This is a genomic window from Pseudomonas sp. GD04058 (genome assembly GCF_029836855.1).
Lineage (GTDB): Bacteria > Pseudomonadota > Gammaproteobacteria > Pseudomonadales > Pseudomonadaceae > Aquipseudomonas > Aquipseudomonas bharatica.
In genome coordinates, this window is sequence record NZ_JAOECN010000022.1 from 1 (window position 1) to 90,120 (window position 90,120).

The window sequence follows — 90,120 nt, forward strand, 5'->3', positions numbered from 1 at the left end:
CTGTCCCTCCTGCTTTATTCCTCAACCGCAATTCTAGGTAGCTAGCACAATCGTGATCTAAATCTTCAATCACTACGGCAGATTCAAGATGCTGGTAAATCATAAAGCCTTAGTCCGCCCTAAAAATTTTGTCGCATAAAAAATAAAAGGCCACTACCACCTTATAATTGGCAGTAATAGCCTCTATTAGATGAAGCCTCCGACAGTTTACGCAATAACTGCCAGATGACCTCTACCCCAAATGATCTCTTATATCAAGTCACAAGCCGCAAGTGCGGAACCCTTGGTGGGACTTGGGGGCGCTGATCGACAAAATCCTCTAAACCGGTAAGCTCTTTCAAAAAAGCAACCTTTACGTTTAGAGCCTTGGCAATCTCGCCAACACCGATCCCTCTCTTTTCGGCCAAAACAAACAGTGACCTAGCGAGCATTTCTGGAGGTTCCTGAGATATCAGATAATCTTCCTTCTCCCCGTTGGACTCTCCGTACTTTTTGAGAGTTATAACTCCAGTCTTGTATTGAGACTCCGTAATTAGATCTAGCTGCTTAGCTCTGTACAGAATAGCGGCCTTACTGACTTTCCAGGTCAGTTTAAATTCACGCATCCCTTTCCAGTCTAGTCTAGTACCATTTGGACGCGGAAATAATTTAGCCATCATAGTGCGCGGCAGCAGCAGCGCACTAGCAAAGCGGTTTGCTTGATTTTCAGTGACGCGATCGCCTGTAACGATACCTTCATGCATCACTAGATGCCCTAACTCATGCGCAATGTCAAACCGCTGTCGGCATGCACTCTCTTTTGCAGTGTTCCTAACTATAAAAGGTCTTTCCACAGAAACTGAGAGCGCGTCGATTTCTTTGGAAATACCGGAGAATGTAGTAACCACAGCTCCTAGGTTCTCTGCCAATCTGGTCATACTACCAATTGGCGCAAGCCCAAGATCCCACTCACTTCGGCACCGCTCCGCTGCACGCTCAATGTCCTCGTACGTCTGAATCTGAGCAATACTTGGAATTTTCACTTCCGGCAATCGAAGCTCCTGTTCGAGAAATCGAATCAGGGAGTCAATCATTTCACCGCGCGCAACAGCAACTTGTTTTATAGTATTTTTTGTAGTGAGTAGTTTTCTAAAGTGAAACTGGTCTTCGTGAAGCCTATTACTTCTAGGCGCAAAAAAACCCACCTCGACATCAAGTGCATCTGCAAGGTCGTACGCTAGCTGCTCAGTGGGCTTACCCTGCCCGGTTTCAAGCTTATGCAAGTACTGGCGGGTTTTCCCTACCTTTTCAGCAACCTCTTCAAGAGCTAGCCCGCTAAATACGCGGGCTAGTCTTAGGGATGCTCCATCAAATAAAACGTTCATCTATTTCACTCGTTTTGAGCGTCTCTATCTTTCCGGACAGTGTCTTCCCGCACCTCGACTGCTGCTGGGGGAAGCTCTTTGGCCTTAGGCACGTCGCTGTCCACAGAATGGAGGATTGGTCCAGAGGAACCATAGGCCCACTGAGAGATCTTTTCCTGAAATGCGTTGTAGCCAATCAGAAAAACTCGATCCTCGTCATCCTCAGTTAGAGCTCGCTCAACGACAAAACGCCACATAACAGGATCATTTTCATCTGGAGAGAAGAGATCATCAACCGCATTTCTCTTGAAGAACCCCGGTTTTCCCGGCAGCTCAGGATCATCACGGAAAAAGCGACATGGCACATTGCCAATACGGAAAGTGACATCCATGCCAGGGCTGGCGAGACTTAGCCAGTCATACTTGCCGCCCATGCAAAGATGGATCAGCATGTTGCGGGACCGTCCAAATACCGCTGTCTCTTGGGTATACGTATCGTCAAACGGGGAAGCCATCTCGCGGATGGTGCTATAACGAATGTCGAGCAGCGGCTCAGCAATTTTCGCCAGGCGATCGTCGGTAAGGTCCGGGTAAAACGAAGAAGGATGTCGATAGGTCATAGCGATTCCTGGCAAAAATCGGTTTTTGTCAACCGAGAGAATCTGGCAATTTCGGGATTTTGTCAACCTGAAACAATCCAATAAACGCCGGTGATGCTTTAAGGTCGATAACCCGAGACCAAGGCAGCTCTGCTGCCGCAGCCGGTCGAGGGTTGGGGCGCAGGATTTGAGCCGAACCACGATAACACCGACATCAAGCCGGACGCGTGTGCCGCTATAGCAAAGGTACACTAGCGGTACAGCACGAAGGTCCTCCCCTGTAACGTACCGTTCGCTAACGTACTGATTGCCTTGTACTTTCACGTACTGTACCGTTTCCTCGTGTAACCCAATGAAACCTAGCGTAGCGGTGTCATTGGCGAACTCATAATCCTTTGGTCCACGGTTCGAGTCCGTGTGGGCCCACCAGGTACGACAAAGCCGCGCGAATGCGCGGCTTTTGTGTTTCAGGGAGGGCGACTGCTTGCTCAGGTGCAGCGGAAGTTCAGTGGCGAGGTCTCAAACCCAGTCCTCATAGGCAAGGCCATGAACACGGCCAAACTCACGCACATTATTTGTCACCAGGGTACAACCGATAGCGATCGCATGCCCCGCTATGGCGGTGTCATTAGGGCCGATAGGTGTTCCGGCACTAGTCAAGGCCTCCATCACTTGAACTGTCGCATCGACCGCGTGCTGATCCCACGGCAGCACCGCATCCAGCCGTTTCACAAACTCGTCAACCAGCATCCTGTGCTTGGGCGATGCCTTCTTGCCGATCTGCCCGTAGCGCATCTCTGCGTAGGTGATGGCGGAGATGACAATTCGGTTCCCCTTTATAACCTCGGCAACCAGGCGCTTGATCACCGCTTCCGGATGCTCGCGCATGATGAATGAGCAGATGCAGGTATCGAGCATGTACGTGGTCACTGATTGAACCTGCCTTCATCACCGACTACTGAGGCACGCTCTTGCAAAAAGTCCTCATCAGCCTTCGGCAGCTCGGAGAGGGATGCCCAGGATGGCCGCACAGGACGCAGCGTGATCACATCACCTTCGCGTGAAATCTCGAGCTCTCCGACGCCCTCGTAGGCCATGTCGGCAGGCAATCGGACGGCCTGGTTCTTGCCGTTTTTAAAAATAGAGACAGTGCGCATGGATAGCACCTCAGGCATATGTTAGGCATAGGCAAAATATAGGCTTCTGTTTTGATGTATGCAACCCAAGTCCCATGAAGCAATCAGATCCGACCAAGCCAACCCTTACCGTCCTTTCTTTATCCTTTTCCCCACTCCGCCCATGTGATCGTACAACTCCATCGGCTATGATGACGGTTATTTTTCTACGTGAATGACAAGGCATGACAGAGCAGCAGGTACAGGTGCGAGGCCGGCGCAAGCCGCGTAGCCTGGCCCAGGAACTGGTCGCGGTGCTGACCGAGCGGATTCGCAGCGGGCAATTGAAGCGCGGCGACAAGCTTCCCACCGAGTCGCAGATCATGGCCGAGGAAGGCGTGAGCCGGACGGTGGTGCGTGAAGCCATCTCCCGTTTGCAGGCCTCCGGCCAGGTGGAAACCCGCCATGGTATCGGCACCTTCGTGCTCGACCAGCCCGTCGGCGGCAGTTTCCGCATCGATCCGGCCACCATCGTGACGCTGCGCGAGGTTCTTTCGGTACTGGAGCTGCGCATCGCCCTGGAGGTCGAGTCGGCCGGCCTGGCCGCGCAACGCCGGAGCGATGAGGCCCTGGCCGGAATGCGCGCGGCACTGGACGAACTGAACGAGGGGGCTTCCCATGCCTCCGATGCGGTATCGGCGGACTTCCAGTTCCACCTGCAGATCGCCCAGGCCAGCGGCAACCATTACTTTGCCGACATCATCAATCACCTGGGCACCAGCATCATTCCGCGCACGCGGCTGAACTCCGCGCGCCTGGCCCATGATGACCAACCCCACTACATGAGCCGCCTGAGCCACGAGCACGAGGCGATCTACGAGGCCATTGCCCGCCGCGACAGCGAAGGGGCGAAGATGGCCATGCGCATGCACCTGAGCAATAGCCGCGAGCGTTTGCGCCAGGCCCATGAAGACGCCGAGCAGCAGCAAAGCCAGAGCGCCTGAAACGAACAAGCCCCGCAATCGCGGGGCTTGTTCGTTTCAGGCGAGTTTCAGGCGATCACGCCGTCATTCCATTGGCCGTTGACCAGCCGGCGCAGGCGCAGCGGGTTGGCGTCGCGCAGCGCTTCAGGCAACAGCGATTGCGGGTAGTTCTGGTAGCACACCGGGCGCAGGAAGCGGTCGATGGCCAGGCTGCCCACCGAGGTGCCACGGGCATCGGACGTTGCCGGGTACGGCCCGCCATGGACCATGGCGTCGCAGACTTCGACACCGGTCGGGTAACCGTTGATAAGGATACGGCCGACCTTCTCTTCCAGCAGCGGCACCAGCCAGGCGAAGGCTTCGAAGTCTTCCGGCTCGCCGATCAGGGTAGCGGTCAGTTGGCCACGCAGGCCCAGCAGGGCGCTGCGCAGTTGCTCATCATCGGCGACCTCGACCACCACGGTGGCCGGCCCGAAGACTTCCTCCTGCAACAGCGGATCGGAATCCACCAGCAGACGGGCGTCGGCCTTGAACAACTGGGCCCGTGCCTGGCTGCCTTGCTGCGGCTGACCGGCCAGGTGCTGGATGCCGGCATGTGCCTGCAGGTGTTCCAGGCCACCGACATAGCTGCGCAGCCCACCCGCATTGAGCATGGTCTGCCCGGCCTGCTGGTCCAGATGCCCGCCAAGGTCGCCCAGCAGCTTGCTGAATCCGGACGACTGCAGACCGATGACCAGGCCCGGGTTGGTGCAGAACTGACCACCGCCCAGGGTCACCGAGCCAGCCAGCTCACGGGCGATCGCTTCACCACGCTTGGCCAGCGCGCCCGGGAGGATGATCACCGGGTTGATGCTGGACATCTCGGCGAACACCGGGATCGGCTGCGCACGCCCCGCTGCCATGCGGCACAGGGCATCGCCGCCTTTGAGCGAGCCGGTGAAGCCGACCGCCTGGATTGCCGGGTGCTTGACCAGCCACTCGCCGACGCCGCCACCGAAGACCATGTTGAACACACCCTTGGGCATACCGGTGCGCTCGGCGGCGCGCTGGATGGCGCAGGCGACCAGGTCAGCCGTGGCCATATGGCCGCTGTGGGCCTTGAACACCACCGGGCAACCGGCGGCCAGGGCCGCAGCGGTATCGCCACCCGCCGTGGAGAACGCCAGCGGGAAGTTGCTCGCGCCGAACACCGCGACCGGGCCTACGCCGATGCGCATCTGGCGGATATCCACGCGCGGAAGCGGTTGACGCTCCGGCAAGGCCAGGTCGATGCGCGCACCGAGGAAGTCACCGCGGCGCAGCACCTGGGCGAACAGGCGCATCTGCCCGCTGGTACGACCGCGCTCGCCCTGGATACGCGCAGCCGGAAGCGCCGTTTCGCGGCAGACGATGGCGACGAAGGCATCGTCCAGCTCATCCAGCTCGGCGGCAATGGCGTCGAGGAATTCGGCGCGGCGGGCCGGGGATAGTTGGCGGAATTCGGCGAAGGCGGCCGCGGCAGCCTGGGCGGCCTGGTCCACTTCGCCCTCGGTGGCCTGGGCGAAGCTGTACGGCAGGGCTTCGCCGGTGGTGGCGTCGAGGCTTTGAAGACGTTGCGCGCCAGCGGCGCTGCGCTGGCCGGCGATGAAGTTGTGGCCGAGGATCTCTGGCATTTCGGGGCTCCTGTGGACAAAGGGTGAGTCAGTGGGAGCTGTATTGCCTGGTAGATAGCAATCGCTGGCAAGCCAGCTCCCACAAGGATCGCGTTAGGTAATGGGTGCCGGATTGAACAGGGTGATGTCGTTATGCAGCCTGTGCTGCTCGGCCCAGGTCTGCTTGCGGCCGCTGGCGACGTCCAGGTAGTAGTGGAACAGCTCCCAGCCCAGTTCCTCGATGGTGGCGCGGCCCGAGGCGATGCGGCCGGCGTCTATATCGATCAGGTCGGGCCAGCGCTGGGCCAGCTCGGTGCGGGTGCAGACCTTGACCACCGGGGCCATGGCCAGGCCATAGGGCGTGCCGCGCCCGGTGGTGAACACGTGCAGGTTCATCCCGGCAGCCAGTTGCAGGGTGCCACAAACGAAATCGCTGGCCGGCGTGGCACAGAAGATCAGGCCCTTGCGCTCCACCCGTTCGCCAGGCCCGAGCACGCCCTGGATAGCGCCGCTGCCGGACTTGACGATGGAACCAAGGGATTTCTCGACGATGTTCGACAGCCCGCCCTTCTTGTTGCCCGGCGTGGTGTTGGCGCTACGGTCGGCTTCACCGCTTTGCAGGTAGCGGTCGTACCAGTCCATCTCGCGCACCAGCGCTTCGGCCACCTCCGGCGTTTCGGCGCGGGAGGTGAGCATGTAGATGGCATCGCGCACTTCGGTGACTTCCGAGAACAGCACCGTGGCACCGGCGCGTACCAGCAGGTCGGCGGCATAGCCGAGGGCCGGGTTGGCGGTGATGCCGGAGAAGGCATCGCTGCCGCCGCACTGCATGCCGAGGATCAGCTCGCTGGCCGGCACGGTTTCGCGCTTGCGCTGGTTCAGCTTGATCAGGCGCGCTTCGGCCAGGGCCATGATCTGCTCGATCATTTCCACGAAGCCGAGGCTGGCGTCCTGCAGCCTGTAGAGCCAGGGCTCGCTGAGGTCCACCGATGGATCGTTATCGTGCATGACCTGGCCGGCCTGGAGCTTTTCGCAGCCCAGGCTGATGACCAGCGCTTCACCTCCCAGGTTGGGATTGCGCGCCAGGTTGCGCACGGTGCGGATCGGGATGTAGGCATCGCGGGCGTTGATCGCCACGCCGCAGCCGTAGCTGTGGGTCAGGGCGACCACGTCGTCGACGTTGGGATACCTGGGCAACAGTTCCTCGCGGATGCGCTTGACCGCGTGATCGAGCACACCGGTCACGCATTGCACGGTGGTGGTGATGCCGAGGATGTTGCGCGTGCCCACCGTACCGTCGGCGTTGCGGTAACCCTCGAAGGTGTAGCCGTCCAGCGGCGGCAGGGCCTCCGGCACCGCGTCGCAGCGCGGCAGGCTGTCCAGCTCCGGCGCAGCCGGCATGGCCAGTTGGCTTTCCTTGACCCAGCTACCCTGGCGCAGGTCTTCCAGGGCGTAGCCGATGATCTGGCCGTAGCGGCGCACCGGCTCGCCCTTGGCGATATTCACCACCGCCACCTTATGGCTTTGCGGCACGCCTTCGACCAGGGTCAGGCCATCGGCGAAGCGGGCGCCTTCGCCCAGACCGCCATCATTGACCACCACCACGACGTTATCGTCGTCGTGCAGGCGGACATAGCGAGGCGAGTCGGAAGTTTCGATCAACTGCATGGTGGTGCCCTTCTTGTTATTTCCCAGGCTTTGTTCATCCGCGACGCCCGGCTACAAGGCCAGGCATCGCGTGGTCTGCTTAGCGGGCGGACTCGGCCAGTTTGCCCGATGACGCCGCTACCGCTTCATCCTTCGGTGCATCGCGCAGTTCGATCCGCTTGATCGGGCCGACGATCACCAGGTAGCTGAATACCGCCACCAGTGCGTTGGCGCCCACGTACACCAGGGCCCACTTGAACGAGCCTGTGGCGCTGATGATGTAGCCGATGATGATCGGCGTGGTGATCGAGGAGATATTGCCGAAGGTGTTGAACATGCCACCCGACAGACCGGCGATCTGCTTCGGCGAAGTGTCCGAGACCACCGCCCAGCCCAGCGCGCCGAGGCCTTTGCCGAAGAACGCCAGGGCCATGATCGCGACCACCATCCACTCGGCGTCCACATAGTTGCAGATCACCATCGAGGTCGAGAGCAGCAGGCCAATGACGATCGGCGCCTTGCGCGCGAAGGTCAGGGAATTGCCGCGACGCAGCAGATGATCGGAGATCACCCCGCCGAGCACGCCACCGATGAAGCCGCAGATCGCCGGCAGCGAGGCGATGAAGCCGGCCTTGAGGATCGACATGCCGCGTTCCTGCACCAGGTACACGGGGAACCAGGTGAGGAAAAAGTAGGTGATGGCGTTGATGCAGTACTGGCCGAGGTAAACGCCCATCATCATGCGGCTGGACAGCAACTGCTTGATGTAGCCCCACTTCGGCCCGCTGGCACCGGCCGCCCTGGGTTTGTCCATATCCACCAGGCCACCGTTCTTCTCGATGTGCTCGAGTTCCGGGGCACCGATCATCGGGTGCTCCTTGGGGTTGTACACCAGCTTCAGCCAGATTCCGGAGAAGACGATGCCGATGGCACCCATGACGATGAACACGTGCTCCCAGCCCCAGGCATGGACGATCCAGCCCATCAGCGGAGCGAACAGCACGGTGGCGAAGTATTGCGCCGAGTTGAAGATCGCCGAGGCGGTACCGCGTTCGGCGGTCGGGAACCAGGCCGCGACGATCCGTGCGTTGCCCGGGAAGGACGGCGCTTCGGCGAAGCCGACCAGGAAACGCAGCATGAACAGGGCGATGATCGCGTTGGCTACCGGCATGTAGCCGACGAAGCCTTGCAGCACGGTGAACATCGACCAGGTGAAGATACTTAAGGCATAGATCTTCTTCGAGCCGAAGCGGTCGAGCAGCCAGCCACCGGGAATCTGGCCCAGCACGTAGGCCCAGCCGAACGCCGAGAAGATATAACCGAGGGTGACAGCATCGATGCCGAGGTCCTTCTGCAGGCTCGAGCCGGCAATGGAGATGGTTGCGCGGTCGGCGTAGTTGATCGTGGTCACCAGGAACAGCATGAACAGGATCAGATAGCGGACATGCGTCTTTTTAGTCGCGTGCATCTGAAGGTACTCCCACTAATTATTCTTGTGCGGGCTCTTGAGTTGTAGGCCGGAACGGGGGCTTCCCGCTCCGGTGCGCGGCTTTTGGCAGGCCGCGGGGTCGCGCTTATTGCGGGCCCATCTTGTCCATCAAGGCTGCGAGCAGCTCGAATTCTTCAGGGGTCAGGTCGGTCAGCGGAGTGCGTACCGGGCCTGCGTCGTAACCGGCGATCTTGGCACCGGCCTTGACGATGCTGACGGCGTAGCCGGCCTTGCGGTTGCGCAGTTCCAGGTACGGCAGGAAGAAATCGTCGATCAGCTTGCCAACGGTGGCGTGGTCGTCACGGGCGATGGCGTTGTAGAAGTCCATCGCGGTTTTCGGCACGAAGTTGAACACTGCGGACGAGTAGACCGGCACGCCCAGGGCCTTGTAGGCAGCAGCATAAACCTCGGCGGTCGGCAAACCACCCAGGTAGCTGAAGCGATCGCCCAGGCGGCGACGAATCGACACCATCAGCTCGATGTCACCTAGGCCGTCCTTGTAGCCGACCAGGTTCGGGCAGCGCTCGGCCAGGCGTTCCAGTTGCACGGCGTTCAGGCGGCAGACATTGCGGTTGTAGACCACCACGCCGATCTTCACCGATTTGCACACCGCCTCCACATGGGCGGCAACGCCGTCCTGGCTGGCTTCGGTCAGGTAGTGCGGCAACAGCAGCAGACCCTTGGCGCCAAGGCGTTCGGCTTCCTGGGCGTATTCGATGGCCTGGCGGGTGGAGCCGCCAACGCCGGCGAGGATCGGCACGGAGCCGGCGCAGGTATCGACGGCGGTCTTGATTACCTGGCTGTATTCGCTGGCAGCCAGGGAGAAGAACTCACCGGTACCGCCGGCGGCGAACAGGGCAGTGGCGCCGTACGGGGCGAGCCATTCCAGACGCTTGATGTAGCCGGCCTGGTGGAAGTCGCCCTGGGCGTTGAAGTCGGTGACAGGGAAAGACAGCAAGCCATGGGAGAGGACGGTGCGCAGTTCTTGTGGGGTCATTGTTGTAGGCATCCTGTGGCGCTTTGGTGGAGAAAAGGAATATCGAAGTGGATGTAGGTTATCGTACAAGTTGTACGATGACTAGCCCCTGAGACAGGCTAAATCCACCAGTCATCCGATCTCAACCGACCACTCATCCCTTTTCTACGCCCGAAAAGGCTGTCCAGCGGGGCCGAAATGCTTGGCAGGACCTTGCAGCCACGCACCAGCACCGCCACGTTATCGTACAACCTCCTGAGCATACTAAGCGCCAGCGCGTCGCGTGCTCGCCGACTTGAACGCCCCCGGCGTTTCGCCGTACTGGCGCTGGAACAAGGCGATAAAGGCCGACACCGAGTCATAACCCAGCTCGTTGGCCACCGCCGTGACGCTGCCGCCCTGCTCCAGCATCGGCAGCGCGGCCAGCAGGCGCAGGCGCTGGCGCCAGGTCTGGAATGGCATCTGTGTCTGCGCCTGGAACAGCCGCGCCAGGGTCCGGCGCGAGGCGCCCACCTGCTGCGCCCAGTCCTCGATGCTGCGGTTGTCTTCCGGGCTCATCTGCAAAGCGTCGGTGATCCGCCGCAGGCGCGGGTCGCTGGGCAGCGGCAGGCTGAAGGGCGCCTCCGGCAACTCGCGGATCTCATCTACCAGCACCTGCAACAGCCGCGCCTGCGGGCCTTGTTCCGGATAGTCGTTGCCGAAGCCGCTGGCCTTCTCGATCAGTTCGCGCACCAACGGCGTCACCTGCACCACCGAGCATTCGCGACGGTAGCCGTTGAGCACGGTGTCGCTCAGGTACAGGCTGCGAAAAGCCAGGGCACGCTCGCTGTAGACGGTGTGGCGCAAGCCGGCGGGAATCCACATGCCGCACTGCGGCGGCAGGAGGAAATTGTACTGTTCGGTCAGCACCTGCATGCTCCCGGCGCCCGCGTAGGTGAACTGCACCCACTCATGGCTGTGCATCTCGATCCGGTAACCCGCCGGGATGTCGAACATGCGCCCATGCACCGGCCGCTCGAGCTGCTCTGGCACGGGCGGTACGAGGTCTTGTCCCGTTTGCTGCATTGATCGTCTCCTTTGCTCAAGTGAGCCACAGAGACCGATGTTAGCCTGCGTCGGGTCTGGTTGAACAACAGGAGCTTCGTCAATGAGCACGCAGATCGGCCAAAGCCGCCTGAACATTCCCGCCCTCCGCCAGCGCAAGGGCGCCGGCAGCCTGGTGGTGCTCACCGCCTACAGCCTGCCGATGGCGCGCTGGGTCGATGCCCATGCCGACATCATCATCGTCGGCGACTCGGTGGGCATGGTGCTCTACGGCATGCCCAGCACCCTCGGCGTCACCCTCGACATGATGATCGCCCACGGCCAGGCGGTAATGCGCGGTGCGCAGCGCGCCTGCGTGGTAGTGGACATGCCGTTCGGCAGCTACCAGGCGTCGTTGGAGCAAGCCTTCATGAATGCCGCGAAGGTACTGCGCGAGACCGGCGCCCAAGGCATCAAGCTCGAAGGCGGCGAGGAGATGGCCGCGACCGTGGCGTATCTGGTGCAGCGCGGGATTCCGGTGATGGCCCATGTCGGCCTGATGCCGCAGCAGGTCAACGCACTGGGCGGCTTCAAGGCGCAGGGACGGGATGAGGAAAGTGCCGCGCGGGTACGTCGCGATGCGCTGGCCATGCAGGCGGCAGGCGCCTTCTCCATCGTCCTCGAAGGCATTGCCGAGCCGCTGGCCCGGCTGCTGAGCGAGGAGCTGGAGATTCCTGCCATCGGTATCGGCGCTTCGCCTGCCTGTGACGGGCAGGTCCTGGTAACCGAGGACCTGCTGGGGCTGTTCGGCGAGTACCAGCCGCGCTTCGTCAAGCGCTACGCCGAGCTGGGCGGGGCGATAGACCAGGCCTTGGGCGAATACGCACGGGAGGTGCGCGACGGGCAGTTCCCGGGGCTCGAGCACTGCTTCAAGGCGGCGGGTTGAGTACACTGGGCAGGTCCGCGCCTTGCCCTTGAGAAATTCATGTCCGATAGCCGCACCCTCGCCCTCGACGAAATCGACCGCCAGTTGATCGCCGCCCTGCAGATCAACGCCCGCGAAAGCGTCGCCACCCTCGCCCGCCAGCTGGGCATCGCGCGCACCACCGTGACCTCGCGGATTGCGCGGCTGGAGAAGAGCAAGGTCATCAGCGGCTATGGCGTGCGCCTCGGGCAGCGCGTCATCGATGGCGGCTTGCAGGCCTATGTGGGTATCACCGTGCAGCCCCGCGCCGGGCGCGAGATCGTGCGGCGGCTGAGTGCCATGGGGCAGGTGCAGCAGCTGTGCGCGGTGAGTGGGGAATTCGATTATGTGGCGTGGCTGAGGAGTGACTCGCCGGAGCAGCTGGATCAGTTGCTGGACCAGATCGGCAGCCTGGAGGGGGTGGAGAAGACCACGACCTCCATCATCCTCAGCAGCAAAGTGGATCGCGGGCAGCCTGTTTGATTGGTGGTGTCTTCGATCGCTGGCAAGCCAGCTCCCACAGGTTGGCGTTGCATGCGGTTCCTGTGGGAGCTGGCTTGCCAGCGATGAGGCCATAAGACTCACCACACCTGTCACTATGCAAAAACCCACGGTCATATCGACCCAAAAACCCACAAAACGACAACACTCTGCATCTTAATAACGAACACCCACCTCCCTAAAATTGACCACCAGGCATTTCCTATACTCAGGCTCCCCAGCCCCCCTGGCAGGTCTCCTCATGAACAAGAACAACCGCCACCCCGCCGATGGCAAGAAGCCCGTTACCATCTTCGGCCCCGACTTTCCCTTCGCCTTCGACGACTGGATCGAGCACCCTGCCGGCCTCGGCAGCATCCCGGCCGAGCGCCATGGCGAGGAGGTGGCGATCGTCGGTGCCGGCATCGCGGGCCTGGTGGCGGCGTATGAATTGATGAAACTCGGCCTCAAGCCCGTCGTCTACGAGGCCTCGAAGATGGGCGGCCGCCTGCGCTCGCAAGCCTTTGCCGGTACCGAAGGCATCGTCGCCGAGCTGGGCGGCATGCGCTTCCCGGTGTCATCGACGGCGTTCTATCACTACGTCGACAAGCTCGGCCTGGAGACCAGGCCGTTCCCCAACCCGCTGACCCCAGCCTCCGGCAGCACGGTGATCGACCTCGAAGGCAAGACCTGGTACGCCGAAAAAGCCGCTGATCTGCCCGCCCTGTTCCAGGAAGTCGCCGACGCCTGGGCCGATGCCCTGGAGGACGGTGCGCGCTTCGGCGATATCCAGCAGGCCATCCGCGACCGCGACGTACCGCGCCTGAAGGAACTGTGGAACACCCTGGTACCGTTATGGGACGACCGCACCTTCTACGACTTCGTCGCCACCTCGAAAGCCTTTGCCAAACTCAGCTTCCTGCACCGCGAGGTGTTCGGCCAGGTCGGCTTCGGCACCGGCGGCTGGGACTCGGACTTCCCCAACTCGATGCTGGAAATCTTCCGCGTGGTCATGACCAACTGCGACGACCACCAGCACCTGATCGTCGGCGGCGTCGAGCAGGTGCCGCTGGGCATCTGGAAACATGTGCCGCAGCGCTGCGCCCATTGGCCGCAAGGCACCAGCCTGGCCTCGCTGCACCGTGGCGCACCGCGCCCCGGGGTCAAGCGCATCGCCCGCAACGAGGACGGCAGCCTGGCGGTTACCGACAACTGGGGTGACACGCGCCATTACGCTGCGGTGCTGACCACTTGCCAGAGCTGGCTGCTGACCACCCAGATCGAATGCGAGGAATCGCTGTTCTCGCAGAAGATGTGGATGGCCCTGGACCGCACCCGCTACATGCAGTCGTCGAAGACCTTTGTGATGGTCGATCGCCCGTTCTGGAAGGACAAGGACCCGGAAACCGGTCGCGACCTGATGAGCATGACCCTCACCGACCGCCTGACCCGCGGCACCTACCTGTTCGACAACGGCGACGACAAACCGGGGGTGATCTGCCTGTCGTACTCGTGGATGAGCGACGCCCTGAAGATGCTCCCGCACCCGGTGGAAAAGCGCGTCAAGCTGGCCCTCGACGCACTGAAGAAGATCTACCCGAAGCTGGATATCGCCGGGCATATCATCGGCGACCCGATCACCGTGTCCTGGGAAGCCGACCCGTACTTCCTCGGCGCCTTCAAGGGCGCCCTGCCCGGCCACTACCGCTACAACCAGCGCATGTACGCCCACTTCATGCAGCAGGACATGCCCGTCGAACAGCGCGGCATCTTCATTGCCGGCGACGATGTATCCTGGACCCCGGCCTGGGTCGAAGGCGCGGTGCAGACCTCCTTGAACGCGGTCTGGGGCATCATGAACCACTTCGGTGGCCGCACCCACCCGGACAACCCCGGCCCGGGCGATGTATTCAACGAGATCGGCCCGATCGCCCTTCCCGACTGACAGGAGATTGCCCATGCGTATCGCCCTCTACCAGGGCTCGCCACAGCCGCTGGACCTTTCCGGCAACCTGGAGCGCCTGGAGCACCAGGCCCAGCTCGCCGCCAGCCAGGGCGCCGAACTGCTGGTCTGCCCGGAAATGTTCGTCAGCGGCTACAACATCGGCAGCGACGCGGTGGCCCGGCTGGCGGAAAAAGCGGAGGGTCCCTCGGCCCGCCGCGTCGCGGCGATTGCCCGGGGCAACGCCATCGCCATCGTCTACGGCTACCCGGAACGGGGCGAGGACCAGCGGATCTACAACAGCGTGCAGTTGATCGACGCTGGTGGCAGCCGCCTCGCCAACTACCGCAAGACCCACCTGTTCGGTGAACTCGACCGCAGCATGTTCAGCCCCGGCCCCAATCACTTCCCGGTAGTGGAACTCAATGGCTGGAAGGTCGGCATGCTGATCTGCTACGACATCGAATTCCCGGAGAACGCCCGCCGCCTGGCCCGTGACGGCGCCGAGCTGATCCTGGTGCCGACGGCGAACATGGAGCCGTTCGACTTCATCTGCCAGGTTACCGTGCGCAGCCGCGCCCACGAGAACCAGTGCTACCTGGTCTACGCCAACTACTGCGGTGCCGAAGGCGAGATCCAGTATTGCGGCCACAGCAGCATCGTCGGCCCGGACGGCAGCATTCTGGCCATGGCCGGGCGCGACAGCGCCTTGCTCGCGGCGGATATCGACCTGCAACGGGTGCATGAAGGCCGTGCCAGCAGCCCCTATCTGCAGGACCTGCGCGCCGAGCTGCATAGCGCGCCACGCAACTGATTTATCCGCTAGCATGACGGCTTGCGCGTTTCGGAGCCGTCATGTCCAGCACCCTCCAGCACCTCGTCCTGAGCAATGGCCTGCGGGTCAGGCTATGGCATGCCCCGCACCTCAAACGCTGCGCGGCGCTGCTGAGGGTCGAGGCCGGCAGTCATGACGCCCCGCCGGCCTATCCCGGCCTGGCGCACTTTCTCGAACATCTGTTGTTCCTCGGCACGGCACGCTTCCCGGTGGAAGACGGGCTGATGCGCTTCGTCCAGAGCCAGGGCGGGCAACTCAATGCAAGCACCCGGGAGCGCCACACCGAGTTCTTCTTCGAGGTGCCGCCAACGGCGGTGTCCGGCGCGCTGGAGCGGCTCTGCGACATGCTCGCGCATCCGCTGCTGACCCTGGAGCGACAAGCAGCCGAACGCGAAGTGATCCATGCCGAGTGGGTCGCCTGGTCGGCCAATGCCGAGGCGCAGCGACAGTACGCATTGCTGCGCAGCGTCTCGGCGCAGCATCCGTTGAGCGGGTTCCATGCCGGCAACCGGGACTCGTTGCCGATCCACGAGGCGGCATTCCAGCAAGCGCTGAGCGGATTCCATCGGCAGTTCTACCAGGCCGGGCAGATCATCCTGACCTTGAGCGGACCACAACCGCTGGAAGCGCTGGCGCGGCAGTTCGGCGCACTGTTCGCGCCAGGAAGGAAGGTCAGGCAGAGTGCGGCGCCGCCACTGCTCGACGGGCCGCTGCAGCCCGGGCAGATCGAAGGCCAGCTGGATATGCTGCTCGCCCACGAGGATCTGCCCGACAACGCCTCCTTCGATTACCTCTCCACCTGGATCACTGACAACCGTCCGGGCGGGCTGGTGCATGAACTGCGCGAGCGCGGCTGGCTGCAAGACCTCGCCTGCACCGTGCCGTACCGGTTCGCCGGCCAGGCCCTGCTGCACCTCAAGGCCCGGCTGTCGACTACAGCGGACCGGGCGGACGTCGAAGGACTGATCCGCGACTGGCTGGCCTTCTTCGGCAAGGCCGACCACAGCGCCCTGCTGCTGGAGTACCAACGCCTGCAAGCCTGCCGCTCGCCCGGTGCGCTGGAGCTGGCAAGACGCGAAGACGGAGTGCCGATCGTGCCGGAATACCCCGGCGAATCCCGGCATCCATGGAAATTTCCGGAGCCGGAGCCACTGCTGTCGGCGGTCGTGGCGCAAACGCCTGGCACGCCGGTGCCGACCGGCCTGGCCTACAGTCCGGTGCTTCCGGCCTCAGGCGAATACGCCGCGCTGTACATTCGCTGGCAGGCCGAACACCTGCGCGATGTGCTCAAGCCGTTGAGCGAGCGTGCCAGGCGCATCGGGATTGAACTCGACTGGACGCGCAGCGCCAACACCTGGCAACTGCGCTGCTGTGGCGCACCGGCCATGGTGCTTGGCGTTGTCGAGCAGGCACTGAGGACGCTCGAGAATCCGTCGGCCGTCGGTGCGACTGCCGAGCCGCCGCAGATTCCGCTCCGACAATTGATGCAGCAACTGCCACACGTCCTGGCAGGCGCAGGCCAGCCCGGTTGGACTGCGCTGGCAACAGGCTTCGACGCAGCGGCAGGCAATGCCTTGAATCACCTGCTCGGTCGCCTCGCTGGTACGCCGTACAAGCCCTCCCGTCCACGCCTCCTGCCTAGTCAATGGCAGCAGTGCGGCGAAAGCGGCGGCGAGCAGGCGCTGCTGCTGTTCGCCCCGGTCGCCGACGAAGCCGCAGGCCGCCTGCTCGCCCACCTGATCCAGGGCCCGTTCTACCAGCGCCTGCGCAGCGAATTGCAACTGGGTTATGCAGTGTTCAGCGCCTTCCGTCAGATTCATGGCTACAGCGGCCTGATGTTCGGCGTGCAATCGCCCGGCGCCAGCCACGCTGAAATACTCGGCCACCTGCGTGAATTCTTCGCCCGTCCCGCCCTGCTGCCGGAGGCCTCGCGCGACAGCCTGGCCGCGCAGTTCCACGCATCGGTCATGCCCCATGCAGATCTGGCCGAATGGCTCTGGCAAGCGCACCTGGCGGGCGACGACCAGGCCGATCCGCAGGTGCTCGCCGCGCGGATCAGGCAGCTCCGGCAGCCCGATATCGAGCGCGCCCGGGCCGATCTTGCCAGCGGCAGGCACTGGCTGATCCTCGCCAACGGCTCCGCCGCGCCAGGATTCTTACCGTCCAGGTAAAAGACCTTTCACCCTTGATTAACCATCCAGTACAAAAAATCTAGTAGGATTGCGCTATCCCGGCGATGTGAACCCTTCATTCCCGGGGATGGACTAAATGAGTAGCTGTCCCTCACCTGACCTATCCGGAAGGAGTAATCCCATGTGGACCAAACCTGCATACACTGACCTGCGTATCGGCTTTGAAGTGACCATGTACTTCGCGAATCGCTAAGCCTTTTTGCGGTACGACGCCTCGGCCAGCCGGGGCGTTTTCATTTTCGGACGCGGCGGGAGCAAGCCATGTACATCCAGATTCTAGGTTCCGCCGCCGGCGGAGGATTCCCGCAGTGGAACTGCAACTGCGCCAACTGCAAGGGGTACCGCGATGGCAGCCTGCGCGCCACGGCCCGCACCCAGTCGTCCATCGCCCTGTCCGATGACGGCGAGCACTGGATCCTGTGCAACGCCTCGCCGGATATCCGCGCCCAGCTGCAAGGTTTCGCACCGATGCAACCGGCCCGGGCCCTGCGCGACACCGGCATCGACGCGATCGTCCTGCTCGATAGCCAGATCGACCACACCACCGGCCTGCTCAGCCTGCGCGAAGGCTGCCCGCACCAGGTCTGGTGCACGGAGATGGTCCACCAGGACCTGACCACCGGCTTCCCGCTGTTCAACATGCTCGAACACTGGAATGGCGGCCTGGCCTGGAACCGCATCGAGCTGGATGCCAGCTTCACCATCGAAGCCTGTCCCAACCTGCGCTTCAGCCCGTTCCCGCTGCGCAGCGCAGCACCGCCCTATTCCCCGCACCGCTTCGACCCGCATCCCGGCGACAACCTCGGGCTGATGGTCGAAGACCTGCGCACCGACGGCAAACTCTTCTATGCCCCGGGCCTGGGCCAGGTCGATGCCGGCCTGTTGCAACGCATGCACGATGCCGACGTACTGCTGGTGGACGGCACCCTGTGGGATAACGACGAGATGCAGCGCCGCGGCGTCGGCACCCGCACCGGCACGGAGATGGGCCATCTGCCGCAGAACGGCCCCGGCGGCATGCTCGAAGTGCTCGAAGCCTTCCCTGAACAGCGCAAGGTGCTTATCCACATCAACAACACCAACCCGATTCTCGACGAGGACTCGGCCGAGCGCGCCGAGCTGCACCGCCGTGGCGTGGAAGTCGCCTTCGACGGCATGAGCATCACCCTCTAGGAGCCGCCGCCATGAGCCAACCGATGTCCCCCGCCGAATTCGAACAGGCGCTGCGCGCCAAGGGCGCCTACTACCACATCCACCATCCGTATCACGTGGCGATGTACGAGGGCCGTGCGACCCGCGAGCAGATCCAGGGCTGGGTCGCCAACCGTTTTTACTATCAGGTGAACATCCCGCTGAAGGACGCGGCGATCCTCGCCAACTGCCCGGACCGGGAAGTTCGCCGCGAGTGGATCCAGCGCCTGCTCGACCACGACGGTGCGCCCGGCGAGGACGGTGGCATCGAGGCCTGGCTGCGTCTCGGCCAGGCCGTCGGCCTGGATCCGGACCAGTTGCGCAGCCAGGAACTGGTACTCCCCGGCGTACGCTTCGCCGTCGATGCCTACGTCAATTTCGCCCGCCGCGCCAGTTGGCAGGAGGCGGCCAGCAGCTCGCTGACCGAGCTGTTCGCCCCGCAGATCCACCAATCGCGCCTGGACACCTGGCCGCAGCATTACCCGTGGATCGACCCGGCCGGCTACAGCTACTTCCGCACCCGCCTGAGCCAGGCGCGACGGGATGTCGAGCACGGCCTGAGCATCACCCTGCAGCACTACACGACGGTCGAGGGGCAGCAGCGTATGCTGGAAATACTCCAGTTCAAGCTGGACATCCTGTGGAGCATGCTCGACGCCATGAGCATGGCCTACGAACTCGACCGCCCGCCTTACCACAGCGTCACCAGCGAGCGGGTCTGGCACAAGGGGATCGCGCTATGAGCTTCGACCGTCACCTGACCCCGCGCTGGCGTCCCGGCTACCGTTTCCAGTACGAACCGGCGCAGAAGGCCCACGTCCTGCTGTACCCCGAGGGCATGATCAAGCTCAACGAGAGCGCCGCGCTGATCGGCGAGCTGATCGACGGCGAGCGTGACGTGGCAGCGATCATCGCCTTGCTCGACGAGAAATTCCCCGGGGTGCCCGAGCTTCCCGAAGACATCGAGCAATTCATGGAGGTGGCCCGTGCCGAACACTGGATCAACCTTGAGTGAGAGGCCCGAGGTCGGCCTGCCGCTGTGGCTGCTGGCCGAACTGACCTACCGTTGCCCGCTGCAGTGCCCGTATTGCTCCAACCCGCTGGACTTCGCCGAACAGGGCAAGGAGCTGAGCACCGAGCAGTGGTTCAAGGTGATGGCCGAGGCGCGGGAAATGGGCGCCGCCCAGCTGGGCTTTTCCGGTGGCGAGCCGCTGGTGCGCCAGGACCTCGCCGAGCTGATCGGCGAAGGCCGGCGCCTGGGTTACTACACCAACTTGATCACCTCCGGCATCGGCCTCAGCGAAGAAAAGATCGCCACGTTCAAGAAAGCCGGCCTGGATCATATCCAGATCAGCTTCCAGGCCAGCGACGAACAGGTGAACAACCTGCTCGCCGGCTCGAAGAAGGCTTTCGCGCAGAAGCTGGAAATGGCCAGGGCGGTGAAGGCCCACGGTTATCCGATGGTGCTCAACTTCGTCACCCACCGGCACAACATCGATCGCATCGACCGCATCATCGAGCTGTGCATCGCCCTGGAAGCCGACTTCGTCGAACTCGCCACCTGCCAGTTCTACGGCTGGGCCCACCTGAACCGGCTCGGGCTGCTACCCACCAAGGCCCAGCTGGAGCGTGCCGAGCGCATTACCAACGAGTACCGCGAACGGCTCAAGGCCGAAGGCAACCCGTGCAAGCTCATTTTCGTTACCCCGGACTACTATGAAGAACGGCCCAAGGCCTGCATGAACGGCTGGGGCAGCGTGTTCCTCACGGTCACCCCGGACGGCACCGCCCTGCCCTGCCATGGCGCGCGGCAACTGCCGGTGCAGTTCCCAAACGTGCGCGAGCACAGCATGCAGCACATCTGGTACGACTCCTTCGGCTTCAACCGCTACCGGGGTTACGACTGGATGCCCGAACCCTGCCGCTCCTGCGACGAAAAGGAGCGGGATTTCGGCGGCTGCCGTTGCCAGGCGTTCATGCTCACCGGCGATGCCAGCAAGGCCGATCCGGTATGCTCCAAGTCGGCGGACCACGGCATCATCCTCGCAGCCAGGGAGGAGGCCGAGACCGCCACCCTGACCATCGAGGAGATGACTTTCCGCAATGAGCGCACCTCACGACTTATCGCCCGCGGCTGAGCGCTTCAGCGCCGACCAGGCCGTCGCCGCCGGCACCGATTTCGCCGAACTGAAGGCTGGCCGCGATGGCCTGTTCTGGAACGAGTTCCGTCCTCGTGACGGTGCCTGCCGTATCTGGCAATGGCGCAACGGCCAGGCCCGCTGCCTGACCCCGGACGGGTTCAGCGTACGCAGCCGGGTGTATGAGTACGGCGGACGTTCGTTCTGCCTGGGCGAGAACGAGGTGTTCTTCGTCAACGAGGCGGACCAGCAGCTGTATCGCCAGGTACTGGACGGCGGTCAACCGCTGGCCTTGACCCAGGGCGAGCGACGTTACGGCGACCTGGTCTGGGCCGGCAAGCGGGTGCTGGCCGTCGAGGAAAGCGGCAAGGAGCACCGTCTGGTCGCGATCAGCCAAGGCCGCCGCGAGATCCTCGCCGAGGGCGCCGACTTCTATGCCTCGCCCACCCTGAGCGACGACGGCCAGCGCCTGGCCTGGATCGAATGGAGCCGACCGGACCAACCCTGGACCGCGACCCGCCTGTATATCCGCGAAGCTAACGGCGAAGTCCGCTGCGTCGCGGGTGACCAGGGCCCGGCGCAATCCCTGCAGCAGCCGCGCTTCGACCGCGAAGGACGGTTGTATTGCCTGTCCGATCTCAACGGTTTCTGGCAGCCCTGGGGCGAAACCGCGCAAGGCTGGCAGGCATTGCCGAGCTGCGATGCCGACCACGCCGCCGCGCCATGGCAACTGGGCGCCAGCACCTGGCTGGCGCTGGACGATGGTTATCTCGCCACCTGGTTCGAGCAGGGTTTCTCCCGCCTCGGCCTGCGCAAGCGCGACGGCGAACTGACCACGATCGAAAGCGAATACAGCCGCTTACGCTGTCTGGACCTGGACGACCACTTCATCTACGCCGTCGCCGCCTCGCCGCTGCATTCGGCGGCAGTGATCGCCATCGACCGCCGCGATCACTCGGTGCAGGTACTGGCCGGCGGCGTGCAGCCCCTGCCGGCCGAGCGCATCAGTAAGCCGCGCGGTTTCAGCTATCCCAGCGGCGACGGCGAGGCTCATGGCTTCTTCTATCCGGCGATGAACGGCAACAAGCCTGCGCCGCTGGTGGTGTTCGTCCATGGCGGGCCGACTTCGGCCTGTTATCCGGTGCTCGACCCACGTATCCAGTACTGGGCCCAGCGCGGCTTTGCCGTGGCCGACCTCAACTATCGCGGCAGCAGCGGCTATGGCCGGGCCTATCGCCAGGCGCTGCACCTGCGCTGGGGCAAGGTGGATGTCGAGGATGCCTGCGCGGCGGTGCTGTACCTGGCCGGTGAAGGGCTGATCGATCCGTACCAGGCGTTCATTCGTGGCGGCAGTGCCGGCGGCTATACCACGCTCTGTGCCCTGGCCTTCGAGGATGTGTTCCGCGGCGGAGCCAGCCTGTACGGCGTGAGCGACCCACTGGCACTGGCCAGGGCCACGCACAAGTTCGAAGGCGATTACCTGGACTGGCTGATCGGCGATCCCGAGCGGGATATCGAGCGCTACCGCGAACGCACGCCGCTACTGCATGCAGGGAATATCCGCGTGCCGGTGATCTTCTTCCAGGGCGAACTGGATGCGGTGGTGGTGCCGGAGCAGACACGCGCGATGCTGAAGGCATTGAAGGACAACGGCATCGAGGCGGAGGGCCATTTCTACCCGACCGAAAGGCATGGCTTCAGGACGGCGGCGAACCTGGCGCATGCGCTGGAAGAGGAATGGAAGTTCTACAGCAGGATTCTCGACCAGCCTTGAGGGCCCTATCGCTGGCAAGCCAGCTCCCACAGGGTTCTGCGGCGCCGCGGACACTGTGGGAGCTGGCTTGCCAGCGATGAGGCCCTGAAGATCACCGCTTGGCGATGATATACACCGCATGCACGATCCCCGGGATGTAGCCCAGCAGGGTCAGCAGGATATTCAGCCAGAACGCACCGGCGAAGCCGACCTGCAGGAACACCCCCAGCGGAGGCAGGAGAATGGCGAAGATGATACGAATCAGGTCCATGGCAAAGCTCCCAAAGTAGTGTCCTCATACTGACTCTGGCCCAGCCCGGACGGTTCCGCTTGTTTCCCGCGCACAAAAAACGCCCCGGACCAAAAACAACAGGCCCGGGGCGACGCGCAGGAACGCGAGACGGTTCTTTGAATTCGTTTACGAGCGGCTGCCGAGCTGCGCGGTATGCACCCGGGCGAAGGCCCGGGCCAGGCGCAGGAGCATTTCGTCGATATTGCCGTGGCTGACGGTCAGCGCCGGCGAGAAGCGCAACACGCTGGCTTGCGGGGCATTGAGCAGCAGACCTTCCTGGCGTGCCGCCTTGACCACCTGCGCCGCCAGCGGCTCATGCAGTTCCAACCCCCAGAGCAAACCCTGCCCACGCACCTCGCCCAGGCCGTAGCGCCCGGCCAGACGGCTGAGGCCATCACGCAGGTGACGGCCGGCAGCGCCCACCTGGTCGAGGAAGCCGTGCTCAAGCACGGTTTCCAGCACGGCCAGCCCCGCAGCGCTCATCAACGCATTGCCGTGATGGCTGCCTTCCAGTTCGCCGGCTTCTGCGCAACACGCCGTACCACGGGCCAGCAGCGCAGCCAGTGGCACACCGCCGCCCAGGCCCTTGCCCAGGGTGAGGATATCGGCGCGCACGCCATAGGTTTGCTCGGCCAGCAGGGCACCGCAGCGGCCCATGCCGGTCTGCACCTCATCGAGGATCAGCAGGATCCCCAGTTCGCGACACAGGCGCTCGACCCCCTTGAGGTAATGCCGGGTCGCCGGGATCACTCCGGCTTCGCCCTGGATCGGCTCGAGCATGATCGCCACGGTGCGCGAGTCCACTGCCGCGTGCAGCGCCGCCAGGTCGTTGAACGGCACCTTGCTGAAACCCGGCAGGCCTGGCTCGCAGCGGTTGCACGGCAGCGGGTCCGAGGCGGCCAGGGTGCCGAGGCTACGGCCATGGCTGCCCTGGCTGGCGCTGATGATGTGGTAGGCGCCATTACGATGCAGCTGGCCCCATTTGCGCGCCAGCTTGATCGCGCCCTCGCAGGCTTCCGCACCGCTGTTGAGCAGATGGGCCTGGTCGCTGCCGGTGCTCTGGCAGAGCAGGTTGACCAGCTTCAGATGCTCGCGGTTATGAAAGCCGGCCCCGGAGTTGATCAGCGCCTGCGCCTGGCCGCTCAGGGCCTGGACCAGCACCTTGGGGCTATGCCCGAGGCTGTTGACCGCATTGCCCTGGGTAAAGTCGAGAAATGCCCGGCCTTCGCTATCCCATAGCCAGGAACCCTGGCCACGAACGAAAACCTGCTCGGCCAGTTGCTTGCTCGGCATCAGGCATTCCCGCGACAACGGATCGACGGGTTCACCCGGCAGCGGTGCGACATCGACCACGGGAGCCCGTTGGCGACGCAGATTGAACAGGTTCATGCGCGCAGCCCTTCCAGCGGCAAGCCGAGCCAGCGTGACGACAGGGCCGGACGATCCACCCGTTTCCTCAAGCCCGCATGCTCCCACCGAGGTTTAGCCTTGCCTATGTAAACGCCATCCACCTGTACGCTGCTCATTGCGCCCTCTGGGCCTGTAAACCTCGTGAATACGGGCGTAGAGTAGGCTTCCGACGGCCTCCGGGCCATTTCGTTTTTCGAGCATTTTCGATAAGTAAAGCTTATGGATTTCCGCCAACTGCGATATTTCGTCGCGGTGTATGAAGAAGGCCATGTCGGCCGGGCCGCCGAACGCCTGTCGCTGTCCCAGCCGGCGCTGTCGCAGCAGATCCGCCAGCTCGAACACAGCCTCGATGTCAGCCTGTTCGAACGCGGCAACAAGCGCCTGCTGCCGACCCTTGCCGCGCACACCCTGTACAACCACGCCCTGCCCCTGCTCGACGGCATGCAACGGGCCCGCGACGCCCTGCGCAATTTCCAGGGCCAGGCCCTGCGCACCCTGGCCATCGGCGTGCTGCAGACGGTGCGGCCGAGCATGGTTCCGCAACTGCTCGACCGGGTGCGCAAGGCGCAGCCGCACCTTGTGGTGCAGATCTACGAATTGTCAGGCCAGGAAATCGAACGACGCCTGCTCAACGGCAGCCTGGATATCGGCATCAGCTACCTGCCGCCTCGCCAGCCGGGGCTGCACGGATTGCTGTTGTACGAGGACGAGTTGCAGGTAGTGATTCCCGCCACCCACCCGCTGCGCGAATTCAAGAAGGTCTCGCTGAAGCAGGCGGCGGAACTGCCGATGATCCTTCTCGGCGAGGAATTCCAGGTGCGGCAGATCTGGCAAGGCCAACTGGCCAACCTCGGGCGGCGTCCACAGGTACAGGCGGAAATGAACAACATGGGCGGGATTCTCGACAGCCTGCACCATACCTCGCTGGCCACGGTGCTGCCGGGGCGTGCGCGGGAGGCCTCGGAGGATCACGAACTGCTTTGGAAGCCATTGAGCGAGCCACGGGTGCCGCTCAAGGTCGGCCTGGTGTTTCGCGATGCGCAACGCCAGCAGGCCTCGGTGGAACTGCTGCGCACGTTGCTGGAAGAAGAGATCGATCCGCGGCAGATGGGCGTTTCAGCGCTGGACGTGCTTGGCTAGCCGGAGAAAACGCAGGCAAAAGAAAACCCCGCCGAAGCGAGGTTTTCTCAGACTGTTTCCCTTTGACTTCCCTTTCGTCCCACCGTCCCGGGCAGGCTTCCTTCGTTCCGTCCTTGTGATGTACTTTGCGCGTCCTGCGCTTCGTCCATGGAAAGAAGATTAACTTCGGATCCAATCCCAGAGAAGACGCCAAACGTCACCACGTCATGTAAGCAAATGCTTACATGACGCTTTCACCTCAGAACTGCTCGGCCTCCAGCAGGTACAGCGACTCGCTGCCAGCCTTGACCGACGCGCACAGCGACTGCAAGCGCGGCAACAGGCGGGCGAAGTAGAAGCGTGCGGTGCCCAGCTTGCTGGCGTAGAAGTCCTCTTCGCCCTGCTTCGCCAGCGCGGTGCGCGCCATCAGCGCCCACATGTAGGCGTAGGCGACATAGCCGAAGGCGTGCAGGTACTCGACCGACGCCGCGCCGATCTCGTTCGGATTGCCCTTGGCCCGGTCCAGTACCCAGGCGGTCAGGGCATCCAGGTCATCCAGCGCAGCATTCAGCGGTTTGACGAACTCGCCAAGGTCACTGCCGGCGGTAGCGGTGAAATGGCGGATCTCGTCGGCGAACAACTTGTAGAACGCACCGCCGCTGCCGACGATCTTGCGCCCCATCAGGTCCAGGGCCTGGATACCGTTGGTGCCTTCGTAGATCTGGGTGATGCGCACATCACGTACCAGCTGTTCCTGGCCCCACTCGCGGATATAGCCGTGGCCACCGAAGATCTGCTGGCCATGCACGGCACTCTCCAGCCCGAGGTCGGTGAGGAAGGCCTTGGCCACCGGGGTCAGCAGCGCCACCAGGTCTTCCGCGCGCTTGCGGGTGCTGGCGTCCTCGCTGTACTTGGCGGTGTCCAATTGCATGGCAACGTAGGTGGAGAAGGCACGGCCACCTTCGTTCAGCGCCTTCATGGTCAGCAGCATGCGACGCACGTCCGGGTGGACAATGATCGGGTCGGCGACCTTGTCCTTGGCCTGTGGCCCGGTCGGGGCACGGCTTTGCAGGCGGTCACGGGCGTATTCGATGGCGTTCTGGTAAGAGCGCTCCGCCGAGGCCAGGCCCTGGATACCGACACCCAGGCGCTCGTAGTTCATCATGGTGAACATGGCCGCCAGGCCCTTGTTCGGCTCGCCGACGAGATAGCCGACGGCGGCGTCGAAGTTCATCACGCAGGTGGCCGACGCCTGGATACCCATCTTGTGCTCGATCGAGCCGCAATTGGCCGGGTTGCGCTCGCCCAGGCTGCCGTCGGCGTTGACCAGGAACTTGGGCACCAGGAACAGCGAGATGCCCTTCGGCCCCGCCGGTGCGTCCGGCAGCTTGGCCAGCACCAGATGGATGATGTTCTCGGTGAGGTCGTGCTCGCCGCCGGTAATGAAGATCTTGGTCCCGCTGACCTTGTAGCTGCCGTCCGCCTGCGGCTCGGCGCGGGTGCGGATGATGCCCAGGTCGGTACCGGCGTGAGGCTCGGTCAGGCACATGGAACCGGCCCAGACCCCGGCGTACATGTTCGGCAGGTATTTTTCCTTCAGCTCTTCGCTGGCGTGGGCATTGATCGACAGGCAGGCGCCGGCGGTCAGCATCGGGTACAGGCCGAAGGCCAGGCTCGACGAGTTGACCATTTCCTCGACCTGGGCCGAGATCACCTTGGGCATGCCCATGCCGCCGTACACCGGATCGCCACCGACACCGACCCAGCCACCTTCGGCGTAGGTGCGATAGGCGTCGATGAAGCCGGCAGGCGTGCGCACCGCACCGTTATCCCAGTGGCAGCCTTCCTCGTCGGCGGCGCGGCTCAGCGGGGCGATGGTCTTGGCGGTAACCTTGCCGGCTTCCTCCAGCACGGCCAAGGCGGTGTCTTCGTCCACCGCGTCAGCCAGTCCGGGCAGGGCTGCCCACAGTTTCGAGACTTCGAAAACTTCGTTGAGAACGAAGCGCATATCGCGCAGCGGCGCTTTGTAGTCAGCCATGGCAACCTCTCACACCTTGAGTCGTGGGCAATCCCGCAAGGGACCGGTACTAAGGTCTTGGAGTGTAACCGAACAACTTTTGCGACACATAGGGTCATCTAAAGACCGATAAGTCAGTTTCGGTCACGCCACGCGCAAGGCTCCTCGCTTCTCTCTTTGCCCATGGGCCATCACGCAGTTACGCCCTGCGCCCTTGGCTGCGTAGAGCGCCTGGTCGGCGGCCTTGAGCACTTCTTCAGGAGTGCGGTGCTCGGGATGGCGCTCGCACACGCCGACGCTGACCGTCACCGACACACTGCCGCTGCCCGCCGTGCCGCGGCGCTGGCGGCCCTGCTGGTCATCCTGCGGGCGGCTCTCCTGGTTGCGCAGCTGGATAGCGTAGTTGGCGATCATCTCGCGCACGGCTTCCAGGTGCGGGATGCACTCTTCCAGGGTCTTGCCGGCGAAAACCAGGCAGAACTCCTCGCCACCGTAGCGATAGGCGCGACCGCCGCCGGTGACCTTGGACAGTTTGCTCGCTACCAGGCGCAGCACCTGGTCGCCGACATCGTGGCCATGGGTGTCGTTGAATTTCTTGAAGTGGTCGACGTCGGTCATCGCCAGCACGTAGTTGCGCCCCAGGCGCTGCATGCGCTCGTTCAGCGCGCGTCGCCCGGGCAGGCCGGTCAGCTCGTCGCGGAAGGCCATCTGGTAGGCCTCGTGGGACACCGACGCAGCGATCATCAGCATCACCTGGCTGCACATGATGTTCAGGGTGAACGGCAGGATGAAGGTTTGCGGCAGCATCCAGAAGATCCCGACCAGGCCGATGATCTGCGCCGCGTGCAAGGGCCGTGGCTCGCGCAGGTACTGCACCACGAGCACCACGAAGGCTAGGAAGAACACCGGGTAGGACATCTGGATCAGGCTCATCCACTGCCCATGCAGCGCCGGCCAGCGGATTTCCGCCAGCCAGTTCAGCAGTGCCTGCGGGTAACTCTGCTCCAGGCCCAGCGCCACGCTGCCCACCGCCAGCAGCACGGCGAAGCGCGCCACCATGTCCTGGAACAGATGGGTACGCTCCTGCCAGGCGCCGAACAGGGCGAACAGCATCGGCAGCAGCAGGCACACCAGGTGGAACACCACGGCCGCGTCCTCGCGCACGCGGCCGTGGTCGCGGTAGAAGTCGGTCTGGGTATCCAGCAGGTAGTAGGCGATGTACACGGTGATCATCAGGAACAGCTCGCGCTGCCGGCGATACACCGCGCAGTAGGCGCCGCCGAGCAGCAGCACCAGGGTGGGCAGGACGTTGAACAGCGAGGTAAAGAACACCGACAGATCGCGCACGTAGGCAGCGGCGAGCCCGGACAGCAGGAGGAAGGCCCCGGGGAGGAAGTGACTCAGGCGTACAGCAGACAAACGAAACAAGGGAACTCTCCGATCCAGCAGATCGATAATGTCATTGTGCCTTTACTGTATCGATAATGCACATGAATAGATGAAATTTTGGCGCCAATTTATTTAACGGCACCAAAGGGCTGGAGCTTGAAGCTCATTTGCTGGATCAATTCGCGGAGGTGTGGTGTCTGTACTGGCCTCATCGCTGGCAAGCCAGCTCCCACAATCCTGTGGGAGCTGGCTTGCCAGCGATGAGGCCATGAAGGTTTTCAAGGCGAAAAAAAACGCCTGCCGGTAAGGGCAGGCGTTTTTCGTTGAAGCGGATGACTCAGTACGCCAGGCCGAAGTGCTCTTCGTCCATCGCCATCAGGTTGTTCGCGCCCGACAGCATGGTCGCCACGTGGGTGCGGGTACGCGGCAGGATGCGCTGGAAGTAGAAGCGCGCGGTCTGCAGCTTGGCGGTGTAGAAGGCTTCCTCGCTGGTGCCGGCAGCCAGTTTCTCGGCCGCCAAGCGGGCGATGTCGGCCCAGAAGTAAGCCAGGCAGGCATAACCGGAGTACATCAGGTAGTCCACCGAGGCGGCACCCACTTCCTCGCGGTCCTTCATGGCGGCCATGCCGACCTTCATGGTCAGTTCGCCCCATTCCTTGTTCAGCGCAGCCAGCGGCTCGACGAACTCCTTGACGGCTTCGTTGCCTTCCTGGGCCTGGCAGAACTTGTGCACGATCTTGGTGAAGCCCTTCAGCGCCTCGCCCTGGGTCATCAGTACCTTGCGTCCCAGCAGGTCGAGGGCCTGGATGCCGGTGGTGCCTTCGTACAGCATGGAGATACGGCTGTCGCGTACGTTCTGCTCCATGCCCCACTCGGCGATGAAGCCGTGGCCGCCGTAGATCTGCACACCGTGGTTGGCCGCTTCGAAGCCGACCTCGGTCATGAACGCCTTGGCGATCGGGGTCATGAAGGCCAGCAGCGCGTCGGCCTTCTTCTTCTCTTCTTCGTCCTGGCTGTACTTGACGATGTCCACCTGCTTGGCGGTGAAGTAGACCATCGCCCGGTTACCTTCGGCGAAGGCTTTCATGGTCAGCAGCATGCGCCGCACGTCCGGGTGGACGATGATCGGGTCGGCCGCCTTGTCCGGCGCTTTCGGGCCGGTCAGCGAGCGCATCTGCAGGCGGTCGCGGGCATATTTCAGGCCACCCTGGAACGCCACCTCGGCGTGGGCCAGGCCTTGCAGCGCGGTACCCAGGCGAGCGGTGTTCATGAAGGTGAACATGCAGTTCAGGCCCTTGTTGGCCGGGCCGATCAGGAAGCCGGTAGCCGCGTCGAAGTTCATCACGCAGGTAGCGTTGCCGTGGATACCCATCTTGTGCTCGATGGAACCACAGGTAACGGTGTTGCGCTCGCCCACGCCACCTTCGGCGTTCGGCAGGAACTTGGGCACGATGAACAGGGAAATGCCCTTGGTGCCGGCTGGTGCATCGGGCAGGCGGGCCAGGACGATATGGACGATGTTATCGGCCATGTCGTGCTCACCGGCGGAGATGAAGATCTTGGTGCCGGTAACCTTGTAGGAACCATCAGCCTGGGGCTCGGCCTTGGTACGCAGCATGCCCAGGTCGGTACCGCAATGCGGCTCGGTCAGGCACATGGTGCCGGTCCATTCGCCGGTGACCAGCTTGCTCAGGTAGGTGTGCTGCTGTTCGGCGGTACCGTGGGCGGAAAGCGTGTTCATCGCGCCATGGGACAGGCCCGGGTACATGCCCCAGGACCAGTTGGACTCGCCGACCATCTCGCTGATGGCCAGGCCCAGCGACTCCGGCAGGCCCTGGCCGCCGTGCTCGACGTCATGGGCCAGGCTCGGCCAGCCGCCTTCGACGAACTGCTTGTAGGCTTCCTTGAAGCCGGCCGGGGTCTTAACGCCGGATTCGCTCCAGGTGCAGCCTTCCAGGTCACCCACGCGGTTCAGCGGTGCCAGCACCTGCTCACAGAACTTGGCGCCCTCTTCGAGGATGGCGTCGACCATGTCCGGCGTGGCGTCCTGGCAACCCGGCAGGCTCTGATAGTGCGCTTCATAGCCGAGCAGTTCATCACGGACGAAACGAATATCACGCAAGGGGGCTTTGTAGTCAGGCATAGCGATGAACCTCTGCTGATGAATCCTGGTTGGGTTGAAAGACCACGCCGAGCAGTTCGGCCTTGGGTCAAACGATTGTTTGAAACATACGTTTACGCCCATGCCTTGTCAACACCCGGCCAATGGCACTTCTGCCATCGTCCAGACGAACTACGAACGTAGGAAAAGTCTTAGTAGCGGGTAGCCGAATGCCTGGCAGGAAAGCCAAGGCGCTGATGCATAAAGAGTAGGGGAGAAAGATGAAGCCTGAGGCGTCGCGCCTCAGGAGTAGGTATCGATCAAGGTGCCGAGCATTTCGTCCGATGCTTTGGCCACTTTGACACCGAGTTCGACCTGATGCTTGCCCAAGGCCTGTTCGACGCTGGCGGTGGCCATGTCCATCTGCTGGCTGCGATCCACGGCGCGCAGGCGCTCGGCCTGGAAATCGCTGGATTGACTGGTGGCAGACCGCTCCACGGTGTTATTCACGATCTGGCTGGCGGCCTGGTCGACGCGCTGCTGTCCGGCCTGAATGGCGCCCAGGCCGGCATAGAATGCAGAACTGCCCGAGATTTCCATTTCAAAACTCCAGAAAAGGGGATGGCAATACAGTGGCCTATTGAAGCAGAGATAGGCAAGGAATGCCGTTGAAAAACACTAATGGGGTTGGCTGGTGCAATAGAGAGGAACTAGCAGACTGACTCAAACCCTTGTGGGAGCTGGCTTGCCAGCTCCCACAAGGGTTTGTCAGTCCAGCAGGTCGATCTGCAAATGCTCCGCCACCGCTTCCGCCGAGGCGATCTTCAACTTCGGCACCCGCCCAAGGCACGGTGCCGGCAAACGCTCGGCCAGGCTGGCCAGGTTCTCTTCCAGTCGTGAGGTCCGCGGATCGACGATGTTCGCGACCCACCCCGCCAATTGCAGACCATCCCGGGCGATTGCCTCGGCGCTGAGCAACGCATGGCTGATGCAGCCGAGCCGCACGCCCACCACGAGGATCACCGGCAGTTTCAGGGCGATCGCGAGGTCGGACAGATTGGCATGATGGGACAAAGGCACGCGCCAGCCGCCAGCGCCTTCGATCAGGGTAAAATCCGCGCCCTGGGCCAACACCTCACGCATCGGTCCGAGCAGGCCCGCCACACTCAGGTCGACGCCGGCCTCCCGCGCTGCCAGGTGCGGCGCGATGGCCGGTTCGAAAGCGAAGGGATTGACCCGCTCATAAGGCAGCTTGACGGTGCTCTGCGCCATCAACGCGAGGGCGTCGCTGTTGCGCAGCCCCTTGGGCGTGACCTCGCAGCCCGAGGCCACCGGCTTGGCGCCCAGAGTGCTGAGCCCGGCCAGTTGCGCCGCGTGCAACAACCCGGCGGCGACGGTGGTCTTGCCGACGTCGGTATCGGTTCCGGCGATGAAGTAGGCCGCGCTCATCTCACTCCCCTTCGGTCAGCGGCTTGCGCAAGACGCCATAGACCACCTGGTAGGTCGCCGGCAGGCCCTGCGCCTGGCGAAACCGCTCGTAAGCCTGCAGCAAGCCCTGCATCCGCGCCCGCCCGGTCAGCCCGGCGGGACGCCCGGGATTGAGGTTGTGCGCGCCAAGGGCCTTGAGTTCGTGGGTCAGGCTGCGCACATCAGGGTAGTGCAGCACATGGGGTTGCGCGTGCAGGTCGAGCACCTCCAGCCCGCTCGCGCCGCACAGGCGCTGATAATCCTCGAAGCGGCGGAAACGATTGACATGCACCAGGCCGTCCACCGCTTCCCAGCTCGACCGCAGCTCCTGCAAGGTACCCACGCACAGGCTGGAAAACGCCAGTACGCCGCCAGGTTGCAGCACCCGTCGCGCCTCGCCCAGCACGGCGCGAAAATCCGCGCACCATTGCACCGCAAGGCTGGAAAACACCAGGTCGGCGCAGGCCGGGCGCAGCGGCAGGCGCTCGGCATCGCCAGCGACGTGATACGCCGCGCCCCCTGCATCGCGGGCATGGCGCAGCATGCCTTCGGCGATATCCACCGCCACACCGACTCCCTCGGCATAACGCCCCTGCAACGCCCGGCTGAAGTACCCGGTACCGCTGCCGAGATCGATCCAGCAACGGGGCACCAGTTCCTGCGGCACACGCTCCAGCAACTGGCTGCCTACCGCCCGTTGCAGCTCGGCAACGCTGTCATAACTGGCGGCGGCACGGGAAAAGGACGCGGCAACCTGGCGCTTGTCGGGCAAGGCGCCGGGCAGGGCCGGTCGGGATAGATCAGTCATCGCCACTCTCATGCAGGAAGGTCTTGATATTGGCTGCCAGCTCTTGCGGATATTCGAGGATGAAAGCGTGGGAGGAACCCTCGACCAAGCCCACCTCGACATCCGGCAGCCATTCGCTAAGGGCCCGGGCAGCCTGGACGGGCACCAGCTCGTCGGAACCGGCGAACAGATGCAGTTGCGGCCCGGTGTAGGCCTGCAATGCCGCACGGGTGTCCAAGCGCCCGAGCACCTCCAGGCCCTTGACCAGCAGCACCGGGTCGGTATCGGGCACGCCGATGCCCAGTTGCCGCAGTACGCTGCGCGGCTCCTGGGCCCCCTCGCTGCACAGCGACTTGAAGCGCTTGAGCGTGACCGCCGTATGGCTGCGACAGCCGTCCACGAAGGTCTCGAAGGTGTCCGGCGGCATGCCGTCCGGCCAGTCGGCGCGGGCGACGAAGCTGAGGTTGCTGGCGAAGGTCAACAGCCCGCAACAGTGATCGCCACGCCGCGCCGCCAGCTCGGCAGCGAGCATGCCGCCCAGCGACCAGCCACCCAGCCAGGTGTCCTTGGGCAGCCTTCGGTCCAGTTCGTCGAGCCAGGCTTGCGGGTCGTCGCTGACCAGGCTGGGCAGGGCCGCCAGTTCGACCCGAAGTCCGGCATCCTGTGCCCTCAAGCTTGCCGCCAGCGGTTCCAGCGCGGCGCTGCCCAGGCCCCAGCCCGGCAGAAGAATCAGATGGTTACGCATCGACAGGCTCCAACAGCGGATAGCACTCGGCCAATGCATTCAACAATAGCTGGACCTGCGCGGCGCTGTGCGCAGCCGTTAGCGTTACACGCAAGCGGGCGCTGCCGGCGGGCACGGTGGGCGGACGGATGGCGGTAACCAGCAGGCCGCGCTCGCGCAACATCCGCGACAGGTGCAAGGCGCGCCCCGCATCGCCGATCATGATCGGCTGGATCGGCGTGAAGCTGTCCATCAGCTCCAGCCCGATCGCCTCGGCGCCACCGCGGAACTGGGCGATCAGCGCGGCCAGGTGCTCGCGGCGCCAGTGTTCGTCGCGCAGCAGGGCCAGGCTTTTCAGGGTGGCGCAGGCCAGCGCCGGAGGCTGGCTGGTGGTGTAGATATAAGGACGGGCGAACTGCACCAGGCTTTCGATCAATTCCTCGCTGCCGGCGACAAAGGCGCCTGCGGTGCCGAAGGCCTTGCCCAGGGTGCCGACCAGCACCGGCAGCTCTTCCGGGCTCAAGCCGAAATGCTCGGCCACACCGCCGCCCTTGCGCCCCAGGGTACCGAAGCCATGGGCGTCATCGACCATCAGCCAGGCACCCTTGGCCCGGGCACGGTTGAGCAGCTCGGGCAGGTCGGCGATATCGCCGTCCATGCTGAAGACACCGTCGGTCACCACCAGGGTGTTGCCTTCGGCCTTGTCCAGGCGCTTGTCGAGGCTGTCGGCATCGTTGTGCAGGTAGCGGTTGAAACGCGCGCCGCTGAGCAGGCCGGCGTCCAGCAGGGACGCATGGTTGAGGCGGTCCTGCAGCACGGTGTCACCCTGCCCCACCAGCGCGGTGACAGCGCCGAGGTTGGCCATGTAGCCGGTGGTGAACAACAGCGCCCGCGGGCGTCCGGTGAACTCGGCCAGGGCTTCTTCCAACTGGTGATGCGGGGTGCTGTGGCCGACCACCAGGTGCGAGGCCCCACCGCCCACGCCCCAGCGTTCGGCGCCGGCACGCCAGGCAGCGATCACCTCGGGATGATTGGCCAGGCCCAGGTAGTCGTTGCTGCAGAAGGCCAGCAGCGACTGCCCGTCCACCACCACCTGCGGACCCTGCGGACTCTGTAGCAACGGGCGCTGACGGTACAGGTCAGCGGCGCGCCGTTGTTCGAGGCGCGCGCGAAGATCGAAGCTCATGCAGGCCTCAGGCCGATGCGGCGTCGTAGAACAGTTCGCTGCTCTTCTGCTCGACCAGCGCCTGCTCGATGGCCGCCTGGTGCACCTCGTCGGCATGCTCCTCGCGGGCTTCGGGCTGGATACCGAGGCGGGCGAACAAGCGCATGTCCTTGTCGGCCTGGGGGTTGGCGGTGGTCAGCAGCTTCTCGCCATAGAAGATCGAGTTGGCGCCGGCCATGAAGGCCAGCGCCTGCATCTGTTCGTTCATCTGCTCGCGACCGGCGGACAGGCGCACATGGGACTGCGGCATGAGGATCCGCGCCACCGCGAGCATGCGGATGAAATCGAACGGATCGACCTCCTCGGCGTTTTCCAGCGGCGTGCCGGCGACCTTGACCAGCATGTTGATCGGTACCGACTCCGGGTGCTCCGGCAGGTTGGCCAGCTGGATCAGCAGGCCGGCGCGGTCATCCAGCGACTCGCCCATGCCGAGGATGCCGCCGGAACAGATCTTCATCCCGGCGTCGCGCACATAGGCCAGGGTTTGCAGGCGCTCGGCGTAGGTGCGGGTGGTGATGATGTTGCCGTAGAACTCCGGCGAGGTATCAAGGTTGTGGTTGTAGTAGTCGAGGCCGGCGTCGGCCAGGGCCTGGGTCTGCTCCTGGTCAAGGCGGCCGAGGGTCATGCAGGTTTCCAGGCCCATGGCCTTGACGCCCTTGACCATCTCCAGCACGTAGGGCATGTCCTTGGCCGACGGGTGTTTCCACGCCGCGCCCATGCAGAAGCGGGTGGAACCGATAGCCTTGGCCCGGGCGGCTTCCTCCAGCACCTTCTGCACTTCCATCAGTTTCTGCTTGTCCAGGCCGGTGTTGTAGTGACCGGACTGCGGACAATATTTGCAATCTTCCGGGCAGGCACCGGTCTTGATCGACAGCAGCGTGGAAACCTGGACGCGATTAGGGTCGAAATGCGCCCGATGCACCGACTGCGCCTGGAACAGCAGGTCGTTGAACGGCTGCTGGAACAGGGCTTTGACTTCGGCCAGGGACCAGTCGTGACGAAGCGTTGCAGTTGTGCTGGCGCTCATGGGTGTTTCCTTGTTTAGGCTTGTACTGGCGCCGGGATCGGATTGCCCGCCAGCGCATCACGGATAGTCCGCATAGTTAAGGAAGGCCCATGCACTGTCAACCCGGATCTAAACAGCAGGTTTACATCTGCTCAAATAACAACCAATACTGCCTTTTATGCGACGAACCGTCCGAGCAGGCTCAGCCCATCTGCATGCCCTGTGAAAGTGAATTGCCGTGGCTGGATGAACAGTGCCGGGTATGCGCCCTGCCCCTGCCGATCGACGGCCTGCTCTGCGCCCAGTGCGCGCGACGGCGTCCAGCGTTCAGGCGGGTGCTGGTGCCGTGGCACTACGGATTTCCGCTGGATGCCCTGATCACCCGTTTCAAGCACCAGCGCCAATGGCCGCTGGGCCGGTTGCTGGCGCAGATGCTCGGCAACTGGCTGGCCCATCGTTTCGCCGAAGGGCTGCCACGGCCGGCCCTGCTGCTGCCGGTGCCGATGGCCAGGCAACGTTTGCGCCAGCGCGGCTACAACCAGGCCGCGATGCTTGGCCAGTGGATCGCGGCGCAACTGTCGATTTGCTGCGACCCTGACTTACTGACCCGCCCTGTCGAGACCATCGTGCAACAGGAACTGGATGCCCGTGCGCGCAGGCGCAACCTCGCCAACGCCTTCGCCATCGTCCGGCCCGAAGCCGTCGAAGGCCTGCATGTGGCCCTGGTGGACGATGTCATGACCACCGGCGCCACCGCCCAGGCCCTGGCCCGGCTGTTGCGCGACGCCGGCGCGGCGCGGGTGGACGTCTATTGCCTGGCACGCACGCCGCGCCCCGGCAGCGCTTGACTTGGCAGGGTCAGGCGGGCACTTTCCTGCCGATCATCGCCAGCTTTGGTACCGGTCCCCATGTCATTGCCTACGCCCCTGTCCCAGCACATCGTCCGTCGCCCGCAACGCATCGCCCTGTTGCAGCACATCGATGAGCAAGGCTCCATCACGCGTGCCGCCAAGGCCGCGGGGATGAGTTACAAGGCCGCCTGGGATGCCATCGACGAACTCAACAACCTGGCCGCCCGGCCATTGGTGGAGAGAAGCGCCGGGGGCCGTGGGGGTGGTGGCGCTCAGCTGTCGGACGAAGGCCGCCGGGTGCTGCGCTTGTACCAGCGTTTGCAGGTTCTTCAGGCGCAGGTCCTCGAGGAAGCCGAAGACAGCGGCGACCTCGACCTGATCGGGCGCCTGATGCTGCGCACCAGCGCGCGTAACCAGTTGCATGGACAGGTCAGCGCCATCCACCCGCAAGGCCGCAACGACACCATCGAACTGACCCTGCCCGGCGACCTGCGCATCCAGGCGCAGATCACTCGCGACAGCACCCAGCGCCTGGAACTGCAGATCGGCACCACCGTGGTCGCCCTGATAAAGGCCGGCTGGCTGCAACTGGCCACCCGCGACGCTCCGATCGCGCACGGTAGCAACTGCCTGGAAGCGCGCATCGACGAGGTGCAGGAAGATCCCCACGGCGCCAGCGAACTGCGCCTGAGCCTGGGCAGCGGACAGACCCTGTGCGCGTTTGCCGAGCAGGACTGGCTGAACACCCACAGCCTTGGCGTCGGAAGCTTCGTACAGGTCACCTTCCTTCCTACCTACGTTCTTCTCGGAACACCCGTCTGAAAAACGCCACAAAACTGTCATAGGGCCTGATTAAGGTGACTGCCACGAACCGCAGGGAGCCTGACATGAACCTATTAGAAGAAAACCAGCCGACCGACCTCGAGCAACTGGTCGGCCTCAGCCGTCGCCGTTTCATCGGTGCCGGAGCCTTGTGTGGAGCGGCGCTGTTTCTCGGCGGCAACCTGCTGAGCCGCAGCGTGCTGGCCAACAGTGTGAGCGCCGCGTCCGGCAGCCCGTTGCTCGGTTTCAGCGCGATTGCTTCCTCCACCGCCGACGGCATCAGCCTGCCGCCGGGCTACAAGGCTTCGGTGTTGATCAGCTGGGGTCAGCCCCTGCATCCCGGAGCGCCGGCTTTCGACCCGTCCGGCAAGGGCACGGCCAAGGCCCAGGAAATGCAGTTCGGCGACAACAACGACGGCATGAGCCTGTTCCCCTTCCCGGGCGATGAAAACCGCGCGCTGATGGCGATCAACAACGAGTACACCAACTATCGCTACCTGTTCGAGCACGGCGGCCAGCCGGCCAATGCCGAGGATGTGCACAAGGCCCAGGCCGCCGAAGGTGTGTCGGTGATCGAAGTGCAGCGCAAGAACGGCCAATGGCAGTTCGTCCAGGATTCCCGGTACAACCGGCGCATCCACGGCAACACACCGATGCGCATGAGCGGCCCGGCGGCCGGCGATGCCTGGCTGCGCACCGCCGCCGACAACAGCGGCAGCAAGGTCCTCGGCACCTTCCAGAACTGCGCCAACGGCAAGACGCCCTGGGGCACCTACCTGACCTGCGAAGAAAACTTCACCGATTGCTTCGGCAGCAGCGATCCGCAGCAGGCCTTCGATGCCGGTCAGAAGCGCTATGGCGCCTCGGTGGCGGGCAAGGAGGTCGGCTGGCACCAGCACGACCCGCGCTTCGACCTGGCGAAAAACCCCAACGAGCTGAACCGCCATGGCTGGGTGGTGGAAATCGATCCGTTCGATCCGCAGTCCATACCGGTCAAGCGCACCGCCCTCGGCCGTTTCAAGCATGAAAACGCAGCACTGGGCGAAACCCGTGACGGCCGCGCCGTGGTGTACATGGGCGACGACGAGCGCGGCGAGTTCATCTACAAGTTCATCAGCCGCGAGCGCATCGACCACAAGAACCCCACCGCCAATCGCAACCTGCTGGACCACGGCACCCTGTACGTGGCCCGCTTCGACGACGGCGACGGCAACCCCGGGCACCCGAAGGGCAAGGGCCAGTGGCTGGAACTCACCCATGGCAAGAACGGCCTCAACGCGGCCGCCGGTTTCGCCAGCCAGGCGCAGGTCCTGATCCACGCGCGCCTGGCCGCCAGCGTGCTGAAGGCCACGCGCATGGACCGTCCGGAATGGATCGTGGTCAGCCCGAAGGACGGGCAGGTCTATTGCACCCTCACCAACAACGTCAAACGCGGGGAGGAAGGCCAGCCGGTCGGCGGCCCGAACCCGCGGGAGAAAAACGTCTACGGGCAGATCCTGCGCTGGCGCGAAACCGGTGATGACCATGGCTCGATGACCTTCGACTGGGATCTCTTCGTGGTCGCCGGCAATCCGCAGGTGCATCCGGGAACGGCCAAAGGCGGCTCGGCCAACATCACCGCACAGAACATGTTCAACAGCCCCGACGGCCTGGGCTTCGACCCGGACGGCCGGCTGTGGATCCTCACCGACGGCGACTACAGCAATGCTGGGGATTTTGCCGGCATGGGCAACAACCAGATGCTCTGCGCCGACCCGGCGACCGGGGAGATCCGCCGCTTCATGGTCGGGCCGGTGGCGTGCGAGGTGACCGGGATCGCCTTTGCGCCGGACCAGAAGACCCTGTTCGTCGGCATCCAGCACCCGGGCGAGACCGGCGGCTCGACCTTCCCCGAGCACCTGCCCAATGGCAAGCCACGGTCGTCGGTAATGGCGATTACCCGGGACGATGGCGGCATCATCGGCGCCTGACACAAAGGACTGGTTAACACAAAACCTTGTGGGAGCTGGCAAGCCAGCTCCCACAAGGTTCTCTGAATGCCTTGAGATTGGACCTCTCCAGGAAACACCCCCTGGGTTACCATGCCGGAATCGATGCGGCCCTTTTTCCCCGCCGCACAGCCGGAGTCGCGCATGTCCCACCCCTTCGATACCCTCACCCCCGATCTGGTCCTGGATGCCATCGAAAGCCAGGACCTGCTCAGCGATGCCCGCGTGCTGGCACTGAACAGCTACGAGAACCGCGTGTACCAGGTCGGCATCGAAGACGCCGAGCCAGTGATCGCCAAGTTCTACCGCCCTGGCCGCTGGAGCGATGCCGCGATCCTCGAGGAACATGCGTTCACCGCCGAACTGGCCGGGTGCGAAGTGCCCGTGGTCGCCCCGCTGCTGCACAACGGCAAGACCCTGTTCGACCACGCCGGTTTTCGCTTTGCGCTGTTCCCCCGTCGCGGCGGTCGTGCGCCGGAGCCAGGCAATCTCGACCAGCTCTATCGCCTCGGCCAGTTGCTCGGTCGTCTGCATGCGGTCGGTGCCAGCCGTCCTTTTGTCGAGCGCGAAAGTCTCGCTGTGGATAACTTTGGCCACGCCTCGCTGAGCACCCTGCTGGAAGGCGACTTCGTGCCGAAAAGCCTGCTCCCGGCCTTCGAATCCGTGGCACGTGACCTGCTCAAGCGCATCGAGGCCATCTACGCCCGCACTCCGCACCAGCAGATCCGCCTGCACGGCGACTGCCACCCCGGCAACCTGATGTGCCGCGACGAGGTATTCCATATCGTCGACCTCGACGACTGTCGCATGGGCCCCGCAGTCCAGGACCTGTGGATGATGCTCGCCGGCAGCCGCGAAGAGCGCCTCGGCCAGCTCGCCGAGCTGATGGATGGCTACAACGAATTCCACGATTTCGATCCCCGCGAGCTGGCCTTGATCGAGCCCCTGCGCGGCCTGCGCCTTTTGCACTACAGCGCCTGGCTGGCGCGGCGCTGGGACGATCCGGCGTTCCCGCGCAGCTTCCCCTGGTTCGGCCAGGAGCGCTATTGGGGCGACCAGATCCTGGCATTGCGCGAGCAGTGCGCGGCACTGGAAGAAGAGCCACTGAAATTGTTCTAGAAGCGGCAGGACCTCTGTCTACAATAGCCGCGCAACCCGTTAACCCAAGCAAGGATCCTCATGACTGCCGCCAACCCGCGCCGCGGGTACATTCTCGGCCTGACCGCCTACATCATCTGGGGCCTGTTCCCCATCTACTTCAAGCTCCTGCAAAGCGTCCCGGCGGTGGAAATCATTGTCCACCGGGTGCTGTGGTCGGCGCTGTTCGGCGCGGCGCTGCTGCTGGTCTGGAAACACCCCGGCTGGTGGCGCGAACTGCGCGAGAACCCGCGGCGCCTGGCCATCCTGGCCCTGAGCGGTTCGTTGATCGCCTTCAACTGGCTGACCTACGTCTGGGCGGTGAACAACGGGCGCATGCTCGAAGCCAGCCTCGGCTACTACATCAACCCGCTGGTCAACGTGTTGCTGGGCATGCTCCTGCTCGGTGAGCGCCTGCGCCGCCTGCAATGGGTCGCGGTGGGCCTGGCGGCAGCGGGGGTGGCGCAGCAGGTGTGGCAAGTGGGCAGCCTGCCGTGGGTATCGCTGGCCCTGGCCCTGAGCTTCGGTTTCTATGGGTTGATCCGCAAGCAGGCGCCTGTAGCGGCCTTGCCCGGCCTTGTAGTGGAAACCTGGATGCTGGTGCCGATCGCCATCGGCTGGCTGCTGCTCAACCCGATGGCCAGCAGCGCCCAGCCGGAGTTCTATACCACCAGCCAGGCGTTGTGGCTGATGGCTGCCGGGCCGGTGACCCTGGTGCCGCTGGTCAGCTTCAACGCGGCGGCCCGCCATCTGCCCTATACCACCCTGGGCTTCCTGCAGTACCTGGCGCCGACCCTGGTGCTGCTGCAGGCGGTGCTGCTGTTCGACGAGCACCTGTCGAGCAGCACCCTGATTGCGTTCATGTTTATCTGGGCCGGCCTGGCCCTGTACAGCGTCGATGCCTGGCTGAGCCTGCGCAAGCGCGCCTGATCAAAAAACGATCAAGCTGCTACAGGCCGCGTGATTCGTGGCCTGTAGCAACCTCTCCCAAGGTTATCCACATCCTCATCCCCGCGCTTTGTGCACAAGCCGCTGATTTCTGGCGGTTTTTTGCTCAATCCTTGGGAAGCCTTGATCCACGTGGCCTGCACGTCGCAGCCCCCAGCTTATCCACAGGGCGATCCACGCGAAAACGGGATAAGTGACTGGGGATAACTACTCCTCCGGACGCAGTTCCAGCTCGACCATGAGGTCGTCGGCCAGCTCTTCGAGGCGCGCCTGCAGGCCGTCCAGCGACAGCGTCAGCGGTACCGCAAGCAGGGCCTCGGCATGAAACAGCGGCTCGCTGCTCATCGGTGCCGGGCGCACGTCGGTACTCAAGCGCTCGACATTGACGCCCTGCTCGGCGAGTAGACGGGTGATATCGCGGACGATCCCGGGCCTGTCATTGCCCACCAGGCTCATGGCAATCGGCTTCCATGAGCAGGATGGCTCGATCCCGCTTTCCGCGATCAACACACGAATGCCACGCTCGCCCAGGGCCTGCAGGGCGTCGACCAGCTCATCATGGGACTCGGCCGGCACGGCAATGCGCAGGATTCCGGCGAACTGTCCGGCCATTCGCGACATGCGGCTTTCCAGCCAATTGCCGTTATGCTCGGCGATGGTTTGGGCGATACGCTCGACCTGGCCGGCCTTGTCGGCGGCAATGACGGTGAGGACAAGATGGTTCACGCGGACGACCCTCTGCAATACCCATGGAAACGCCGCTGGCGGCATGGCGTCGGGTCAGTATAGGCAAGGCGCGGCAACCTGCCGCAGAGGAACGGAAAAGCGAATCGTGTACTGTTTTAAGATTTATCTGGAACAATCCACACGTTTTTTGCGAACATATCCTTTCCCAGCGTGACCCCATGCGACCAAACGGTCGCAGAACGACGTATTTAGTCTAATTTTCACATGCGCAGCGCATCATGTAGTATGCCGCAGCGTGGACTACAAAACGTTCCGATCGATGTCTGCCAAGCGCCTGTGAAAATGCGCAACCGCCCTCCAGCCAGCCTGGCGGGCCGCATCCAGTCGCCCGTCAGGGCATGTCCTGGTGCCGTGTTTAGAGAAGCGCGCAAGGCATAAATAGAAAAGCGATATAGCTGAGCAGAGTGAGGCAAGCAATGACTGAACACGTTCAAGTCGGTGGCCTTCAGGTCGCCAAAGTCCTGTTCGACTTCGTGAACAACGAAGCGATTCCCGGAACCGGCGTCAGCGCCGAGAAGTTCTGGGCAGGTGCGGAAAAGATCATCAACGACCTCGCTCCAAAGAACAAAGCCCTGCTGAGCAAACGCGACACCCTGCAAGCGCAGATCGATGCCTGGCACCAGGCGCGCAAAGGCCAGGCCCATGACGCCGCGGCCTACAAGGCTTTCCTTCAGGAAATTGGTTATCTGCTGCCAGAAGCGTCGGATTTCCAAGTGTCCACCCAGAATGTCGACGAAGAAATCGCCGTGATGGCCGGCCCGCAACTGGTGGTTCCGGTGATGAACGCCCGTTTCGCCCTGAACGCCTCGAACGCCCGCTGGGGCTCGCTGTACGACGCGCTGTACGGCACCGATGCCATCAGCGAAGAAGGCGGCGCCGAAAAGGGCAAGGGCTACAACAAGGTCCGCGGCGACAAGGTCATCGCCTTCGCCCGCGCCTTCCTCGACGAATCCGCGCCACTGGCCGCCGGCTCCCACGTCGACGCCACCCGCTACAGCATCGAAGGCGGCAAACTCATCGTCGCCCTCAAGGGTGGCAGCAACAGCGGCCTGCGTGACGACGCGCAACTGATCGGCTTCCAGGGCCAGGCCAGCGAGCCGACCGGCATCCTGCTCAAGCACAACGACCTGCACTTCGAAATCCAGATCGACCCGACCACCCCGGTCGGCCAGACCGACGCCGCCGGCGTGAAGGACATCCTGGTCGAAGCCGCCCTGACCACCATCATGGACTGCGAAGACTCGGTCGCCGCCGTGGACGCCGACGACAAGGTCGTGGTCTACCGCAACTGGCTGGGCCTGATGAAGGGCGACCTGGCGGAAAGCGTAAGCAAGAACGGCCAGACCTTCACCCGCACCATGAACCCGGACCGCGAGTACACCGCGCCGAACGGTGGCACTGTCACTCTGCACGGTCGTTCGCTGCTGTTCGTGCGCAACGTCGGTCACCTGATGACCATCGACGCGATCCTCGACAAGGACGGTAACGAAGTGCCCGAGGGCATCCTCGACGGCCTGGTCACCAACCTCGCGGCGATGCACAACCTGAACGGCAACACCTCGCGCAAGAACAGCCGCAAGGGTTCGGTGTACATCGTCAAGCCGAAGATGCACGGCCCGGAAGAAGCCGCGTTCACCAACGAGCTGTTCGGCCGCATCGAAGACATGCTGGGCCTGCCGCACAACACCCTGAAAGTCGGGATCATGGACGAGGAGCGCCGCACCACGGTCAACCTCAAGGCATGCATCAAGGCCGCCAGCGAGCGCGTGGTGTTCATCAACACCGGCTTCCTCGACCGTACCGGCGATGAGATCCACACCTCCATGGAAGCCGGCGCGATGGTGCGCAAGGGTGCAATGAAGGCGCAGAAATGGATCGGCGCCTACGAAAACTCCAACGTCGATATCGGCCTGGCCACTGGCCTGCAAGGCCGTGCCCAGATCGGCAAAGGCATGTGGGCCATGCCGGACCTGATGGCCGACATGCTGGAGCAGAAGATCGCCCACCCGCTGGCCGGTGCCAACACCGCCTGGGTACCGTCGCCGACCGCTGCGGCCCTGCACGTGCTGCATTACCACAAGGTCAACGTCAAGGAACGCCAGGCCGAACTGGCCAAGCGTGCCCCGGCGTCCGTGGACGATATCCTGACCATCCCGCTGGCACCGGACACCAACTGGTCCGCCGAGGAAATCCGCAACGAGCTGGACAACAATGCCCAGGGCATCCTCGGCTACGTGGTGCGCTGGATCGACCAGGGCGTGGGTTGTTCGAAGGTGCCGGACATCAACGATGTCGGCCTGATGGAAGACCGCGCCACATTGCGCATCTCCGCCCAGTTGCTGGCCAACTGGCTGCGACATGGCGTGGTGACCGAAGCGCAGGTAGTGGAAGGCCTGAAGCGCATGGCGCCGGTGGTGGACAAGCAGAACGCCAACGATCCGCTGTACCGCCCGATGGCACCGGACTTCGACAACAACATCGCCTTCCAGGCGGCGGTCGAGCTGGTAGTGGAAGGTGCCAGGCAGCCGAACGGCTACACCGAGCCGGTGCTGCATCGTCGTCGTCGCGAGTACAAGGCGCGTAACGGCCTGTAAGTGCTGTACAGGCCAGACATCGATGGTGTCTGGCCTGGCCTTATCGCTGCGGTGCGGCGGTCCTACAAGCCAGCTCCCACAGGCCCCCTGTGGGAGCTGGCTTGCCAGCGATGAGGTCCTCAACAGCAACACATCTCTATCAGCTGATCCCCAGCTCCCGCCGCACCAACTCCATCAATTTCCCCACCTCGATCGGCTTGAGCAGGAAGTCCACGACGCTCAGGTGCATCGCGGTGATCGCGTCCTGCACCCCGGCATCCCCGGAAATGATGATGATCGGCAGCTCCGCCCGCTCCGACTCGCGCACCTTGCCGATCAGCTCCAGCCCATCGAAGGGCCCCATTCGCAAATCGGTGACCAGCAATCCGATGCGCCGGTCGCGCAGGATCGTCTTCAGCGCCTCGCGCGCATCGGTCAGGGCAAGGCATTCGATGCCTTCGGCCTGGAGGTACTGGGCCAGCAACTCGCTGGCGTCTTCATCATCATCGACGACCAGCACTTTCTGCGGCCGGGCGGGCGGTGCGGACACTTCCGCCAGGGCCTCGCGCTCTGCGTCGCTCAGTAAATCGTCGTGGTCAGGCATGGGCATCTCATTGGTTCCAGAGCACGCAAAAGCTCATTTATCAAGTTCAGACCGCAAACAGAGCGCTTGCAACCTGCATTTCGTCGGCGCCCTAGACTTACGTCCAATGGGCACCCGGCCCTTGCACATCCGACCATGGCGGCAATAACAACAATCGGTTTCGCCCACGAGACCCCGAGACGGTGCCGTTGATGAGCAAAATGGACGCGTTCGACCAGGCCGGTAAAACCGCGGTAATGCAGAACATCCAGGGGACCATGCAGTTCCTGCAGCGCTTTCCGCCGTTCAACCAGATGGAAAACGCCCATCTGGCGTACCTGGTGGAACAGTGCCAGCTGCGCTTCTACGCCGCCGGGGACAGCATCATCAAACCCGCCGACGGCCCCGTCGAGCACTTCTTCATCGTCAAGCAAGGCCGCGTGGTCGGCGAGCGCACCCATGTGGTCAAGGGCGGCACGGAAACCACCTTCGAAATCACCCGCGGCGAATGCTTCCCGCTGGCCGCCCTGCTCGGCGAAAGGGCTACCCGCACCGAGCATATCGCCGGCGAGGACACCTTCTGCCTGCAACTGAACAAGGCCGCCTTTATTCGCCTGTTCGCCCTGTCCGATGTGTTTCGGGATTTTTCCCTGCGTGGCGTGAGCAGCCTGCTCGACCAGGTCAACCAACAGGTCCAGCGCCGCGCCGTGGAAACCCTGGGCAACCAGTATTCACTCAACACCCGCCTCGGTGAACTGGCGATGCGTCATCCGGTGGTCTGCACACCGGCAACCAGCCTGCGCGAAGCGGTGCGGATGATGGATGAAAGCCAGGTCGGCAGCATCGTGATCGTCGATGAGCAGCGCTTTCCGGTGGGCATCTTTACCTTGCGCGACCTGCGCCAGGTGGTGGCGCGCGCCGAAACCGACCTTGACTCGGCGGTGTCTGGGCACATGACGGCCTCGCCCTTCTACCTGCCGCCCCGGGCCAGCGCCTTCGATGCCGCCATTGCCATGACCGAGCGCCACATCGCCCACGTCTGCCTGGTGGAAGACCGCCGCCTGTGCGGCGTGGTTTCCGAGCGCGACCTGTTTTCCCTGCAACGGGTCGATCTGGTTCACCTGGCCCGCACCATCCGCAGCGCGCCGCGCCTGGACAACCTGGTCGCCCTGCGCGGCGAGATCGGCCAGTTGGTGGAGCGCATGCTGGCCCACGGCGCCTCCTCGACCCAGATCACCCACATCATCACCCTGCTCAACGACCACACCGTATGCCGGGTGATCGAGCTGGCGATCGAGGACAAGGGCGATCCCGGCGTACCTTTCTCCTGGCTGTGCTTCGGCAGCGAAGGCCGCCGCGAACAGACACTGCACACCGACCAGGACAACGGCATCCTTTTCGAGGCGAAGGACGCGGTGGAAGCCGCCGCGATCCGCGAGCGCCTGCTGCCCCTGGCCCAGCGCATCAACCAGGACCTGGCGCAATGCGGCTTCAGCCTGTGCAAGGGCAAGATCATGGCCGGCAACCCGGAGCTGTGCCTGTCGCGCAGCGAATGGGCCCGGCGCTTCTCGGCGTTCATCCGCGAGGCGACCCCGGAAAACCTGCTGGCCTCTAGCATCTACTTCGACTTGCGGGTGGTCTGGGGCGATGACCGGGGCTGCGAGCAACTGCGCCACGGCATCCTTGAACAGGTCGCCGACAACCGCCTGTTCCAGCGCATGATGGCCGACAACGCGCTTCGCCAGAAACCGCCGGTGGGCCGCTTCCGCGAATTCGTCCTGACCCGCAGCGGCAATGACAAGGCCGCCACCCTCGACCTCAAGGTCCAGGGCCTGACGCCTTTCGTCGATGGCGCACGCCTGCTGGCCCTGGCCCACGGCATCAGCGCCAACAACACCCTGGAGCGCCTGCGCCAACTGGTGGAAAAAGAGGTGATCGACCCACTGGACGGTGGTGCCTTCGAGGAGGCGTATCACTTCATCCAGCAGACCCGCATGCAGCAGCACCAGATCCAGACCCGGCAGAACCTGCCCTACTCCAACCGCGTCGATCCGGACGATCTGAACGACCTGGACCGGCGCATCCTGCGTGAATCCCTGCGGCAGGCCCAGCGCCTGCAAAGCAGCCTGGCGCTGCGGTACCAGTTATGAGCCTGTTTGCCTGGCTGCGTCCCGCCCAACCCACCCTGCCGGACGACCAGCGCCAGCGCCTGGCCCGGCTGGCTGCCGCTCCCGTACTGGACGAGCGGCCCCTGCGCCAGCAGCGCTGGGTGGTGCTGGACCTGGAAACCAGCGGCCTCAACCTTAACCGCGACCAGGTGTTGTCCATCGGTGCTGTGGTGATCGAGGACGGCGCCATCGACTTCGGCCAGCAATTCGAACGTACCCTGCACCGTCACGACCACAAGCTTGCGCCCAGCGTGCTGATCCACGGCCTGGCGCCCAGCGCTATCGCCGCGGGGTGCGATCCGGCGCAAGCCTTGCTGGACCTTATGGAGTTCATCGGCGACAGCCCGCTACTGGCCTTCCACGCCGGGTTCGACCAACGCATGCTGGGCCGCGCACTCAAGGACAGCCTCGGCTACAAGCTCCAGCACCCGTTCATGGATGCCGCCGAACTGGCACCGCTGCTCAACCCGGATGTGGTGCTACGGGACGCCGGGCTCGATGACTGGATCGCTCATTTCGGCCTGCAGGTCGAGGAACGTCACAACGCCAGCGCCGATGCCCAGGTCACTGCCGAAATTGCCCTGATCCTGTTCAGCCAGGCCCGGCGCCAGTTGCTCGACAGCCCGCGGCAACTGGAACAGCGCCTGCAAGGCTGGCGGCGCAAGCGCCAGCAGCATCACGGTTTATAAGACCTTTCCCGGAAAGACCGACGAGCAATCCGATAAGCGTGAATTGCACAGTGCTAGCTGCTCTGACACAATCGCGAATAATTCTCGTTAGTTAACACTTTCTTTTTCCGGGGAACGCCTTGTCGTCCGTACCTAGCCCTCACAGCGAGCTGGTTGGCGCACTGTACCGCGATCACCGCAGCTGGCTGCTCGCCTGGCTGCGCCGCAACCTCGCCAGCGCCGAACGTGCCGAAGACCTGAGCCAGGACACCTTCGTTCGTCTGCTCGGCCGCGACGAGCTGACCGCCCCGCGTCAGCCGCGGGCGTTCCTTATGGCGGTGGCCAAAGGGCTGCTGTTCGACCATTTCCGCCGTACCGCGCTGGAACAGGCCTATCTGGACGAACTGCTGCTGATGCCCGAGGCCGAGCACCCGTCGCCGGAAGCCCTGCACCTGATTCTCGAAGACCTCAAGGCCATCGACCGCCTGCTCGGCAAGCTGTCGAGCAAGGCCCGCGCGGCCTTCCTGCACAGCCGCCTGGACGGCATGAGCCATGCCGAGATCGCCGACAGGCTCGGCGTTTCGGTAGCCCGGGTGCGCCAGTACCTGGCCCAGGGCATGCGCCAGTGCTACATCGCCCTGTACGGCGAGCCGACATGAAGGGGATGAATGGCGCACCGGTCTCGGCCCCGGTGCTCGATGCCGCGATCAACTGGCAATTGTGTTTCGATGCCGGCAGCGACAGCGCCCAGCAGCGGGCCGAGTTCGAGCGCTGGCATGCTGCGAGCGAAGAGCACGCCCGGGCCTGGCGGCAACTGGGCATGCTCGACCAGCGTTTCGCTGCGGCTGCCGGCCCGGCACGCATGGCCTTGCAGCAATCCCGCGTCGGCCTGCGCCAGCGCGTGCGCAAGCTCGGCGGCGGGCTGGCCAGCCTGGTACTGCTGGGTGGCCTGCTCAACTGGATCAACCTTCACCAGCCGCTGGGCTACTGGCTCGCCGACCAACGCACCGGCACTGGCGAAACCCGCAGCCTGCGCCTGGACGACGGCACCCTGGTCAGCCTTGCCACGCACTCCGCCGTGGATATCCGCTTCACGGCCAAGGAGCGCCTGATTGTCCTGCACGATGGCGAGATTTCCGTCGAGACCGGGCACAAGGACAACGACCGACGGCCCTTCGTGGTCGCTACCGACGACGGCCGCCTGCGTGCCTTGGGCACCCGTTTCCTGGTGCGCCTGGAAAGCGACGGCACGCGGTTGAGCGTGTTGCAGTCGGCAGTCGCAGCCAAGCCGCATGACAGCGGCGAGGAGCAGGTGGTGCAGGAAGGTCACCAGGTGTTGATGAACCATGAGCGCCTGGGGCGGATCGACACACTCGCGGTCGGCGCCGACGCCTGGACCCGCGGCATGCTGGTGGTGGACAACGTGCGGCTGGCAGATCTGGTCGGCGAACTGGGTCGTTATCGCAGCGGGTACCTGGGCGTGGCACCGGAAGTGGCGGACCTGCGGATCACCGGAAGCTTCCCGCTGCATGACACCGACCTGGCGCTGAAGTCGCTATTGCCCACCTTGCCGGTGCAGGTGCAGCAGCGCACGCCATGGTGGGTGACCGTGGTGGCTCGCGCAGACAAATAAGTATCGGCCTTACGGGCCTCATCGCTGGCAAGCCAGCTCCCACAGGGATCGCATATACCCTGTGGGAGCTGGCTTGCCAGCGATGAGGCCCTCACAAACACCACCGAAATCTAAATCAAAAATATTTTCACTAACCCCTATCACTTTTTGTTTCTCGTTCGGCATGGAGGCTATTCAGCACAAAAATTCCCGTCGAGGACCCGCATGACCCGCTCAATCAAAAGCCTCCTGCGCCCCAGCCTGCTGGCCGCGGCCATCGCCATCGCCACCCCGCTGATCGCCGCCGAGCAGGCTCCGCGCACCTACAACTTGCCAGCAGCCCCGCTGGCCAGCACCCTGAACCAGATCGCCAGCCAGGCGGGTATCGCCCTGGCGCTGGATCCGGCGTTGGCGAGTGGCAAGACCTCCGCACCGGTGAAAGGCGAGTACAGCGGCGTGAGCGCGTTGCAGCAGGCCTTGCGCGGCACTGGCCTGCAACTGCAACAAAGCAGCGAAGGGACATACACCCTGTCGGCGGTCGAAGAAGGCGTCCTGGCCCTGCCCAGCACCGATATCAACGCTACTGTTGCCAGCTTCGACGGCAGTGCTGCTGCCGGCTATCGCAGCGAGAACGTAAAGAACGTCGGCGCCCTCGGCGGCATGAAGCTGCAGGACACGCCCTACTCCATGAGCGTTGTATCCCAGGAGTTCCTCAAGAACACCCAGACCACCAGCCTCGACGACGTCTTCAAGCGCAACCCCGCCACCCAGCTGTACGGGCCACGTGCCGCCGGTTATGCCAGCGCCGTGGCGATCCGCGGTTTCAGCGGTTCGGGCAACATGAACATCGCCAATGACGGCCTGCGCTTCAGCAACGGCGCCGATGCCGGCAACTTCATCGAAGACACCGAGCAGCTGGAAATCATCACCGGCCTCACCGGCTTCCTCTATGGCCCGGGCACGCCGGGCGGCCTGGTCAACTACGTGCTCAAGCGCCCGACCTACGAGCGCTACAACAGCGTCACCCTGGGTAATGCCGGCGGCCAGAACTACTACCTGCATGGCGACTTCGGCGGCAAGGTCGACGACGCCGGCGTCTTCGCCTATCGCCTCAACGTCCTGACCCAGGACGGCGAGACCGCGATCGACCTGCAAAAGCACCGTCGCCAGATGATCAGCGCGGCGCTGGACTGGAACGTCAACGACGACCTGCAGATCCAGTTCGATGCGTCCCATCGCAAGAACCAGATGCGCGGCCTGAGCAGCTACTGGTATGTGTTCCCGGGCGCCGAGCGGCCTGACGCCTCGTCGCTGAAAAACGACAAGATGTACAGCCAGAAGTGGTCCTTCTCCGACAACGAGACCGACAAGGCCGGCGTGCGCGCCAACTGGCGCCTGAACGACACCTTTACCCTGCGCGCGGCCTTCGCCGCCCAGCAGTACACCGATGAGTTCACCTACACCGGCCCGACCATCAACAGCACCGGCACCTACAGCCAGCCGATCTACGCCTTCGCACCGATCGAAAGCGAAGAGAAGTCCGGCTCGCTATTCCTCGACTCGGTCTTCGCTACTGGCCCGCTGGGGCACAAGCTGACCGTGGGCTACCAAGGCAATACCACCCGGGTGAAACAGTACGAAGACCATATTCCGTTCCCAGGTCCGCAGTACACCTCCCCGGTAGGCACCCTGCCGCTGGACCAGCGGCCACAGGTCGACAAGCCTTCCTGGTCCATCGGTCATGGTGACCAGCGCCTGGCCAACAGCGCGGAAACCAACAACTTCCTGCTCGGCGACATCATCACCTTCAACGAGCAGTGGTCGACCATCCTTGGCCTGACCCATACCCAGATCAAGAGCTACACCAACGAGTTCGTCTACGCCAAGGCGTTTGGTCAGCCGGAGACCGAGACCAAGTACAACAAGAGCAAGACTTCGCCGAACATCTCGCTCATCTACAAGCCAGTTCCCTGGCTGACCACCTACGCCACCTATATCGAAGGTCTGCAGGCCGGCGGCGTGGCGCCGAGCGACGCGGTCAACGCTGGCCAGGCACTGGCACCGCAGATCAGCGAGCAGTACGAGATCGGTGCCAAGGCGACCGTGGGCGAGACCCTGTTCACCCTGGCGTTCTTCAATATCGACAAACCGAACAACTACAAGAACAGCCTTGGCCTCTACACCCAGGATGGCCGCCAGGAAAACAATGGCATGGAATTCAGCGTGACCGGCAAGGTTATGCCCGAACTGACCGTGGTCGGCGGTATCACCCTGCTCGATCCGAAGGTCAAGAAAACCGCGGTCACCGCCAACGAAGGCAACGCGCCGACCAACGTCGCCAAGCAGTTGGCCAAGGTCTACGCCGAGTACGACGTGGCCGCGATCCCCGGCTTTGCCCTGACCGGTGGCGCCTACTACACCGGCAAGCAGTACGCCGATGAAGCCAACCATGAAAGCCTGCCGTCGTTCACCACCTTCGATGCCGGTGCACGCTACAAGATGCATGTGTCGGACAACGACGTGACCTTCCGCGTCAACGTCGCCAACCTGGCGAACAAGGAATACTGGCTGAACAGCTTCTACCTGGGCGATCCGCGGACCGTGCAGTTCTCGGCTCAATTGGAGTTCTAAGTCTGGGGCCGCTCTGCGGCCCTTCGCAGCAGGCCCAAAAATCAAACAGGCAAAAGACCTGTCCGCGCTCATACACCGGTTAGCCAGATACTATGCAAGCCAAGACCATCCGCCGCTGGTCCGCAGTCCACACCTGGACCAGCCTGATCTGCACCCTGTTCCTGCTGCTTTTGGCAGTAACGGGGCTGCCGCTGATCTTCCATCACGAGATCGACCACCTGCTGGGCGATGCGCCCGAGCTGAAGGTGATGCCTGCTGACACGCCCAGGCTGGACCTCCAGCAGCTTGTCCTGAAGGCCGAGGCCCACCGCCCGGGCGAGGTGATGCAGTACTTCGGCTGGGACGAGGACGACAGCAACGGCGTGGTGGCGATCATGGCGGCCAGCGCCGGCACCGAGCCGAACTCGTCGCATACCTTCATGCTCGACGCCCGTACCGGCGAGGCGGTGGAGATGCCGTCGGCCAACGGCGGCTTCATGATGGTCATGCTGCGCCTGCACGTGGACATGTTCGCCGGGTTGCCAGGCAAGCTGCTGCTGGCCTTCATGGGCGTGCTGTTCGTGGTGGCGATCATTTCCGGGGTGGTGCTCTACGCGCCCTTCATGCGCCGCTTGGACTTCGCCACCGTGCGCCATGAAAAGTCGCGGCGTACGCGCTGGCTCGACCTGCATAACCTGATCGGCATCGTCACCCTGACCTGGGCCCTGGTGGTCGGCGTGACCGGGGTGATCAGCGCGCTGTCCGACCTGGTCATCGCCGCCTGGCGCAACGACAGCCTGGCCCAGATGGTCGCGCCGTACCGGGATGTGCCGCCGCTGACCGAACCGGCTCCGGTCAGCCGGGTCCTGGATATCGCCGCCGAGGCCGCGCCGGGCATGCAGCCGGACTTCATCGCCTTCCCGGGCACGCGCTTCTCCAGTGAACACCACTATGCGGTATTCATGAAAGGCAGCACGCACCTGACCTCGCACCTGCTGACGCCGGTATTGATCGATGCCAGTACCCTGAAGGTCACGGCCGTGGGCGAGCGCCCCTGGTACATGGATGCCATGGGCCTGTCGGCGCCCCTGCATTTCGGCGACTACGGCGGCCGCCCCATGCAAATTCTCTGGGCGGCGCTGGATGTGCTGACCATCATCGTGCTCGGTAGCGGGTTGTACCTGTGGTGGGTGCGCCGACGGACGGAGGCGGGCCGATGACCTGGAAGGTATTCGGCATGCCGCTGCTGATCGGCGTGCTCGGGGCGGCGGGGCTGTTTGCCGCGCTGCTCGGGGATGGCTGGTGGGATGTCCTGTCCTGGGTGGGTCTGGGGTTGCCGGCCTGGTATGGGTTCAGGGGGTTTTTCCGCTGAATCGCCGGGAGCCGCGAGGCGGCCCCCGGCCGACCCTCAATTGAACGAGCAGCTCGCCGCGTCGCCCTCGCATGCACCGTCTTTCCATGCGCTGCCGGCAGGCGTTGCTGTCGTTGGCCGCGAAAGGCTCAGGAAGGCTTCAGTGCCGCCCTCATAGCGACAGATCACACTCTTGTCGGTGATCTTCGCATTGACGAACCTGAGTGACTTCAAATCACCCTCGACCGCCGTCGGGTTCTCGCCCCTCCAGTTTCCTTGCGCCGCATAGAGGAAACCACCTGTCGCGTTGGCCCTCTGGGCAATATCGCCTGGCACCGGACAGGTTTCCGCCAATGCTTGTCCCGACATCACCAGCACCGCTACCGCCGCCGCAAAAAAAATACGCATCGCAAGTACTCCATTACTCGGTTAAGGAGCCTCCAGCATCGGGAACATTTCGATGCCCCGCTACTGGCAGAAATATCAGGTCCCAAGATCTATTCGCGATAACTGCAGTGCTCTTCAACACCCCCTTGCGGGGATGCGGAACAAACGCCGTTTGTGCGACTCCAACCCTCGTTTTCCCTGCCTTTCCCGGCTGACGAGGTCCCTCCCCATGAAACGCTTCGCCCTGGTCTCCCTCCTGGCCCTGGCTGCCACCCCGGTGTTCGCCTTCAATCTCGGCGATGCGGCCAACGCCATCTCCACTATCCAAGGCCAGCAGAACAAGGCTCCGGTCCAGGCGCCCGAAGCCTCGGCCAACCTGCTCAATACCCTGGGCAGTCAACTGGACATCACTCCCGAGCAGGCCATCGGCGGCACCGGTGCCCTGCTGGGCCTGGCGCGCAACCAGCTCAGCGGCAGCGACTACGAACAACTGAGCAAAGCGGTACCGGGCCTGGACATGCTGTCCGGGGACAACGCCCTGGGCGGGCTGGCGGGCTTGGGTGAACTGCTCGGCAAGAGCGGAGAAAGCTCGGCCCTGGGCAATGCCCTGGGCGGCAATGTGAAGAACGGCACCGACCTGAACAACGCCTTCAGCGCGCTGGGCATGGATACCGGAATGATCGGCCAGTTCGCCCCGCTGATCCTGCAATACCTCGGCCAGCAAGGCGTGGCCGGTTCGCTGCTGCAGAGCCTGGCCGGCATCTGGGGCCACGGCACTACCGCCCCGCTGGCCCCGACGCCGCGTTCATCGGTTTAATTCGGCGCGCAGGCGCTCGATGCGCTCGTCCTTGTCGTGCCACAGCTGGTTGACCCAGGCCTGCACGGCCTGGCGCACGGCGGGGTCGGTTTCGTAGTCGCCGGCCCACAGCGCCGGGTCCAGTTCGCGCACCTCGATATCGACGATCACCCGCGGGATCGCGCCGCTGACCAGGTCCCAGAACCCCGGGGCCTTGTCGCCCGGATAGACGATGGTCACGTCCAGCAGCGCATCCAGTTGCTCGCCCAGCGCCGCCAGGACGAACGCCACCCCGCCCGCCTTGGGCTTGAGCAGGTGCCTGTACGGCGACTGCTGCGCCGCACGCTTGGCCTCGGTGAACCGGGTGCCTTCAAGGTAGTTCACCACCGTCACCGGCTGGCGCTTGAACAGCTCGCAGGCGGCCTTGGTGATTTCCAGGTCCTGGCCCTTGAGGTGCGGGTGCTTGTCGAGAAAGGCCTTGCTGTAGCGCTTCATGAAGGGGTAATCCAGCGCCCACCAGGCCAGGCCCAGCAGCGGTACCCAGATCAGTTCCTTCTTCAGGAAGAACTTGAAGAACGGGATCTTGCGGTTGAGCACCTGGATCAACGCCGGGATATCCACCCAGGTCTGGTGGTTGCTGACCGCCAGGTACGAGGTGTCCAGGCGCAGGTTCGAGTTGCCGCGCACATCCCAGACCGTAGGAATGCACAGGGCGAAGATCAGCTTGTCGATCTCGGCCCAGGTCTCTGCGAACCACATCACCATCCATGATGCGTAGTCGCGGTAGCGACCGGGCAGGACCAGCTTGAGCAAGGCGAAAACCATCAACGGCCCGATAAGGACCAGAGTGTTGAGCAACAGCAACAGGGTGACGAAACTGCCGGTGAGCAGGCGACGCATAAGTCGACTCTTATCGTGGGAAAACAGTCGGCCATTTTAAGCAGCCGGGTGAGGAACACCAAACGCCACCGGCATACGGTCACAGACAAATGTTTCACATTGTGTTGTTTACAGTCTGTTGCCGAACCTGTAGCCCAACGGCAGTCTAAGCACTGTCACGATCCCAGGAAGCACTGCATTGAAACCACTGATTGCCCTGCTCGGCCTGCTGTCCCTGCCGGTGATGGCCGCCGAGCCCGACCTCTATGGCCGCTACGAATACATCGGCGTTGCCGATATCGGCCAGACCTTCAAGGCCAAGATGGACACCGGTGCGCTGACCGCCTCGCTGTCGGCCAGGAACATCGAGCAGTTCACCCGTGACGGCGAGGACTGGGTGCGTTTCCGCCTGGCCACCAAGGACGCCAACGACAAGGTCTACGAACACAAGCTCGCGCGCATGAGCAAGATCAAGAACCGCGCCGACGAAGAGGACGAGGAAGGTGCCGATATCGCCCACCGCCCGGTGATCGACCTGGAACTGTGCCTGGGCGACGTCAAGCGTACGGTCGAGGTCAACCTCACCGACCGCAGCAGCTTCAACTACCCGCTGCTGATTGGCGCCAAGGCCCTGCGCGAGTTCAACGCCGCAGTCAACCCGGCCCGTCGCTACACCGCCGGCAAGCCGGACTGCGGCAAGTAACGCGCGACAGGCGGCAAGTGCCAGCAGTTCGCTTTACACTTGCCGCTTGTCACTTCCCGCGTGCCCTTGCCCCATGCCCCACATCCTCATCGTTGAAGACGAAGCGGCGATCGCCGACACCCTGGTCTTCGCCCTGCAAGGCGACGGCCACAGCACCGAGTGGGTCAGCCTCGGCCAGCTGGCTCTGGAACGCCTGCGCCAGCAGCCGGCGGACCTGGTGATCCTGGACATCGGCCTGCCGGATATCAGTGGCTTCGAGACCTGCCGGCAACTGCGACGCTTCAGCGAGGTGCCGGTGATGTTCCTCAGTGCCCGCGACAGCGAGATCGACCGGGTGGTGGGCCTGGAAATCGGCGCCGACGACTATGTGGTCAAGCCCTTCAGCCCGCGTGAAGTCAGCGCCCGGGTGCGCGCCATCCTCAAGCGCATAGCACCAGCACCCGCCGTCGCCACCTCGGCCAGCACGCCGTTCAGCCTCGACACCCTGCGCATGCAGATCCACTACCGCGAGCAGTTGCTCAACCTGACCCGCCATGAATTCCGCCTGCTGCAATGCCTGCTGGAGCAACCGGAGCGGGTGTTCAGCCGCGAGCAGTTGCTCGACGCCGTGGGGGTGTCGGCCGACGCCGGCTACGAGCGCACCATCGACAGCCATATCAAGAGCCTGCGCGCCAAGCTGCGCGGGGTCGCCGCCGATGCCGAGCCAATCCAGACCCACCGCGGCCTGGGCTACAGCTACAACCCGGCGCACGCCTGATGCGCCTGGGTACCCGCATCTTCCTGGTGTACTTCCTGTTCGTCGGGCTGACCGCCTGGTTCGTCCTCAACACCGTACGTGAACAGGTGCGCCCGGCGGTGCGCCAGTCCACCGAGGAAACCCTGGTGGACACCGCCAACCTGCTGGCCGAGATCCTGCGTGACCAGGTCAAGGCCGGGACACTCGGCCAGAGCGAGTTGCCGCACGTGCTCCAGGCCTACGGCCAGCGCCGGCCCAACGCGGATATCTGGGGCCTGGCCAAAACCGAGGTCAATCACCGCATCTACGTCACCGACGCCAAGGGCATCGTTCTGCTCGATTCTGCCGGCGAAGCTGTAGGCCAGGACTATTCGCGCTGGAACGACGTCTACCTGACCCTGCGCGGCCAGTACGGTGCGCGCTCGACCCGCAGCGACCCCAACGACCCCGACTCGTCGGTGATGCACGTGGCGGCGCCGATCCGCGATGGTGAAACCCTGATCGGCGTGGTCACCGTGGCCAAGCCCAACCTGTCGCTCAAGCCCTACGTCGATCGCTCGGAGAAGCGCCTGATCACCCTCGGCATCGGCCTGATCGTCCTCGGCCTGCTGGTCGGCGCGGCACTGTCCTGGTGGCTGGCGCGCTCGCTGCGGCGCCTGACCCGTTATGCCCAGGCGGTCAGCGAGGGCGAGCGGGTCGCCCTGCCGCGCTATCGCGGCGGCGAGCTGGCGATGCTGGCTGGCGCCGTGGAACGCATGCGCACCCAACTGGAAGGCAAGGACTACGTCGAGCGCTACGTGCACACCCTGACCCATGAGTTGAAAAGCCCGCTGGCCGCGATCCGTGGCGCCAGCGAGCTGCTGCAGGGGCCGATGAGCGAAGAGCAGCGGCAGCGCTTCGCCAGCAATATCGAAAGCGAAAGCGCGCGCATGCAGCAATTGATCGAGCGCCTGCTGGACCTGGCCCAGGTCGAGCAGCGCCAGGGCCTGGAAGATCAACAGCAGGTGGCCGTGGCGGCGCTGGTCGATGAACTGCTGATGGCCCGCGGCGCGCGCATCGAAAGCGCCGGCTTGCAGGTCCGGCAACGCATCCCGGCCGTGGCACGGCTGTACTGCGAGCCCTTCCTGATGCGCCAGGCCATCGGCAACCTGCTGGAAAACGCCCTCGATTTCACCCCGCCCGGTGGATTGCTGGTGTTCGAGCTGGAGCAGGAAGCGCAGCGCGTGGCCCTGAGCCTGTTCAACCAGGGCGAGGCCATCCCCGACTACGCCCTGGGCCGGCTCAGCGAACGGTTCTATTCGCTGCCGCGCCCGGGCACGGGCCGCAAGAGCACCGGCCTGGGCCTGAATTTCGTCGAGGAAGTGCTGCACCTGCATGGCGGCTCGCTGGAGATCGCCAATGTCGAGGATGGGGTGCGCGTGCGGCTATGGCTGCCGGTCAGCCGCCTGGGCTGAATCTCTCCACACAAGCTCCACACAAGCTCCCGAAAGCCTCCACATAGCGCCGCCAGACTGGGCTCCTTCTCAAGCGGAGCCCTTTGCATGAACAAGTCACTAAGCCTGAAACTCGGCACCATCGCCTTGCTGGTGGTGGTGCTGCTGATCCCGCTGGTCATGATCGGCGGCCTTATCGATGAACGCCAGGCCCTGCGCGACAGCGTGGTCGAGGATATCGCGCAAAGCGCCAGCCGCGCCCAGCAGATCAGCGGGCCGCTGCTGGTGGTGCCGTACAGCAAGTACGAGCGGGTGTGGAAGATCCAGGATGGCAAGAGTTTCCAGACCGCCGAAGTGACCAGGAGCTACCTGGTGTTTCTCCCCGAGCGTTTCGTCCTCGACGGCACCGCCAGCACCGAACTGCGCTCGCGGGGCATCTACCAAGCGCGGCTGTTCCATGCGCAGAGCCGGATCAGCGGGCAGTTCAAGGTTCCGGCCAACTGGGGCATCACCAGCGACCTGGACGACTACCGCTTCGACAAGCCCTTCATCGCCGTGGGCATCAGCGACATCCGCGGCATCCAGAACGGCCTGCAACTGCAGATCGACGGCCGCACCCTGGACTTCGCCGCCGGCAGCCGGCTGGACTGGCTGGGCGGCGGCGTGCACGCGGAGATCGACAACCTCGACAGCAAGGCAGAGATGCGCCTGGACTATGCCTTCAACCTCGACCTGCAAGGCACCGGGCAACTGCATGTGCTGCCGGTGGGCCGCAGCAGCAGCGTGACGCTCGCCGCCAACTGGCCGCATCCAAGCTTCATCGGCAACTACCTGCCCACCAGCCGCGAGATCGACGCGACGGGCTTCAAAGCGACATGGCAGACCTCGTTCTTCTCCACCAACCTCGAAGAGACCTTGAGCCGCTGCACCAGCCAGCAGAACTGCGAGGGCTTCGCAAGCCGGGCGTTTGGCGTGAGCTTCGTCGACCCGGTGGACCAATACCTGAAGAGCGAGCGGGCAATCAAATACGCGCTGCTGTTCATCGCCCTGACCTTCGCCGGCTTCTTCCTCTTCGAGGTGCTGCGCAACCTCAGCGTGCACCCGATCCAATACGCGCTGGTGGGGGCGGCCCTGGCGCTGTTCTACCTGTTGCTGCTGTCGTTGTCGGAGCACATCGGGTTTGGCCTGGCGTATCTGTTGTCGGCGGGCGGCTGCGTGCTGTTGATCGGCTTCTACCTGTGCCACGTGTTGCACAGCCGTGTGCGCGGGTTCGGTTTCGCTGGAGGCCTGGCGGTGTTGTATGCGCTGCTTTACGGGCTGTTGAGCGCCGAGGATTACGCGCTGCTGATGGGGGCCTTGCTGCTGTTCGCGCTGCTTGGGGTATTCATGGTGCTGACGCGGCGGCTGGACTGGTACCGGGCCGGGCAGGTGCAGGGATGAGCGGACTCAGGGAGGACCGGGCGTTTGGGGAGGCGTTGGTGAGGGGGATCAGGGGCTTGTGGAGCGCAGAGGTTTTTGTGGGGGCTGCTGGTCAGTCATCGCTGGCAAGCCAGCTCCCACAGGGTCCGGCGCATGCAGTACCTGTGGGAGCTGGCTTGCCAGCGATAGGGCCCTCAGGTCAGGCCGGAGCGGTGGCCTTCATCGAGGCCCGCTGACTGACCTCGGCATACCAGGCCCCCAGCTTCGGCTGACGCTCGCGCCAGCCGAAGTCCGGCATGCGCAGGTCGATATAGCCCAGGGCGCAGGCCACGCCAATCGAAGCCACATCGAACGCCGAGGCGATCTCGGCGTAGTGGTTCTGCTCCAGATCCGCCAGCCCCCGGCGGATCTTGTCCGTCTGCGCCTCGACCCATTGGTCCCAACGCTTCTCCTCCGGGCGCAGGAAGGTCTCGTAGCGGGTCAGCACCGCCGCATCCATGAGCGCGTCCGCCTGCGAGGCCAGGGTCAGGCGCCGCCAGCGCGCCGAGCCCTCGCGGGGAATCAGCGGATTGCCGACATGCTGCTGGTCGAGGAAGTCGATGATGACCCGGCTGTCATGCAGGACGCTGCCGTCCTCCAGGCGCAGGGCCGGGATCTTGCCCGACGGGTTGCCCTGGTTGAGATCGGCGTCCGGGCTGACCGGGGTGATGTTGACCGGCTGCACCTTGACCCGGTCCACCTGGCCGGTTTCATGCAGCACCACCATTACCTTGCGCACGAACGGCGACAGCGGCGAATGGAACAGCGTCATGCTCGACATCACGGTTCCTCAGTTGTTTTGCAGGCTGGGCGGCAGGCAGACCCCAGTGCCACCGATGCCGCAGTAGCCGTCGGGGTTCTTCGCCAGGTACTGCTGGTGATAGGCCTCGGCGAAGTACACGGTCGGCGCCTGGTCGATCTCGGTGGTGATCTCGCCGAAGCCGGCCTTGTGCAGTTCCGCCTGGTACTGGTCGCGGCTGGCCTTGGCTTGCTCCAGTTGCTCCGGCGAGGTGCAGTAGATCACCGAGCGGTACTGGGTGCCGATATCGTTGCCCTGGCGCATGCCCTGGGTCGGGTTGTGCAGTTCCCAGAACATCGCCAGCAGTTCGCGGTAGCTGACCTTGTCCTTGTCGAATACCACCAGCACTACTTCGGTGTGGCCGGTCAGGCCGGAGCAGACTTCTTCGTAGGTCGGATTCGGGGTGAAACCGCCGGCATAGCCAACCACGGTGCTGATCACGCCCTCGCGCTGCCAGAAGCGTCGTTCCGCGCCCCAGAAGCAGCCCAGGCCGAAGATGGCGAAGTCCACCGCGCCTTCGAAGAACGGGCCGAGCAGCGGCGTGTCCTTGAACACGAAGTGTTTTTCCGGCAGTGCCATCGGGGTTTCGCGGCCAGGCAGGGCCTGTTCAGCGGTTGGCAGGACGTTTTTATTCACGAGGATTTCCGAACGCAAGACCATGAACCCATTCCTCTCGTCAGGTAGGCGGGCAGCGCCACGGCGCGGCCCTTATCGGGATAGACCGGTAGTGTGCCCGAGTGTTTCGCCGCTGTCAGGCGCTCGGGCCACGGGGATAGCGGCGCAGCTTGTCGACCAGTTCGTCGCCGGGGATCGGCCGGTCGAACAGGTAGCCCTGGCCGACATCGCAGCGATGCCTGCGCAGGAACGCCAGTTGCTCCGCCGTCTCGATGCCCTCGGCGACCACCTTGAGCTTGAGGTTGTGGGCCATGGCCACCACCGCCGAGGTGATCTCCATGTCGTCCTGGCTGTCGGGGATGTCGTTGATGAAGCTGCGGTCGATCTTGATGATGTCGATGGGGAATTTCTTCAGGTAGCTCAACGACGAATAGCCGGTGCCGAAGTCGTCCATGGCCAGGGTCAGGCCGAGCTGCTTGAGCTGGTCCAGTTGGCGCCGGGTATCCTCGGTCGCCTCCAGCAGCAGGCCCTCGGTCAGCTCCAGCTCCAGCAGGTGCGGCGGCAGCGCCTCCTCCTGGAGGATATTGGCGATGGACGCGACCAGGTCCGGATCGGAGAACTGCTTGGGCGACAGGTTGATCGCCACCTGCAGGTTGCCCATGCCTTCGGCCGCCAGCTCCTGGCTCATGCGGCAGGCCTGGCGCGCCACCCACTTGCCGATGGGGATGATCAGGCCGGTTTCCTCGGCCACGCTGATGAACTGGTCCGGCCGGATCATGCCCTTCTCCGGGTGGTTCCAGCGCAGCAGGGCTTCCAGGCCGAGCAGGCGCCCGGTACGCAGGCAAAGCTTGGGTTGGTAGAACACCTGCAGTTCGTTCTGCGCCAGGGCGCGGCGCAGGTTGTTCTCGACGAACAGCTTGTAGCTCGCCTCGGCATTCATTGCCTCGGTGAACACCTGGACCTGATGCTTGCCGCTGGCCTTGGCCTTGTGCAGGGCGAGGCCGGCGTTTTTCATCAGGGTCTGCGGGTCGCTGCCATGCAGCGGCGCGCAGGCAAGGCCCACGGAGCCGGTAACGTTGATCAGCTGGTTATCGACGAACATCGGCTTGTCGAGGGTATTGAGCAGTTGCTGGGCAATCTGCTGGCCGCTCTCCAGGTCGGTGTTGTTCAGCAGCACGGCGAACTCGTTGCTGGCGAAGCGCGCCAGGCTGCCGCCCGGGTTGAGGCTGTTGCGCAGACGTCGGGCCAGGCTGACCAGCAACTTGTCGCCGGTCTGGTGGCCGAGGCTGTCGTTGATCCGCTTGAAGTTGTCGATATCCACCAGCAGCAGGCAGATCGGCGTATCGCTGTCGCGGGCGAAGCGCTCGTCGAGGTTGCGGATGAACGCCGGACGGTTGCCCAGGCCGGTCAGGTTGTCGGTGTAGGCCAGGCGCTCGATGCGCTGTTGGGCCAGCTTGCTCTGGGTGATGTCCTCGTAGATGCCGATGTAATGGGTCAGTTCGCGATTATCGCCATACACCTTGGAAATCGACAGTTGCCCCCAGTACGGTTCGAGGTTCTTGCGGCGGCTCTTGAATTCGCCCTGCCAGCTGTTGCCCATCGCCAGGCTGGACTCGTCGGACAGCAGTTCGCTGAGATTCTCCAGCGCCGACAGCTCGGACAGCCGGTGCCCCTGGACCTCTTCCGAGCTGTATTGGGTGATCGCGGTGAAGCTCGGGTTGACGTACTCCACCACACCGTCGCGATTGACCAGCAGGAAGGCGTTGGCGCTCTGCTCCACCGCACGCTGGAACAGGTGCAGGGCGCTGGTCGCGGCACGGCGGTTGTGGTTGTTGATGACCTGGGCGAACTGGTCGGCCAGTTCGCCGGCAAAGGCGATCTCGTCGGTCTGCCAGGCCCGCGGGCTGCCGCCGTGCTCCAGGCAGAGCACGCCGACCACCTGGCCGTCGATGCGGATGCTGGCGTCGAGCATGGCGATCACATCGCGCGGGCGCAGGCTCTCGGTGATATCCCGGGTGCGCGGGTCATGGCTGGCGTTGTGCGCGTCGATGGCGCGGCTGGTGTGCAGGGCTTCCAGGTAGTCCGGAAACAGGCCGGCATCGATCGGCTCGGGCGTCCGGTACTCGCGGGTCTCGCGGTAGAACGCGGAGATCGGCTCCAGGCGCTGGCCTTCCAGGTACCACAGGCTGGCGCATTCGATGTTGTAGATCTCGCAGGCGCTGCGGGTGATCAGCTCGGCGGCTTCCTGCAGGGAATTGCCGGCGCTGTAGCGATGCCGTGCCAGGTGCAGGATCAGTTCCTGCTGGGCACGCACCCGCTCCAGGTGCTCGAGTTGTTCCTGCTGTGCCTGCTGGTTGAGCTTGAGGGCGATCTGCAGGCGATTGTTGCGGGTTTCCAGAACATCGGCGCTCAGCTCCGGGCTGATGCCATCCTGCTCGTCGAGCACCAGCAGGTAGCCGCGCAGCAACTGGCGATTGTGTTGCTTGTAGGCTTCGCCCAGTTCCAGCAGCGACAGCGGACCACTGCTGGTGTGCAGGGTATAGCGGCTGACGTAATGGCTGCTGTTGGCCAGTTGCGCCTGGATGCTGTCATGCAGTTTGTAGCGGGCCTCGGGCTCCATCAGGCTGGCGTAGGGCGAGCCGACCAGGGCGCAAAGTTCAACCGCCGGCAGACCGAATTGACGTTCGCAACCCGGATCGAGATAGAGCATTGCCCAGCTCGCTTCGTTCAGCCGCTCGAAGCGCAACATGCCGAGCCGCGAAGGCACCGGCAACTGCGTCACTACCTCGGCCGCCGGACGGCTGGCGGCATCGGTTTGGCTCTTCATGGAAAGCTCGCTCGAATAAGACTGATGGCACGGGCGTTGGCACTTTGCTATGCACGTTCGGGCAAGGTTGCATCATGCGCCGGAGGCTGACAAGCACCAAGCTTGGCGCGTGTTTGATCTGTGTCGGCCAGACAGGGGATTTCTTCAACTCCCGAGGTGCAATACGAACCCTGTGGGAGCTGGCTTGCCAGCGATTACGATGGTGAATTCACCGCAGTCATCGCTGGCAAGCCAGCTCCCACAGGGGACGGTGTCGGCTTCTGAATGGCAAAAAAAAAGCCCCGCCAAACGACGGGGTTGAGGTACGAGCGTGGCAGCTCGAAAGGGTTGCAGGCCTGCGTCCCCCGGCAGGGAGACACAGGCCGGACAGCAGTTACAGCAGCAAGGTGCGGATGTCGCCCAGCACGTCGCCCAGACGCTTGGTGAAGCGGGCGGCGGCGGCGCCGTTGATCACGCGGTGATCGTAGGACAGCGACAGCGGCAGCATCAGCTTCGGCTGGAAGGCCTTGCCGTCCCAGACCGGCTGGATGGTGGCCTTGGAAACACCGAGGATCGCCACTTCCGGCGCGTTGACGATCGGCGTGAAGCCGGTGCCGCCAATGTGGCCGAGGCTGGAGATGGTGAAGCAGGCACCTTGCATCTCGTCGGCCGAGAGCTTCTTGGTCCGGGCTTTTTCAGCCAGGGCCGCGGCTTCGGCAGCGAGTTGCAGCAGGCTCTTCTGGTCGACGTTCTTGATTACCGGTACCAGCAGGCCATCCGGGGTGTCCACGGCAAAGCCGATGTGCACGTACTTCTTGCGGATGATGGCCTTGCCGCTCGGGGCCAGCGAACTGTTGAAGTCCGGCAGTTCCTTGAGCAGGTGGGCACAGGCTTTCAGCAGCAGCGGCAGCACGGTCAGCTTGACGCCGGCTTTCTCGGCGACGGCTTTCTGCGCTACGCGGAAGGCTTCCAGCTCGGTGATGTCGGCCGAATCGAACTGGGTCACGTGTGGCACGTTCAGCCAGCTGCGGTGCAGGTTGGCAGCACCGACCTGCATCAGGCGGGTCAGGGCCACTTCTTCCACTTCACCGAACTTGCTGAAGTCGACGGCCGGGATCGGCGGAATGCCGGCGCCGCCGGTAGCGCCGCCAGCGGCAGGCGCTTCCTTGGCCTTCTGCATCATCGCCTTGACGTACACCTGCACGTCTTCCTTCAGCACACGACCATGCGGACCGGTCGGCGATACGGCGCTCAGTTCGACGCCGAATTCGCGAGCCAGTTGGCGCACGGCAGGGCCGGCATGGACTTTCGCACCGCTCGGCGCCGGCGCAGCGGCCGGAGCGGCAGCGGCTGGGGCCGGAGCTGCGGCAGCAGGTGCCGGGGCAGCAGCAGGCGCGGCAGCCGGAGCCGGTGCAGCAGCGGCAGGCGCTGGAGCAGCAGCAGGCGCGCTGCCGGCGACCTTCAGTTTCAGGATCAGGTCACCGGTGCCGACTTCGTCGTCCAGCTTGGCGATCACGGCTTCGACCACGCCAGCGGCTGGCGACGGGATCTCCATGGAGGCCTTGTCGGACTCCAGGGTGATCAGCGACTGGTCGGCTTCGACGGTGTCGCCGACCTTGACCAGCACTTCGATGATCTTGGCCTTGCCCGACGAGCCGATGTCCGGCACGTGGATGTCCTGGACGGCAGCAGCAGCCGGAGCGGCTGGCGCCGCGGCCGGAGCAGGTGCAGCCTCGGCCGGTGCAGCAGCAGGCGCGGCAGCGGCAGGTGCGGCGGCCGGAGCCTCGGGGGCCGCGGCAGCGGCACCCTCGACTTCCAGTTCCAGCAGTTCGTCGCCTTCCTTCAGGCGGTCGCCCAGCTTCACTTTCAGCGCCTTGATCACGCCGGCCTTGGGTGCCGGGATCTCCATGGAGGCCTTGTCGGACTCCAGGGTCAGCAGGCTCTGGTCCGCTTCGATACGGTCACCGACCTTGACGAACAGCTCGATGATTTCACCTTCACCGCTGCCGATGTCAGGTACGCGAATGAGTTCGCTCACTTAAAAATACTCCTCAGCAGTCCAGTGGGTTGCGCTTGTCCGGGTCGATGCCGAACTTGACGATGGCGTCGGCCACCACCTTCGGTTCGATCTCGCCGCGGTCAGCCAGGGCTTCCAGGGCAGCCAGCACGACGAAGTGACGGTCGACTTCGAAGAAGTGACGCAGCTTCTTGCGGCTGTCGCTGCGACCGAAGCCATCGGTACCCAGGACCTTGAACTCTTTGCTCGGCACCCACTGGCGAATCTGCTCGGCGAACAGCTTCATGTAGTCGGTGGAGGCGATGACCGGGCCCTTGCGGCCAGCCAGGCACTCTTCGACGTAGGTGACCTGAGGCTTCTGGCCCGGCTTCAGGCGGTTGCTGCGCTCCACGGCCAGGCCGTCGCGACGCAGTTCGTTGAAGCTGGTGACGGACCAGACGTCGGCGCCGACGTTGTACTCGTCGCGCAGGATCTTCGCCGCTTCGCGGACTTCGCGCAGGATGGTGCCCGAGCCCAGCAGCTGGACGTGGTGCGCCGCGTCGCGGGTGTCTTCTTCGAGCAGGTACATGCCCTTGATGATGCCTTCCTCGACGCCGGCCGGCATGGCTGGCTGGGTGTAGGCTTCGTTCATCACGGTGATGTAGTAGAAGACGTCCTGCTGCTCTTCGGTCATCTTCTTCATGCCGTCCTGGATGATCACCGCCAGCTCGTAGCCGTAGGTCGGATCATAGGTGCGGCAGTTCGGGATGGTGCCGGCAAGCATGTGGCTGTGACCGTCTTCGTGCTGCAGGCCTTCACCGTTCAGGGTGGTACGGCCGGCGGTACCGCCGATCAGGAAGCCGCGGGTACGGCTGTCGCCCGCCGCCCAGGCCAGGTCGCCGATACGCTGGAAGCCGAACATCGAGTAGAAGATGTAGAACGGCAGCATCGGCTGGTTGTGGTTCGAGTACGAGGTACCGGCCGCGATGAACGACGACATGGCGCCGGCTTCGTTGATGCCTTCCTCGAGGATCTGGCCCTTCTTGTCCTCGCGGTAGAACATCACCTGGTCCTTGTCGACCGGCTCGTAGAGCTGGCCCACGGACGAGTAGATGCCCAGTTGGCGGAACATGCCTTCCATACCGAAGGTACGGGCTTCGTCCGGGATGATCGGGACGATGCGCTGACCGATTTCCTTGTCCTTGACCAATTGCGCGAGGATCCGCACGAAGGCCATGGTGGTGGAGATTTCACGGTCGCCCGAACCGTCCAGGATCGCCTTCAGGGTTTCCAGCGGAGGCGTCGGGATGCTGAACGACTTGCTGCGGCGCTGCGGTACGAAACCGCCCAGTGCGGCGCGGCGCTCGGCCAGGTAGCGAGCTTCGGCGCTGCCTTCTTCAGGCTTGAAGAACGGCAGGTTTTCCAGCTCTTCGTCCTTGACCGGGATGTCGAAGCGGTCGCGGAAGTGACGCAGGCTCTCGACATCGACCTTCTTGGTGTTGTGCGCAGTGTTCTTGGCTTCGCCAGCACCGGTACCGTAGCCCTTGATGGTCTTGGCCAGGATGACGGTCGGCTGCTCTTTGTGGTTGACCGCCTGGTGGTAGGCCGCATAGACCTTGTACGGGTCGTGGCCGCCACGGTTGAGCTTCCAGATCTCGTCGTCGGACAGGTCGGCGACCATGGCCTTGAGTTCAGGGGTGTTGAAGAAGTGCTCACGGACGAACGCGCCGTCCTTGGCTTTGTAGTTCTGGTACTCGCCGTCGATGACTTCGTCCATGCGGCGCTGCAGGATACCGTCGGTGTCCTTGGCCAGCAGCGGATCCCAGAAGCGGCCCCAGACCACCTTGTTGACGTTCCAGCCACCGCCACGGAACACGCCTTCGAGTTCCTGGATGATCTTGCCGTTGCCGCGAACCGGGCCGTCGAGGCGCTGCAGGTTGCAGTTGATGACGAAGATCAGGTTGTCCAGCTTCTCGCGGCCGGCCAGGGCGATCGCGCCCAGGGATTCCGGCTCGTCGCACTCGCCGTCGCCCATGAAGCACCAGACTTTCTGCTTGCCGGCAGGGATGTAGCCACGGGCTTCCAGGTACTTCATGAAGCGCGCCTGGTAGATCGCCTGGATCGGGCCCAGACCCATGGAAACGGTCGGGAACTGCCAGAAGTCAGGCATCAGCCATGGGTGCGGGTAGGACGACAGGCCGTTGCCATCGACTTCCTGGCGGAAGTTGTTCATCTGGTCTTCGCTGATGCGGCCTTCCATGAAGGCACGGGCGTACACGCCTGGAGAAGCGTGGCCCTGGAAGAAGATCAGGTCGCCGCCATGCTCCTCGGTAGGAGCCTGGAAGAAGTAGTTGAAGCCGATGTCGTACAGCGTGGCGCTGGAAGCGAACGAGGAGATGTGACCACCCAGGTCCGAGTCCTTCAGGTTGGTGCGCATGACCATCGCCAGGGCGTTCCAGCGAACCAGCGAGCGAATGCGGCGTTCCATGAACAGGTCGCCAGGCATGCGTGCTTCGTGGGTTACCGGAATGGTGTTGCGATACGGCGTGGTGATTGCGTATGGCAGCTGCGAGCCACTACGGGTGGCCAGCTCGCCCATACGGGTCATCAGGTAGTGAGCGCGGTCTTCGCCTTCTTTGTCGAGGACCGACTCAAGGGCGTCCAGCCATTCCTGGGTTTCGACGGGATCGAGGTCTTGCATGGCTTGCTCCAGGGCGGAAAGGCTTCCAGAATCGGTTGCCTGAAGTTTGCGACTGGCCTTTTGGGCAGACGACATGAATTCTTGGATTACCGAGGGTGGTCTCGGCGGCGTGTAGTTTTACTACAAATCGATCCGCCTTTACACGCCTTCTACTGAAAAAAGCAGTAGTAAAACTACATCAAACCCATCCGAGCCTTGCTAACGGCTTGTGGGAAAAAACGATACCGGTGATTCGAAACCGGTCGACAAAAGGCTCTTCGCGATGGTTTCTGCCAAGAAAAACGCAAATGCCGCTATTTTCAACTTTTGTACGACAGTCCAGCCCGGGCCGCGCCCTGGCGCTGTAGCCACCACCTGCTTTTTCCCGCCGATCAAGGATAGACCATGAGCCTGCCTTCGCTGGTCGCACTGCCAGATACCCTCCAACACCTGACCGGCAACAATGACCAGTCGCTGCGCAGCGCCGTGGCCGCCGTCGATGGCCTGAGCCTCGACGCTTGGACCGCCGAGCGCTGGGCCGCGTTCGCCCGGGTCGCCGCCGCCAGCGAATTCGTTCTCGAACAGAGCCTGCGCGACCCGGCCATGCTCCTGTCGCTGGCCGAAAGCGGTGAGCTGGAGCGGCGCTTCGCACCGGGCGAGCTGTGCGCGCAACTGGCCGCCGCCGCCCAGGCCGCGACCACCGAGGACGAACTGGCGCGCAACCTGCGCCGCCAGCGCACCCGGCACCAGGTACGGATCATCTGGCGCGACCTGACCCGCCAGGCCGACCTGATGGAAACCTGCCGCGACCTCTCGGACATGGCCGACGCCGCCATCGACCAGGCCTATCAATGGCTCTACCCGCGCCACTGCCAGCAATTCGGTACGCCGATCGGCAACCGCAGCGGCCAGCCGCAACAGATGGTGGTGCTGGGCATGGGCAAGCTCGGCGCAGTGGAGTTGAACCTTTCGTCGGACATCGACCTGATCTTCGCCTTCCCCGAAGGCGGCGAGACCGAAGGCGTGAAGCGCTCGCTGGATAACCAGGAGTTCTTCAACCGTCTCGGCCAGCGCCTGATCAAGGCCCTCGACCCGATCACCGTCGACGGCTTCGTCTTCCGCGTCGACATGCGCCTGCGCCCCTATGGCTCGGCCGGCGCCCTGACCCTGAGCTTCAATGCCCTGGAACAGTACTATCAGGACCAGGGCCGCGACTGGGAACGCTATGCCATGATCAAGGCCCGGGTCGTCGCCGGCGACCAGGTGGCAGGCAGCCAGTTGCTGGAAATGCTGCGGCCCTTCGTCTACCGCCGCTACCTGGACTTCTCGGCGATCGAAGCGCTGCGCACCATGAAGCAGCTGATCCAGCAGGAGGTCCGGCGCAAGGGCATGTCCGGGAACATCAAGCTCGGTGCCGGCGGCATCCGCGAGGTGGAATTCATCGCCCAGGCCTTCCAGCTGATCCACGGCGGCCGCGATCTGAGCCTGCAACAGCGCCCGTTGCTCAAGGTGCTGGGGACCCTCGAGGGCCAGGGCTACCTGCCCGCGCCGGTGGTCGAGGAACTGCGCGAGGGCTACATGTTCCTGCGCTACACCGAGCACGCGATCCAGGCCATCGCCGACCGCCAGACCCAGATGCTCCCCGACGGCGACCTGGACCGTGCGCGCATCGCCTTCATGCTCGGTTTCCCCGACTGGGCCGCGTTCCATGACCGGCTGATGCATTGGCGCTCCCGTATCGACTGGCACTTCCGCCAGGTCATCGCCGACCCGGATGAGGACGAAGGCGAAGGCGAGGTGGTGGTCGGTGGCGAGTGGCTGCCGCTCTGGGAAGAAGCCCAGGACGAGGAAGCCGCCTGCCGCCAGCTGGAAGACGCCGGCTTCCGCGATGCACCGCGGGCCATCAAGCTGCTCGCCGGCCTGCGTTCCAGCCCGCAGCTGCGCGCCATGCAGCGCCTCGGCCGCGAACGTCTCGATGCCTTTATCCCGCGCCTGCTGGCCCAGGCCGTGGAACACGACGACCCCGACCTGGTGCTGGAGCGTGTCCTGCCCCTGGTCGAAGCCGTGGCCCGGCGTTCGGCCTACCTGGTGCTGCTCACCGAAAACCCCGGCGCCCTGCGCCGCCTGCTGACCCTGTGCGCCGCCAGCCCCTGGATCGCCGAACAGATCGCCCGCTTCCCGCTGCTGCTCGACGAACTCCTCAACGAAAGCCGCCTGTTCAGCCCGCCCCTGGCGCCTGAACTGGCTGCCGAGCTGCGCGAACGCCTGACCCGCATTCCCGAGGACGACCTCGAACAGCAGATGGAAGCCCTGCGCCACTTCAAGCTGGCCCATAGCCTGCGGGTCGCTGCGTCGGAAATCGCCGGCAGCCTGCCGCTGATGAAAGTCAGCGACTACCTGACCTGGCTTGCCGAGGCCATTCTCGACCAGGTGCTGGCCCTGGCCTGGCGCCAGACCGTGACCCGCCATGGCCGGCCCCAGCGCAGCGACGGTAGCCCGTGCGATCCGGGCTTCATCATCGTCGGCTACGGCAAGGTCGGCGGCATCGAGCTGGGCCATGGCTCGGACCTCGACCTGGTGTTTATCCACGACGGCGATCCGCAGGCCGAGACCGACGGCGCCAAGCCCATCGACAGCGCCCAGTTCTTTACCCGCCTGGGCCAGCGCATCATCCACCTGCTGACCACCCAGACCGCCTCCGGCCAGCTCTACGACGTAGACATGCGCCTGCGACCCTCCGGCGCATCCGGGCTGCTGGTCAGCTCGGTCGGCGCCTTCGAGCGCTACCAGCAGAACGAAGCCTGGACCTGGGAACACCAGGCCCTGGTCCGCGCCCGGGTGCTGGTGGGTTGCCCGCAGGTCGGCGCGGCCTTCGAGGGCGTGCGGGCCCGTGTCCTGGGCAAGCAGCGCGACCTGGCCGGCCTGCGCAGCGAGGTCAGCGAGATGCGCGCCAAGATGCGCGACAACCTCGGAACCAAATCCACCGCCGCCGGAACCGCCGCCAACGCCTACGACAGCGGCGTTCCCTTCGATATCAAGCAGGATGCCGGTGGTATCGTCGATATTGAATTTATGGTGCAATACGCCGCGCTCGCCTGGTCCCACAGCCATCCGGCGCTGCTGCGCTACACCGACAATATCCGCATCCTCGAAGGCCTCGAGGAAGCCGGGCTGGTCCCGGCCAGCGATGCGGTGCTGCTGCGCGAGGTGTACAAGGCGTTCCGCTCCGCCGCTCACCGCCAGGCCTTGCAGAAACAGGCCGGGGTGATCGATGCCGGACAGTTCGTCAACGAGCGCCAGCAGGTACGGCGGATCTGGAGCGAACTGGGGCTGAGCTGAAACGTGATCGGGACCCGGCGGCAGGAAGCCCGCCTACACTGAGCGTCGTGGACGGTTGTCACCGAGCCTGAATATATAAAGAAGGGAGGCCAGTGCTGTTGCAAGACAGGCTGCAGCCTCCCTGATCGTTTCTGGATAAAGCATGAGAATTTTGATCATAGGGCCCAGTTGGGTGGGCGACATGGTAATGGCGCAGACGCTGTTCCAGGTCCTGAAGCAGCGTCACGCCGATTGCGTGATCGACGTGCTGGCGCCCGAATGGAGCCGGCCGATCCTCGAACGCATGCCGCAGGTTCGCCAGGCCTTGAGCTTCCCGCTCGGCCATGGCGTGCTCGACCTCGCCACCCGTCGGCGCATCGGCAAGTCGCTGGTCGGCCAGTACGACCAGGCGATCCTCCTGCCCAACTCGTTGAAGTCGGCACTGGTGCCGTTCTTCGCGAAAATCCCCAAGCGCACCGGCTGGCGTGGCGAATTCCGCTACGGCCTGCTCAACGACGTGCGTCGCCTGGATAAAGCGCGCTACCCGCTGATGATCGAGCGCTTCATGGCCCTCGCGTACCCGGCCGGCAGCGATCTGCCACAGCCGTATCCGCGCCCGGCCCTGCAGATCGAAGCCGCCAGCCGCGACGCCGCCCTGGCCAAGTTCGGCCTGGAGCTGGATCGCCCGGTGCTGGCCCTGTGCCCCGGTGCCGAGTTCGGCGAAGCGAAGAAATGGCCTGCCGAGCACTACGCCAAGGTCGCCGAGGCGAAGATCCGCGAAGGCTGGCAGGTCTGGCTGTTCGGTTCGAAGAACGACCACCCGGTCGGCGAGCAGATCCGCGAGCGCCTGATCCCGGGGTTCCGGGAAGAATCCGTGAACCTCGCCGGCGAAACCTCCCTGGCCGAGGCCATCGACCTGCTGTCCTGCTCCGACGCGGTGGTGTCCAACGACTCCGGCCTGATGCACGTCTCGGCCGCGCTGAACCGCCCGCTGGTGGCGGTGTACGGCTCCACCTCGCCGGGTTTCACCCCGCCGCTCGCCGACCAGGTGGAAGTGGTGCGCCTGGGCATCGAGTGCAGCCCTTGCTTCGACCGCACCTGCCGCTATGGCCATTACAACTGCCTGCGCCTGCTCGAACCGGGTGCGGTCAACGGCGCCCTGCAACGACTCGACGGCCCGGCGCTGGTCGATATCACCGAGGTTGATTAAGTGCGGGTTCTGCTGATCAAGACCTCATCCCTCGGCGATGTGATCCACGCCCTGCCGGCATTGACCGATGCTGCCCACGCCATCCCGGGCATCCGCTTCGACTGGGTGGTGGAAGAAGGCTTCGCCGAGATCCCGACCTGGCATCCGGCAGTGGACCAGGTGATTCCGGTGGCCATCCGCCGCTGGCGCAAGAACCTCTGGCAGACCTTCAAGAATGGCGAGTGGCGCCAGTTCAAGAAGCGCATCCGCGAGCAAAAGTACGACCTGGTGATCGACGCCCAGGGCCTGGTCAAGAGCGCCTGGCTGACCCGCTACGTGAAGAAGACGCCGATTGCCGGCCTCGACCGGTACTCGGCGCGCGAGGGTTTTTCCAGCCGCTTCTACGACCGCCGTCTGTCGGTCGCCAAGGGCCAGCACGCGGTGGAGCGCATCCGCCAGCTGTTCGCCCTGGCCCTGGGCTATGACATTCCCGAGGGCATCGGCAACTACGGCCTGGACCGCAGCCGCCTTGAAGAGGTCGGCGTCGCCCCTTATGTAGTGTTTCTCCACGGCACCACCTGGGACACCAAGCACTGGCCCGAGCTGTACTGGCGCCAACTGGCCGAACGCCTGGGCCGGGCCGGCCTGCACGTGTGCCTGCCCTGGGGCAACCCGGCGGAAAAAGCCCGCGCCGAGCGTATCGCCCAAGGCCTGAAGAACGCCCAAGTGCTGCCCAGGCTGAATCTGGCCGGGGTGGCCCGGGTACTGGCGTCGGCCAAGGCCTGCGTCGCGGTGGATACCGGGCTGGGCCACCTGGCGGCGGCGCTGGACGTGCCGACCGTTTCCCTGTTCGGCCCGACCAACCCGGGCCTGACCGGGGCCTATGGCAAGTCCCAGGTGCATGTCGCCAGCGACTTCCCCTGCGCACCCTGCCTGCGCAAGAAATGCAACTACAAGCCGAGCGTCGAGGACCTGCGCCGGTTCGATCTCAAACGTGAGTGGCCGCTGTGCTTCACTCGCCTGAATCCCGAACGGGTAGCGCGCCAGTTGGGCGAGCTGCTGCGGGCCGAGGATGTTCGTTGATGCAACTGGCTTTCGTGCTCTACAAGTATTTCCCCTTCGGCGGCCTGCAGCGCGACTTCATGCGCATCGCCCTGGAGTGCCAGCGCCGCGGGCACCGGATTCGCGTCTACACCCTGATCTGGGAAGGCGACGTACCACCCGGCTTCGAGGTGCTGGTGGCGCCGGTCAAGGCGCTGTTCAACCACCGCCGCAATGAAAAACTCAGCGCCTGGATGGCGGCGGACCTGGCCAAACGCCCGGTGGACCGCCTGATCGGTTTCAACAAGATGCCCGGCCTGGACGTCTACTACGCCGCCGACGGCTGCTTCGAAGACAAGGCCCAGACCCTGCGCGGCGGTCTGTACCGTCGCTGGGGCCGCTACCGGCACTTCGCCGAGTACGAGCGTGCGGTGTTCGATCGCGAGGCGAAAACCGAGATCCTGATGATTTCCGAAGTCCAGCAGCCGCTGTTCATCAAGCACTACGGCACCCAGGAAGAACGCTTCCACCTGCTGCCGCCGGGCATCTCCCAGGACCGCCGCGCCCCGGCCAATGCCGCCGAGATCCGCGCCGGGTTCCGTCGTGAATTCAAGCTGGGCGAGGACGACCTGCTGCTGGTGCAGATCGGTTCCGGCTTCAAGACCAAGGGCACCGACCGCAGCCTCAAGGCCCTGGCCGCCCTGCCCCCGGCCCTGCGCAAGCGCACGCGGCTGATGGTCATCGGCCAGGACGATCCCAAGGTCTTCCAGTTGCAGGCCACCACCCTCGGCCTCGGCGACCAGGTGCAGTTCCTCAAGGGACGCAGCGATATACCGCGCTTCCTGCTCGGCGCCGACCTGCTGATCCACCCGGCCTACAACGAAAACACCGGCACCGTGCTGCTCGAGGCGCTGGTCGCCGGGCTGCCGGTGCTGGTCACTGCGGTCTGCGGCTACGCCCATTACATCGCCGAGACCGACAGCGGCCTGGTGCTGGACGAACCTTTCGAGCAGGAGCAGTTGAACGGCTACCTGCAGCGCATGCTCGAAGATCCCGCCGCCCGCGCCAGCTGGGGCCAGAACGGCCTGGCCTTTGCCGAAACCGCCGATCTGTACAGCATGCCGGAGCATGCCGCCGACGTGATCCTCGGTCAGGAGCGCCCATGAAACTGATACTCAAGGAGCCGTTCAAGCGACTCTGGACCGGACGCGACCCCTTCGAGGCGGTCGAGGCCCTGCAGGGCGAGGTCTACCGCGAGCTGGAAGGCCGCCGCACCCTGCGCACCGAGGTCGCCGGCGAGGGCTTCTTCGTCAAGATCCACCGTGGCATCGGCTGGGGCGAAATCTTCAAGAACCTGTTCAGCGCCAAGCTGCCGGTGCTCGGTGCCGGCCAGGAATGGACCGCCATCCAGCGCCTGCATGAAGCCGGCGTGCCGACCATGACCGCCGTGGCCTTCGGCGAGCGCGGCAGCAACCCGGCGACCCAGCATTCGTTCATCGTCACCGAGGAGCTGGCACCGACCATCAGCCTGGAAGATTTCAGCATCGACTGGGTCAGGCAGCCGCCCGAGCCGCGCCTCAAACGCGCCCTGATCGCCGAGGTGGCGAAGATGACCGGCGGCATGCACCGCGCCGGGGTCAATCATCGCGACTGCTACATCTGCCACTTCCTCCTGCACACCGACCGCCCGGTGACGGCGGATGACTTCCGCCTGTCGGTCATCGACCTGCACCGCGCCCAGACCCGTGACAGGATCACCCGGCGCTGGCGCGACAAGGACCTGGCCGCCCTGTATTTCTCGGCGCTGGACATCGGCCTTACCCGGCGCGACAAGCTGCGCTTCCTGCGCGGTTACTTCCGGCAGCCGCTGCGCCAGGTCCTGGCCGAGCAGGCGAGCCTGCTGCGCTGGCTGGACGGCAAGGCGCAAAAGCTCTATGAGCGCAAGCAACGGTATGGGGACGCGCTCTGATGGCGGGTTGGACACTGGAGCCGAAATACGCGGCCCTGGCAGAGGATTTCGGCAGCATTGACGCGGTCTTCGCCCTCAAGGGCGAGCATCTGACCCGCGATCCGCTGAGCGAAGTGATCCGCGTCGAGCGTGACGGGGTCAACTACTACGTCAAACGCTACACCGGCGCCGGCAAGCATCTGCGCCGCTACCTGGGCAGGCCGCGGATCAAGGCCGAATGGCAGAACCTCAAGCAGTTCGCCAAATGGCAGATCCCCACCGCCGAAGTGGTTGCCTGCGGCCTGGAGCGCAACGGCCTGAGCTTTGGCCGCGGCGCCATGATCACCCGCGAGCTGCCGCGCACCGAAGACCTCTCGGCCCTGGCCGAGCGCAACGATGCGCGCCTGCGCGACCGCCAGTGGGTCGATCACCTGAGCCGCCAACTGGCCCGGCATACCCGGGTGATGCATGACCACCACTTCACCCACAACGACCTGAAGTGGCGCAACCTGCTGGTGGACGATAACGGCACGCTATTCTTCATCGATTGCCCCACCGGCGACTTCTGGTGGGGCTTCATGCTGCGCTACCGCATCACCAAGGACCTGGCGTGCCTGGATAAAGTGGCGAAGTACCATCTTTCCGCCACCCAGCGCCTGCGCTTCTACCTGCAATACCGCCAGCGCGAACGCCTGAACGCGTCGGACAAGAAGCGCATCCGCCACATCGTGAAGTTTTTCGAGGGACGTGAATGAGTGATTTTGTCGCCAGTGCCGACGTGGCGCTGCTCGAACGCCATGGCTTGAACGGCTTCGAGCAGCTCTGGGCGCTGCAACTGGACGCGGTGGACGAGCCCAACACCGGACGCGGTGGCTGGAGCAGCGTGTTCCGCCTGGAGCTGGAGGGCAAGGGGTTCTACCTCAAGCGCCAAAGCGACTACCTGACCCACACCCTGCACGCCCCCTTCGGCGAGCCGACCTTCGCCCGCGAATTCCGCAATATCAGCCGTTACCAGAAGCTGCATATCCCGGCCCTGCAGGCGGTGTACTACGGCGAGCGCAAGGTCGAGGGCCAGCGGCGTGCGATCCTGATGACCCGTGCCCTCGATGAATGGACCGACCTCGACCTGCTGCTCGGCCAGTGGCAGGAACTGGACGATGGCCAGCGCCACGGCATCCTCCGCGCCTGCGGCCAGCTGGCGCGGACCCTGCACGCTGCCGGGCAGGTGCATGGCTGCTTCTATCCCAAGCACATCTTCCTGCGCGAACGCGGCGACGGCTGGAACGCACAGCTGATCGACCTGGAAAAGACCCGCCCGCTGCTGTTCGGCCAGCGCGACCGGCTCAAGGACCTGGAACCGCTGCTGCGCCGCGCCCCGGTGTGGAGCGAGGCGCAGATCCGCCTGCTGCTGGCCGCGTACCTCGACCAGCCAGCGGACAGCTCGTTGGTGCAGGCCTGGCTGCAACGCTTGCTGCACCGCCGTCGTCACAAGGAGACCCGCTGATGCGCCTGTCTGAACTCAAGGATGCCGGCCGTAACCCGCAACTGCCCCTGGGCATCACCCTGGCCGATGCTGCCGGCAGCGCCGAACTGCAACTGCTCAGCCTGCTGCGGGTGCTGCCGGGTCAGCGTTATGTCGGCGCGGGTGTCTGGCGCGGCAGGCCGGTGCTGGCCAAGCTGCTGGTCGGCAGCACTGCCGCCCGCCACTTTCAGCGCGAACTGGCCGGGGTGCGCCTGCTGGCGGACAACGGCGTGACCACCCCGCTGCTGCTCGCCGACGGCCTGGAAGAAGGCCAGGGCGGCTGGCTGCTGTTCGAATTCCTCGAAGGCTCGCGCAGCCTGGGCGATGCCTGGGCCGAGGTCGAGGGGCAGGCGCCGCTGAGCGACGCACAGAGCCTGGTGCTCGGCGAAGCCCTGGCTGCCGTGGCGCAGCTGCATGCCAAGGGCCTGTGGCAGGACGACCTGCACCTGGACAACCTGCTGCGCCACAACGGCCAGCTGTTGATCATCGACGGTGGCGGCATCAAGGCCGAGACGCCGGGGCAGCCGCTGTCGCGCCAGCAGGTATTGCAGAACCTCGGCGTGCTCTTCGCCCAGTTGCCCAAGCGCCTGGAACCCTTCATCGAAGAGCTGCTGGTGCATTACCTGCTGGCCAACAGCGAGCACGCCCTGCCGCTGGAAGCATTGCAGAAACAGATCGACAAGGTGCGTCACTGGCGCATGAAGGACTACCTGGAAAAAGCCGGGCGCGACTGCACGCTGTTCGCGGTGGAGCGCGGGGCTTCCGGCCTGCGGGCCATCCCGCGCACGGAAGTGGCGGCAATGCTGCCGGTACTGGAGCAGGCCGACGCGCTGATCGACCAGGGCCACCTGTACAAGACCGGTGGCGCCGCCAGCGTGGCACGGGTGGAGTTCCAGGGCCGGCCACTGGTGATCAAGCGCTACAACATCAAGGATGCAGCCCACTGGTTCAAGCGCTTCTGGCGCCCGAGTCGGGCCTGGCATTCATGGATCGAAGGGCATCGCCTGGCGTTCCTCGGCTTCGCCACGCCAAAACCGCTGGCGGTGCTGGAAACACGTACGCTGGGGCTGCGGGGCAAGGCGTACCTGGTGACGGAATGGCTGGAAGGGCCGGACCTGATGACTGCTTTCGCGCCCTACGTGGAAAGCGGCGAGGTGCCGGAGGAACAGCTGGCAGCGTTGCAGAACCTGCTCGCCCGCTTGATCCACGAGCGCATCAGCCATGGCGACCTCAAGGCCTACAACCTGTTCTGGCAGGACGGACAATGGGCGCTGATCGACCTGGACGCCATGAGCCAGCATGCGACGCAGATGAGCTTTGCGCCGGCCTTTGCCAAGGACCGGGCGCGGCTGCTAAGGAACTGGCCGGTGGAGAGCGCGCTGTACAAGCGGCTGGACGAGTGCCTGCCAACACTCTCCGACTGACACACAAAACCTGTGGGAGCTGGCTTGCCAGCGATTGCTTTAGTGAATTCACCACAGCTATCGCTGCGGTTCGGCGGTCCGACAAGCCAGCTCCCACAGGTTCGGTGCAACCCATAAGGAAGGGGCCAGACGTGGCCCCTTCTTCATGTCCGCTTACGCCGCACTGAACATCTTGTGCGGGTCGATCACGAATTTCTTCGGCACGCCGGCATCGAATTCGCCATAGCCTTCCGGTGCCTGGTCCAGGCTGATGACCTGCACCCCGACCACCTCGGCGATGTTGATGCGGTCCCACATGATCGCCTGCATCAGCGCGCGGTTGTACTTCATCACCGGGGTCTGGCCGGTGTGGAAGCTGTGGGACTTGGCCCAGCCCAGGCCGAAGCGGATGCTCAGGGCACCGATCTTCGCCGCGGCATCCACCGCACCCGGGTCCTCGGTCACGTACAGGCCCGGGATACCGATCTTGCCGGCCACGCGGGTGACCTGCATCAGCGAGTTGAGTACCGTGGCCGGCGCTTCCGCCTTGGCCCCGGCATGCCCATGGCCACGGGCCTCGAAGCCTACCGCATCGACAGCGCAATCCACTTCCGGCTCACCCAGCAGGTTGGCGATCTGCTCATGCAGCGGGGTGTCCTGGGACAGGTCGGCGATCTCGAAGCCCTGGGCCTTGGCGTGCGCCAGACGGACAGGGTTGACGTCGCCGACGATCACCACCGCCGCACCGAGCAGGCGCGCCGAGGCAGCAGCGGCCAGGCCGACAGGGCCGGCGCCGGCCACATAGACGGTGCTGCCCGGACCTACGCCGGCAGTCACCGCACCGTGGTAGCCGGTCGGCAGGATATCGGACAGGCAGGTCAGGTCGCGGATCTTCTCCATGGCCTTGTCGCGGTCCGGCAGTTTCAGCAGGTTGAAGTCGGCATACGGCACCAGCACGTATTCGGCCTGGCCGCCGGTCCAGTCGCCCATGTCGACATAACCGTAGGCACCACCGGCACGGGCCGGGTTGACGGTCAGGCACACGCCGGTGTGCTGTTCCTTGCAGGAGCGGCAGCGGCCGCAGGCGACGTTGAACGGTACCGACACCAGGTCGCCGATCTTCAGGTTCTCGACATCGCTGCCCTTCTCCACCACCTGGCCGGTGATTTCGTGACCCAGGACCAGGCCGACCTGGGCGGTGGTCCGGCCGCGCACCATGTGCTGGTCGGAGCCGCAGATATTGGTGGACACCACCTTGAGGATCACCCCGTGCTCGATCTTGCGACCGCGCGGGTCCTGCATCTTCGGATAATCGATCTTCTGCACCTCGACCTTTCCGGCGCCGAGATACACCACTCCACGATTGCCAGACATGCTCTTACCTCGCTTGATTTGTAATTATGCAGCGTTGGTTGAAGCGCCACCGTCCATGGGCGGCATGTGTTACTGGAATGGGGGAATTGTGGGCCTGCCTGCCGTGAATGCAGTGACTGGGTGCGACAGCCAGTTATCTACCGGCGGCAGGTTTTTGTCGGTTTCAGAAATGCAAATCGCTGGCAAGCCAGCTCCCACAGGTACTGCATGCAGCGGACCCTGTGGGAGCTGGCTTGCCAGCGATGAGGCCAGTCAGAGCACTACAGTTCGATTGGCGTTCAGGAAAACCCGCCGCTCGATGTGATACCCCACAGCCCGCGCCAACGTCAGGCACTCGATATCCCGCCCCTTGGCAATCAGGTCCTCGGGATAGTGGCTGTGATCCACCACTTCCACCCCCTGGGCGATGATCGGGCCTTCGTCGAGGTCGTTGTTGATGTAGTGCGCCGTGGCGCCGACCATCTTCACGCCCTTGTTGTAGGCCTGGTGATACGGCTTGGCGCCCTTGAACCCGGGCAGCAGCGAGTGGTGGATATTGATCGCCCAGCCGTCCAGGCGGCGGCACAGCTCGGGCGACAGCACCTGCATGTAGCGGGCGAGGATCACCAGCTCCGCGCCGGACTCCTCGATCACCTGCAGGACCTTGCGCTCCTGCCCCGGCTTGTCATGGGGATCCAGCGGGAAGTGGTAGTACGGAATATGGTGCCACTCGGCCAGGGGTGCGAGGTCCGGGTGGTTGGAAATCACCGCCACCACGTCCATGCCCAGCTGGCCGATACGCTGGCGATAGAGCAGGTCGTTGAGGCAGTGGTCGGCCTTGGAAACCATGATCACCACCTTGGGCCGGTGGTTCGGTGCGGTCAGCTCGAAGGCCATGCCAAAGGCCTCGCCGCGCTCGGCAAGGCCTGCACGGAAGGCGTGTTCATCGAAGTCCTCGGGTTGACGGAATTCGACGCGGATGAAGAAGCGCCCGGACAGCCGGTCATCGAACGAGTGGTGCTCGGTGACATAGCAGCGCTGCTCGTAGAGGAAGCGGGTAACCGCATCCACGGTGCCGAGCAGGCTCGGGCAGTCGGCGGTGAGGATCCAGGTGTCCGGGGCACGGCTCATGGCGATACTCCTCAGGCTTCGATGGCCAGGCCGTATTCGGCGGAGGCGTCCTGCAGCCACAGCCACCAGTAGTCGGAGAAGCTGCGGCGGATCAGCAGTTCCCAGGTTTCCTCGCCGGTACGGCGGATCACCAGTTGCGACTTGGCGAACACGGTACCGACGGCCTTGCCGACCGGGAAGTTGTTCGGGTGCACGTCATAGCTGGTGGACTTCATCAACACTTCGCGGACTTTCGGGCCGCTCAGTTCCAGCAGGGTCTGCCCGCCGCTGACGTTGACCACCTGGATATGCTGGCCGGCGAGCGCTTCGCGCAGGGCGTTCTCCACCGGGACTTCCTGGCCGCCGGGCACGATCAGCAGCCACTCGTCCGGGCCGAGCCATTGCAGGGACATCTCGCCGTTGGCGACCACGGTCAGGGCCACCGGCAATTCCAGGCCGATGGCCTTGAATACGCCGCTGGCGAAGGCCGGGTCATGGGCGTCGCCGCGCAGGGTCAGGTGACCGAGGAATTTCTTTTCGCGCAGCGTGACACCCGGGTTCTTGCGGCCCTTGCCGACCAGGCTGGACAGGTCGGCGTGGTGCAGCGGCGATTCGGCCTTGGCGTCGGAGCCAGGGCGTTGTTCGTAGACGTTGATGGCGCTCATCTTTTTTATACCTGCCTTGAATTCTGTTGGACCTGTGTCGCTTTCGAGGGCCTCATCGCTGGCAAGCCAGCTCCCACAGGTACTGCATGCACCGGACCCTGTGGGAGCTGGCTTGCCAGCGATGAGGCCATCACAACCCCCACAGGAACTCCGTCAAACGTTCTGCCGCTCACCTTTCGGATCGAAGAACACCGAAGAACAGATCTCCGCCTCGATCACGCTGCCATCGGCCTGCGGCGAGTAGACGCGCTGGCCCATGCGCTTGAGGCCGCCCTTGACCACGCCCATGGCGAACGAATAGCCCAGGGAGTTGGCGGCGTAGCTGGAGGTGACGTGGCCGACCATGTCCATCGGGATCGGTTGCTTCGGATCGAACACCAGTTGCGCACCCTCCGGCAGCCACTTGGTCGGATCCACCGGCTTGAGGCCCACCAGCTGCTTGCGGTTTTCGCGCACGCAGTCTTCGCGGTTCATGCCCCGCAGGCCGATCCAGGAGAACGGCTTGTTGCGGCCGACGCACCAGCTCATGTTGAGGTCGTCCGGGGTCATCGAGCCGTCGGTGTCCTGGCCGACGATGATGAAGCCCTTCTCCGCCCGCAGTACGTGCATGGTCTCGGTGCCATACGGGGTCAGGTTGTACTTCTTGCCGGCCTCGACGATCTTCTCCAGCACGCCCATGGCGTAGTTGGCCTGGATATTGACCTCGTAGGACAGCTCGCCGGTGAAGGAAATCCGGAACACGCGCGCCGGCACGCCGCCCACCAGGCCTTCCTTCCAGCTCATGAACGGGAAGGCGTCCTTGTCCAGGTCGATGTCGCTGACCTCGCTGAGCAGCTTGCGGCTGTTCGGGCCGGACAGGGTCAGGGTCGCCCAATGGTCGGTGACCGAGGTGAAGTACACCTTCAGGTCCGGCCATTCGGTCTGCTGGTAGATCTCCAGCCATTGCAGCACGCGGGCCGCACCGCCGGTGGTGGTGGTCATGATGAAGTGGTTGTCGCCGACGCAGGCGGTCACGCCGTCGTCGAAGACCATGCCGTCTTCCTTGCACATCAGGCCGTAGCGCGCCTTGCCCACGTCGAGCTTGGTCCAGGCGTTGGTGTAGATGCGGTTGAGGAACTCACGGGCATCGGGGCCCTGGATGTCGATCTTGCCCAGGGTCGAAGCGTCCAGCAGGCCCACGCTGTCGCGCACGGCCTTGCATTCACGGGCCACGGCGGCGTGGATGTCCTCGCCGGCACGCGGGAAGTACCACGGCCGTTTCCACTGGCCGACATCCTCGAACTCGGCGCCGTTCTTCACGTGCCAGGCATGCAGGGCGGTGAAGCGCACCGGCTCGAACAGGTGGCCGCAGTGACGCCCGGCAACCGCGCCGAAGGTGATCGGCGTGTAGTTCGGGCGGAACATGGTGGTGCCCATTTCCGGGATGGTGATGCCCATGGAACGCGCGGCGATCGCCAGGCCGTTGATGTTGCCCAGCTTGCCCTGGTCGGTACCGAAGCCCAGCGCGGTGTAGCGCTTGACGTGCTCGACCGACTCGAAGCCCTCGCGGGTCGCCAGTTCGATGGCGGCGGCGGTGACGTCGTTCTGCTGGTCGACGAACTGCTTCGGTGCGCGGGCAGTGCTCTTGTCGTGGGGTACCTGGAACAGCGCCACGGTGGCTTCTTCCTGGCGCGCCAGGGTCTTCGGCACGGTCACGGCCGGAGCCTTGAAGCCGGCCTCGGCGGCGGCGAGGGCGCCACCGGCAAAGCCGTCGGCCAGGCTGTCGCCCAGGGCGAAGACGCCATTGATGCCACCAACGCACACACGTTTCTGCGGCGCATCGCCCGGTACGAAGCCGAGGATGTCTTCACGCCAGACCGGCTTGCCACCCAGGTGCGAAGCCAGGTGCACAACCGGGCTGTAGCCACCGGAGCTGCCGATCAGGTCGCAGTCCAGCCACTCGCCGGGGCTGGTGACCTTGTGCGCTTTGACGTCGATGGCGGCGACACGGGCACCGGTCACACGCTTGCTGCCGCGGGACTCGACCACGGCGCTGGAGGTAAGGATGCGGATGCCCTTGGCCCGCGCTTCTTCCACCAGCGAACCGCGCGGGTTGTGGCGCGCGTCGGCGATGGCGACCACTTGCAGGCCGGCGTCGTGCCAGTCGAGGGCCACGCGGTAGGCATGGTCGTTGTTGGTCGACAGCACCAGCTTGCGGCCCGGGGCCACGCCGTAGCGGCGCACATAGACGGAAATGGCACCGGCCAGCATGTTGCCCGGCACGTCGTTGTTGGCGTAGACCAGTGGACGCTCGTGGGCGCCGGTGGCCAGCACCACGCGCTTGGCACGCACGCGGTGCATGCGCTGGCGCACCTGGCCGATCGGCGCGCGATCACCGAGGTGGTCGGTCAGGCGCTCGTGGATGGTGAGGAAGTTGTGGTCGTGGTAGCCGTTGACGGTGGCACGCGGCAGCAGGGTGACTTCCGGCATGCCCTTGAGTTCGTTGACCGCAGCGGAAACCCATTCGGTCGCCGGCTTGCCGTCGAGGCTTTCGCGGCTGTCGAGCAGGCTGCCACCGAACTCTTCCTGTTCGTCGGCGAGGATCACCCGCGCACCGCTGCGGCCTGCGGCCAGGGCGGCAGCCAGGCCGGCCGGGCCGGCGCCGACCACCAGCACGTCGCAGTGCTGGTTCATGTAGTCGTAGGTGTCCGGGTCGTTCTGCAGTGGCGCGCGGCCCAGGCCGGCTGCCTTGCGGATGTACTTCTCGTAGGTCATCCAGAACGACTGCGGGTACATGAACGTCTTGTAGTAGAAGCCCGGCGGCATCATCTTGCCGCCGACCTTGCCGATGATGCCCATGACGTCGTTGTTCACGCTCGGCCAGCCGTTGGTGCTGGTGGCCACCAGGCCGGAGTACAGCGCCTGCTGGGTGGCACGCACGTTCGGCACCTGGGTGGCTTCGCTGGCGCCGATCTGCAGGATGGCGTTCGGCTCCTCGGCACCGGCGGCGATGATGCCGCGCGGACGCGAGTACTTGAAGCTGCGCCCGACGATGTCGACGCCGTTGGCCAGCAGCGCAGCGGCCAGGGTGTCACCGGCATAACCCTGGTAGGTCTGGCCGTTGAAGGTGAAGTTCAGGACCTTGCTGCGGTCGATGCGGCCGCCGCTGGAAAGACGATAAACCTGGCTCATACCTTTTCTCCCTGGCCGTTGGCGACCAACTGCGGGGCGCTGCTTTTACCGGTGACTTGCGGCTTGGCGCCGATCTTGTAGGTTTCCAGGATCTCGTAGGTCACGGTGTCGCGGGTGGCGTTGAAGTACTGGCGGCAACCGGCAGCGTGGATCCACAGTTCGTGGTGCAGGCCGCGCGGGTTGTCGCGGAAGAACATGTAGTCGCCCCACTGCTCGTCGGTGCAGGCGTTCGGGTCCAGCGGACGCGGGATGTGCGCCTGGCCGGCCGAATGGAACTCTTCCTCGGACCGCAGTTCGCCGCAGTGTGGACAGAAGATGTGCAGCATGATGGATTCTCCTGTTAGTGGGCGACGGCGGCTGCGCCGTGTTCGTCGATCAGGGCGCCGTTGTGGAAACGGTCGATGGAAAACGGTTTGGCCAGCGGGTGCATCTCGCCCTTCGCCAGGCTGGCGGCGAAGACGTTGCCCGAACCCGGGGTGGCCTTGAAGCCGCCGGTGCCCCAGCCGCAGTTGAAGAACATGTTCTTCACCGGGGTCTTGGAGATGATCGGGCAGGCGTCCGGGCTGGTGTCGACGATGCCGCCCCACTGGCGGTTCATGCGCACGCGGGAGAGGATCGGGAACATTTCCACGATGGCCTGCAGGGTGTGCTCGATCACCGGGTACGAGCCGCGCTGGCCGTAGCCGACCCAGCCGTCGATACCGGCGCCGATCACCAGGTCGCCCTTGTCGGACTGGCTGATGTAGCCGTGCACGGCGTTGGACATGATCACGCTGTCGATGATCGGCTTGATCGGCTCGGACACCAGCGCTTGCAGCGGGTGGGATTCCAGCGGCAGGCGGAAGCCGGCGAGGCGCGCCATGTGCCCGGAGTTACCGGCGGTGACTACGCCAACGCGCTTGGCGCCGATGAAGCCCTTGTTGGTTTCCACGCCGATCACGGTGTTGTTTTCCTTGCGGAAGCCGATCACTTCGGTCTGCTGGATCAGGTCGACGCCCAGGGCATCGGCGGCACGGGCGAAGCCCCAGGCCACGGCATCGTGGCGGGCCACGCCGCCGCGGCGTTGCACGGTGGCGCCGATGATCGGATAGCGGGTGTTCTTCGAGCAGTCCAGGTAGGGAATTTCTTCCGCCACCTGTTTCGCGTTGAGCAGTTCGCCGTCCACGCCGTTGAGGCGGTTGGCGTTGACCCGACGCTCGGAATCACGCATGTCCTGCAGGGTGTGGCACAGGTTGTAGACGCCGCGCTGGGAGAACATCACGTTGTAGTTGATGTCCTGGGACAAGCCTTCCCACAGCTTCATGGCGTGCTCGTACAGATGCGCCGATTCGTCCCACAGGTAGTTGGAGCGCACGATGGTGGTGTTGCGCGCGGTGTTGCCGCCGCCCAGCCAGCCCTTCTCGATCACGGCCACGTTGGTGATGCCGTGTTCCTTGGCCAGGTAGTAGGCCGTGGCCAGGCCGTGGCCGCCGCCGCCGACGATGACCACGTCGTAGACCTTCTTCGGCGTTGGCGTGCGCCACATGCGCTGCCAGTTCTCGTGGTGGCTGAGGGAATGCTTGAAGAGGCCGAAGCCCGAATAACGTTGCATGATTCTTTGCTCCACTCAGCGGTAAACCGGGAAGTCCGCACACAGTGCCGACACGTTGCGCGCCACATCGGCTTCCACATCGGCGTCACCGAGGTTGTCGAGGATGTCGCAGATCCAGCCGGCCAGGGCCACGCACTGGGCAACCTTGAAACCGCGGGTGGTGACGGCCGGGGTACCGATGCGCAGGCCCGAGGTCACGAAAGGCGACTGCGGGTCGTTGGGCACGGCGTTCTTGTTGACGGTGATATGGGCACGGCCCAGGGCGGCATCGGCGTCCTTGCCGGTCAGGCCCTGGCGGATCAGGCTGACCAGGAACAGGTGGTTGTCGGTGCCGCCGGACACTACATCGTAGCCACGATCGATGAACACGCCAGCCATGGCCTGGGCGTTTTCGATCACTTGCTGCTGGTAGGCCTTGAAGCCAGGCTCGAGGGCTTCCTTGAAGCACACGGCCTTGGCCGCGATCACGTGCATCAGCGGGCCGCCCTGGGCGCCAGGGAAGACCGCGGCGTTGAGCTTCTTCTCGATCTCTTCGTTGGCCTTGGCCAGGATCAGGCCGCCACGCGGACCGCGCAGGGTCTTGTGGGTGGTGGTGGTGACCACGTCGGCATACGGCAGCGGGTTCGGGTACAGGCCGGCGGCGACCAGGCCGGCGACGTGGGCCATGTCGACGAACAGCAGCGCACCGACCTTGTCGGCGATCTGGCGGAAGCGCGGGAAGTCGAGGGTCTTGGAGTAGGCGGAGAAGCCGGCGACGATCATCTTCGGCTTGTGCTCGACGGCCAGGCGCTCGACTTCGTCGTAGTCGATCAGGCCGGTGTTGGTATCGATGCCGTATTGAACCGCGTTGTACAGCTTGCCGGAGGAAGACACCTTGGCGCCGTGGGTCAGGTGGCCGCCGTGGGCCAGGCTCATGCCCAGGATGGTGTCGCCGGCCTGCAGCAGGGCCAGGTACACCGCGCCGTTGGCGGAGGAACCGGAGTGTGGCTGGACGTTGGCGTAGTCGGCGCCGAACAGCTGCTTGGCACGCTCGATGGCCAGGGCCTCGACCTTGTCCACATGCTCGCAACCGCCGTAATAGCGCTTGCCCGGATAGCCTTCGGCGTACTTGTTGGTCAGGCCGCTGCCCTGGGCCTGCATGACGCGCTTGCTGGTGTAGTTCTCCGAGGCGATCAGCTCGATGTGATCTTCCTGGCGTTGCTCTTCGGCGTTCATGGCCGCCAGCAGTGCATCGTCGTAACCCTGGATCTGGTCTTGCTTGCTGAACATCGCATTTCTCCCGGCAGCGGTGGGGCTCTTATTTAAGTGGAACCCGTGTCATTGACGGGTGTCCTTTGCAGCGATGGTATGACCGGGACGGCCCTGCCAGATGCCTGCGCACGCCACGCAAAGGTGCGTTTACGACATTGTTTTGTCTTGTTTGCGATAGTCGCTCTTTCGGGCCTCATCGCTGGCAAGCCAGCTCCCACAGGTGCGGCGTGTACAGTCCCTGTGGGAGCTGGCTTGCCAGCGATGAGGCCCCTGAAAACGACATCGAAACCAGGTTGTATAGGCAACCTGACAGGCCATGCTTTAGAGTGCTCCCCTGCCTTGCTAACAGGACCCGAGCCATGACAGAACAAAGCCAGCAATTCGCCAGTGACAACTATTCCGGTATCTGCCCGGAAGCCTGGGCCGCCATGGAAAAGGCCAACCAGGGTCACGAACGCGCCTACGGCGACGACCAGTGGACGGCCCGCGCCGCCGACCATTTCCGCCAGCTGTTCGAAACCGACTGCGAAGTGTTCTTCGCCTTCAACGGCACCGCGGCCAACTCCCTGGCCCTGTCGTCCCTGTGCCAGAGCTACCACAGCGTGATCTGCTCCGAGACTGCCCACGTCGAGACGGACGAATGCGGTGCGCCGGAATTCTTCTCCAACGGCTCGAAGCTGCTCACCGCGCGCAGCGAGAACGGCAAGCTGACGCCGGCATCGATCCGTGAAGTGGCGCTCAAGCGCCAGGACATCCACTATCCCAAGCCGCGCGTGGTGACCATCACCCAGGCCACCGAGGTCGGTAGCGTGTACCGCCCGGAAGAACTCAAGGCGATCAGCGAGACCTGCAAGGAACTGGGGCTGAACCTGCACATGGACGGCGCCCGCTTCGCCAACGCCTGCGCCTTCCTCGGCTGCTCGCCGGCGGAACTGACCTGGAAAGCCGGGATCGACGTGCTGTGCTTCGGCGGCACCAAGAACGGCATGGCGGTGGGTGAAGCGATCCTGTTCTTCAACCGCAAGCTGGCCGAGGACTTCGACTACCGCTGCAAGCAGGCCGGGCAACTGGCCTCGAAGATGCGCTTCCTGTCAGCGCCCTGGGTAGGCCTGCTGGAAAACGGCGCGTGGCTGCGTCACGGGCAGCATGCCAACCATTGCGCGCAGTTGCTGAGCGGCCTGGTGGCGGATGTCCCGGGGGTCGAACTGATGTTCCCGGTGGAAGCCAACGGGGTGTTCCTGCAGATGCCGGAGGCGGCGCTGGAACAGCTGCGGAATAAAGGCTGGAGGTTCTACACCTTCATTGGCAGCGGTGGGGCGCGGTTCATGTGTTCGTGGGACACCGAGGAAGCCCGGGTGCGGGAATTGGCGGCGG

General features: G+C 64.2%; 76 protein-coding genes. 40 read left to right on the forward strand and 36 right to left on the reverse strand.

The genetic code is table 11. The annotated features are described in order from the left end of the window. Window positions 1-254: 254 nt before the first annotated feature. The 4 genes from N7650_RS17950 to vapB form a co-directional block, all read right to left on the reverse strand. Entirely contained in the window at window positions 255-1,364 is a 1,110-nt protein-coding gene (locus N7650_RS17950; RefSeq protein WP_279899348.1) for an ImmA/IrrE family metallo-endopeptidase, read from the reverse strand. A gap of 5 nt (window positions 1,365-1,369) precedes the next feature. Then, on the reverse strand, window positions 1,370-1,963 hold the full coding sequence (locus N7650_RS17955) for a hypothetical protein (RefSeq protein ID WP_279899349.1): 594 nt from the start codon (window positions 1,961-1,963) through the stop codon (window positions 1,370-1,372). 498 nt (window positions 1,964-2,461) lie between these two features. Beyond that, a complete protein-coding gene (locus tag N7650_RS17960) occupies window positions 2,462-2,872 on the reverse strand; it encodes a type II toxin-antitoxin system VapC family toxin (protein WP_279899350.1) in 411 nt (136 codons plus the stop codon). Next, window positions 2,869-3,099: a type II toxin-antitoxin system VapB family antitoxin gene (gene vapB / locus N7650_RS17965; RefSeq protein ID WP_009404230.1), complete on the reverse strand. Its 231-nt coding sequence runs from the start codon at window positions 3,097-3,099 to the stop codon at window positions 2,869-2,871. Before vapB ends, N7650_RS17960 begins: the two co-directional genes overlap by 4 nt. Window positions 3,100-3,302: 203 nt before the next feature. Between vapB and N7650_RS17970 the strand changes: the two genes are divergently transcribed. Further along, window positions 3,303-4,061, forward strand: a complete 759-nt coding sequence (locus N7650_RS17970; RefSeq protein WP_009404229.1) for a FadR/GntR family transcriptional regulator — start codon at window positions 3,303-3,305, stop codon at window positions 4,059-4,061. Between the two features lie 47 nt (window positions 4,062-4,108). Here N7650_RS17970 and N7650_RS17975 read toward each other — a convergent pair whose 3' ends face one another. The 5 genes from N7650_RS17975 to N7650_RS17995 form a co-directional block, all read right to left on the reverse strand. Beyond that, window positions 4,109-5,692 carry an aldehyde dehydrogenase (NADP(+)) gene (locus tag N7650_RS17975; protein ID WP_279899352.1) on the reverse strand — a complete coding sequence of 528 codons (1,584 nt, stop codon included), beginning with the start codon at window positions 5,690-5,692 and terminating at the stop codon, window positions 4,109-4,111. A 93-nt stretch (window positions 5,693-5,785) separates the two neighbouring features. Continuing rightward, window positions 5,786-7,339, reverse strand: coding sequence for a galactarate dehydratase (gene garD, locus N7650_RS17980; RefSeq protein ID WP_009404225.1), 1,554 nt, complete (start codon window positions 7,337-7,339; stop codon window positions 5,786-5,788). Window positions 7,340-7,418: 79 nt separating this feature from the next. Continuing rightward, on the reverse strand, window positions 7,419-8,786 hold the full coding sequence (locus tag N7650_RS17985) for an MFS transporter (RefSeq protein WP_279899353.1): 1,368 nt from the start codon (window positions 8,784-8,786) through the stop codon (window positions 7,419-7,421). Between the two features lie 106 nt (window positions 8,787-8,892). Further along, window positions 8,893-9,804 (reverse strand): 5-dehydro-4-deoxyglucarate dehydratase, encoded by a 912-nt coding sequence (gene kdgD / locus N7650_RS17990; RefSeq protein WP_009404223.1) that lies wholly within the window; start codon window positions 9,802-9,804, stop codon window positions 8,893-8,895. Window positions 9,805-10,047: 243 nt separating this feature from the next. Next, window positions 10,048-10,848, reverse strand: a complete 801-nt coding sequence (locus tag N7650_RS17995) for a helix-turn-helix transcriptional regulator (RefSeq protein ID WP_279899357.1) — start codon at window positions 10,846-10,848, stop codon at window positions 10,048-10,050. An 82-nt stretch (window positions 10,849-10,930) separates the two neighbouring features. Here N7650_RS17995 and panB point away from each other — a divergent pair, with 82 nt between their 5' ends. The 11 genes from panB to N7650_RS18050 all read left to right on the forward strand — a co-directional run bounded on the left by panB (window position 10,931) and on the right by N7650_RS18050 (window position 22,322). Then, entirely contained in the window at window positions 10,931-11,752 is an 822-nt protein-coding gene (gene panB, locus N7650_RS18000) for a 3-methyl-2-oxobutanoate hydroxymethyltransferase (RefSeq protein ID WP_009404221.1), read from the forward strand. 39 nt (window positions 11,753-11,791) lie between these two features. Next, complete coding sequence (locus N7650_RS18005; RefSeq protein WP_075801626.1) at window positions 11,792-12,253, forward strand: Lrp/AsnC family transcriptional regulator; 462 nt, start codon at window positions 11,792-11,794, stop codon at window positions 12,251-12,253. Window positions 12,254-12,512: 259 nt separating this feature from the next. Beyond that, window positions 12,513-14,195: an NAD(P)/FAD-dependent oxidoreductase gene (locus N7650_RS18010; protein WP_279899360.1), complete on the forward strand. Its 1,683-nt coding sequence runs from the start codon at window positions 12,513-12,515 to the stop codon at window positions 14,193-14,195. Window positions 14,196-14,208: 13 nt separating this feature from the next. Beyond that, a complete protein-coding gene (locus tag N7650_RS18015) occupies window positions 14,209-15,006 on the forward strand; it encodes a carbon-nitrogen hydrolase family protein (protein WP_009404215.1) in 798 nt (265 codons plus the stop codon). Window positions 15,007-15,047: 41 nt separating this feature from the next. Beyond that, window positions 15,048-17,198, forward strand: a complete 2,151-nt coding sequence (gene pqqF / locus N7650_RS18020; protein ID WP_279899362.1) for a pyrroloquinoline quinone biosynthesis protein PqqF — start codon at window positions 15,048-15,050, stop codon at window positions 17,196-17,198. A 142-nt stretch (window positions 17,199-17,340) separates the two neighbouring features. Further along, window positions 17,341-17,412, forward strand: coding sequence for a pyrroloquinoline quinone precursor peptide PqqA (gene pqqA / locus N7650_RS18025; protein WP_003243383.1), 72 nt, complete (start codon window positions 17,341-17,343; stop codon window positions 17,410-17,412). Between the two features lie 68 nt (window positions 17,413-17,480). Further along, window positions 17,481-18,392: a pyrroloquinoline quinone biosynthesis protein PqqB gene (pqqB, locus tag N7650_RS18030; RefSeq protein WP_279899364.1), complete on the forward strand. Its 912-nt coding sequence runs from the start codon at window positions 17,481-17,483 to the stop codon at window positions 18,390-18,392. A gap of 11 nt (window positions 18,393-18,403) precedes the next feature. Beyond that, a complete protein-coding gene (pqqC, locus tag N7650_RS18035) occupies window positions 18,404-19,153 on the forward strand; it encodes a pyrroloquinoline-quinone synthase PqqC (protein WP_009404211.1) in 750 nt (249 codons plus the stop codon). Next, a complete protein-coding gene (gene pqqD / locus N7650_RS18040) occupies window positions 19,150-19,425 on the forward strand; it encodes a pyrroloquinoline quinone biosynthesis peptide chaperone PqqD (RefSeq protein WP_009404210.1) in 276 nt (91 codons plus the stop codon). The genes pqqC and pqqD overlap by 4 nt, the downstream gene beginning before the upstream one ends. After that, window positions 19,397-20,548, forward strand: a complete 1,152-nt coding sequence (pqqE, locus tag N7650_RS18045) for a pyrroloquinoline quinone biosynthesis protein PqqE (protein ID WP_064303002.1) — start codon at window positions 19,397-19,399, stop codon at window positions 20,546-20,548. Before pqqD ends, pqqE begins: the two co-directional genes overlap by 29 nt. Next, window positions 20,514-22,322, forward strand: coding sequence for a S9 family peptidase (locus N7650_RS18050; protein ID WP_279899365.1), 1,809 nt, complete (start codon window positions 20,514-20,516; stop codon window positions 22,320-22,322). Before pqqE ends, N7650_RS18050 begins: the two co-directional genes overlap by 35 nt. A 91-nt stretch (window positions 22,323-22,413) precedes the next feature. On the opposite strand, the gene N7650_RS18055 is transcribed toward N7650_RS18050, so the two are convergent. Next, on the reverse strand, window positions 22,414-22,572 hold the full coding sequence (locus tag N7650_RS18055) for a YqaE/Pmp3 family membrane protein (protein WP_009404205.1): 159 nt from the start codon (window positions 22,570-22,572) through the stop codon (window positions 22,414-22,416). Window positions 22,573-22,719: 147 nt separating this feature from the next. Then, window positions 22,720-23,982: an aminotransferase class III-fold pyridoxal phosphate-dependent enzyme gene (locus tag N7650_RS18060; protein WP_279899367.1), complete on the reverse strand. Its 1,263-nt coding sequence runs from the start codon at window positions 23,980-23,982 to the stop codon at window positions 22,720-22,722. 240 nt (window positions 23,983-24,222) lie between these two features. Between N7650_RS18060 and N7650_RS18065 the strand changes: the two genes are divergently transcribed. Beyond that, window positions 24,223-25,143 (forward strand): LysR family transcriptional regulator, encoded by a 921-nt coding sequence (locus N7650_RS18065; RefSeq protein WP_064303005.1) that lies wholly within the window; start codon window positions 24,223-24,225, stop codon window positions 25,141-25,143. 238 nt (window positions 25,144-25,381) lie between these two features. On the opposite strand, the gene N7650_RS18070 is transcribed toward N7650_RS18065, so the two are convergent. From N7650_RS18070 to bioB, 9 genes are all read right to left on the reverse strand, one after another. Further along, window positions 25,382-27,160 carry an acyl-CoA dehydrogenase C-terminal domain-containing protein gene (locus tag N7650_RS18070; protein WP_009404199.1) on the reverse strand — a complete coding sequence of 593 codons (1,779 nt, stop codon included), beginning with the start codon at window positions 27,158-27,160 and terminating at the stop codon, window positions 25,382-25,384. A gap of 123 nt (window positions 27,161-27,283) precedes the next feature. Further along, window positions 27,284-28,567 carry a GGDEF domain-containing protein gene (locus tag N7650_RS18075; protein ID WP_064303007.1) on the reverse strand — a complete coding sequence of 428 codons (1,284 nt, stop codon included), beginning with the start codon at window positions 28,565-28,567 and terminating at the stop codon, window positions 27,284-27,286. Window positions 28,568-28,865: 298 nt separating this feature from the next. Then, the gene (locus N7650_RS18080) at window positions 28,866-30,671 is read right to left on the reverse strand and encodes a phenylacyl-CoA dehydrogenase (protein WP_009404195.1); all 1,806 of its coding nucleotides are present in this window, start codon (window positions 30,669-30,671) and stop codon (window positions 28,866-28,868) included. Between the two features lie 261 nt (window positions 30,672-30,932). After that, a complete protein-coding gene (locus N7650_RS18085; RefSeq protein WP_279899371.1) occupies window positions 30,933-31,229 on the reverse strand; it encodes a pyrroloquinoline quinone biosynthesis protein PqqE in 297 nt (98 codons plus the stop codon). Window positions 31,230-31,397: 168 nt separating this feature from the next. Further along, window positions 31,398-32,078 (reverse strand): dethiobiotin synthase, encoded by a 681-nt coding sequence (bioD, locus tag N7650_RS18090; protein WP_279899372.1) that lies wholly within the window; start codon window positions 32,076-32,078, stop codon window positions 31,398-31,400. Between the two features lies 1 nt (window position 32,079). After that, entirely contained in the window at window positions 32,080-32,904 is an 825-nt protein-coding gene (bioC, locus tag N7650_RS18095) for a malonyl-ACP O-methyltransferase BioC (protein ID WP_009404189.1), read from the reverse strand. Then, complete coding sequence (locus tag N7650_RS18100; protein WP_009404187.1) at window positions 32,897-33,628, reverse strand: alpha/beta fold hydrolase; 732 nt, start codon at window positions 33,626-33,628, stop codon at window positions 32,897-32,899. Before N7650_RS18100 ends, bioC begins: the two co-directional genes overlap by 8 nt. After that, window positions 33,621-34,793 carry an 8-amino-7-oxononanoate synthase gene (gene bioF / locus N7650_RS18105; RefSeq protein WP_279899377.1) on the reverse strand — a complete coding sequence of 391 codons (1,173 nt, stop codon included), beginning with the start codon at window positions 34,791-34,793 and terminating at the stop codon, window positions 33,621-33,623. Before bioF ends, N7650_RS18100 begins: the two co-directional genes overlap by 8 nt. Window positions 34,794-34,800: 7 nt before the next feature. Continuing rightward, the gene (gene bioB / locus N7650_RS18110; protein WP_009404184.1) at window positions 34,801-35,859 is read right to left on the reverse strand and encodes a biotin synthase BioB; all 1,059 of its coding nucleotides are present in this window, start codon (window positions 35,857-35,859) and stop codon (window positions 34,801-34,803) included. An 89-nt stretch (window positions 35,860-35,948) separates the two neighbouring features. Between bioB and N7650_RS18115 the strand changes: the two genes are divergently transcribed. The 5 genes from N7650_RS18115 to rarD all read left to right on the forward strand — a co-directional run bounded on the left by N7650_RS18115 (window position 35,949) and on the right by rarD (window position 41,566). Beyond that, window positions 35,949-36,686, forward strand: coding sequence for a ComF family protein (locus N7650_RS18115; RefSeq protein ID WP_279899379.1), 738 nt, complete (start codon window positions 35,949-35,951; stop codon window positions 36,684-36,686). Between the two features lie 60 nt (window positions 36,687-36,746). Continuing rightward, window positions 36,747-37,511, forward strand: coding sequence for a TOBE domain-containing protein (locus tag N7650_RS18120; RefSeq protein WP_279899380.1), 765 nt, complete (start codon window positions 36,747-36,749; stop codon window positions 37,509-37,511). A 65-nt stretch (window positions 37,512-37,576) separates the two neighbouring features. Continuing rightward, window positions 37,577-39,481 (forward strand): PhoX family phosphatase, encoded by a 1,905-nt coding sequence (locus tag N7650_RS18125; protein ID WP_279899381.1) that lies wholly within the window; start codon window positions 37,577-37,579, stop codon window positions 39,479-39,481. A 162-nt stretch (window positions 39,482-39,643) separates the two neighbouring features. Then, a complete protein-coding gene (locus N7650_RS18130; protein WP_279899382.1) occupies window positions 39,644-40,618 on the forward strand; it encodes a serine/threonine protein kinase in 975 nt (324 codons plus the stop codon). A 60-nt stretch (window positions 40,619-40,678) separates the two neighbouring features. Then, entirely contained in the window at window positions 40,679-41,566 is an 888-nt protein-coding gene (gene rarD, locus N7650_RS18135) for an EamA family transporter RarD (protein WP_279899384.1), read from the forward strand. Window positions 41,567-41,791: 225 nt separating this feature from the next. Here the strand turns inward: rarD and N7650_RS18140 are convergent, their stop codons facing one another. Further along, entirely contained in the window at window positions 41,792-42,310 is a 519-nt protein-coding gene (locus tag N7650_RS18140) for a glycine cleavage system protein R (RefSeq protein ID WP_064303018.1), read from the reverse strand. 437 nt (window positions 42,311-42,747) lie between these two features. On the opposite strand from N7650_RS18140, the gene N7650_RS18145 reads away from it, so the two are divergent. Next, window positions 42,748-44,925: a malate synthase G gene (locus N7650_RS18145; RefSeq protein ID WP_009404170.1), complete on the forward strand. Its 2,178-nt coding sequence runs from the start codon at window positions 42,748-42,750 to the stop codon at window positions 44,923-44,925. A 139-nt stretch (window positions 44,926-45,064) separates the two neighbouring features. Here the strand turns inward: N7650_RS18145 and N7650_RS18150 are convergent, their stop codons facing one another. Further along, window positions 45,065-45,508, reverse strand: a complete 444-nt coding sequence (locus N7650_RS18150) for a response regulator (protein WP_037061633.1) — start codon at window positions 45,506-45,508, stop codon at window positions 45,065-45,067. A gap of 191 nt (window positions 45,509-45,699) precedes the next feature. On the opposite strand from N7650_RS18150, the gene N7650_RS18155 reads away from it, so the two are divergent. The 7 genes from N7650_RS18155 to N7650_RS18185 all read left to right on the forward strand — a co-directional run bounded on the left by N7650_RS18155 (window position 45,700) and on the right by N7650_RS18185 (window position 53,917). After that, complete coding sequence (locus tag N7650_RS18155; protein WP_279899388.1) at window positions 45,700-47,637, forward strand: putative nucleotidyltransferase substrate binding domain-containing protein; 1,938 nt, start codon at window positions 45,700-45,702, stop codon at window positions 47,635-47,637. Next, window positions 47,634-48,344, forward strand: coding sequence for a 3'-5' exonuclease (locus N7650_RS18160; RefSeq protein ID WP_279899389.1), 711 nt, complete (start codon window positions 47,634-47,636; stop codon window positions 48,342-48,344). Before N7650_RS18155 ends, N7650_RS18160 begins: the two co-directional genes overlap by 4 nt. A gap of 119 nt (window positions 48,345-48,463) precedes the next feature. Further along, a complete protein-coding gene (locus N7650_RS18165; protein ID WP_009404165.1) occupies window positions 48,464-48,982 on the forward strand; it encodes an RNA polymerase sigma factor in 519 nt (172 codons plus the stop codon). After that, the gene (locus N7650_RS18170; protein ID WP_279899391.1) at window positions 48,979-49,956 is read left to right on the forward strand and encodes a FecR family protein; all 978 of its coding nucleotides are present in this window, start codon (window positions 48,979-48,981) and stop codon (window positions 49,954-49,956) included. Before N7650_RS18165 ends, N7650_RS18170 begins: the two co-directional genes overlap by 4 nt. A 204-nt stretch (window positions 49,957-50,160) precedes the next feature. After that, entirely contained in the window at window positions 50,161-52,566 is a 2,406-nt protein-coding gene (locus N7650_RS18175; protein WP_279899392.1) for a TonB-dependent receptor, read from the forward strand. A 92-nt stretch (window positions 52,567-52,658) separates the two neighbouring features. Further along, window positions 52,659-53,765, forward strand: coding sequence for a PepSY-associated TM helix domain-containing protein (locus N7650_RS18180; protein WP_279899394.1), 1,107 nt, complete (start codon window positions 52,659-52,661; stop codon window positions 53,763-53,765). Then, complete coding sequence (locus N7650_RS18185; RefSeq protein ID WP_009404161.1) at window positions 53,762-53,917, forward strand: hypothetical protein; 156 nt, start codon at window positions 53,762-53,764, stop codon at window positions 53,915-53,917. Before N7650_RS18180 ends, N7650_RS18185 begins: the two co-directional genes overlap by 4 nt. Window positions 53,918-53,953: 36 nt before the next feature. Here N7650_RS18185 and N7650_RS18190 read toward each other — a convergent pair whose 3' ends face one another. Next, window positions 53,954-54,304 carry a hypothetical protein gene (locus tag N7650_RS18190; RefSeq protein ID WP_279899398.1) on the reverse strand — a complete coding sequence of 117 codons (351 nt, stop codon included), beginning with the start codon at window positions 54,302-54,304 and terminating at the stop codon, window positions 53,954-53,956. Window positions 54,305-54,512: 208 nt separating this feature from the next. Between N7650_RS18190 and N7650_RS18195 the strand changes: the two genes are divergently transcribed. After that, window positions 54,513-55,100 (forward strand): DUF2780 domain-containing protein, encoded by a 588-nt coding sequence (locus N7650_RS18195; protein WP_279899400.1) that lies wholly within the window; start codon window positions 54,513-54,515, stop codon window positions 55,098-55,100. Here N7650_RS18195 and N7650_RS18200 read toward each other — a convergent pair. Continuing rightward, window positions 55,089-55,979 (reverse strand): acyltransferase, encoded by an 891-nt coding sequence (locus tag N7650_RS18200; protein ID WP_279899403.1) that lies wholly within the window; start codon window positions 55,977-55,979, stop codon window positions 55,089-55,091. The genes N7650_RS18195 and N7650_RS18200 overlap by 12 nt on opposite strands. Window positions 55,980-56,157: 178 nt before the next feature. Between N7650_RS18200 and N7650_RS18205 the strand changes: the two genes are divergently transcribed. The 4 genes from N7650_RS18205 to creD all read left to right on the forward strand — a co-directional run bounded on the left by N7650_RS18205 (window position 56,158) and on the right by creD (window position 60,270). Next, the gene (locus N7650_RS18205; protein WP_009404156.1) at window positions 56,158-56,661 is read left to right on the forward strand and encodes an ATP-dependent zinc protease; all 504 of its coding nucleotides are present in this window, start codon (window positions 56,158-56,160) and stop codon (window positions 56,659-56,661) included. 73 nt (window positions 56,662-56,734) lie between these two features. Further along, a complete protein-coding gene (gene creB, locus N7650_RS18210; protein WP_279899406.1) occupies window positions 56,735-57,418 on the forward strand; it encodes a two-component system response regulator CreB in 684 nt (227 codons plus the stop codon). After that, window positions 57,418-58,851 carry a two-component system sensor histidine kinase CreC gene (gene creC, locus N7650_RS18215; RefSeq protein ID WP_279899407.1) on the forward strand — a complete coding sequence of 478 codons (1,434 nt, stop codon included), beginning with the start codon at window positions 57,418-57,420 and terminating at the stop codon, window positions 58,849-58,851. The genes creB and creC overlap by 1 nt, the downstream gene beginning before the upstream one ends. Before the next feature lie 87 nt (window positions 58,852-58,938). Then, window positions 58,939-60,270, forward strand: coding sequence for a cell envelope integrity protein CreD (creD, locus tag N7650_RS18220; protein ID WP_279899409.1), 1,332 nt, complete (start codon window positions 58,939-58,941; stop codon window positions 60,268-60,270). Window positions 60,271-60,448: 178 nt separating this feature from the next. On the opposite strand, the gene N7650_RS18225 is transcribed toward creD, so the two are convergent. From N7650_RS18225 to aceE, 5 genes are all read right to left on the reverse strand, one after another. Further along, complete coding sequence (locus N7650_RS18225) at window positions 60,449-61,069, reverse strand: glutathione S-transferase (RefSeq protein WP_279899411.1); 621 nt, start codon at window positions 61,067-61,069, stop codon at window positions 60,449-60,451. 9 nt (window positions 61,070-61,078) lie between these two features. After that, entirely contained in the window at window positions 61,079-61,747 is a 669-nt protein-coding gene (gene msrA, locus N7650_RS18230; RefSeq protein ID WP_009404147.1) for a peptide-methionine (S)-S-oxide reductase MsrA, read from the reverse strand. A gap of 91 nt (window positions 61,748-61,838) precedes the next feature. Then, window positions 61,839-64,529: a GGDEF and EAL domain-containing protein gene (locus N7650_RS18235; protein ID WP_279899414.1), complete on the reverse strand. Its 2,691-nt coding sequence runs from the start codon at window positions 64,527-64,529 to the stop codon at window positions 61,839-61,841. A 373-nt stretch (window positions 64,530-64,902) separates the two neighbouring features. After that, complete coding sequence (gene aceF / locus N7650_RS18240; RefSeq protein ID WP_279899416.1) at window positions 64,903-66,546, reverse strand: dihydrolipoyllysine-residue acetyltransferase; 1,644 nt, start codon at window positions 66,544-66,546, stop codon at window positions 64,903-64,905. Window positions 66,547-66,559: 13 nt separating this feature from the next. After that, a complete protein-coding gene (aceE, locus tag N7650_RS18245; protein WP_279899418.1) occupies window positions 66,560-69,205 on the reverse strand; it encodes a pyruvate dehydrogenase (acetyl-transferring), homodimeric type in 2,646 nt (881 codons plus the stop codon). A 384-nt stretch (window positions 69,206-69,589) separates the two neighbouring features. On the opposite strand from aceE, the gene glnE reads away from it, so the two are divergent. From glnE to N7650_RS18285, 8 genes are all read left to right on the forward strand, one after another. Further along, the gene (gene glnE, locus N7650_RS18250; RefSeq protein ID WP_279899420.1) at window positions 69,590-72,523 is read left to right on the forward strand and encodes a bifunctional [glutamate--ammonia ligase]-adenylyl-L-tyrosine phosphorylase/[glutamate--ammonia-ligase] adenylyltransferase; all 2,934 of its coding nucleotides are present in this window, start codon (window positions 69,590-69,592) and stop codon (window positions 72,521-72,523) included. Window positions 72,524-72,665: 142 nt separating this feature from the next. Beyond that, entirely contained in the window at window positions 72,666-73,712 is a 1,047-nt protein-coding gene (gene waaF, locus N7650_RS18255) for a lipopolysaccharide heptosyltransferase II (protein ID WP_279899422.1), read from the forward strand. After that, the gene (waaC, locus tag N7650_RS18260; protein WP_279899424.1) at window positions 73,713-74,774 is read left to right on the forward strand and encodes a lipopolysaccharide heptosyltransferase I; all 1,062 of its coding nucleotides are present in this window, start codon (window positions 73,713-73,715) and stop codon (window positions 74,772-74,774) included. Next, a complete protein-coding gene (locus N7650_RS18265) occupies window positions 74,774-75,898 on the forward strand; it encodes a glycosyltransferase family 4 protein (protein ID WP_279899427.1) in 1,125 nt (374 codons plus the stop codon). Before waaC ends, N7650_RS18265 begins: the two co-directional genes overlap by 1 nt. After that, entirely contained in the window at window positions 75,895-76,701 is an 807-nt protein-coding gene (gene rfaP, locus N7650_RS18270; RefSeq protein ID WP_064303689.1) for a lipopolysaccharide core heptose(I) kinase RfaP, read from the forward strand. The genes N7650_RS18265 and rfaP overlap by 4 nt, the downstream gene beginning before the upstream one ends. Next, entirely contained in the window at window positions 76,701-77,435 is a 735-nt protein-coding gene (locus N7650_RS18275; RefSeq protein ID WP_009404130.1) for a lipopolysaccharide kinase InaA family protein, read from the forward strand. The genes rfaP and N7650_RS18275 overlap by 1 nt, the downstream gene beginning before the upstream one ends. After that, on the forward strand, window positions 77,432-78,184 hold the full coding sequence (locus N7650_RS18280) for a lipopolysaccharide kinase InaA family protein (protein WP_279899428.1): 753 nt from the start codon (window positions 77,432-77,434) through the stop codon (window positions 78,182-78,184). The genes N7650_RS18275 and N7650_RS18280 overlap by 4 nt, the downstream gene beginning before the upstream one ends. After that, window positions 78,184-79,626, forward strand: a complete 1,443-nt coding sequence (locus N7650_RS18285; protein ID WP_279899430.1) for a lipopolysaccharide kinase InaA family protein — start codon at window positions 78,184-78,186, stop codon at window positions 79,624-79,626. Before N7650_RS18280 ends, N7650_RS18285 begins: the two co-directional genes overlap by 1 nt. A 153-nt stretch (window positions 79,627-79,779) precedes the next feature. Here the strand turns inward: N7650_RS18285 and fdhA are convergent, their stop codons facing one another. The 7 genes from fdhA to N7650_RS18320 form a co-directional block, all read right to left on the reverse strand. Then, window positions 79,780-80,979, reverse strand: coding sequence for a formaldehyde dehydrogenase, glutathione-independent (gene fdhA, locus N7650_RS18290; RefSeq protein ID WP_009404126.1), 1,200 nt, complete (start codon window positions 80,977-80,979; stop codon window positions 79,780-79,782). A 252-nt stretch (window positions 80,980-81,231) separates the two neighbouring features. Further along, window positions 81,232-82,089 carry a formyltetrahydrofolate deformylase gene (gene purU, locus N7650_RS18295; protein WP_009404124.1) on the reverse strand — a complete coding sequence of 286 codons (858 nt, stop codon included), beginning with the start codon at window positions 82,087-82,089 and terminating at the stop codon, window positions 81,232-81,234. An 11-nt stretch (window positions 82,090-82,100) separates the two neighbouring features. After that, window positions 82,101-82,733, reverse strand: a complete 633-nt coding sequence (gene soxG / locus N7650_RS18300; RefSeq protein ID WP_009404122.1) for a sarcosine oxidase subunit gamma family protein — start codon at window positions 82,731-82,733, stop codon at window positions 82,101-82,103. 153 nt (window positions 82,734-82,886) lie between these two features. Then, on the reverse strand, window positions 82,887-85,904 hold the full coding sequence (locus tag N7650_RS18305; protein WP_009404120.1) for a sarcosine oxidase subunit alpha: 3,018 nt from the start codon (window positions 85,902-85,904) through the stop codon (window positions 82,887-82,889). Continuing rightward, entirely contained in the window at window positions 85,901-86,230 is a 330-nt protein-coding gene (locus N7650_RS18310) for a sarcosine oxidase subunit delta (RefSeq protein ID WP_009404116.1), read from the reverse strand. Before N7650_RS18310 ends, N7650_RS18305 begins: the two co-directional genes overlap by 4 nt. Window positions 86,231-86,244: 14 nt before the next feature. Next, window positions 86,245-87,495, reverse strand: a complete 1,251-nt coding sequence (locus N7650_RS18315) for a sarcosine oxidase subunit beta family protein (RefSeq protein WP_009404115.1) — start codon at window positions 87,493-87,495, stop codon at window positions 86,245-86,247. A gap of 15 nt (window positions 87,496-87,510) precedes the next feature. Further along, window positions 87,511-88,764, reverse strand: coding sequence for a serine hydroxymethyltransferase (locus N7650_RS18320; protein WP_009404114.1), 1,254 nt, complete (start codon window positions 88,762-88,764; stop codon window positions 87,511-87,513). Between the two features lie 341 nt (window positions 88,765-89,105). On the opposite strand from N7650_RS18320, the gene N7650_RS18325 reads away from it, so the two are divergent. Continuing rightward, window positions 89,106-90,120 (forward strand): low specificity L-threonine aldolase (locus tag N7650_RS18325; RefSeq protein ID WP_279899435.1); only part of this gene is annotated, 1,015 nt, incomplete at its 3' end.

Excerpts from the sequence above, each read along its gene's own strand:
- N7650_RS17950 (WP_279899348.1), bottom strand. The coding sequence starts at position 1,364 with ATGAACGTTTTATTTGATGGAGCATCCCTAAGACTAGCCCGCGTATTT.
- N7650_RS17955 (WP_279899349.1), bottom strand. The coding sequence starts at position 1,963 with ATGACCTATCGACATCCTTCTTCGTTTTACCCGGACCTTACCGACGAT.
- vapB (WP_009404230.1), bottom strand. The coding sequence starts at position 3,099 with ATGCGCACTGTCTCTATTTTTAAAAACGGCAAGAACCAGGCCGTCCGA.
- N7650_RS17970 (WP_009404229.1), top strand. The coding sequence starts at position 3,303 with ATGACAGAGCAGCAGGTACAGGTGCGAGGCCGGCGCAAGCCGCGTAGC.
- N7650_RS17975 (WP_279899352.1), bottom strand. The coding sequence starts at position 5,692 with ATGCCAGAGATCCTCGGCCACAACTTCATCGCCGGCCAGCGCAGCGCC.
- garD (WP_009404225.1), bottom strand. The coding sequence starts at position 7,339 with ATGCAGTTGATCGAAACTTCCGACTCGCCTCGCTATGTCCGCCTGCAC.
- N7650_RS17985 (WP_279899353.1), bottom strand. The coding sequence starts at position 8,786 with ATGCACGCGACTAAAAAGACGCATGTCCGCTATCTGATCCTGTTCATG.
- kdgD (WP_009404223.1), bottom strand. The coding sequence starts at position 9,804 with ATGACCCCACAAGAACTGCGCACCGTCCTCTCCCATGGCTTGCTGTCT.
- N7650_RS17995 (WP_279899357.1), bottom strand. The coding sequence starts at position 10,848 with ATGCAGCAAACGGGACAAGACCTCGTACCGCCCGTGCCAGAGCAGCTC.
- panB (WP_009404221.1), top strand. The coding sequence starts at position 10,931 with ATGAGCACGCAGATCGGCCAAAGCCGCCTGAACATTCCCGCCCTCCGC.
- N7650_RS18005 (WP_075801626.1), top strand. The coding sequence starts at position 11,792 with ATGTCCGATAGCCGCACCCTCGCCCTCGACGAAATCGACCGCCAGTTG.
- N7650_RS18010 (WP_279899360.1), top strand. The coding sequence starts at position 12,513 with ATGAACAAGAACAACCGCCACCCCGCCGATGGCAAGAAGCCCGTTACC.
- N7650_RS18015 (WP_009404215.1), top strand. The coding sequence starts at position 14,209 with ATGCGTATCGCCCTCTACCAGGGCTCGCCACAGCCGCTGGACCTTTCC.
- pqqF (WP_279899362.1), top strand. The coding sequence starts at position 15,048 with ATGTCCAGCACCCTCCAGCACCTCGTCCTGAGCAATGGCCTGCGGGTC.
- pqqB (WP_279899364.1), top strand. The coding sequence starts at position 17,481 with ATGTACATCCAGATTCTAGGTTCCGCCGCCGGCGGAGGATTCCCGCAG.
- pqqC (WP_009404211.1), top strand. The coding sequence starts at position 18,404 with ATGAGCCAACCGATGTCCCCCGCCGAATTCGAACAGGCGCTGCGCGCC.
- pqqD (WP_009404210.1), top strand. The coding sequence starts at position 19,150 with ATGAGCTTCGACCGTCACCTGACCCCGCGCTGGCGTCCCGGCTACCGT.
- N7650_RS18050 (WP_279899365.1), top strand. The coding sequence starts at position 20,514 with ATGAGCGCACCTCACGACTTATCGCCCGCGGCTGAGCGCTTCAGCGCC.
- N7650_RS18055 (WP_009404205.1), bottom strand. The coding sequence starts at position 22,572 with ATGGACCTGATTCGTATCATCTTCGCCATTCTCCTGCCTCCGCTGGGG.
- N7650_RS18060 (WP_279899367.1), bottom strand. The coding sequence starts at position 23,982 with ATGAACCTGTTCAATCTGCGTCGCCAACGGGCTCCCGTGGTCGATGTC.
- N7650_RS18065 (WP_064303005.1), top strand. The coding sequence starts at position 24,223 with ATGGATTTCCGCCAACTGCGATATTTCGTCGCGGTGTATGAAGAAGGC.
- N7650_RS18070 (WP_009404199.1), bottom strand. The coding sequence starts at position 27,160 with ATGGCTGACTACAAAGCGCCGCTGCGCGATATGCGCTTCGTTCTCAAC.
- N7650_RS18080 (WP_009404195.1), bottom strand. The coding sequence starts at position 30,671 with ATGCCTGACTACAAAGCCCCCTTGCGTGATATTCGTTTCGTCCGTGAT.
- N7650_RS18085 (WP_279899371.1), bottom strand. The coding sequence starts at position 31,229 with ATGGAAATCTCGGGCAGTTCTGCATTCTATGCCGGCCTGGGCGCCATT.
- bioD (WP_279899372.1), bottom strand. The coding sequence starts at position 32,078 with ATGAGCGCGGCCTACTTCATCGCCGGAACCGATACCGACGTCGGCAAG.
- bioC (WP_009404189.1), bottom strand. The coding sequence starts at position 32,904 with ATGACTGATCTATCCCGACCGGCCCTGCCCGGCGCCTTGCCCGACAAG.
- N7650_RS18100 (WP_009404187.1), bottom strand. The coding sequence starts at position 33,628 with ATGCGTAACCATCTGATTCTTCTGCCGGGCTGGGGCCTGGGCAGCGCC.
- bioF (WP_279899377.1), bottom strand. The coding sequence starts at position 34,793 with ATGAGCTTCGATCTTCGCGCGCGCCTCGAACAACGGCGCGCCGCTGAC.
- bioB (WP_009404184.1), bottom strand. The coding sequence starts at position 35,859 with ATGAGCGCCAGCACAACTGCAACGCTTCGTCACGACTGGTCCCTGGCC.
- N7650_RS18115 (WP_279899379.1), top strand. The coding sequence starts at position 35,949 with ATGCACTGTCAACCCGGATCTAAACAGCAGGTTTACATCTGCTCAAAT.
- N7650_RS18120 (WP_279899380.1), top strand. The coding sequence starts at position 36,747 with ATGTCATTGCCTACGCCCCTGTCCCAGCACATCGTCCGTCGCCCGCAA.
- N7650_RS18125 (WP_279899381.1), top strand. The coding sequence starts at position 37,577 with ATGAACCTATTAGAAGAAAACCAGCCGACCGACCTCGAGCAACTGGTC.
- N7650_RS18130 (WP_279899382.1), top strand. The coding sequence starts at position 39,644 with ATGTCCCACCCCTTCGATACCCTCACCCCCGATCTGGTCCTGGATGCC.
- rarD (WP_279899384.1), top strand. The coding sequence starts at position 40,679 with ATGACTGCCGCCAACCCGCGCCGCGGGTACATTCTCGGCCTGACCGCC.
- N7650_RS18145 (WP_009404170.1), top strand. The coding sequence starts at position 42,748 with ATGACTGAACACGTTCAAGTCGGTGGCCTTCAGGTCGCCAAAGTCCTG.
- N7650_RS18150 (WP_037061633.1), bottom strand. The coding sequence starts at position 45,508 with ATGCCTGACCACGACGATTTACTGAGCGACGCAGAGCGCGAGGCCCTG.
- N7650_RS18155 (WP_279899388.1), top strand. The coding sequence starts at position 45,700 with ATGAGCAAAATGGACGCGTTCGACCAGGCCGGTAAAACCGCGGTAATG.
- N7650_RS18160 (WP_279899389.1), top strand. The coding sequence starts at position 47,634 with ATGAGCCTGTTTGCCTGGCTGCGTCCCGCCCAACCCACCCTGCCGGAC.
- N7650_RS18170 (WP_279899391.1), top strand. The coding sequence starts at position 48,979 with ATGAAGGGGATGAATGGCGCACCGGTCTCGGCCCCGGTGCTCGATGCC.
- N7650_RS18175 (WP_279899392.1), top strand. The coding sequence starts at position 50,161 with ATGACCCGCTCAATCAAAAGCCTCCTGCGCCCCAGCCTGCTGGCCGCG.
- N7650_RS18180 (WP_279899394.1), top strand. The coding sequence starts at position 52,659 with ATGCAAGCCAAGACCATCCGCCGCTGGTCCGCAGTCCACACCTGGACC.
- N7650_RS18185 (WP_009404161.1), top strand. The coding sequence starts at position 53,762 with ATGACCTGGAAGGTATTCGGCATGCCGCTGCTGATCGGCGTGCTCGGG.
- N7650_RS18190 (WP_279899398.1), bottom strand. The coding sequence starts at position 54,304 with ATGCGTATTTTTTTTGCGGCGGCGGTAGCGGTGCTGGTGATGTCGGGA.
- N7650_RS18195 (WP_279899400.1), top strand. The coding sequence starts at position 54,513 with ATGAAACGCTTCGCCCTGGTCTCCCTCCTGGCCCTGGCTGCCACCCCG.
- N7650_RS18200 (WP_279899403.1), bottom strand. The coding sequence starts at position 55,979 with ATGCGTCGCCTGCTCACCGGCAGTTTCGTCACCCTGTTGCTGTTGCTC.
- creB (WP_279899406.1), top strand. The coding sequence starts at position 56,735 with ATGCCCCACATCCTCATCGTTGAAGACGAAGCGGCGATCGCCGACACC.
- creC (WP_279899407.1), top strand. The coding sequence starts at position 57,418 with ATGCGCCTGGGTACCCGCATCTTCCTGGTGTACTTCCTGTTCGTCGGG.
- creD (WP_279899409.1), top strand. The coding sequence starts at position 58,939 with ATGAACAAGTCACTAAGCCTGAAACTCGGCACCATCGCCTTGCTGGTG.
- N7650_RS18225 (WP_279899411.1), bottom strand. The coding sequence starts at position 61,069 with ATGTCGAGCATGACGCTGTTCCATTCGCCGCTGTCGCCGTTCGTGCGC.
- msrA (WP_009404147.1), bottom strand. The coding sequence starts at position 61,747 with ATGGTCTTGCGTTCGGAAATCCTCGTGAATAAAAACGTCCTGCCAACC.
- N7650_RS18235 (WP_279899414.1), bottom strand. The coding sequence starts at position 64,529 with ATGAAGAGCCAAACCGATGCCGCCAGCCGTCCGGCGGCCGAGGTAGTG.
- aceE (WP_279899418.1), bottom strand. The coding sequence starts at position 69,205 with ATGCAAGACCTCGATCCCGTCGAAACCCAGGAATGGCTGGACGCCCTT.
- glnE (WP_279899420.1), top strand. The coding sequence starts at position 69,590 with ATGAGCCTGCCTTCGCTGGTCGCACTGCCAGATACCCTCCAACACCTG.
- waaF (WP_279899422.1), top strand. The coding sequence starts at position 72,666 with ATGAGAATTTTGATCATAGGGCCCAGTTGGGTGGGCGACATGGTAATG.
- N7650_RS18265 (WP_279899427.1), top strand. The coding sequence starts at position 74,774 with ATGCAACTGGCTTTCGTGCTCTACAAGTATTTCCCCTTCGGCGGCCTG.
- rfaP (WP_064303689.1), top strand. The coding sequence starts at position 75,895 with ATGAAACTGATACTCAAGGAGCCGTTCAAGCGACTCTGGACCGGACGC.
- N7650_RS18275 (WP_009404130.1), top strand. The coding sequence starts at position 76,701 with ATGGCGGGTTGGACACTGGAGCCGAAATACGCGGCCCTGGCAGAGGAT.
- N7650_RS18280 (WP_279899428.1), top strand. The coding sequence starts at position 77,432 with ATGAGTGATTTTGTCGCCAGTGCCGACGTGGCGCTGCTCGAACGCCAT.
- N7650_RS18285 (WP_279899430.1), top strand. The coding sequence starts at position 78,184 with ATGCGCCTGTCTGAACTCAAGGATGCCGGCCGTAACCCGCAACTGCCC.
- fdhA (WP_009404126.1), bottom strand. The coding sequence starts at position 80,979 with ATGTCTGGCAATCGTGGAGTGGTGTATCTCGGCGCCGGAAAGGTCGAG.
- purU (WP_009404124.1), bottom strand. The coding sequence starts at position 82,089 with ATGAGCCGTGCCCCGGACACCTGGATCCTCACCGCCGACTGCCCGAGC.
- soxG (WP_009404122.1), bottom strand. The coding sequence starts at position 82,733 with ATGAGCGCCATCAACGTCTACGAACAACGCCCTGGCTCCGACGCCAAG.
- N7650_RS18305 (WP_009404120.1), bottom strand. The coding sequence starts at position 85,904 with ATGAGCCAGGTTTATCGTCTTTCCAGCGGCGGCCGCATCGACCGCAGC.
- N7650_RS18310 (WP_009404116.1), bottom strand. The coding sequence starts at position 86,230 with ATGCTGCACATCTTCTGTCCACACTGCGGCGAACTGCGGTCCGAGGAA.
- N7650_RS18315 (WP_009404115.1), bottom strand. The coding sequence starts at position 87,495 with ATGCAACGTTATTCGGGCTTCGGCCTCTTCAAGCATTCCCTCAGCCAC.
- N7650_RS18320 (WP_009404114.1), bottom strand. The coding sequence starts at position 88,764 with ATGTTCAGCAAGCAAGACCAGATCCAGGGTTACGACGATGCACTGCTG.